Source organism: Salinibacter ruber DSM 13855, assembly GCF_000013045.1.
GTDB lineage: Bacteria > Bacteroidota > Rhodothermia > Rhodothermales > Salinibacteraceae > Salinibacter > Salinibacter ruber.
In genome coordinates this window covers 3,386,843-3,501,089 of sequence record NC_007677.1, presented here as the reverse complement: position 1 = coordinate 3,501,089, position 114,247 = coordinate 3,386,843, and the positions used below count along the sequence as shown (strand labels likewise).

The window sequence follows — 114,247 nt, the reverse complement described above, 5'->3', positions numbered from 1 at the left end:
GTTGGTCCTCGCCCTCAAGGACGAACTGGTCGGTCGTGGCGACGAGCCGCCCGGACAGGTCGCTGAGGTCGGCGGCGGACTGGGCGATCTCCGTCACGTCCTGGGCGGTCTGCGAGGTGACCGTCGAGATCTCCTTGATGTTTTGGGAGACCCGCTCGCTCGTGGCGGACTGCTGCTCGATGGCGGCGTTGAGGGCGAGCAGGTTCGTCTGGTCCGCGATGTCGTCGATCGTCGCCACGATCTCCCCGATTGCCTCGCTGGAGGCGCCCAGCTGGTTGATCGTCTCGGCGGAGTGCTCGACGACCTCACCGACCTGCTCCATCTTCTCGATGGCCCGGTAGATGATGTCGCCGTTCTCTTGGGCTGCTGCCCGGGCGGCCTCGGCACGCTTGGACGTGCGGTCGACCGTCTCGGCGTTCTCGCCAATGGTTCGCGACATCTCCTCCATCGCCGCGGCGACGTCGTCGAGCTGGGTCGACTGCTCTTCGGCCCCGGCCGACATGTCGTCTGCCGTGCTGGACAGCTGGGTGGACGTGGCGGAGAGCTCCCGGGTTGCTTCGGTAATGCGCCCGATGAGGGTGCGGAGGCTGTGCACCGTCTCGTCCAGTCGGGCCCACACGCGGGCCAGGTCCTCGTCGTCGCTGTCCTGCGGAACGTCGACCGACAGGTCGCCCTCGGCCAGTTGCCCGAGCACGTCGGCGAGGGCCCGTGTCTCGCGGCGGAGCGTCTGTCGGGTGCGCTCGTTGCGCCGCCGCGACTGCCGCTCGTTGATGAGGACGGCCGCCGCTTCCGCGGCCGCCTCGACGAACCGCTCGTCGGCCGCGTCGAAGGTCGTAACCTCCTCCTTGTCCGACAGGTAGAGGTTGCCGAGCGCCTGGTCCTGATACGTGATGGGCGCCGCCAGCAGCGACTGCATGGGCGGGTGCCCGTCGGGAAAGCCGACCGACTCGCTGTGGGTGGTCATGTCGTCGAGCCGCAGCGTGACCTGTTGCTCGGGAATGTATCCGAGCAGGCCCTCTCCCTCCGGGGGATGGTCGATGGCCGCCTCCTGCTCGTCCGTCAGGCCGAGCGTGAAGAACTCCACGATCTCGCCGTTCTCGTCGAAGATGCTGAGGGCCGCGTACTGGGCCTGGGTCACGTTGCGCACCTCTTCTAGGAACGTACGGAACGCCGCGTGCACCTCCGCCTCCGTGCTCGTACGCGTCATCATCTGTCCGAGGGCGTCCATGTGCGCGCCCCTCCGCTCCACCTCGTCGGTTAGGGTGCGGAGGCGGGCAGGAAGGTCCCCGAAAAAGTCATCCGGGCGGGACGATTGCGATGTGCCCCGGCCCTCGGCCGGATGGGCCTCCACGGTATGCCGGACGCGGTGGACGGACCGGCCCACCCGCCACGCAACGTGGCTCGCAATTCCGGTCGCGAGCAGTCCACACGTGCCGAGAACGAATGCGCTGATCCAGACCGATGACAGTGCGAAGGCCCCCGCGACCCCGGCGCTGGCGGTCAGCATGGCCGCCCCGAAGGCAACAAATATGCGTCGGGCGGGAGACGGCGTTGGGCCGTCGGCGGACGGCTGCGGGGAGGACGCTGGCGCGGACCGTTCGGCCTTGGAGGTGTCGTCGGCGAACGAACACATAAGAAAAACGTCTTTGTTACAAAAATCGGGCATGAATGGAGTTATCGTCGGGCAGCGGACGCGTATTAAACGTGTGCGGAGCACCGTGACGGCATCGTTTATAAAAGACGCATTGAAGGGGCGCGGCCAGCCCTCCTCCGCGTCGTGGGACCCCGCAGGGCCGACGGGCGCTGGGGGACGGCCCCTCGTCCACGCGAATGGAGGGAAGTGCGCCGAGGCCGTCCCCGCCGGCTCCCCCATGCTTTCGGTGTGGGAACGCCCGACCCGGAGCCGCGAGTCTCCGACGCTGAGGCCCCCAAAGTGAAGAGTGTCTGAAGCAGGGGCGGGCGACGTTAGGGTTGCGGGTACAGGCGTGTCTTTGAGGCGCACTTCGAGTTCCTGGTGGGACTCGTATTGCAGTCATCTCTCCCAACGGCGCCCTGAAGCGCCGACGCCCGGCCCTCTGGTGGGGGTGCCGGGCGTTTTCTATGTGGCGGCGTGTCTCGTCCGGCGTCGGGGCGCCGAGGGCCAGGAACGCGCACGGATCGCCCCGTCTCTGAGAAAAGGGTTTCGTGAACCGCGGGGCCCCGTCCCGGCCGGAAGCCGGGATGGAATTCTGCGAGTGGAAACGGAGAAGTGAAAGGAACTGGGCAGGTGTGTCCGCCGAACCGACCGGGAGGGTTTTGTAGGTGGGGGCCTCGTTTAGGAGCGTCCGAGTCCTGCCCGTCTCTCCCAAAAGGGCCGCCGCGCGCCAGGCCCCACGTTCGTCCCCCTGCCACGGGCGCAGCCGTTGGGGGAAAGGGGCTACGCGACGTCGGGCACCTGCTTGTGCTCAGGCTCAAGGGAGGGGACGGACGACGAGGGCGCTGGAAGAATGATGGTGACCCGAGTGCCCTCCCCTGGGGTGGAGTCGAGCCGCAGCTCGCCGTCGTGCTCCTCCACGATGCGGCGGATGAGCGAGAGGCCGAGCCCGCTTCCCTGAGCCATGCGGCCGGCCTCGGTGCCCCGGTAGAAGCGCTCCGTCGCCGTGGCGCACTCCTCGTCGGACATGCCCACCCCCGTGTCGGTGCAGGTGAGGCGCGCCTGCCCGTCCGCGGTCGTCCCGACATCGACGCGGACGCCTCCCTCGCGGGTGTACTTGACGGCGTTGTCGAGAAGATTCCGGACCGCCTTCCGGAGCAGGGCTGGCTGCCCGGAGGCGCGGACGGACGCATCGGCGTCGACCGTGAGGGCAAGTCCTTTCTTGTCGGCCGCGGGCTGCACCGCATCCGCCTCGTCGGCGGCGAGGGCGGACAGGTCCACGAGGCTTCGCTCGAAGGCGCCCTCCCGATCGAGGCGGGTCAGCGTTAGCAGGGCGCGGAGCGTCCGCACCAGCCCCCCGAGTTTGCGGTCCAGGAGGCGAAGGGTCTCGCGGTAGCTCTCCGGGGTGCGCTCGCGGCGCAGGGCCAGCTCGACGTGGCCCTGAAGGGCGGTGAGGGGGGTTTGCAGCTCGTGGGCCGCGTTGGCGGTAAATCCCCGCAGGGCCGCCACGTGCTCCTCGATCCGGTCGAGCAGGGCATTGAAGGCGCGGCCCAGCGTCGCGGTCTCGCGGTCGGCGGTGGGCGGGATGTCGACTCGCTCCTCTAGCTCCGCGGAGGTCACCGACCGGGCCACCTCGGTGATGGAGCGGAGCGGGCGGAGCACGCGCCCGGCGGCCCAGGCCACGAGGCCCATCAGCCCGCCCGACAGCAGCAGCCAGAGGCCGCCCAGTGCCGCCCCGAAGCCCCACAGCAGGGAGCGGTGCTCGGGCACGAGACGGGCGACCTGAACGAAGCCCAGTCGGCCGCCGGAGGAGGCCCGCAGGGGCCGGGTGCGGTAGTAGAACGAGCGGCCGCCCAGCGTGAAGGTATGGAGGGAGGGCCAGATCCCCTCCGCATGAACCGGCCGGCGCCGGGCCGGAACGCGTACGGGAAGCGAGTCGATGTTGGCCGACCGGCGCACGAGGCGGCCGTCCGGCGTGAAGACCTGCACGAAAATGGGGTCGACCCGGTCGACTGCCAGGCGGTGGTGGGCCTCGTCCCACGCGTACCGGGACAGGTCCAGTGTGTCCTGACCGCCCACGTCGGCGCGCATCTCATTCACCTCCGTCGCCAGTGCGTCGGTCGCGCTCTGGTGGACGGTCAGGTAGGCCCCGCCCCAGGCGATGGCGGCCAGCACGCCGAGGGCGAGCACGACCGCGGGGCCGATCCGCATCAGCAGGCGCCGCCGAAAGGACGGGCGTTCGTCTGGCGGTGCGTCAGGGGAACCGGGCCGGGAGGGGAAGGCCGTCATCACGAGCTCGCGGAATCGGTGGGGGAGGAGCGGTCGTCGGCGGAGGCGTCTGCCTCTGAGCAGGCGGTGTACCGGTAGCCGATGCCCCGTACGGTTTCAATGGGCGCCTCGCAGCCAACCTCGTCGAGCTTGCGGCGGACGTAGTTCACGTACACGTCGATCAGGTTCGTCCCGCGATCGAAATCATGCCCCCACACCTCCTGGTGGATCGTGTCGCGGCTCAACGCCTGGCCGTGGCGGGCCATGAGGAAGGCCAACAGGTCGAACTCGGTGGGCGTAAGGTCGACTTCTTCGCCGTCGAAGGTGCAGGTGCGGGCCGCCGGGTCGAGCACGAGCGGCCCGTCCTCCACCCGCCCCGGCTCCGAGGGCCGGTCCACGCGGCGCAGGAGGGCCTCGATGCGCGCCAGAAGCTCGTCGAAGGCAAACGGCTTGGGGAGGTAGTCGTCCGCCCCGGCCCGGAGGCCCCGCACCCGGTCCTCCACGGCGTCGAGGGCGGTGAGCATCAGGATCGGCAGCTCGGGGCGGTGCAGGCGCAGGCGCTCGCACACCTCCAGCCCGGACAGATCGGGGAGACGGATGTCCAGCAGCACGAGGTCGATGCCGCCCTGCCGGGCGTAGTCGAGCCCACGCCGGCCGGCCTCGACCCAGCTCACCTCGTACCCCTCTTCGTTGAGCCCCTGCTGCACGAACGAGGCGACGTCGGGCTCGTCCTCGACAAGCAAAAGATGGGGGGCGTCACTCATCGACGGGGCGTGCGGTGGGTGACCTGTAGATGCACTCGTGTTGTACGAGCCCCGTGGTTCGGTCGTGCCGACCCACGCGGCGCCCCCACAGCGGCGTTCTGGGGAACCGTGCCGTATACGGGCCGGAAACGCAGGGGACGGCCCTGCCCCCGGTTCGTGATGGCGGTGGGGGCGGGCGGGCCGTCCCCCCGAAAGGGCAACCGAGCGGGCGCCGGGCCTAGCTCTGTTTGGCCCAGGAGCTGCAGTACCCTTCTCCCGCCACGGGGCCGGGAAAGAGCTGGCATCCGCCACAGCCCGAGCCATACTTCTCCTGCTGGTAGAGCTGGCAGTTCGCGCAGTTCTTGTTTGGTTTGGGGGAGGCTTTCACGTAGTTCAGGGCATTCACCTGCTGCTTGCGCCGCTGTTTTTGGGCGTCCGAGAGGCGCGACAGGTCGGAGCAGTCCGCCGACGCGGTCGCGCTTTCGCTGTCGGTGCCGTCGGCCCCACTTCCGGAGCCGTCGGAGCCGCCCCCGCAGGCCACCAGGAGCGTGCCACTCGCGCCCACGGCCCCGGCGAGGCCGAGCGAGCGAAGAAATTGTCGTCGGGACACAGGGTCTGAGTTTGTATCGGTCACGGGACTGTACGTGGTTGTGAAAGGAGAAAATGCAGATGCAATCCGCAAGATTGTGTACGAGGGGAAAGGGTGTTAGGGGAGCTCTGACGGGCGCTCGTGTGGTGGAATCCCCCCGATTCCGTCGTCCGGCGGGGGCCGTTCGTCGAGGCGGCGCGGCGGCGCCTCACTCGTCGTGCACGTCCGCCCCCGGGCCGTCGGGCGTCCCCACGGTCGTCGGGGCGGCACGGAGCTCAGGGTGGTGCACCTTCCCGCCCAGGTTTGCGGTGTAGGCCATCACGCCGGTCGTGAGCAGGGAGAGCACGAGCACAAGTTGGGCGGCCCACCGCGCGAGTGTGCGTCGAGACCGGCCGTACAGCAGGGCGCCGAGCGAGGCCACGCCCGTCCCGGTGCTTGCGAGGACGGCGTACCAGCCCCACGCCTCGTGCGCCTCGATCGCGTCGTGGGAGACCCCCGCCACGCCTTCGACGATCTCCTCGGCGGGCTCGCCGGTCCAGTACACCGCTACGGCGACAGCCCCGACCCCGACGAGGAGGCCGAGACTGACGTCCCGGACGGGCTCTTGTCTCTGCCAGAGCCCGTAGGCAAGGAGGACGGTGCCGAGGAGTGTGCCGAGGACGGGAATGTGGTTGAGGGCGAGGTGGAGGTGTGCGGCGGTCATGGCAGTCGTGGCGACGAGGATTGGGGGCAGTGTGGGGGCGGGATGCGGAGCGCATCTCAGACGACCGTATCTCCCGTTTGGAGGGTTCGGATGTCCACGGCGTCGGCGACCGGCAGCACGAACACTTTGCCGTCGCCCCGCCGCCCGGTCTGGGCCGCCTCCGCGAGGGCCCGGGTCCAGTCCTCAACCCGGGCGTCCGCGCAGACGACTTCGACCCGCACCATCTCTGCGTAGGGCGTCACCTGGGGCCCGTAGGAGTCCTGCCCGCTCGGCTCGGCCTCCCGCCCGAACCCTTCGACGGGGTGCATGCTGGCGCCGGGCACGCCCATCCGGCGCAGGCGCTCGACGACCTCGTCCTGTTTGACGGGTCGAATGTAGGCGACGATCATCTTCATGGCGGAATGTTGTCTGTGGCAAAGGACGTTAGGCGGTCACGCTGCCCCGAAGCTCGGCCTGATCGCGGGCCTCCACCGCCCGGGCGATTGCCCGCTCGGACTGCGCCTCGGGGTTGAACCAGCCGTAGAGGGTGGGCAGCAGCAGAAGGGTGGAGGGGACGAGCGTGAAGATGCCGCCCACGACCACGGCCGCGAGGGGGCGCTGCACGTTCGCGCCGATGCCGGTGGCGACCAGCAGCGGCAGCAGGCCGAGCAGCGTCGTGAGCGTCGTCATGAGGATGGGGCGCAGGCGCAGGAGCGCGCCCGTTCGCACGGCCTCGGCGAGGGGACGCCCCCGCTCGCGGAGGTTGTCGATAAAGCTCACCATCACCACGCCGTTTTGAACGGCGATCCCGAGCACGGCGATAAAGCCGACCGAGGCCGGCACGCTCATGTAGAGGTCCATCGCCCAGAGCAGGACGACGCCGCCCACGACCGAGGCCGGAATGTTGAGGAAGACGAGCACCGCCTGCCCCAGGGAGTTGAAGGTCATGAACAGGAGCACGAACACGATGGCGAGCGTGATGGGCACGATGAGCAGGAGCCGGTCCTGCGCCCGCTCCTGATTTTCGAACTGGCCGCCCCACTCGGCCAGGTACCCTGCGGGAAGGGCCACCTCGCTCCGGAACGCCTTTTTGGCCTCCGCCACGAAGCTGCCGGCGTCGCGGCCGCTGAGGTTGATGCCCAGGGTCACTTTTCGCTTGCCCTGCTCCCGCGACACCTCTGCCGGCGCCTCCGTAAGCTCAACGGACGCCACGTCCTGCAGCCGAACCCGCGCGCCCTCGGCGGTCGTCAGCGGCAGGGTGCGGATCGACTCGACGGAGCCGCGGGCGGCGGCCTGAAACTTCCCGACGAGGGCAAAGCGCCGGTCCCCCTCCCGGATCGTGCTCAGCTGCTCGCCCCCGATGGCCACGTCGATGGCCCGCTGGATGGTGCCCACGCTGAGGCCGTAGCGGGCGGCCCGGTCGCGGTCGATGTCGACCTCCACGTAGCCGTAGCCGGCAATCTGGGAGGGCAGCACGTCCGCCACGCCCTCGATGTCGGACACCGCGTCGGCGGCCTCCGATTGCAGGCGGCGCAGTGCGTCGAGGTCGTCGCCGAAGATCTTGAGCGCGATCTCGCTCTTGGCCCCACTCACCATCTCGTCGAGGCGCAGCGCGATGGGCTGGGTGAAGGCAAAGTTGGCCCCCGGGATTTGGTTGACGCGGGCCCGCATCGAGTCCACGAGCGCCGCCTTCGAGTCGAATGCCCACGTGTCGCGGGGGGCGAGGCCGACGAACATGTCGGTGAGATTCTGGCCCATCGGGTCGAAGGCGACGGCGGGGCGCCCCGTCTTGCTCACGGCCGTGGTCACCGCCGGGAAGTCTATGAGGGCGCGCTCGACCTTCGTCTGCACCTCGGTGGACGTTTCGAGGGCGGCGTCCGGCTCCAGGGCCACCTGGATGGCCACCGAGCCCTCCTCCAGGTCCGGCGCAAACTCGGTCCCGAGGGTCGAGAAGAGGCCCGCGCCCAGGCCGACCACGACTACGGCGGTGCCCACCGTGGCCCACCGGTGGGTGAGGGCGGCGTCGAGGAGGGGCTCGTACACCGACTGGAGGGCCGCCACCACGCGGGTCTGCGAGTTCGCCGATGCTCCGGGGGAGCCGTCCGCAGGCCGGGTCGGCGCTCCGTTTTCTTGGGGGGATCCGTCGGCCGCGTCGGGCGTCCTGCCTGAATCCCCCACGGAGGCGAGCAGGTACGAGCTCAGGGCAGGGGCCATCGTGAGGGCCAACAGCAGGGCAGCCATGAGCGCAAACGACACCGTAAACGCCATGGGCCGAAACATGCGCCCCTCCATCTGCTGCAGGGTGAAGAGGGGGAGGAAGACCGCCACGACCACGCCCACGGAGAAGGCGATCGGACGCGCCACCTCCCGCCCGGCCCGCACCACGATGAGGCCGATCGACGCGTCCGGGTTCTCCTCGCGGAGACGGTAGATGTTCTCGACCATCACGATGGCCCCGTCCACGAACATCCCGAGGCCGATGGCCAGGCCGCCCAGGCTCATGAGGTTCGCCTTGAACCCGAAGTAGTTCATGAGAATGAACGTGATGAGGGCCGTCATCGGCAGCACGAGGCTCACGATGAGGGCCGAGCGCCAGTCCCCGAGGAAGCCGACGAGGACGAGGAGCACGAGCAGGCCCCCAATCAGCAGGCTCGTCGTGACCGTCGAGATCGCCGCGCTCGTCAGCTCGTTGCGGTTGTAGTACACGTCGACGCCCACACCGGGCGGCAGGGCCTGCTTCAGCTCGTCCATCTTGGCCTGCACACTGTTGACCACCTTCTGGGCGTTGGCCCCGTGGCGCATCATGACGATGCCGACGACCGTCTCCCCCTCGCCGTCGGCGGTGGCGGCGCCGTAGCGCACGGCGTGGCCCACCTCCACGTCGGCCACATCGCTCGTCAGGACCGGCGTCCCGGCCCGGCTGGTGATGACGGTGTTCTCGATGTCTTCCACGACGGTTCCGTCGCCGGCCCCGAGGCGGCCCACCCCCCGGACCACGTACTGCTGGTCGTTGCGGGTGATGTAGCTGCCGCCGACGTTCTGATTGCTTTCCCGCAGCGCCGCGTAGGCCTCGTCGAGCGAGAGGCCGTGGTTCATCAGCTGGTCGGGACGGAACCGCACGTGGTACTGCTTCACGAAGCCGCCGAGCGCGTTGGCCTCCACCACGCCCTCCACCGTGCGGAGCTCGGGGGCGAGGATCCAGTCCTGCATCGTGCGGAGTGCCCGGGCGGAGTAGGACCGCCCGTCGCCCGGCTCGTCGGTGAGGGTGTACTGGTACACCTGGCCCAGGGCCGTCGAGAGCGGCCCCAGCCCCGGCTCGGCCTTCTCCGGCAGGTCCTCCTTCACCTTCGAGAGGCGCTGGGAAACGAGGCGACGGACGAAATACGGGTCCATGTCCTCCTCAAACACGAGCGTGACGACGCTCAGGCCGAACTGGCTCAGCGAGCGGTTGTCCGTCACCCCTTCGAGGTTCGTCATGCCCGTCTCGATGGGGTAGGACACCAGCTTTTCCACCTCAACCGGCGACATGCCCGGCACCCGTGTCAGGATCTGCACCTGGTTGTTCGTAAGCTCCGGATAGGCGTCCACCGGCACCTGCTGCCAGCTGTAGAGGCCCCACCCGACCAGCACAGCCATGAGGAGCAGAACCAGAATCCGATTCTTGACGACGGACGTGACGAGGCGGTCGAACATTGGGGCGTAGCGAGGGTCGGGAGGCGGATGTAGAAGGGGGCGGGGGGAACGGGGGGGGCGTCGTGCCCAGTCGATCACCGCGACTGGTTCAGGGCGCTCACGATCTGGTAGGCACCCTGGGTGACCACCTTCGTCCCGACATCGAGCGACGGAACGGCCACGTCCCCGTCGTTCTCGGCGTCGGCGTCCACGTGGACGCGCCGAAACCGGCGGGGCCCATCGCGGACGAGAACGTAGGCGCCGGAAGCGTCGGTCAGTAGGACGTCGGCGGGGAGGGCGGCCTGCGGGGCGCCCGTCCGCTGCACCTGCACCGAGGCGTACATGCCGGGGCGGAGCGTGCCGTCGGTGTTGTCGAGCACGATCCGTGCGCTGGCCGCCCGGCTCTCGTCGCCGACCTGGGGGATGATCCGGCCGATGGTGCCCTGGTAGCTACGGGGGGCCATCGGGGTGGTGATGGTGGCGGGCTGGCCGGTACGCACCTTATCGAGGGACTGCTCGAAGACGCGGGCCACCACGCGGATCGGCTGTAGGTCGACGATGCGGTAGAGCGTATCGCCCTGCTGCACGGGGGCGCCGAGGACCCCCATCCGGTTCAGGACGATGCCGTCGAGGGGCGCCTCCAGTGGGAGCGTCCGCATGTCCTGGGCGCCGGTCGCGACCTGTTCGATGCGGGCCGGCCGCACCCCGACGGAGCGGAGGCGCTGCCGGGCGGCCTGCCAGTTGCGCTCGGCGGCCCGCACGTTCTTCTCAACGGCCACGCCCCGCTCGTCCAGGCGGCGTTGGCGGTCGAGGTCGCTGCGCGCCTGTCGGAGGTCGGCCACCATCCGGCTCAGGTCCGGGGCGGCCACGTCGGCCACGACCTCGCCCTGCGCCACCCGCGTCCCGGGGCTCACGCGGAGCCGCTCCACCCGTCCATCCACCAGCGACGTCACGAAGGCCTCCTGGTCGGCGGCCGGGCGCACCCGGGCCGGGAGCTCAAGGGTTGTCGTGACCGGGTGCTCCGTGACCTTGACGGTTTCGACGCCGACCTCCTCAAGTTCAGTCTTGCTCAGTGTAATAACGTTTGGGTTGGGGGGCGTCTCCGCCGTGGCGGTGGAGGGCGGCGCGTCGGCCTCTCCGCAGCCGATGAGGAAGAGTGCAGGGGCAAGAACCAGAACGAGTGGGCGAAGGAGGCGGCGGTGCATGTGTGGGAAAGCGGTTTTGGAAGGTGAGTCTGGTCCGCTGAGGGAGGGGCAGCGTCGGTACAGTGCCGGAACGGTGCGAAGGGAAGGCCTTCAGGACTCACAGGTCAGGGGCATGGGGGGAGAGGGCGCCCTCGACGACGATGGGCGCGTCCTGCGGCCCCACGCCCATGGCGGCCTCCAGGTCGTAGAGCGCCCGCAGGTATTTTGCGGTGAGGCGCACACGGAGCAATTTCGTCTGCCGGGCGGCCTCGATGGCGTCCAGCAGCTCGAAGAGGGTCAGCTCGCCCTGCTCGTAGGTGAACAGTGCGTCCTGGAGGTGCTCGTCGGTCTTCCGAAGCGGAGAGTCCGCCGTGTCCTGTAGGCGGTCCCGGTAGCTCCGAAGGCGGTCCAGGGCGTTGCGCACGTCCACCTCTACGGCACGCCGGGTGGCGTCGAGGGCGGCCTCGGCCTGGCTGCGACGACCTTCCTGGGCCGCGACGGCCGTGCGGCCCCCGTCCCAGAGTGGGAGCTCCATCTGGAGGCCGGCCGTAAAGCCGAGGGCCGTGCCGCCCGGGGTCGACAGCTGCTTCGGCCCCGCCGACAGACTTAGGTCCGGATACCGCTGGTAGCGCGTGCGTTCGAGGGCTCGGCGTTCGCGCTCAACCCGCGCACGCCGGGCCCGAAGCCGATCCCGCTGGGCCTCGGCGACCGACAGGGCCGCCTGCGCGTCCACGGCGACCGCCCGGAACGAGAGGGAGTCCACAACCGCGTAGGGGAGCCCCTCCGACTGCGCCGTCCGGCTGGGACGGAGCAGGGCGGCCAGTTCCCGCCGCGCGGCCCGATGCTGCTGTTCCGCGTCGGCCAGGTCGTTCGTGAAGGTCGCCTCGGCGCTCTGGAGGCGCGTGCGCCGGACCGGGCTTAGGTCCCCCTCCTCGTACCGCACGGTGGCGGCCCGGGCGGCCTGCTGCACCGCGTCGGCGTACCGGCGCAGGAGGCGCCGACGGGCGTCCGCGGCCACGACGGCGAGGTAGCGGTGGCGCAGGTCCCGGTAGAGGGCCGTGCGGGTCTCCTGGAGCCGTGCCTTCGCGGCCCGTGTGGCGGCGTCGGCCGACTGCCGCCGGGCGCGCTGCTCGCCCGGGTAGTTGAGGGGCTGGGTGAGGGTCAGGAACCATTCGTCGTCGGCCCCGCCGTTGGGCCGTGGGGTATGCTCGGCGGAGCCCTCCAGGGTCGGGTTGGGAAAGAGGGCCGCGGCCTGCGCCCTCTGTCCGTCGGCCTGGGCCCGAGCACGGGCGGCGCGGAGCTGCGGGTTGTGGTCCAGCAACAGGCGGGTGGCACGCGCGAACGTGAGCGTGTCCGGCCCCCCGGCCGTCTGGGCCTGTGCGACACGAACGACGGGCCCGTCCAAAACGGCGAACGTCCCCAACAGAAGGGCAAGCCCGAGGCCCCAGTGCGTTTTTGGTGGCAGGCAGTGCATGGCGTGGCGACGACTGAACAGGGGGCGGCGGTTGATCTGTCAGTCGTGCCCACGCCTCCTCGGCCGAAGGGATCTTATAGGGCGGTGAGAGACGGGTTAGAGTCCGATTAGAGCCGCGCAGCCGGGGAACGTGCGGGGGCGTCGTCGGCGGGCGCGATGGGCGAACCATCGGGCCCGTCACGCAGACGCGTCGTCACGATCCCGAGGAGAGACGAAGACGTATTCGGGGCAATACGGAGACGCGATACGGGGCCGGCCGGTCGTCGCTTTTCCTCCGCGTTTCGCGGGGCTCGCGCTACGTCCGCGCCTCGCTTCGGGGACGAAGTAGACATGCAAACGAACCTTGCTGATGAGTCACTCCGAGCGTAGCGAAGCGGAGCCGAGACATGAGCGAAGCGACTGATAAAATAAATCTCTTCGACGGTCAGCAGAAGCGGGCGTCAGACCGATGAGTCCCGAAATCAGTGAGTCCCGAAATCAGCATCCTCGCTGAGCCAGAACGATTCTCCGACTCCCGCCTCCCTTCGATCGTCGGTCGTTCAGAATAACGCTTGAATAGACGTATTTATTTGTGTCTATTTAGTCGCCCGTTGAGCTCATCGCGGGGCGTGCCGGGTCGGCGTGTGGACCGGCGGCGGAGGCGTCGTCGGCCCGGTCCTCCGTAGAGTGAGGAGGATGGGCGGGGCGGGTGGACGGGCTCGCGTGGTCGCCCCGTTCAAGCTCAAATTTTTCGACGCTTTCCCGCAGGCGCTGGACGGTCGCCTCCAGGTCGTCCGCCGAATCGGAGACCTGTGTGACACCGGCCGCCGACTCCCGGGCCGCCGTCGAGATGGACTGCACGCTCCGGGCGATCTCGTTGCTGGTGGTGGACTGCTCCTCGGAGGCGGCTGCAATCTCGTCGGCCTTCTGCTGGGCGCGGTCGATGGAGGCGGCCACCTCGTCCAGGGCGCTGTCCGCCTCGCCGGCCAGCTCCAGCCCCTTCTGGGCCCGCTGGCTGCTCTGGTGGGCAGCGCTAACCGCGTCCTCGATCTCGCCGGTCGCCTCCTGAACCATCTGTTCGATTTCGGTCGTGGCCGCGTCGGCCTCCTCCGCCAACTCTCGGACCTCCTCGGCGACCACGGCGAACCCCTGTCCGCTCTGCCCGGCGGCCTCGTCCCCGGCGCGCGCCGCCTCGATCGCCGCGTTTAGGGCGAGGAGATTGGTCTGCCCCGCAATCTCGTCGATCGTGTCGACGATCTGGATGATCTCTTCGCTCGAGTCGCCCACGCTCTCGATGGTGTAGGCCGTGGCCTGGGCCCCCTCGGCGATCTGCCGGATCTGCTGCGTCGCCTCCGCGACGATCTCGCCGCTGCGCTCGGCCTGCTGGGCGGCGTCCCGGGTGGCCTCGGCGGCCCGCTGGACGCTGCGCGCATTTTCGCTAATCGTCTGGTTCATCTGCTCGACGGCCGCGGCCACCTCCTCGGCCTGGGCGGACTGCTGCTCGGCGGCGGTCGCCATCTGCTCGGAGGAGGCGCTGATCTCCTCGGTCGTTCGGGCGGTCTCCTCGGCCGCGTCGCGGACGGAGACAAGGGTCTGCCGGACGCTCTCGACCGCCCGGTTGAACCCGTCGAAGAGATCGCCAATCTCGTCGTCGCGGTCCGTGTCGACGCGAACACTGAGGTCCCCGTCGGCAAACCGGTTCATCGCGTCGAGCATCTCGCTCGTGTGGCTGGCGAGCGCCTCCTTCTGCGCCTGAAGCTCCCGGGTGGCCGCCTCCACCTGCTCCTCAACGGAGTCTTTTTGCTGCTTGAGTCGCTCGGCCATCTCCTCAGTCTCCTGCTTCTGCGCCTTGGCGTCCTCCACGGCGGACTCAGCCCTCCGCAGTGCGCGGCTCTGTTCCTGCTTGAACACCCGCGCGATGAGAAGGACGACGGTGATGAGGCCGACGTAGGAGAAAAAGAGCGACTCGCCGGCCATGGAGTCGGGCATGGGCGTCGGGAAGGCGTAGCCGCTCAGTTCAAGGCCGTAGATGACGGACAGCTCCGCGATGCTCACCACCGTGAGGAGAACGGCAAACCACTGCTCGGTCAGCAGAAGCCCAATCAACGGCGCGACCATGAACCAGGGGGCCGACGTGGACGCAGTTCCCCCGGAGCGAATCGTGAGCAGCGTGATGAGCCCCAGCATCACCACGGCGGTTCCCTTCGCCATGAGGGACGGGGAGGCGCCCTGGCGCAGGGCAATCGGGACCCCCGTCAGGAGGGCCGCCGAGCCCAGAAGCACAGGGATCCCGCTCCAGAATTCCCATCGGTAGTGAGCCCCAGTGTAGGCGAGGCAGGCCCCAATGATGAGAAGCGTGATCGACAGCGTCAGGCGCGCCTTCCGGCGTTGATCAGAATTTTCAGGGAGGGCGTCTGGCAGGAAGAAGTCGAGAAACGCAGTCATCACGTCGCCACAAGGTCATTTCGGTGCATGCAGTACAGGTGAGCCCTCCCAGAACGGATTGGTCCCAGGTTGGCGAAGATTCTCCTCCGAAGCCGTCGACAAATGCAACCGGGGATTTGTGTTAGTCATCGAACGCGGGCGCTGGAATGTTAACCGCCGTGGGGCAAAGCCGGCCCCAGAGAGAATAGAAGTTCTTGCAAGCGAAGTCGCCGTTCTCAGAGAGACACTTCTTATTCAGAGGACAACGACCAGGGAGGCTTCACCTTGATAAAAAGGGCAGCGGGAGATCCTACGTGTGTCTCTGGGCGGAACCACGAAAGACATCCCCGAAGAGGGGCGAGAAGAGCCGGTGCTTTTGATTTACGGTCCTTCGTCTATGGCGGGAAAGGACTAAGAGGATTTTGGTGGAGAGTTTGGGTGTATTTCGGATACCCCGCAAACAGTGGATCAAAATGAACAAAGAGGGGTTTCATGTGTCCTCTTTTTGTCCAGATAGTCGAGGCAAAATAAGACCCTTCATCTTTACTGACCCCGTCAACAACCGTAGCCGATACCCTATGAAACGCTTTGCACCCCTCGTTACTGTCGCCCTCATCCTTGCCGTCGCATTTCCGCTGACCGCGCAGGCGCAGATGGAGTCGAGTTCGGGCTTTGAGATTGGCCCTCGCGTCACCATCGACGTTGGTGACATTGAAGAATTCGCCCTTGGGGGGGATGTCCGGTACGATCTTTCCCAAAACGTGGAGGCGCCGGTGCAGTTGTCCGGAGCCTTTGACTTTTACTTTGCCGACGACCAAGGAGGAACGGACGTATCAATCTACACGATTGACCTGAATGCACACTATATTTTCCCTACCGAAGAGACATTTTCTCCGTATGCCGGGGGCGGAATCGGCATAACGGCCTCAGAGGCGGGGGGCGTCTCCAGTACCGACACGGGACTCAACCTCGTCGGTGGTGTTGAGTTTGACACCGGCACGCTCCAGCCCTTCGTCCAGGGACAGATCACGATTGGGGATCTCGATCGCCTTGGAATCACCGGCGGGCTGCTCTTCGCCCTGTAGGATTTCTCCTCGGTCTAGGTTTGAGACACGCCCCGTCGGGCCAGTCGGGCCGGCGGGGCGTTTTCTGTTGGGGGGCGAGAAACTCGCGGCCTCTGCGGCACGCTACTCCGTCTGCGGAGCCCCGGCGAACCGCCACTGCGGCGCGTAGTCGTTCGGGAGACGCCGTTGCTGGAGCCGGGCGCGCACCAGCTCGACCGGCATGCGCCCGCCCCGCAGAATCCGGTCGTGAAATTCGCGGTTGGACAGGTCGCCGTTCTCGACGAGCTCCTCGTGGAGTGCCCGGAATTGGAGGCCGCCGAGCATGTAGGCGGCCTGGTACAGAGGGGGATACGTGCCGATGATGGAGCGCCGCACCTCCGCCTCCGCGTTGGCCCGCTCGTGCCCGACCTCCCGCACCAGAAAGTCCACGGCCTCCTGCCCCGACATCGTCCCCAGGTGAAAGCGGAGGGAAAAGATGATGCGCGCCGCCCGGTGGTTGCGCCAAAACAGCATTCCAATCCGGTCCTCCGGCGATTGGGGAAAGTCGAGGTCCCAGAGCTGCATCTCCCAGTAGAGAGCCCACCCCTCGCCCCAGAACGGCGTGGAGAACAGGTCACGGTGGGCGTTGTACCGGTCCGTCATGAAGCCCTGGAGGTGGTGCCCCGGAATGAGCTCGTGGTGGACGACCGCCCGGGAAAAGTGCCGGTTGTTGCCCCGAATGCTCATCAGCTTGTTCTCGTGGGACATCTTCTGAGCCGGAAAGGCCACCCGGACGACCTCGCCCCCCAGAAAGTACGGCGCGATGCGTTGCATCTCTGGGGAGAGCATCTGCATGCGCCAGACCTCCTCGGCCATCGGGGGAATCGTTACCAGATCTCGCTCCCGGAGAAAGGACACGGCCTCCTCGGCCAGGTCCCGTGCGAGCGTCGGCTGTTGGCCCGGCTCCACGTGACGGGTCTTCACCGCTTTCAGGGCGGCGCGCCAGTCGTCCCCGTGGCCCATCTCCTGGGCCGCCGCCCGCATCTGCCGCCGGCCCCATTCGAGCTCCTGCTCGGCCAGGGCAATCAGCTCCTTCGGCGAGTACGGAATCATGGCGTGCCGGAGGTCCGTCCTGAGCGCCTCGGCCCCAATCGGGTCCCCAATGAGGGGATCGGCCGCCCCCTCCTCGACGCCTACGATCTCCCGGCGGAGAAACTGTGCGTATGTCTCCAGGTCGTCCTGGACGGCCTCGTACGGGGTCTCGGCCCACCAGGTAAATTTAGGGTGGTAGCCGTCGTAAAACTCATACCACTCCCGCAAATTACCGCGGAGGTCCTTGACGGCGTTGGCCGCCCGGTAGGCGACGACACGCTCCGATTCTGCGTCGATGCTCTGCTCCGAGAGGCGCTCCCGGACGTGTTCGATCGTGTCTCGGAGGGCGGCCAGCGTGTCGGCCGCGGCGCGCGGGTCGAGGGCAGGGTCTGCCCGCCACCGGTAGTAGAGGGCCGTGATCGTGGAGGCGAAGGGCAGGTATCGCTCCATCTCGGCGTGGCGGCGCTCCGTCCGGTCCAGCCGGTGCAGCGCCCCCTGGATCTCGTTTTGGAGAAGCACGTGGTCGATGCGTCCCTCTACGCCGAGCCGATCGAAGCGGACGGCGTCCAGCTCGTCGCGCCACCGGGTGTAAAACGTCCGCATCCGCGCCCAGCGCTCCGGCCCCGCGGCGTCGTAGCGGCGGCGAAGGGCCGCGCGGTCCTCGGCGAACCGCTCGACGACCGGAATCATCGCGCTGGAGTCGCTCCGGAGAAGGGCGTCTACCGCCGGGGGCGAGGCGGGCTGTGCCGGGGAGGCCTGTGGGGCCACTAGGCCCGCCATCAGTAGCAGGCCGACGGCCAGGAAGGCAGTGTGAGCGCTACTGGGGCGGGCCGGCGTCCGGCCGTGGGACGAAACGAGAAGAGACACGGGGGAGAGGTGCAGGTGCATGGAAGCGAGCCGGTGCGGAGTACGCTGACGATTTTTGGGAGGGGCGCCGGTGGGCGCCAGGACCGAGCCGAGCACGGCGGGTCTTGATGAGGCCGGCTACGCGGCCCTAGTGGGGGCACGGCCGGCCTACAGGCGTTCGAGCACGAAGACGTACGGATACAGCCCCCCGATCTCGATGGCCCGCACGTGACGACTCGCGAACTGCTCGGACTCGTCGAGGACCGTATTGAAGGGGCCCTGCCGCAGCACCAGCATCACCACGAGGCCGCCGGGCCGCAGGACCGCCCCCATCTGTCCCAGGACGCGCCGGTAGAAGGGATAGAAGTCCATGCTGCTGGCCATGCGCACGCCGAAGGGGGGATTGGTGACGATCAGGTCGGCCGTCACGTCCGCGAACGTCTCGTCGAGGTGCCATACGTCGCCCTTCCGAATCGCAATGCGGTCGCTCAGGCCCGCCAGGTCGACGTTCGTGCGGGCGCCCGACACGGCCTCCTCGTTCCAGTCGCTGCCGTAACACTGCGTGTCGGCCCACAGGTCGGCGGCCTCCAGCAGGATGGTGCTGGAGCCGCAGAAGGGGTCGAGCAGCGTGTTTGGGGGGGCGTCGAGGTGGGCGAGGCGGAGGAGGGCGTAGGCCACGTTCGCCTTGAGGGCGGCCCGGGGCTGATAGCCCTCCAGCTGCCGGCGGCTCAGGGCTTCGCGGGTGTGCTGTACGCTCACGAGGCACTGGTCGTCGCGCACGTCCACCCGCACCTCCACGTCGTAGTCCTCCAGGTCGACGGACGCGTCGTAGCGGGCGTCGAGGGCCCCGCCGGCCCGCGTCTGCACGTCGACGCTCGTGAAGTCGTGCTCGCCCTGTCGTACCGACGAGGCGCGGAAGGTGTCCGCGGTCTCCATCGCCTCCACGTCGAGCGTCGTCACCGTATCGTGGATCGTCTGGAGGGCGTCCTCTCCGTCCGCAGGGAGCGTGAACGTGTAGAGGGGCGCCAGCACATGGTGCACCGAGCGCATCCGGCGGGCCACGTCGAGGGCGTCGTCGGGGGCCGCGTCGACCTCCACGAGGGCGTAGCTCTGCAGGCCGAAGGGGGCGTCGTCGGTGTTGGTCACGTTGAGGCCCGCAGCCGCCGCCCGCTCCCGAAACTCGTCCACGACCACGTCCTCCAGTCCCATGTTGACGGTGAACAGGAGCGGCGTACGGTCCGACGAACGGAGCGAGGTGACCAGCGAGGGCGACGGCATAGGAAAGAGGGGACTTGGTATGGCGGACCGAGGGCGGTCCTACCGGGCTGGGCAGGGTGGAGTTCAGGGACACGCAGGGCCGACGGAGGAACTCGATCTGTGAACCAAAGGTTTGTCTAGCACCTCGTACCAATCGCCTCCACTGCCATGCATCGCCTCCGGTCGTCCAGTACCATGGGCCGCTGGGCCGTCGCCCTTGGCCTCATTTTGGTTGTGGGCCCCCTGGCGCAGGCCGTTACGCCGTGCCGCGGGGCTGGGGGAGGTGCCGACGGGGCATCGGCGCCCGTCGTAACGACCGCCGCGTCGAACGCGCAGTGGTCCTGTTCGGCGACGGACGCCGGGGCAATGGTTCGTGCGGTGTCGTCGGAGTGGTCAACGAATTCGCTCGACGGCCCGTCGGGGGGCGAGGCGATTGGAGATGCCTCCGCCGAGCTTCCCCCCGTCCGCCTGGATGCGCAGCGGCCCCCGTCACCGCCCATCTCGCCAACGCTGGACGCCTTGCGTCCGGTCGTCCTCCAAATTTAGTCGTCTCCGTCCGCCCTCCGCTGGCGCCGGAGGGTCGTTCGCCGGCCGCCCGGTCGGCTCGTTCTTGGTTCGATTCTTTGGAGACGACTCCTGTATCCCCATGCTATCTTTTTCTTTTCCCAACTGGGTGGGCTCGTTCGCAGCGGGGCTGCTCGTCGTCGGGGGGCTCGTGGCCCTCGTGATGGCCGAACAGCCCGCCTCGCCTGCCCAAACGACGGGGGGCGACACCGCACAGGACGCCCCCGATTTCTCGCTGAACACCCTGGACGGTGGGACCTTTCGCCTCGACGACCAGCGCGGCGACGTGGTGGTGCTCAACTTCTGGGCGACCTGGTGCCCGCCGTGCCGGCGCGAAATTCCGGACTTCGTGTCGCTGCAGAACGACCTCGGCGACCGGGGCCTCCAGTTCGTGGGCGTGGCCCTCGAACGGAGCGCCGGCCCCGAAGAGGTACGGGCCTTCGCCGACAAGATGAACATCAACTACCCGATTGGGCTGGGTGACGGCTCCATCGCGGAGAAGTACGGCGGGGTGCGGGGCCTGCCCGTGACGTTCGTGATCGGGCCCGAGGGAACGATCCGCAAGCACATTCCGGGCATGACCACCGAGGACCGGATCCGTCCCTTGCTGGAGGCCCTCCTGCGGGAACGGTCGTAGCCGCGCCTCCGCCCGCCCCTCGATGCCCGCGCACCGACCCCCCCGGATTCGCCCGTATGCCGGATTCCGATCGCGACCGCTCCCCGTGGCACATCGTCTGGACCTACGTCAGGGCCTACTGGCACTGGCCCGTGCTCCTGGTGATGGGGATCTACGTCTATCAGCAGTACATGCCGAGCATTGAGCTGGCCGCGGAGGGACGCCCGGCCCCGACGGTGGCGGCCGAGACGCTGGAGGGCGATCGCTTTCGGCTTGAGGACCACCGCGGGGCGGTCGTGGTGGTGAACGTGTGGGCCACCTGGTGCCCGCCGTGCCGCGTGGAGATGCCCGGCTTCGTGGACCTGCAGCGCGAGTTTGAGGACGCGGGCGTGCAGTTCGTCGGGATTGCGGTGGACCGGGGCGGGGCGGAGGCGGTGCGCCCCTTCGTGGAGGAAAAGGGCGTCAACTTCCCACAGATCGTCGATCCCGGACTGGCCGCCCGTCACTTTCCCGGCGAGGCGGTGCCGCGCACCTACCTGATCGACAAGCAGGGCCGCATCCGGTACGAGCACAGCGGCGTGATCCTCAAATGGGCGCTCGACGACGCGCTGGAGAGGCTGGTGGACGAGTCAATGCGATCAGACCTCAAGCAGTCTCGATTGCGACGGTAGGTACGAGAGGAGTGTTGAACTACTGAGAAGGCTTATCAAAGCCAGTGGTACTGTTTCGAACAGTCCATCCTCCGTCGCTCCGAACTTGATTTACCTCGTCAATCGCTTGGCTCTGAGTCAAGCTCAGAGCGACATGTTTGCCGAGTATTATTAGAGGCTCTGAGTACTGGCTGTCGGCACTCCCCAGTCGATGTTGCCGTCCGTAATCTCACGAAGTGTGTTTTTAAAGTTCGAGTCCAAGCTTAGTGCCTCAAATTGATCCGACTCGATGATAGCCCTAGCGGCCTCCTGTATGCCGTTGCCCGGTTTAACATCCACACCGGCAAGACTTGCTATAGCATTGTTCGCGGCGACCCCAAAGGGATCTCTTGCCGCCGATGTGACGAGTATTGCTAGCGAGAGCAACTTAGTGTTCTCATCGCTGGAGCCTCGTGCAAGGGCAGCCGCTGCAACGAGCCGTTCGTTTGGTAGGGCACCCTTGTTTTGAAGGAGGTGGGTTAACTCGACCAGAGTTCGTCGGTCACCATTGGCCGACGAGAATGCTTTTTCAGCGACATCAAACCACGAAGTGGCAGATGAGACATCGAAGGCTATCTCTTCGAGGCGACTCCTCCACTCAGCAAGAACAGAGGAATCCGGGGTTTCGGAGGCGAGCTCATTGATGACACCATACGTTAGCAAATGGAGGACCTCTTGAACTTCTAGATCATCTGTAGGAGGCGACTGCCCCTCTGCCGCTAATCTTTCCCTGGCAGTCTCGATCATAGCTACAAACCGATCAGGAAGGTCCCCGGCCGCAATTCGAATTCCCTGGTTAAGTTCTCGCATCGCACCCATGGACTGGGTCATTATATTTCCAGCCTCAGCCGCGTGGGCCACTTCGAGATCCACTTCACCACAGTCTGCCAGGTTGGTGCTCTCCTCCAGTATGGAGAATAGAGCTTTTTTCTCCATGACATCGGCGTCAGTTTCTTCGGAGTCGGCCTCAAATTGGCTGGCAAGGCCAGGTGATGGTTCCTGTATATCGGAAAGTTCTAACCCTCCAAGGTCTTGATGAATCCAGACTGTCACATGTGCAGCACGCCGGTAGAGCATCCGTATTCGTGGATTTGAGGGAGCCGGAAGCCGTGATATCGAGTTGCCAAGGAGTTCAAGGGCCTCGCATGTATCTTCGTCCTTATACGTCGAAAAAGCCTTATCGACAGCGTAGCACAATTCTACGTAAGGCCCAGATACCTCTGAAAGGGGCTTAGCAGATTCCTGGCCTCTCTGTGCCCAGTAGGTGGCCCGATCCCATTTACCGAGATTACCAGCTGCCTCAATTGCGTCGTGGAAAATATGCGTCTTGGGTGTTGTAGGACTGGTAGGCTGCCAGCCAGGAAGGATATCTTCTAATATTTCTAATCTCCTCTCGTAGTCACCCTCCATGTTTCTCATCTTCGCCCGATACGATTTAAGAAGGGGGTGTGGACCGACAGTCTCCTCTGCCTCAGATAGTACCTCTACAGCTTTATTTTCATCGCCCAGATACTCGTAGTTGATGATTGCACGGTTTCTCTCCGTCGCCATGAGGAGCGCATCGAGCCCGTTTTCCTCTGCAAGCTCAAGAAGACAGTCGAAGGCTTCCAGAACAATTCCCCAATCAGGATCGTCTTGCTCGGCCATTCTGAGCCAGGGTCGACTCGTAAGTCCATTCGTGAGTGGGACGTTTTCTCTCAGTTCCTCGGTCAGGACTGACCCAAGTGAAGTCGTTTCTCCAACAGCCAGTTTAACAAACTCAAGGACCTCCCCAGCTCCCTCTGCGTGATACGAAACCATCTCCGCTACGTGAGAAGAAGGTAGTTGTGAGTTGATCCCCGATAGAAGTCCTTTCGCCTGCAAGGCGTGAACCTGTGAACGATCCCCGGTCTCTCGGGCTTTCTCAATTGCTTCCTCCAATTTGCTCGTCAGATTAGATTCCTCTACCGACGCAAGATCCACCTCCACAATGGGGCGTGCAAGTCGAAATACACGTTCGATGTGTACATCTGCCTGAGGGTGACTCAGCACCGCAGTTCCACGTACGACATCAAGGGCATCCCTTAGGGGGTGCGACTTCCTAAGCTGGTTGTGTTCAAATTCCCAGGCATCAAGGATGGGAGTCACACTTTGGTTGGTCGCAACAGCAATTCGAAACTGTATAAACCGAAGCTGTGAACTGAGGCCTGGATCTCCCTCAATTAGAATTCCTTGAGCACCTCCAGTCTTAGCTGCTGCAAACCACTGGATATGAGGGGCGACCTCTGACAAATTCTCAAAGTCATTGCACGCCGAGGCGGCAAATGCTAAAGCACCTTCGTTCTGACTAAGCAAGCCATGCGAAAGAATTTCGTTGAGCTCATAAGTAGTTATAGAGGACTTCTCACGAGTTGCCCCTACCAGTGAGTTTGCAATCTCGTAGCGAAGTTTATGCTGCTCATCTTCGGAAAGCGTGTCATTGTATAGGTTTGAGAGTAGTGGGGATATCCGAAAATGATTGGCTGGTAGAGGTTCAATCCATGGACCGACAAGGAAATCGAAATCCGTCCCAGCAGTGGGAATTGGAGGAGGGATCTCAGCGATTTTGAGTGCATGCTCCCGCGTGAAGGGATGAGACAAGAGAGTCAGACGCCTTGCAAGCACCAATGAGTTTTCGGGCAGTCCCCGACGAAGTTTTTGCCGTGCCTCCTTCTTGACTTGTTCGATCGGTGCAGGGTCCTCAAATAAATCTCTCTCGGACGGTTCTTGCCAGTGGGGTTGGCTTGCAGCAGCTACATAGGCGTCGGCAAGTTGAGGATGCCCCGATGTCTGAGCCATCGTAGCTGTGGACCAAGCTTCTCGGATGGCTTCTGGACATCCATACTCTTCAAGCAGGGCCTTGACCTCTTCCTCATCAAAAGGAGGCACGGGGATCCCGATTTTCTCAGGATCTGTTTGTATGAGGGCTTTGATGCGGGATGGTATGGGATTCTGGGTGGTTACCACAATATGAATTGCTTGCTCCCACGCAGCGGTGATCAATTTTCGGAAGGCCTCGACATATTCTTCAACACTCCCTTCAAAGTTGAGGTTGTCAAGGAGAACCGTGCTTCCGTCTGGAACGTCAGCAAGCCTCAAAGTAGCCTGATTCAGCAGCCTTTGAATTTGACCAGAGTCCTTCCCTTGAAAGTTTATCAAGTACCATCCCCCTTCTTCGGCGGAAAGCATTGCAAGCGTTGATTTTCCCATTCCAGAAGACCCAACTAGAGCGGAAAGAGGAAGGCTATCTGCACGCTCTCGAACCCTCTGCACAAGATTGGTTCTCGGCACTACGGCAGAGAGCAGAGTTCCTTCCACGAGTTCGAGGAATCCTGGGGCACCTGTTTGCAGTGATGCCTGAGTGGAGTCCGAGCGGTAGACGTTTGCAGCGCCACGGGTACCGCCAGGAACCCGCTCCATCGTTTCTCTCTCGAACAGGTCAGCAAAATCCGCGAAAGTCAGCCTGCGCGGACTTTCCTCAGCAGATTCCTCGGTGACTTTCGTGAAGAGAGAGCTTGCAACTTGCTTCGAAATCCGCGGCGGGACCGGTTTGCGTTGACGCTGACCGTGCTCAATCAGATGCTCATCTACGAGTTCTTTAATCTTCTCTCCCCCTGAAGCCTGAGTATCCCAATGAATGGGTAAAATCAGCTCATTGCGGACTCTCTCAATTGGCTCTGACTCCAGAAAGGCAATCAGATCTTTCGGGAGATCCTGGTCCTTCAGGTAATCCACGATCACCCTAAGCGCCTCACCTCGATTTCGAGCGTCATCCCACACATCGAGTCCTTTTCGACCATCGAACGGATCCCCCTGTTCAAATCCCCTGCTCTCTGTTGTGAGGTGCCGATATTTGACCGTCCGGTCCTCATCGGTTCGTAATTGCCAGTAGTTGGTGATTGCATCTCGAGCAGCTTCGCGTCCGAGAGACAACTCACCCTCTTTTCTTTTTACCTGCGTTCCCTCAACTGAATCCTCAGAGGCAACATCGAAGTCTTCGGCGTGCTCAAGAAAGAGGACCTCTCCTCGACTCAATCTCAGCCAAGCATATACTGCCTGCCATGCCTGGTACACAATTCCACCATGTGTACCAGTGGCTTGACGTTCCTCTTGGCCTTCCGGGTGTGGTACTGACGGTTCCATATTGGACTTAGAGAATTTTCCTGCTCCAGGTGCCTCTAAAGCGAGTACGGCAGAGTGAAAATTATGATATCGGGAGGTTTCAGGTCGCGTGCATTTCAAGCCATACGACAAGCTTCTCCTCGCCACCGTCACTCTGAGCAACCGACCTCATCAGGTCCACGACGGCCATCTCCTCAACGTCAATCCGGGGTCCGTTAAGCCGCAAAAACACGTACATCGCCATGAAGGCCGTGCGCTTATTGCCGCCGCGGTAGCTGTGATTGCGGGCCAGCCCCACGCCGCACGCGGCGGCAAGCCGGTGCACGCTCGGATCGTCGCCGTAGGTCTGGAGATGCTTTGGGCGGGCCAGTGCCGACTCAACCGCACCCTCATCGCGAGCACCGGGCAGGCCGCCGTGCTGCTTCAACGGATCGTCGTGAATTGCGGCGACTTTTTCGGGTGAGCCAGCGGGGTTCATCCATCTCAGGCGTGAGGACTACTGGTCAGAGAGCGCACGGAGTGCATTTCGGTAGTCCCGGGCTCCCCCTTCGTAGGCCTCCATCGCGTCCTCAAAATCGGGATCGTAGGGCGTGATGAGGAGCCCGTCCTCCGTTTCGACGAGATGAACCTGGTCGCCCTCTTCCAGGTGCTGACGGTCCAGGAGATCCTTCGGAATGGTGAGCCCCGAGGAGTTTCCGATGCGACGGATCGTGGTCTCTTCTGGCATGGCAGAATCTGGCAGTTGGTATTTTCGTAACTACGGATGTCATAACATTAAGACATGGAGAAGGTCCGGTGAGCATCGGCTGCACCTCTCCCCACCAGTGGGTACGTTATCTGACCCGCGTTTCTTGCGACTGCCCTCAGTACCATGCGCCGATTCTGGATTCTCTTCCTTCTCGCCGGTCTTTTCCCGTTGGGGCCCGCTGCGGCCCAGCCCACCGCCCTGGTCGGCCCTACGGCCCTCAACCCGGCCGACTCCACGGTGATTGAGGACGCGACGGTCCTGTGGGAGGGCGGCCGCATCGCCGCGGTGGGGCCGTCGAGCGAGGTGGCGGTGCCCCCCGGGGCGACCGTGCACGAGATGCCCGACAAGTACGTGATGCCGGGTCTCGTCGACGGCCATGTCCACTTCTTCCAGAGCGGCGGGCTCTACACGCGCCCCGACGTGATCGACCTGCGCGCCGAACGCCCCTACGCCGAAGAGCTGCGCCGCATCAAGGAGCGGCTCCCGGACACCTTCCGGCGGTACCTGCGCAGTGGGGTGACGAGCGTAGTGGACGTGGGCGGGCCGATGTGGAACCTCGACGTGCGGGCCCGCGCCGACACCGCGGCCATGGCCCCGACGGTCGTGACGGCGGGCCCGCTCCTCTCCAGCGTGGCGCGTCCGTCGCTCGACGAGGGCGATCCGCCCATCCTGCAGATCACGACGCCGGAGGCGGCCCGGGAAGAGGTCCGCGACCAAATTATGGCCGGGGTGGACCTCATCAAGATCTGGTACATCGTGGGCGGGGACGAGACCCCGGCCGACTACCGTCCGGTCGTCGAGGCGACCATCGACGAGGCCCACAACGCGGGCACCCGGGTGGCCGTCCACGCCACCGCGCTGGAGACCGCCCGGGCGGCCGTTGAGGCCGGGGCGGACATCCTCGTGCACAGCGTGTCCGACCAGCCGGTCGACGACGCCTTCGTGCAGCTCCTTCGGGAGAACGACGTGCTCTACACGCCGACGCTCGTGGTGGGTGAGCGCTACGGCGAAACGTTTGCCCAGCAGCTCGACCTGACGCTTGCCGAGCATCGCATCGGGCAGAAGGACGTAATCAACTCCCTCACCGACCTGCGCACGCTTCCGGATTCGCTCGTCCCGACCGGCCTCCGCCGGCGCATCCGGCAGGCCCCGACGGTGCCGTCCGACACCACGGCCATGCGCAACCTGAAGCGGCTCTACGAGGCCGGCATCGACGTCGTGGCCGGCACCGACGCGGGCAATATCGGGACGCCGCACGGGCCGGCCCTCTTTCGCGAGTTTGAGCTCATGCGCACGGCTGGCCTCACGCCCCGCGAGATTCTGGCAACGGCGACGGCGGGCGGCGCCCGGCTCATGGGGCGTGACGACCTCGGGCGGATTGAGGACGGAATGATGGCGGACCTCGTGGTGCTCAACCGCGACCCCTTCGCGGACATCAAACACGTCACGTCCATCCACCGGGTCGTGAAGGAGGGACGCATCTACGCCCCCGACAGGCTCGTGCCGCGGACGCCGGCAGAGGTGGTGTTCCAGTTGCACAATGCGTACAACACCCACGACCCGGACGCCTTTCTCGACGCCCTCGCCGACGACGTGAAGGTGTACCGCCCCCCCAACACGCTCGTGATGGAGGGGCGCGACACCCTCGCGACGCAGTACCGGCCTCTCCTTGAGGGGGCGACCAACCTACACTCCGAGTTTCACTACCACACGACCGTGGGCCCCACCTTCACTGCCCATGAGACCATCCGAAACCTGCCCGGCCGCGAGACGCCCCTGTCTCAGGTGCTGCTGTACCGCGTGACCGACGGGGCGATCGACCGGGCCTGGCTCGTGCAGGAGGAATAGGGGGGCGACGGGGGGAGGAGGGAGTTTGGAAGCGGTTTCGGGGCGGTCTAGGCTGTACGGTCCAGTCATCAGGCCGTAGCTTACACGTTCCGCTTTCGCCCGTGGCCCCGTCCCGTGCGCCGATCACCGTGGGGGCGGGTCCGCCCGTTGGACCGCACGTCTTTGCCCATGCCAGAGCGACGCACATTTCTGAAGGCACTGGGGGCGGGTGCCCTTGGCGCAGCCGCCACAGGATTTTCGACCCCGCCTGCCCGTGCCCCCTCCGCCTCGACGAATGCGAGCGACCCGTCGCCGCCCGACTCGGCCCCGACGAACTGGGTGTGGATGACCCCGGAGCTCGACGTCTCAGGCGAGGAGTGGAGGCGACGCTTCGAGCGCCTGCGGGCGCACAACATCGACGCGATCCTGCCGCAGGTGTACACCAACAGTGCGGCCTACTACGGGAGCGACTTTCTCCCGGTCGAGGGCGAGTGGCTCGAAACCATTCTCCCCCCGGCGAAGGAGGTGGGCCTGGAGGTACACGGATGGATGGTATCGATGCCCTGCACCATCCCCAAGATCGTCAACCAGCACAAGGAGTGGTTCGTGGTGAACCGGAACGGAGAGTCGGCGGTCGACAATCCGGCGTACGTCGACTACTACAAGTTCACGTGTCCCAATCGCCCCGGGGTCCAAGACTTCATCGAGCGGCGTGTTGAGGAGATCACCTCCATCGACGGGCTGGACGGCATCCACTTCGACTACATTCGCTTTCCCGACGTCGTTATCGCCGAGGCCCTTCAGCCGAAGTACGGCATCGTCCAGCACGAAGAGCAGGCCCCGTACGACTACTGCTACTGCGACGTCTGCCGGTCGAAGTTTGAGCGGGACCACGGGGCTGATCCCTACGACCTCGAGGACCCGACCACGAGTACGGCCTGGCGCCTCTTCCGGTACGAGAGCATCACGAATCTGGTGAACGACCGCCTCATCCCCATCGCCCGCGAGAATGGCAAGGCAGTCTCGGCGGCCACCTTTCCGAACTGGGAGGCCGTGCGCCAGCGGTGGCACCACTGGGACCTCGATTACGTCCACCCCATGCTGTACCACAACTTTTACCACGCCGGGGCGAACTGGGTGCGCGACGAGACGCGGGCCGGCATCGAGCGGCTGCGGGGACAGGGCCGGTCCACCCGCCTGTACAGCGGCCTCAACGTGGGGGCGGTGGCGCCGGGCGGCTTGGAACGGCTCATCGAGAAAGCGCACGAGGGCGACGCCAGCGGCATCACCCTCTTCGCGGCCGGCAGCATGAACGATGCGCTGTGGACCGCCTTCGCGGAGGCGACCTCGAAGGCGTAATTCGCGCGTTCGACGAGGTGGGGGAGATAGCTTTTCTCCAGCACAGTCGCCTCCGTCCTCCCCATGACGAATGCTAGGCTCGACGTAGGTTTGCGCCGACACGGAATCCGCTTCGGGACGCTTCTCGTCCTGGGCCTCGGACTGCTTGCCGTGGGGTGCAGCGCCCCAGAGACATCGCCCGAGCATACGCGCATCGGCTACGTGCACGGGACGGTCGATGTGTCTGCGGAGGACGCCCGTCGCCTCACCCACATCAACTACGCCTTCGCGAACGTCACGGAGGAGGGCCGCGTGGTGCTGGAGCAGGAGCGCGACTCGCTAAACCTCGCCCGGCTCCGGGACCTGAAGTCGGCGAATCCGGACCTCAAGATTGTGCTCTCGATCGGGGGCTGGGCGTGGTCCGACTACTTCTCCGATGCCGCCCGCACCGATTCCTCGCGGGCCCGCTTCGCCCGCACGGCGGTCGACCTATTGGCCAAACACGACCTCGATGGGCTCGACCTCGACTGGGAGTATCCCGGGCAGCCGGGACAGGACAACGTGTACCGCCCGGAGGACAAGGAAAACTTCACCCGACTGCTCCGGACCGTGCGTCGCCACCTCGAAAAGCAGGGACGGGCGGACGGGCACACCGGCGACGAGCGGTACCTGCTCACGATCGCCGCGGGGGCCGACGCCGACTATCTGGCGCACACCAACATGGCCGCCGCCCACACGCCGCTCGACTACGTCAACCTGATGACGTACGACTTTCACGGCGGCTGGTCGGACCACACCGGCCACCTCGCCAACCTCTACCCGCCCGCGGCGCCCGATACCCTGCAGCGCTCGGCCGCCACGGCGGTCAACATGTTCGTGAAGGCGGGCGTCCCCCCGCAGAAGCTCGTGCTCGGGGTGCCGTTCTACGGGCGCGGTTGGTCCGGCGCAGGGGCGCGGGACGACGGCCTGTACCAGTGCTACGACACGTCGCGGGGCAGCTACTCCTACGACACGCTCGCCAATCACGTGGCGACGCAACCCGGCTTCGAGCGGCAATGGGATGCCGTCGCACGGGCCTCGACCCTCTGGGCCCCAGACTCCTCGGTCCTGATCACCCACGAGACGCCCCGGTCGCTCCGGGCCAAGGCGCACTACGTCCAGTCCCGCGGCCTCGGGGGCGTCATGTACTGGGAGCACAGTGCCGATGACGGCACCCTCCTCCGCACGCTCCACGAACACCTTCCGTAGGGGCGAACCGGGACGAGAACACGAATGTCCCCTTCCACGGGGAATGGCTACGAGCGAGGGGGCAGGGGGCGGGCCCTTTCCGGCCGGGCCTCCCTGAGGCAGTCGGCACAAAGCCATTCCTACGGAATCCGGGCGATGTGGGCGGTGCCCGACTCGTCCTCGGCGACGGTGCCCACGAGGGTGACCGCCCCGTTCAGGGCGAGGGATGCGCCGAAGTCGACGGACCCGATGTCGAGGACCGTGCGCTCGCGCCATCCCCCCTCGGGCCGCCGGCGAAAGACGTAGACCACGCGGTCGATGTTGATCTCGTTGCCGAGCTGCTCATCGTATCCGGTGATGAGCGCCCGCCCGTCGTGAAGGGCCACGGTGGCCCCGAACGAGCCGGATTCGTAGGGGATGGAGGGGCGGAGGGTGGTCGCTTGTTGCCAGGACGTGTCGCCGCGGGTGTAGACGGTGGCGGCGCCGGAGCCGTCGTCGCGGGCCCGGCCCTCCCCCACGAGCAGCGTAGCGCCGTGCAGGTCGAGGGAGATGAAGAAGGCGTCGATGTCTTTCAGGTGGGCGTCCTCGCGCCAGCGATCGGTCGACGGGTCGTGTCGGAAGACGTAGGCGGAGCCCGGCTCGCGCTCAAAAAAGGTGGAGGCCGCCACGGCCAGATACGGTCCGTCGAGGGCCACATCGCCCCCGATGAGTCCCGAGGCCGAACGATCATCGGACTGGAGCCGTGCCGTCCGGGCCCAGGTATTGGTGTCGGGGTCGTGTTCGAAGACGTAGACGGCCCCGCCGTACGCCCGTTCGGGGTCGTTCCGGTTGGGGTTGCCGGAGGTGCTCACGGCCGCCCGGTCGCCGTCGAGCGCCACGCCCGCCGCGAAGAGCCCCTCGCGCCGGTCCGGGGCCCCGGTGAGGCGGGCCGTCTGCTGCCAGGTGCTGTCCGCCGAGCGCTCAAACACGTACGCCGCGTTTTCGCCCTCCCCGACGAAGTTCTCGCTGGAGGCGCTCACCAGGACCCGCGCGCCGCTGAGGGCCACGTCGGCCCCGAAGAAGGCGTCTGCGCGACAGGGCGTCGGGACGAGGCGGGCCGCAAGGGCCCACGAGGTGACGAGGGGGCCCGGCTGCCGCTCGTAGACGAACACGGCCCCGGCGTTGTCGCCGCACACCGACGCCCCGCTGGCGCCGACGACGGCAATCGAGTCGTCGATGGCGACGGACACGCCGAAGGAGGCGGACTGCAGCGTGTCGGGGCGGGGCAGGGCCTCGATTTGGGCGTGTCCCTCCAGCGGACCGAGCCCGAGGAGGAGACCGAGACACAGGAGGAGGCGGGGGCGGAGCATGTGGGCACTGGTTCCGAGCAGGGTGCGGAACGCTAACGGATGCATGGGGACGCCGGTCCGGAACGGATGGGGTCCAGCGAAACGCTCGGGACGTGAACGAGCCCCCGGAACCGACGTGTCGCTGCACGCCGGGCGCGTTTCGCCGACGCGCGCTAGTCCTCCAGCGCCATCACGTGTTCGGTGAGGACCTCCCACTCCTCGTAGAGGCCGGACAGCTCCTTCTTGAGCGCATTGTACTCGTCGGACAGCTCCCGCGCCTCCAAGCCGTCGCCGTCGTAGGCGTCCGGGTCGGCCATCGCCGCTTCGAGCTCCTCCTGCTTCTCCTCGATCTCCAGGATGCGGGCCTCCGTGTCCTCCAGCTTCTGCTTGAGCTGATACGAATTGAGGTCGGCGAACGGGCCGTCCGGGCGGGCATCGGGGGCGGACGGGTCGTTGTCCTCGGCGGGCGGGTCCGTGTCGCCGGTCGCGGCGTCGTGCCCATTGGGGGACGGCTCGGCGGGGGGCTCCGCCTCGTGCACGTCCTGCAGGGGGCGGGCCGAGCCCTCCTCCACCTGCCAGCGGAAGTCGGAGTAGTTGCCGAGGAAGGTGCGCACGGTGCCCCCGCCCACGCGCCACGTCTTTTCGGCCACGGCGTCGAGCACGTGGCGGTCGTGGCTCACGAGCACAAACGTCCCTTCGTACTTCTGCAGGGCCTCGATGAGCACCTCGCGCGACTGGATGTCGAGGTGGTTCGTCGGCTCGTCGAGCAGAAGAAGGTTGGCCGGCGACAGCAGCGTGCGGGCGAGCGAGAGGCGACTCTTTTCGCCGCCGGAGAGGACCCGCACGTCTTTGAACGCGTCCTCGCTGGTAAAGAGAAAGCGCCCGAGCAGGCTGCGCAGTTCGGTCTTGGGCCGGTCGGGCGCCGCTTCGCGGACGGTGTCGAACACCGTCTGGTCCGGGTCCATCGTCTTGGCCTGGTGCTGGGCGTGGAAGGCCATCTCGACGTTGTGGCCCTCCGTGCGGGTGCCCGCAAAGTCCTCCCGGCCGCCGATGATGCGGGCGAGGGTGGACTTGCCCGCGCCGTTGGGGCCCACGAGCGCGACCTTGTCGCCCCGTTCGATGGTGAGGGGGCCGGCGTCGGTAAAGACGGTTTCGGGGCCGTGCTCCGTGTCGTAGGTCTTGCTAAACGCGGAGAGCTCCAGCACGACGACGCCGGAGCGGGGGGGCTCGGGAAACTCGAACGACATGGCGGGGGCCGGATCGGGCGGCGGCGGGATCCGGTCCATCTTCTCCAGCTTCTTGATCCGGCTCTGCACCTGGCTGGCGCGGGCGGCGTTGTAGCGAAACTTGGAGATAAACTCCTGGATCTTCTCAATCCGCTTCTGCTGGTTCTCGTACTTGCGGCGCCAGCGCTCGTAGCGCGCCTCGCGGGCCTCCAGGTAGTGGGAGTAGTTGCCGTCGTAGTGGAGCAGGCGGCCCCGCACGAGCTCGGCGGTGGAGGTGACCATGCGGTCGAGCACGGAGCGGTCGTGGCTCACCAGGATGACGGCGCCGGGGTAGGTCTCCAGCGTGTCTTCGAGCCAGTCGATGCTTTCGATGTCGAGGTGGTTCGTCGGCTCGTCGAGCAGCAGCACGTCGGGCTGCTTCAGCAGGAGGCGGGCCAGTGCCGCCCGCATGCGCCAGCCGCCGGAGAAGGTGCGAAGGGGGCGGTCGAGCTCGTCCTGGGCAAACCCGAGCCCGGTGAGGGTGGCCTCGGTGCGGGGGCGAATGCGGTGGGCGTCCTGGGCGTCGAGTCGCTCCTGCACCCGATGCAGCCGGTTGAGCAGCTTTTCGTGGCGGTCGCTCTCGTGGTCGATCGCCTCCAGCTCGCGGCTAATCTCCTGCTCCTGCTCCTCCAGGGCCAGCACCTCTTCGAAGGCGCGGAGCGCCTCCTCCCGCACCGTCCGGTCCTCGGGCAGTTCCTGCACGTCCTGCTCCAGGTAGCCGATGGAGACGCCCTCCCGCGTGATGGTGCCGGAGTCCACCCGCTGGTCGCCGGCAATCACCTTGAGGAGGGTTGTTTTGCCGGCGCCGTTGGGGCCCACGAGCCCGACGCGGTGCGGCTCGGGCGTGATCGTCCACGACAGGTTCTGGAAGAGCGGGTCCTCCCCGAACTCAATGGTAATGTCTTCGAGCTTGATCATGTAGGGGTGCGTCGCTCTGCGGTGAGTGCCCGTCCGACCGGTCCATGCCAGGCGGAGGGCGGATCAGGGGGTTGGTCCGTCGGGGGAATCGCCGGCGGCCTGCGCGTCCGCGTCCGGGGCGTCGTCGGGCGCGGGGGTTGCCTCCTCCAGCTGCTTCGACAGGCGGGCCAGCTCCTCGTTGAGGGCCGTGGTGCCGTCCTCGTGCTCCTCGCGCTGAAGATACAGCTCCTCGGCGAGGGTGAGGGCGGTCATGACCGCGGTCGTCAGCTCGGCCTGGTCGGGGTGGTTGTCCTTAAATTGCCTCATCCGGGCGTCCACGGAGGACGCGATGCGCCGGGTGTGGGCCTCGTCGTCCTCCCGCACGCGGAGGGCGTACTCCCGGCCCAGGATGCGCACGCGAATCGACTTGGTCGGCTCGGGGTCGGCCATGGAGAGGAGGGCAGCGGGGAAAGCGTCGTCAAGGCGAGTCGGGAGACGAAGATGTGTTCGGGGCCCCGTCGGCCCCGTTGTCGAGGTACGCGTCGATGGCCTCGATGAAGGCCGAGATGCGGTCCCGGAGGGCCCCCGGGTCGTCGTCGAGCACGAGGGGGGTGGCGTCCGGACGCACCGCTGGGCGCCGCTCCAGCTCCGCGACACGACGCCGGAGGCGTTCGTTCTCGGCCTGCAGGCGATCGAGGGCGGTGGTGGCCCGGTCCACTTCGGCCTGGAGGCGCCGCACCACGGCCTGGTACTCGGGCGGCAGGGGGCTCAGGTCCGCGTCCGGCAGCGTGTCGTCCGGTTTGATGGACTCCGGCACGGGCGGGGCGGGGTCGGAGTCGGGCAACGATGCGCGTGTCGGATCGTCCATAGGGGGCACTGCACAGGTGAAACGCAGAACCGGGGGCTGCGGACGACGGCCGTCCCGTCGAGGTCGTCCGGGCGCGGATTGCGGACGCGAAGGTGTAGAAAGAAACAACAGCCGGCGATTCGAGACGGTTTCGTCTTGTGCCTCGGCCCGCGGCGCCTCCGCCCGCGCAGGCCTCAGCCGCCGAGGGAAGCTACCCGAAGATCAGGAGAACGACCGCGAGAATGAAAATCACCAGGTAGGGATATAACAGGCGGCGGCTCATGAGGGCGCGGGCACGAGGCTATTGCTGTCGCAGGCGGGCGCCGTGGTTTTCCGCGAGGCGCTCAACGATGGCGTCGAGTCGAGCGTCCACCTCTTCGTCGGTGAGCGTGCGGTCGGCGCCGAAGCGGAGGGTAAACGCCACGCTCTTGGTGTCCTCGTCGATCCCCTCGCCCGCGTACGTGTCGAACACGTCCACGCGGCGGAGCAGGGGCGCCCCGGCCTCGCGGATCGCGCGCTGCAGCGGTCCTACCGGTTGGTCGGCGGGGACGAGCACGGCCAGGTCGCGGTCCACGACCGGGAAGCGGCTCACCGGCTCGTAGTCGCGGTGTTGCTCTGCCGTCGCGCTGTCGACGAGGGCGGCCCAGTGGAATTCCGCCACGAAGACCGGAGTGTCGAGGTCGAAGTCGGCCGCCACGTCGTCCCGGACCCGGGCCACGGTGCCGAGCGGCGTGTCCCCGGCGGCCACGTCGATGTGGTGCTGCGTGACCGGCGGGGCCTCGTCCGTCGCGCCCGCATCGCGGGGACGCACCTGAAGGGCCGGCACGCGCAGGTCGTCGAGGAGGGTCTCGACGGTGCCCTTCAGGTCGAAAATGTCGGCCGAGCGCGGCTCGGTGTCCCAGCCGGTGGGCGCGTGGGGGCCGCTGAGGGCAACCAGCAACGCAGGATGTTCGCTGTAGCCGGGGACGATTGGGTCGTCCGGCTCGGCGGCGCGGCGAAAGACGCGGCCGAACTCAAACACGCGGAGCGCCTCCTGCCCGTGGTTGCGGTTGTGTTGCATGACCTCCAGCGCGCCCGGCAGCAGCCGGGGGCGCAGGGCGGCCATCTCCTCCGAGATCGGGTTTTTCGTCTCCACGACGGGCGCCCGATCGCTGCCGGCCGGGGGCACGTTGAAGCGCTCGGCGCGGTCCGTGCGCAGCATGCTGTTGGTGTAGATCTCGCGGTAGCCGAGGCCCTTCAGCAACTGGCGCGCCTGCCGCTCCAGCGTCTCCTCCGGCGGCTGCTCCGGGGTGCGGCTTGGCACCGGCACGCGCTCCGGCTCCGGAATCTGGTCGTAGCCGTGCAGGCGGGCCACCTCCTCGATCAGGTCCTCCTCGATCGACACGTCGGGGCGCCAGGTGGGGACGGTGCAGTGGAGCGCGTCCTCGCCCGCCTCCACGTCGAAGCCGATGGCGCCCAGCAGGCGCGTCCCCTCGTCGGTCGGGACCTCGGTGCCCAGCACCTGCGTGAGCCGATCGGGGCGGAGGGCGATCGTCTTTTCGGCGGGCGGACTGGGGTGCTCGTCGACCAGGCCCGGGACGACCGTGCCGCCGCCCAGCTTGGCAATCAGCTCGGCGGCGCGGGCGGCGGCCCACACTTGCCCGTCGCGGTCCACGCCCCGCTCGAAGCGGTACGAGGAGTCGGTCTGGAGGTCGAGGGCCTTCGCCGTGCGGCGGATCGTGGACGGGTCGAAGTACGCACTCTCGATGAGCACGTCGGTCGTGTCGGCGGAGACCTCGGAGTTGGCCCCGCCCATCACGCCGGCCACGGCCACCGGGGCCTCGGCGTCGCAGATCAGGAGCGTATCCTCGGGCAGGTCGCGCTCCTCCCCGTCGAGCGTCGTGAAGGGCGTTTCGTCGTCGGTGCGACGGACAACAATCGTGTCGTCGGCAATCGCATCGAGGTCGAAGGCGTGGAGCGGCTGGCCGCACTCGTGGAGCACGAAGTTGGTGACGTCCACCACGTGGTTGCGCGGCTGCAGGCCGATGGCCGTGAGGCGGCGGCGCAGCCAGAGGGGCGACTCGGTCACGTCTACGCCCCGCACCAGCAGGGCCACGTACCGGGGGCAGCCGGCCTCGTCCCGGAGGTCGACGGTGATTTCCTCGGCCACGGGGCCCCCCGGCGACGGCGTGTCGACCGTCGGCGTCCGCAGCTCGCTATCCGCGAGGGCCGACACGTCGCGGGCCACGCCGAGGTGGCTGGCGGCGTCGGGGCGGTTCGGGGTGAGCTCGATGTCGAGCACCGCGTCGGTACTCGGCATGCCGTGGGCGTCGAGGTACTCCGGGAACGGCGTGCCGACGGGCGTGTCGTCGTCGAGCACCATGATGCCGGCGTGGTCGTCGGAGAGGCCCAGCTCGTCCTCCGCGCAGATCATGCCGTTCGACGCCTCGCCCCGCAGCTCGCGGGCCTCTACGGTTAGCTCCTGCAGCGCCTCGGGATCGTCCGGGTCGGGACGCGACAGCGTGGTGCCGACGGTGGCGACCGGCACCTTCTGCCCCGCGGCCACATTCGGCGCGCCGCAGGCAATCTGGGACGGGGCGCCGTCGCCGAGGTCCACGTCACAGAGCACGAGGCGGTCGGCGTTTGGGTGCTCGCGGACGGCGGTCACCTTGCCGACCACCACGCCGTCGAGCGACTGGCCCAGGGGGCGGACCGTCTCCACCTCAAGCCCGGCCATGGTGAGGCGCTCGGCCAACTCCTTGGGGCTCCAGTCATGATCGACGTACTCGTTGAGCCAATTGTAGCTTACGTCCACGGTTCAGGTCGTAGAGATGAGAACAGTCAACTTCGAGTGACGGGGCGTATCGCGTATTCCGTAAGGCCCTCTGCTCCACGGAATACACAATACGAAATACGCGCTCACGAGGAGGCTTTGAGCGTCTGATGACTGACTAAAACTGGTCGAGAAACCGCACGTCGTTCTCGTAGAAGATCCGGATGTCGTCGATGCCGTGCCGGAGCATGGCCATCCGCTCCACGCCCATCCCCACCGCGTAGCCGGTGTACCGCTCGGGGTCCACGTCGACGGACTCGAAGACGTTGGGGTGCACCATGCCGCAGCCCAAAATTTCCATCCACTGTCCGCCGTCGTCGCTGTCCTCATCGTCCCACCAGACGTCCACCTCGGCGCTCGGCTCGGTGAAGGGGAAGTAGCTGGGACGGAAGCGGAGCGTCACGTCCTCCCCGAAGAGCGCGCGGGCGAGGCTGTAGAGCACCTGCTTGAGCTGCGCCATCGTCACGTTCTCGTCCACGTACAGCAGCTCCACCTGGTGAAAGAGGCAGAACGACTTGTACGAGATCGCCTCGTTGCGGTACACCCGCCCCGGCACCGCGACCCGAATGGGGGGCGTCTGGGCCTCCATGATCCGGATCTGGCCCGGCGAGGTGTGGGTGCGGAGGACACGAGGCTCCGTCCCCTCGGGCGGGTCCTCGAGGAAGAAGGTGTCCTGCATGTCCCGCGCCGGGTGGTCGGGCGGAAAGTTGAGGGCCGTGAAGTTGTGCCAGTCGGTTTCGACCTCCGGCCCCTCGTGGGTGGAAAAGCCGAGCCCGCGCAGGATGCGCAGGATCTCGTCGAGCGTCTGCGTGAGTGGATGCGTCGACCCCTTGAATCCGCATCGGCCCGGCAGGGTGAGATCGATGTCGGGGCCGCCCGCCTGCTCTTGTCGCTCGAGGCGCGCCTTTGCCTCGTCGATTCGCTCCTGGGCGCGGTCCTTCAGGGCGTTGAGACGCCGGCCAAACTCGGGGCGTTCCTCCGGGGGCAGGTCGCCGATCTGATCGAACAGGTCTGGGATCGCGCCCTGATTGCGGCCGAGGTACTTGATGCGAAAGGCCTCGGCCTCCTCGGCGCTCTCGATCGATTCGGCCTCAATCTGTTCACGGAGCTGGTCGATTTCGTCGGGCATGGAAGGGAATCGCGAGTCAAGGGTCACAGAGAGCGACGCGGCGCCGGGGGCTCGAAACGCAGGGGGCAATAAAAAATCCCGCCGAGCCTGCGGGGCAGGGGCGGGACGAGGTCACCAGCAATGGTGGCGGTCGACGTTCAATGCCCCTGCGGATTCGGAGAGACCCGAAACGCAAAGGCAAACCGAAACGGCGCACGAATCAACGGCATCGCAACGGGGCGGCGGGGGAGCGGGAAACGAGAGGAGTGACGCGTGAGAGGAGAAAAGAAGCCCTCATGCAACACGCTCCACGTGTTACGCTTCGCGCACCACTTATTCCATCACGTGGTCTACGATCTGCTCGAAGGCGTCCGGGTCGTGGACGGCCAGGTCGGCGAGCACCTTCCGGTTCATGTCAAGGTCCGACTTCCGGTACTGGCCCATGAACTGGGAGTAGCTCACGTCGTGCTGGCGCGTCGCGGCGTTGATGCGGGTAATCCACAGCCGCCGAAACCGGCGCTTCTTCTGACGGCGGTCCCGGTAGGCGTACTGCAGGCCCTTCTCGACCGCGTGCTTGGCCACCTTGTAGACCTTGCTCCGACGGCCCCAGTAGCCCTTCGCCTTGTTTAGAATTTTCTTCCGTCGCCGACGGGTCGCCGGCTTGTTCGTTGCGCGCGGCATAGAAACAAAACGTCAGTTTAACAACACAGTCGAAAATACAACCTAAGCGAGTGCTGGCGACAGGCCAACCCCGCTCCGGGAAAGACTCCACAAACAACAGATGGAGGAGCGAACAAGGCCCTCCATCCGGCAGGCCGCCCGGCGTCTTCGGCGCGGTTAGGTGGACAGCATGCGCTTAATCCGGTCCCGGTTCGCCTTGTCGTCGACGACCACGCTCTTGCGCAGCTGGCGCTTGCGCTTTGCGTTTTTCTTGGTCAGCAGGTGCCCTTTGTTTGCCTTCTTGCGCTTGATCTTGCCGTTGCCGGTCTTCTTGAAGCGCTTCTTGGCACCGCTGTGGGATTTCATCTTGGGCATGGCAGCAACACCCTGAGGGGATTCATTCACGAAGTACACAGAAGTCGAACACGCCGTGTATGAGGGGAGCGCCCGTGCGTTCCCGTCCGCACAGAGTCCACAAAAAGGTGCCGGGCACGGGCGGGGCCACGCACGCGTCGGCAGGCCCACGTCGGTGGTGCGGTCGCCCTACTTGTTCTTGTGCGGGGCGAGGATCATCACCATTCGCCGGCCTTCCATTTCCGGCTGCTGGTCGATGCGGGCAATCTCCTGAAGCTCCTCAATCATGCGGCGCAGCAGGTCCATGCCCTGGTCCTTGTAGACGATGTCGCGCCCCTTGAACTGGACGTACGCCTTGACCTTGTTGCCGTCTTCCAGGAATTCGCGGGCGTGATCGACCTTAAAGTTGAAGTCGTGCTCCTCGGTGCGGGGCCGGAAGCGGAGCTCCTTCATCTCCATGGACTTCGACTTCTTCCGGCGCCGCTGCTCCTCCTTCTGCTTCTCGTAGCGGTACTTGCCGTAGTCGAGGATCTTGCAGACGGGCGGGTCGGCGTCCGGCGCAACCTCCACGAGATCGAGTTCGTGGTCGCGGGCGCGGTCGAGGGCCTCGCCGGTCGGAACCACGTCGTGGTCGCCGTCGGGTTCGACCACACGGACCTCGTCGGCACGAATTTCTTGATTTACGCGGAGTTTATCGACGTCAGCAATAGCGGGATCGGTGGTTTTTTAAGAGGAGAACTCGGGGATAGTGAAAAACTCGGTCTGTGCGGAGCGAATGCTGGGCTCCGGCACGAGGGACCGAGTAGACGTATGCTATACACGTGGACGACCCTTTGAGGTTTCAGTGAAGGTCGCCTGAATTGGGGCGGTTCGTGGGAGGGGCGGGCGGCTAGTCGAGCGTCGGCTCGAACTCCGGCCCGGTGCGGTCGAGGAAGTCCTGGACGGATACGGTGCCCTGGGGGCCGTCGGCGTGGGAGCGGACCGAGACGGTGCCGGCTTCTTCCTCGTCCCCCCCCACGACGAGCATGTACGGGACCTTCTGGGTTTCGGCCTCGCGGATCTTGTAGCCGACCGTCTCGTCGGACGTGTCGATCTCGACGCGCACGTCCTCGGCGCGGAGGGTCGCCGCCACCTCCTGGGCGTAGTCGACGAAATCGTCGCCCACGGGAATGATTTGCACCTGTGTCGGCGCGAGCCAGGTCGGGAAGTTGCCGCCGCAATGCTCAATGAGCACGCCGATGAAGCGCTCCAGCGACCCGAACGGGGCGCGGTGGATCATGACCGGCCGCTTCCGCTCGTCGTGCTCGTCGACGTAGGTCAGCTCGAAGCGCTCCGGGAGGTTGTAGTCGACCTGGATGGTGCCGAGCTGCCAGGCGCGGCCCAGCGCGTCCTCCACCATGAAGTCGAGCTTCGGCCCGTAGAAGGCGGCCTCGCCCGGCTCCTCGTAGGCGTCGAGGTCCGTTTCGGCCACGGCCTCGCGGATGTCCTGCTCGGCGCGGGTCCAGAGCGCGTCGCGGCCCGTGTACTTTTCGGTGTCGTCGGGGTCGCGGAGCGAGATCTGCGCCTCGAACTCCTCGAAGCCCAGGGCGTCGAGCACCTTCAGGGTGAGGTCGATGACGGACTTGAACTCGTCCTTGACCTGCGCGGGGGTGCAGAAGATGTGGGCGTCGTCCTGCGTGAAGCCGCGCACGCGGGTCAGCCCGCCGAGCTCGCCGGTCTGCTCCTGGCGGTAGACGGTCCCGAATTCGGCCAGCCGCACCGGAAGGTCCCGGTACGAGTGGTGGTCGTTCTGGTAGATTTTGACGTGGTGCGGGCAGTTCATCGGCTTGAGGAGGTAGCCGTCCTCCTCGCCGTCGTCCCCCTCTCCGGTCACCATCGGCGGGAACTGGTCGTCCTCGTAGTGCGGGTAGTGCCCGCTGGTGCGGTAGAGGTCGAGCCGCCCGATGTGAGGGGTGCAGACCGGCTTGTAGCCCTGCTTCACCTGTTCCTGCTGCAGGACCTCCTGCAGCGTCTGCCGCAGTGTCGTCCCCTTGGGCAGCCACATGGGCAGGCCGGGCCCCACCTGCTCGGTGTCGAAGGTGAAGAGGTTCAGCTCCGTGCCGAGCTTGCGGTGGTCCCGCTCCTTGGCCTTCCGGCGCCGCTCCAGGAAGTCCTCGAGCAGTTTCTGCTTGGGAAAGCTGATGCCGTAGATGCGCGTGAGCTGTGGGTTCGACTCGTCCCCGCGCCAGTACGCGCCGGCCACCGACAGCAGCTTCGGCGCCTTAATGTCCCCGGTCGACGGGATGTGCGGGCCGCGGCAGAGGTCGGTGAACTCGCCCTGCTCGTAGAAGGAAATCTCGCCCTCCTCCAGCCCCTCAATCAGCTCCAGCTTGTACTCGTTGCCCTCCGCCTCGTAGTGCTCGATCGCGTCCGCCTTCGAGACCTCGTGTCGCTCGTACGCTGCGTCGCGGCGGGCGAGCTCCAGCATCTTTTCTTCGATCGCCTCTAGCTCGTCGGCGGACAGGGTCTGGTCGCCCAGGTCCACGTCGTAGTAGAAGCCCTGGTCGATGGGCGGGCCAATCGTGAACTTGACGTCCGGGTAGAGGGCCTGCAGCGCCTCCGCCATGAGGTGGGCAGAAGAGTGCCAGAAGGTCTGTTTGCCCTCCTCGTCGTCCCACGTCAGGATCTCGATCTCGGCGTCCTCCGTGACGGGGCGGTCCAGGTCGCGCACCTCGCCGTTCACCTTGATGGCCAGCGCGTCGCGGGCCAGGCCGGCACCGATGCTCTCGGCAATCTCAAGCCCCGTCGTGCCCGCCGGGTGGGTGTGCGTGGAGCCGTCCGGGAGGGTGATGTCGATGCTCGTCTCGTCGATTTCGGCCATGGGACAGAGGGGTCCTCGGGGAAGAGCGCACGGGCGGGGACACCGCCAACAAAAAAGCCGCCCCAGGGAGCCTCCTGAGAGCGGCAGCAGTGGGTCCAAGTGGACTCGAACCACTGACCTCTACGATGTCAACGTAGCGCTCTAACCAACTGAGCTATGGACCCAAATCGGAGCCTATTGGCGTCGCTTGGGACCCACTATCTATGCCCACACCGCGATCAGGGTTCCCTTCCGCCTTGATTCACCGAAACTTTGACCTCGACTCGTGTGGCGGACGGGGCGCCCCTGCGGCATCGGGGGCGCTCTGCGGTGTGCAAGGGAGAAGAACCGTGCAGGGGGAGCAGAAGACGGGGCGACGACTGGCCCAGAGAAGAATGGTTGCGTGCGCCAAACCCCTTCCTTTTTCAGCCGTCAAACTGCCCCGACGGATTCGTTGCCACGCCACGTTCCCCTTGCCGTATGCAGGACTCTCGTCCGCACCCCCACGACTGGAATGTCTCGACCGACGAGGCCAAGCGCATCCAGCGTCGGTTGGCGTCGGAGGTGACCGAGAGGGCCCTGCCGGACGGGGGCGAGACCGTCGCCGGGATCGACGTCAGCGTGCGCGACGACACGGCCCAGGCGGCCGTCTCCGTGCTTCGGCTGCCAGAATTGGACGTGGTCGACGAGGCGACCCATCGCTGCGAGGTGCCGTTTCCGTACGTGCCGGGCCTGCTCAGCTTCCGCGAGATGCCGGCCGTCCTCCCCGCGCTCGAGCGGCTCCATTCGACGCCGGACGTGTTTGTGACCGACAGTCACGGGGCGGCCCACCCGCGCCGCTTCGGGCTGGCCTGCCACCTCGGCGTGCTGCTCGACGCGCCGGCGATCGGCGTCGCGAAGTCGATCCTCGTCGGGGCGCCGCAGGGCGAGCTCGGCCCGGAGAAGGGCAGTCGCGTGCCGTTGGTCGACGACGGGGAGACGGTCGGGACGGTGCTCCGGACGCGGACGGACGTGAACCCGGTCTACGTGAGCGTCGGCCACCGCTGTACGCTCGACGGCGCGGCGGACCTGATGCTGGACTGCAGTCCCCGGTACAAGATCCCCGAGCCGACCCGCCAGGCCCACAAGCTGAGCCGGGCGGAGGGATAGGGGCATGGAGCTACGCGCAGTACCGGCGGGCTGTGTGGACCAGCACCTCCGCGAGCTGCGCCACCGAGGCGAGGTCGACCCACTCCTCTGTGGTATGGAGGCCGGCCCCTTTCGGCCCCAGGACGACGGTCTCGGTGCCGGCGGCGGACAGGAGGGCTGCGTCCGTCCAGAACGACGCGCCTGTGTCCGGAGGAGGATTGTTGGGGGCGAGGGTGCGGGACAGGCCCGCACGCGTAGCGGAGGCGACGGTGGCGTCCGTGGGTGTTTTGAGCGTCCCTCTTGAGAACGCGATTTCAGCTTCTGCTTCGAAGGCGTCGTCTGCCTCGCTGAGCTCGTGCAGAACGGTCTGGACCTCCTCCAAAGCGTCCTCGGCGGACTCGCCCGGGACGGTGCGGCGCTCCATGCGCAGGTGACACTCGGCCGCGTACACGCTCGGGGCGTCGCCGCCCCGGAGCTGACCCGCGTGGAGGGAGGGCGGGCCGACGAGCGCGTGGGCCTCGTCGGAGGACAGGGATCGGTTGAGCGCCTCCAGTTTCGACAAGACCCGGCCCATGTGCATGTTGGCGTCAATGCCCTCGGCGGGGCGCGAGCCATGTGCGGCGCGGCCCTGCGTGCGGAGGTCGATCCATACGAATCCCTTGTGGGCACGGACGAGCTTCAGGTCCGTCGGCTCCGTGACGACGGCGCCGTCGGCGTCGTAGCGGTCCACGAGCGCCTCGGTGCCGATGCTCTTGTGCTCCTCGTCGGCCACCGCGGCGACGAGCACATCCCCGGAAAGCGAGGTGTCAAACTCGCGGAGGGTACGCGCAGCGATTAATTGGGCCGCGAGGCTGCCCTTCATGTCCTGGGCGCCGCGCCCGTACAGGCGTCCGTTCTGCCGAACGGGGGTGAAGGGCGCGTCCATGCCCTCGACGCCCACGGTATCCGTGTGGGCGTTCCACATCAGTGAGCGGCCGTCGCCGTCTCCCGAAAGCACTCCGACGACGTTTGGACGTCCGGGGGCCGGCTCCCAGTGGTCCACGTCAAGCCCGATGTCGTGCATCCGGTCGGCAATGTAGGCGGCGAGCTCCGCCTCCCCCGCCCCGCGTTCGTCTGCCCCGAGCGCAGGGTTTATGGAGTCGATACGCACGAGGTCGGCGAGTGTATCTTCGACCGAATCGGGGTCGATGCTGAGAGACATGCGACGGCGGAGATTATCCTGTAGGCGGGAGCGTCGGCAACGTAGTTCGTGGCCCCGACAAAAGCGAGCCTACGCCGCTGTGCTCGCTCGACGATCCGCCTCCAGTCAGAGAGGGCTTGACGGTGACGCTTGGCTTCACGACCATGGAGCCGGGCCCAGGCAGAGGAGGGATCCGTCTGCCTGTCCCTCAGAATTGAGCCTTCCACGCAGCCCCACCATCATGCCGGACGCCCCTGCCATTCGCCGCGCTACGCTTGACGACGCCGAGACGCTCGTGCGCTTCAACGAGGCAATGGCCGAGGAGACCGAGGACAAGACGCTCGATCCCAAGACCGTGCGGGCCGGCGTGCAGGCCGTGTTCGACACGCCGGAGCAGGCGTTCTACTTCGTCGCGGAACGCGACGGCGCGATCGTGGGAAGCCTGATGATCACGACCGAGTGGAGCGACTGGCGCAACGCGGACTTCTGGTGGATCCAGAGCGTGTACGTGCGCCCTTCGGCGCGGCGGACGGGCGTCTATGCCGCCCTCCACCGCGAGGTGCGCCGGCGGGCCCGCGAGGCCGATGGCGTGTGTGGGCTCCGCCTCTACGTAGAGCAGGACAACGCGGCGGCCCAGGCGGCGTACGAGACACTGGGGATGAATGAGCCGCCGTACCGGATGTACGAAGAGATGCTGTAGCGGCTACAGGTCCGCGGGGTCGCAGCTCTCCATGTGGAACGGGGCCCCGTCGCCTTGCTCTTCGCCCCGGTCGAGGGCCACGTACTGGCCGATGAAGGTGACGGCCCGCTCCCCCGCCTCGTTGATTTTGCACTCCAACTCGATCCGTGCTCGTCCCCAGCGGTCCAGCATTTCCTGAAACCGCTCCTGAGCGTCCTCGTCCGGGGGCTCGCAGACCACCGAGATGTTTTCGTAGACGGGCTGCAGGTACTCGATGTCGCTTTCCTGGATCATGACCTCCACCCGTTCCCGCATGTCCTCCATCGCGTCGTGCATCGCGTCCTGCACGAGCTGGTGCATCATCGCCCAGCCGGTGACCGTGGCCAGCATGCTGAGGCTGCCCCCGAACGCGCTGCCCATGTGGTTGGCATTCGGTTTCAGGGGGGCGGAGGCGCGCAGGCGGCCCTGCTCGTCCGCGGCAAGCTCGAACTCGAGATGCTCCGTGATGGGCATCTTCTCGGTGATGAGGCGCTCCAGTTCGTCGAGAGCGGTATCTTTGAGCGACGGGTTGGGCATGACGCGAACAACCTGCGAGGCGAGGGTCCGGAGAGCAAGTTAAGACAGACGGAGTCTCTTTACGAGCCGAGGGGGGACACGTTCGCCGTCGTGTCGAATCTATTCGGGAAAACCGCGGGGGTTCGACGGGTGAAGGGACAAAGAACCCATACGTTACCAAAGCAAGAAACGAGTCGCGCCTTTTCTGTGCGGCCCCTGGCAGCGTTCGGCCGGTGGCCCCCTCCTGATTCTCACAAGCAGATCCTTGTCCGATGGCCAACGCCAATCCGTTCGCCCGCATCGCCGACCGATACGACGGGACGCCCCCACGCCTGCGGCCGCCCCTCGTCACCCAGGCCGTGGGCGAGGTGATCCCGTTCGTCGACACCGCCGGATGCTTCGTCGAGGCGTACACCCCGCGCCGCGTCGCCGTCCGCCTCGACAACGAGGAGCGCCTCCACAACCACCTCGGCGGGCTCCACGCCGCGGCCCTCGCCCTCCTGGCCGAAACCGCGACCGGGCTCGTCGTGGCCCTCAACGTGCCGGACGGCTCCTCGCCCCTGCTGCGCACGATGGACATCTCGTTCGAGAATTTCGCGCGGGACGCCGTGCAGGCGGAGGCCACCCTCACCGACGCCGAAACGAGCCAGGTCCGCTCCCGGCCCCTGGGCCAGATTGCGGTGGACGTGGCGCTTACGGCCCCGGACGACGACACGACGCTCGTCGCCGGCACGCTGACGTGGGCGTGGGTCCCGGAGGCGCGGCTCGTGGACGAGGGCGAGCGCTGACGATGGGTCACACGTCCCCTTCCTGCGGCCGGAGGAGCAGCTCCTCGAGCACCGTGCGGTCGGAGAGGCGGTAGGCGTCCACCACGGACTGGGCCACGTCCTCCGGGGCCATGAGCCGCTCCTCCGCAACGCCAGCCCCGTCCCAGGTGGGCGTGTCGGTGGCGCCGGGCAGCACCGTGGTCACGCGGAGGCCCTCGTCCTTCGTCTCCGCACGGACGGTCCGGGCGAGCCCGCGGAGGCCGTGCTTGGCGGCACAGTAGCCGGCGTTGCCGGGGTAGGCCATCAGGGACGCCACCGAGCCCATGAAGAAAAGGTGCCCCTCGCCCCGTTCGCGCATCGCGGGCAGAAACGCCGTCGTCACGGCGAAGGCGCTCGTGAGGTTGACGTCGATCTGGTCGCGGAAGCCCTCCAGGGTCAGCTCGTCGAGGGGCGTGTCGGTGAACGCCCCGGCGTTGTTGACCAGCACGTCCGGCGGGCCCCACTCCTCATGCACGGCCGCCGCCAGGTCGGCCACCGCCGCGTCGTCGGTCACGTCGGTGGGGAGCACGAGCGGCGTGCCGCCCCGCGTCCGGCAGGCATCGGCGGTCTGCTCCAGGGCGGTGCGGGTCCGCGCTGCCAGGGCCACCCGTGCATCGTATTCCGCAGCGAACGCCTCCGCGATGGCCTGGCCGATGCCCTGGCTCGCGCCCGTGACGACGACGATCATTCTCGAAGAGCAATCTCGAAGAGCAATTTACGAGGGGTGAGTCGTTTGGGCAGGCGGCCCCGCTCCCCCTGCTCGATCCGGGGCTACTCGGCGTCGATCAAGCGCATGAACTCGTCCCGGGTGGCGTGATTGTTAAACTCGCCGCTCACCGAGCTGGTGGTGGTCGCCGAGTTCTGCTTTTCGGCCCCCCGCATCATCATGCAGAGGTGCTTCGCCTCGATGACGACAGCCGTGCCCATGGGGTCGACCACCTCGTCGATGGCGTTTCGGATCTGGAGCGTAAGGCGCTCCTGCACCTGCAGGCGCCGGGCGAAGACCTCGACCGTCCGCGGGATTTTGCTGAGTCCCACAATCTGGCCGTCCGGGATGTAGGCCACGTGGGCCTTGCCGTAAAACGGCAGCATGTGGTGCTCGCACATCGAGTACACCTCGATGTCCTTGACGAGAATCATCTCGTCGTAGGCCTCTTCGAAGAGGGCCTGGCGCAGGATGTCCTTCGGGTCGAGGGCGTACCCGTGCATCAAAAACTGATAGGCGCGGGCGACGCGCTCGGGGGTGTCGGCGAGCCCCTCCCGGTCTGCGTCTTCGCCCAGGATGTCGAGGATGGCCTCGATGTGCTCGCTGAGGGCCTCGGAGGTCTCTTCGTCGTAGATGTCGCGCCGCTCGTAGAGTTTCGGCGGCATGCCGTCGGCGGAGCCGTTGGTGCGCAGCCCGCTCGATTGGATCTTTTTCTCAGCCATTACAGAAGATGAGGGCGGTGAGACAGCGTATGGAAGCGAACGGCCGGAGCGGCTACTCGCCCCGGTATTCCACGAAATTGCGAGGGGTTTCGTACAGTCGTACGCAGTGGAGCTCCCCGTTGGGCAGTGCGTCTTCGATTTCGTTCCAGATGGCGATCGCAAAGTTCTCGCTCGACGGAATGACCCCGTCCATAAAATCGACCTCCAGGTTCAGGTTCTTATGGTCCACCTTGTCGAGCACCCGGTCGTGGAGGATGTCCTTCAGGACACCCAGGTCCACCACGTACCCGGTCTCGGGGTCGGGCTCGCCGGCCACCGTCACCTCCAGCTCGTAGTTGTGTCCGTGCCAGTTCGGGTTGTTATCCTTTCCGTAGGTGTCCTCGTTCCACGCATCCGACTTGTTGGGGTTGTGGAGCCGATGGGCGGCGTTGAAGTGAACCTTGCGGGTGATGTAAACGGTGGACATGGCAGAATGACGCTCGAAGAAACCGAAGGCAGTTACTATGCCCGTAGGTACCGATCACTCCGATCGATGTTGTTTAGCAGGAATAAACGGCCACATAGTTGTCAGTCTGTTCGCACATGTATCGGAGGCGTCGTGAAACGGGCCGTTCCGGGCCGGTAGGGCCCTTGTGATTCGTCCGCCGCATCTATATTGTGAAGGCACGGTCCCTACATGCAGGACCGTCCGCTCGATTCCGCTCACGGACTGTGGACTGATCCCATGTCCGAGAAGACCATCTTCCAACGCATCATCGACGGTGAAGAAGACGCCGACATCCTCCACGAGGACGACCGGTGCGTGGCCTTCCGGGACATCAACCCGGAGGCGCCTACCCACATTCTCATCGTGCCCCGAAAGCCGATCCCGTCGCTCGACGACCTGGATACGGAAGACAAAGACCTGGTCGGCCACCTCTTCGTGGTGGCCCGGGAACTGGCCCAGGAGGAAGGGCTGCGTGACGGCTACCGTACCGTCATTAACTGTGGAGACGACGGCGGACAGTCGGTGTGGCACCTCCACCTCCATCTTCTCGGGGGGCGCCGCATGAGCTGGCCCCCGGGATGATTGAGCGCCGACACGTTGCGAGGACACGTTGCGAGTAGGGGGCGGCCGTCTGTCGCCGGGGGCAATGTCTTTGTTTTGCATTTCTGCTTCGTCGCCGTGACCACGCTGGGCGTAACAGGAGGCATTGGAAGTGGAAAGACGACGGTCTGCGGATTCCTGGAAGAAAAAGGGGCTCGCGTCTTCTACGCCGACCTTGAGGCGAAGCGGCTCATGCAGGAGAATGCCGACGTGCGGGCCGCCATCGTCGAGGCCTTCGGGGCCGCGGCCTACCACGAGGACGACACCCTGAACCGGGAGTACCTCGCCGAACAGGTATTCGGCGAGGCCGGGCGTGTGGAGCGGCTAAACGGCATTGTCCACCCGCACGTCTTCGACGCGTTCGAGGCGGCAAAAGAGCGGGCGGCGGACGAAGGGGTGTCCCTGCTCGTCCACGAGGCGGCGCTTCTCTTCGAGGCAGGCGGCGACGAGCACGTCGACATTACGGCCGCGGTGGTGGCCCCGGAGGCCGACCGCATTGCGTGGGTTACGGCCCGCGACGACGTGTCTTCGGGGCAGGTCCGGGCGCGCATGCAGCATCAACTCTCTCAGGAGGAACTCCGCGAGCGGGCCGACCACGTGCTCGAAAACGACGGAACGCTCAACGACCTGCGTCGGAAAAGCGCAGAGCTGTACTGGGCCGTCACGGGCGGCCAATAAGCGTTTAAAAAGTTCTCGTCCATCCCTGGGAAAGGGGAGGATTTGCCCCAACGGCCGCCCGCTCGGGGCGAGGAACGCCCTCACGTCCCGGCAACGGGCCCGAGCTCCGGATGAATTAAGGAGGCGTTATCCGAAAACTCGTACCTTGAAATCGAAAAGTTTACACGGTACTTTACGACAAGTTCGTGTGTAGCCCATCGCGTCGTGGCCACTAGGCATCCAAAGACCCGTTGAGGTTCCATCCAGGAAGGGAAAGAGGGCGGAGCCCCGAAAGCCGGTCGGCTCGGAGGGGGGGCTTACACGAGAACCAATCACATCGGCCCGGGTGGGCATTTGTGGCACGTTGTTTTCAGGTCTGATTGTGGGCGGGCATCCGGCGCTTGTCTGCCGAGCAGAAGCGCGCAATTGTTGTTTGGCCGGTTCCGTTGACGGAATCGAGACATTCGGGGCACGGCGAAAGGCGCGCGCAGGCTGTAGACATTGACGGTTTCTAACTTGAGGGAGTGCGATGAGCAACGATTCGAGACAGCTCTCCGCCGTACTGCATGAGTTGAAGAACCCCATCCTGGCCATCGAGCGTCTGTCCGACATTCTGCTCGAGAACGACCAGGATTTTTCCAGCGATACCAAACGCAAGATTGAGTTGATCCATACGTCGGCGAAGGAGGCGTCCAGTTATCTAGAGGATTTGGACTTTTCCTCCCCGCCGGTCCTTGCCGACGACTTCTCCTTCGCCCCGGTTGACGTGTCGGCCCTGGCCGAGCGGGTGGTCGAGAGCTTCCAGCCCCACGCCGAGTACAAGGACCAGACGCTGCGACGGGCCGAGTTTGCCGACGAGGCCATGGTGGTTGGGGACGAGGTGCGCCTCCTGGAGGCCATGAAGAACATTGTGAACAACGCCCTCAAGTACTCGCCCCGCGGCGAGACGGTCGATGTGCAGGTCCAGAAGACCGAGGCGGAGGTGCGCTTTTCTGTGTCCGACAGCGGGCCCGGCCTCAGCGAGGACGACCTGGATCGGCTGTTTAAGCCATTCCAGCGCCTCGGGCAGCAGCCCACAGACGGAGAGGTGTCGCTGGGGTTGGGGCTCTACCTCGTGAGCGAGATCATCAGTCGTCACGACGGAGAGGTGGACGTCGAAACGGAGAAGGGAAGGGGGAGCATTTTCACCCTCATCCTCCCGGCGGCGTCCGTATCCGCAAATCATCAGTAGGGGGGCGGTGGCGTGCCCGGCGCCTTTCCACATCAGGGTTGTAGCCGTGCGCGCCCATGTATACATTTAGGAAAACGTACAACTCTTGTCCGTAGTCGCGAAGGCCGGGCGCTCGTATTCTGTCCGCGTTGTCTCTTTCATTGTCTCCGCGATCCACATGCCGGATCAGTCTACCACCCACATTCGGACTTTTCTCGTCGACGACCACCCGGCGATTTTGGAGGCGATTCGCAATCGCATCGACGACACCCTCGACGTGGAGGTGTGCGGAATGGCAACATCCTCGGACGAGGCGTTCCGAAAGATCGAAGACATGGAGCCGGATACCGCCGTCGTTGACATCTCCCTGGAGGACGCCCATGGGTTGGACCTCGTGCAAAACCTCCAGTCGCAGTGTCCGGAGGTGCAGGTCGTGGTGTATTCGATGTACGACGAGATGGTCTACGCGGAGCGGGCCATCCAGGCGGGGGCGTCCGGCTATCTGATGAAAGACCAGCCCACCGAAGATCTCATCGAGGCGATCCGAGTGGTGGACGGGGGGGAGGTCTTCCTGAGCCGAGAGATGGCCTCACAGATCCTGAACAAGGTTGCCCGTGGGGAGTCCTCCGAGCCGAGCTTCCCCATCGAGGAGTTTACCGACCGGGAGCTGGCCGTCTTTCAGATGCTCGGGGAGGGGTGCAGCATCGAAGAAATCCAAGACCGGCTGAACCTGGCGCGGAAGACCGTAGAGACGTACCGGCGGCGGGCGAAGGAAAAGTTGGGGTTTGACTCCGTGTCGAAGCTGCTCCAGTTTGCGGTGCAGTGGGCGTCCGCGCCGGGGGCTGGCAAAAAGGTCTCGGGAATGCCCGATGGGGACGCCGAGGTATCGGCCGACGGGAAGGCTTCGGGCGAAGGCGAGGAGGAGAACACCGATGAATAGGTTCGGGGCCCCGATTGGGCGGGCGGGGGCTGCTGAAGAGAAGCCGGCAGGGCAACTCTGAAGCCGATTTTCTGCGATCGCCACTTCACCAAGGCGACAGGAGTGGTGCGTCAAATCGAAAAATAGTGCTCTGCCAGATTACGTAAATATGATCCGTTTCCCCACCGTGTGCATGCGCTGATGTGGTAGGCTGCCGAAGCGCGCGTCTCTGTGATTAAAGAGTGTGTTCGGTGTATCGTCCTGAAAGCGCACCGGACCGCAAATTTTGGCACGGTCTTTTGGCAAAGGTGACGCCGTTGGATGAACGGTGGCGTTCACGAGACGATGACCCGCCTTCTTTGCGTGCCAAAGAAAAAACATTCTGGGCCCCACCAGGCGAGCCAGTCGTCCTTCCACAAGGCCCGTGCAGGTCCGTTTGGGCGAGACCGCGCGGCGCGGGCAAGACGTGAACAGGTTGTGTCAAGAAAATGCACGCGAGGCGGAGCGGCGTCGACGGACATCCCGTCGCTCACCGATCCTGCGTGCGGGCCATTCGGCGCTGCCTGCTCTCGCGGTCACTCGGGACGATGCCACTGAGGCGTCGGTCCCAATCTGAGATCTCCACACCACCAGCCATCTCAATTCTAGGCGAATGAGCTCCGAAGCGGTTCGCGATAAGACGCAGATTGTCGTCGTCGACAAGCATCCGGCCATCCGGGAGGTTCTGCGGTCCCGGATTGAGGGCCGTCCAGAGATGGAGTTGGAAGCGGAATCCGCGAATTCGGAGGATGCCCTCGCCCTCGTCGAGCAGCACGACCCCGACGTGGTGGTGGTCGAAATCTCACTGGGCGACGCCGACGGCCTGACGCTCATCCAGGAAATTCGGTCCACGGTGCCGGAGGTCCGCATTCTCGTCTTCTCGAAGTACAACGAGGACCTGTATGCGGAGCGCGCCGTCGAGGCGGGGGCCTCCGGGTACGTCATGAAGACGAAGCCCACCGAGGAGGTGATGCGGGCCATCGAGCTCGTCAGTGAAGGGCAGGTGTTTCTGAGTCGGCACGTCTCGTCCCGCATCCTGAGCCGGCTGGTGCGCGGCAGCGGCGACACGGAGACATCGCCGCTCGAAAAGCTCACCGATCGCGAGCTGACTGTCTTCCGAAAAATCGGGGAGGGACACAGCGTGCGCCAGATTGCCGACCAGCTCGACCTGAACCGGAAGACGATTGAGACATACCGGCGGCGTGCGAAGGAAAAACTCGGCCACGAGACCGTGGAGGACCTGTTGCGGCACGCCGTGCAGTGGGTGGAGCAGGGAACGCGCGAGCAGACAGACACGGAATAGCCCCCGTGGCTTCGGTCTGTGCCGCGCCGACGTGCCCGTGGGGCGCCCGTAGTCCTCTTTCAAGGAGGGGGCTCCTCCACGGGGGTGCGCAGTGGATTCGGGGGCTAGGGCAGCTCACCACCCTGCCCCGTCCCGCCCCCCTCCTACAGATTCATCGCACGTCGCCCGGGTCCAGAAGTGGACGACTACACGTCGAACAGCGTGTCGAAGTACTGCTCGCCGCCGTCACAGACGATCATGACGACCGTCGCGTCCGGCTGCTCGGCGTGAATGTCCCGGGCGACGGAAAGGGCGGCCCCGGCGCTTGGCCCAACGGGCATCCCGTGGGTCTGAGCGGCCTCGCGGGCCTGTCGGAACGCCTCTTCGTCGGCCACGTCGCGCATCTCGTCGACGTGATCGAACCACATGGTGGGAAGCTCCCCCCCTTTGCCCAGCCCCTCCACGCAGGTGTCGTAGGGAACCGCGTCGGCGCCGTAAAACGAGGTAGAAATGTTGGAGTGCTCGGCATCGACCCCCACGACGGTTACGTCTCGTCCCGCGTCCGCGGCCTGTTCCTTGACGTGCCGGGCCGTGCCACTGACGAGTCCGCCCGTGCCCATCGCGCTGACGAGGTGGGTCATATCGGCGCCGGCCTGTGCCCAAATTTCGGGCCCCGTCCACTGGTAGTGGACCCCCGGATTGGACTGATTGTGATACTGGTCCACCAAAAACGCCCCGGTGTCCTCGGCGATGCGCTGAGCGACCGCCCGGTAGTGGTCGGGATGGTCCGAGTCCACGTCGGGACACGTTCGCACCTCCGCGCCGAATGCCTTCATGTAGCCGATCTTGTGCGGGCTCGTCCCTTCCGGACACGTCAGCGTGCAGGGAACCCCCAGCCGGTTCGCAACGAGGGCCACGGCGCCGGCCGTGTTGCCGGAGCTGGCCTCCACGACCCGGTCGTACTCCCCATTCTGCAGGGCCTCCGTCAGGATGCCCATGGCGATCCGGTCCTTCATCGAACGGGTCGGGTTCGCCGACTCCATCTTGCAGAGCAGTCGCCCGTCCTCCGCCCCGGGATAGGGGAGCATGGGCGTGCCGCCGATCTGGCCCAAGATGGGATCGTCGGTGGGAAATGGAGACGACGGTAGGGTGTCGGGCTGTGCGGAGCGGAGGGTCGCGTCGGTCGGCATAGAGGAGAACGAAGTGAACAGGAAAACGACGAAATGCTGCGAATTGGACCGGTCGGCCTCCTTCATGTTCGGTCCCCTCGCTGATTTCGGGAGGCATTCGCCCGGACGCGGGACAGAGGCGGGCGGAGACCCCGGTGGGGGCGAGTACGCTCTTGGAAAACTGTCCCCGAGATTCTGATGGGGCCTTGCCGTTGCCTCCCGCTCATCGAGCCCGCACGCGGACTCCCGCCAGCGCCCCCCCCCTCGCCCCGAGATTGCTGCCCAGGGCCCACGCCGGCCCTCGACCGGTCCCGGGATCCACCACGGGCGGTCGTCCCCGACCAATGAACCTCCCCCGGCCGTCGTGGTGGCGAATAAGATGAACGGTGTGTGATGCAGGTCCTTTTTTGACAATGTATCAGAAGAGGCTGTTTTCACGAATTGTCAAAACGTGGGCGGGGCGTGGCCGCCTAGAGAATGGTCGGAACGCGTGCGGCGAGGAGGGGACGTCGGTCCCCAACACGTTTCGTCAAACCGCCTGCGTGTTCGGGGGCGTGTGGAGGCGTAGGGGCGTCGTCTTCAACGTGGGACCCCGATTCGGGCACGGGCTTCTCTGATTATTGCGACTGAGGGACCGTCCGAAGGTCGATTGACGAACTGTCATGCGTGTAGGGCGGCCTTGGGAGGAGGGCTGAATTGCCCTTTCAAGCCCATTCGGAGGGCGTGTCGGAGTGTTAAGGCGAGGGGGGAGGGCGTCCGGTCCGGGCCGACGCGTCAGAACATCTTCACGTTGACGGCGTGTTGTGCAGTTCCAGCGCACCATGTTCACTGCCATCCCCCTTCCCATGTCCGTTGATGACCGACAGCGCGAAGAAAAACGCCAGCGCCGCCGCACCATCGTTGACGCCGCGGAAACCGTTCTCGACGAGAAGGGCCGTGACGCAATGACAATGGCCGACATCGCCGACGAGGCGGAGGTAAGCCGAAGTCTGCTCTACGTGTACTTCGAAAACATGGCCGACATCGTGCTCGCAGTCACGCACCGGGGCTTCCGGGCAATGCGGGAACGATTCGAGGCGGCCGCGCAGCAACACGACACGGGACGGGCCCAGATTCGAGCGGTTGGCGACGCGTACGTCCGGTTTTCCCGAGAAAAGCCGACCCTCTTCCGGCTCGTCGCCCAGTTTGAGTCCCGTGCCGCCGACCCTGACGAGTCCTCCGAGCGGGTGCGCCGGTGCCTGGCCGAGGCGGATCGGGGGCTGCAGGTCATAAGCACCGCCATCCGGGCCGGCATTGACGATGGCTCGATCCGCCAGGACCTTGACCCGCGGCAGACGGCCGTGACGCTCTGGGGGGCCACGCATGGGCTTATCCAGCTTGCTGCCAACAAGGGGAGCGGCCTCGAAAAACGATACAACCTGGATCCCGGCTCTCTCGTCAACAACGGGCTTGACTTCCTCGGCCGGGCCCTCGCCGATCAAGACGGCTCTTGACGAAGTGTAAAACAGAGCATACCCGATGCATCGTCACGTCTCTGGGGTCAATTCGATACGGGCGGAGGGAAGCACAGGGAATGATTTGAGCGCGCACGGTTGGCCGTTGTCCACACCGTCAATCAACGTCGCAACGTTTGGCGAATCGTTGATTCGGGGCCTGCGGGAGTGGTTGCCGTGGAGACAGGCACCGGGCGGGAAGCTCTGGAGGACCGGGTCTATGGTTTGAAATGACAGTGTGTCAAGAGTCGAGGAGGAGGTGGGGTTGGGTTCTGCAGTCCAGAGACGTGTACCTCGGATGGACGCATTCTACTCATCCTGACTTCGTATTCTATCCGATGCAGCACACGTTCTCGTTTCTCTCCTCGCAGGCAACGTCGATCTGTGGTGCAGTGCTTCTCTTGGGGCTCCTCGTCGGGTGCGATGCGTTTGGCCTTGACGGGCCCCCTCCGAATTCCGAGCCCCACCCCCTGCGGACGGCCGACAGCACCGTCGTGGGGCCGGGGCTTCAGATCACACTTCGGACGCCCGACACCGTCGCGCTCGGCGATTCGTTCCGGATGCAACTCCAGACCGAAAACCCCACCGGGCACCCCGTTTCTGTCATTTCTGGGAGTGCCTGCATGTACCGCTTCGGAATATACGAGGGCGACGAAACGGTGCCCGTCGAAGGAGCAGGGCGGGTCTGCGCGGCGGTTCAGACGGAGATCTCGGTGATGCCGGGCGTGCGGACGCGCCAATACGACCTTCAGGCGGCCCGCGCGTCAAGCAATGCCGCCCCGATTTCGCCCGGTGCCTACGCGGCCCGGGCTGCGCTGAGCTGGCGAATCGACGGCGCCGCCGTAAAGGATACGGTTGAAACCACGATCGTCTTCACGGACGAGTGAATGGGAGAAGGGAGGCAAGGACGTCGAGAGGCGGGCCGTGAACTCTCCCCAAAAATGGCGGGGGCCCCGCAGCATTCCAGGAGCGGATGCTGCCGGATTGCTTGCGCCCGTCGCCGGCAACGAGTACGTTTCAAACGGTATCCCTGTACCCCCTCGCCCGCGTCCCCCGAACTCAACCGTGCGGACATGATCCCTTCAATGGTTTGGACGGCCCTCGGCGCCTTCCTCGTCATCAATGCGATGCTGCTTTCGGCGTCGCTGCTGGTCTTTGCGGAGCGACGCGTCTCGGCCTTCATTCAGAACCGCCCGGGGCCGAACCGGGTGGGGCCCCTCGGCCTCCTGCAGCCGTTCGCCGACGTGCTCAAGTTCGTGCTGAAGGAGGACGTGCAGCCCGCGCAGTCCAACAAGTTTATTCACTCGATGGCGCCCGTCGTCATGGTCGTCATCGCCATGACCACCGCGTCGCTCATTCCGTTCGCCGAAGGGGTAGTCGTGGCCGACCTAAACGTGGGGGTCATCATGCTCCTGGCGCTCACCTCCATCAGCGTCTACGGCGTGACGCTGGCGGGCTGGAGCTCCAACAGCAAGTTCTCGCTGCTCGGCGGGCTGCGGTCGGCGGCGCAGATGGTGTCCTACGAGCTCTCGATGGGACTGGCGGTCATCTCTGTCGTCCTCATCGCCGGGTCGCTCAACTTTATGGAGATCGTGGAGCATCAGAGTTCGGGCGGGGCGCTGCTGGGCTGGAACGCGGTGCGCAACCCCATCGGCTGTCTCATTTTCATCGTGACCGCCTTCGCCGAAACCAACCGCGCGCCCTTCGACCTGCCGGAGGCGGAGGAGGAGCTGGTGGCCGGCTACCACACCGAGTACAGCGGGATGAAGTTCGGCATGTTCTTTCTTGCCGAGTACGTGAACTGGTTCATCGCCTCCTTCTTCATCGTGACGCTCTTCTTCGGGGGCTACCTGGTGCCGCTTGAGCCGCAGCTGATTGCCCTCTTTCCGGCGCTGGAGGGCTCGACCCTGCTCGCCCTGCTCCAGTTCGTGAGCCTGATGCTGAAGGTCAGCTTCTTCTCCTTCGTCTTCATCTGGGTGCGGTGGACGTTCCCCCGCTTCAAGTACAACCAGCTCATGAAGGTGGGCTGGAAGTACCTGCTGCCCATTGCCCTCGCGAACGCCATTCTGATCGCCCTCGGCGTCGTCCTCTTCGGGGCGGTCGGGCTGTAGCGCTTTGGGGGGTGGGGGTTGGGCGTTTTGCGTTGGAAGGTTGAACGCTTGGGCCGAGGCCGGTGGGGCTGTCGCCGCTCCGTCCTCCCCAAGCCCGTTCTCTCTTTCTCCCGCTCCTTTACACTCCCGCCCTTCCACGCCCTCATCACCCGCGCTCTTTGGCGGTCGTTTCGTCCCACTCATAGCCCGAGGTCAGTGACTCGTACTGCGGGTCCCGCTCGGCGGCCTCGTCGTGCGGCAGGCTGCCCCGGTGGGAGCGCAGGTACGTGAAGGGAGTGTGGTGGAGAAAGTTGGAGACACGCCCGGTATAGACGTCGGCGTAGCGCTCCACCTGCCGGGCGAAGAGGCTCTTGTCCTTGCCGGTGCGCATGAGGGGCCCCCAGTTCTCGTTCACGAGCTGGCTGGAGGCCTTGGCGAGGGGGGCGATGTCCTCGTCGAGGGCGGTGAGGCGCGTGCGGAGGGCCGACATCTCCTGTTCGAGGGCCTCGATCTCGTGGCCGTCCGTCTCGCCGTAGTTCTCGTCCAGGCGCTGACGCTGCAGGCGCTTGGCCGAGAACTCCGCCTCCAGCTGCTCCTTCTGCTCCATCAGCCGCGAGAGGTGGGCCTGCCGGTCGGCGAACGACCGGAATGCCTCGATCTCCTGCTCCAGCTCCCGCACCACGAGGGCCGTGCGCCACCGCAGCACCTTCTTCGAGACGTTGACGTCCACGAACAGGTGGTCGCCCACGTACAGGATCTCCTCCCCCCGCAGCCCGAGCGTCCGTTCCACGAGGGGGGCGTTGCCGCCCACATACACGCTGTCCTCCTCCAGCGGGCCGTTTTTGTGCTCCCGCAACAGGCCGTCGTCGCGCTCGATGCGGAAGGCCGGCATGTCGACCGAAAAGAAGTCCGGCTTCCGCGCCCCCACGATGGAGAGGTCGAAGAGGTCCCGCCACGTCATGTCGTCGGGGAGGAAGCCGTTGAAGGCGTACGCCAGCATGGGCTGGGCGTAGCTCCACTCGGAGTTGGTAATCAGCAGCAGCTTCTTCCCGGCGCGCTTCTGATCAAGAAGGGTGAGGGGCATCTGCGGGTCGAGGTCCACGAACCGCTCTGGGTGCTGGACGATGGCCTCCTTGAGCCGCCCCTCCATGTGGGCCTCGTCGAGCGTATGCTGTACGCGCTCCCAGAGATCGGTGTAGCCCATGGAGCCCTCCAGCGCGTCGGCGTCGAGCAGGTCCACCAACTGCATGTACATGCAGGCCGACGAGATGGAGAAAAGCGTGTTGAGGAAGTGCCAGCGGTCCTCCCCGAGGTCTACGAGCGTGCGCTGATACTCGTCGCGTTGTCGCTCGTAGCCGAGGGGGGTGGTGCCGTGGAAGGCTCGCTTGACGTACCCGAAGCGGTTGGCCTTTACCACGTTGCCGCGCTCAACGTCGATCACGAGGCCGCGAATGGCCAGCTCCGGGTCAAACTGCAGATCGTCCACCGGCCAGCCCTTCGCCTGGAGGCCCTCCCGGATGAACGTGTAGGCGCGCTTTTCCCACTTGCGCATGTGGTAGTGGATGAGCGTGTAGTCCATGTCGTACCCGATGGCCTGAATGCCCCGCAGGTTGAGGGTACGGTTGCAGAAGAGGCCCCGGGAGGAATCGGTGGCGTCCATGAAACGAAGCGGGTCGGAGAAAAGCGCGGCGGAGGAGTGAGTGTATACTCGGACCCCCTACAAACGCGGGGGCCGCCGGATTGCTTCGTTACGAAACGATCAGGCAAACAGAGGGATGCGGAGCGCTCTCGGTTGACGGAGTGTCAAGGCGCTGTGTGCCGGCCTGAGCAAATCTACATCGGGGCATCGGCCCCCTGCCCGGATTGGGCACGCACCATGGCCACGCGGGTACGATCCTCTAGCCCCAGGGCTCGCCCCTGCCCCTGTGCTCTCACGTTCATTTGATCCGCCCCCATGCACCGTTTCTCCGTGTACCTCATTGCCCTGCTCTTTGCCGCGGCGGGCACGGCGCACTTCGTACGGCCGTCGGCCTTTGCGCGCATCGTCCCGCCGTACCTGCCGGCCCCCTACGCGCTGGTGTACGTGAGCGGGGCCGCTGAGCTGCTGGGCGCCCTGGGTGTGCTGGTGCCCGGCCTACGCAGGTATGCCGGGTGGGGCCTCATCCTGCTCGCGTTGGCGGTCTTCCCCGCCAACGTGCACATGGCGCTCCACCCGGCCGACTTCGAAGGCATCCCGGCGTGGGCGCTCTACCTGCGCCTGCCGCTCCAGGTCGCCCTCGTCGGCTGGATCTACTGGGCCCTTGGGCTCCGAATAAGGACGTGACGGGCCGATCGGGGCACCTGGAAGCGTCGACGCGACTACCCCTGCTGGTCGGTCGGCATCACGAGGAGCTCCTCCACGTCCACGTGCTCGGGGGCCGTGAGGGCGTAGTGGATCGTGTCCGCGATGTCCGCGGACTCCATCATCTGCATCTCGTCCTGCATGTCGCCCATTCCCGCCAGGATGTCCTCGTCGGTGATGGTGTTGGGCAGCTCCGTGTCCACGGCGCCGGGCTCAATGGAGGTGACCCGGATGTTGTGGGAGGGCGCCAGCTCGTTGCGCATCCGCTCCGAGAGGGCGCGGACGAAGAACTTGGTGCCCGAATACACGGCGCTGCCGGGAAAGGTGCGGCGCCCGGCCACGGAAGAAATGTTGACGATGTGTCCCTGCTCCTGCTCCATCATCGCGGGCAGCACGGCCCCCACGGCGTGGAGTACCCCCTTCACGTTCACGTCCACCATCTGCTCCCACTCGCCCTCGTGGAGGTTTTCCATGAGGGAGAGCGGCATGATGCCGGCGTTGTTGACCAGAATGTCGATGCTCCCAAACGCGTCGAGGGTGGCGTCGGCGAGGGCCTGCACCTGGTCCCGGTCGGTCACGTCGGTGGGGCAGACGATGGCGGTGCCGCCCTCGGCGTCGATGTCGTCGCGGAGGGCGTTGAGGCGCTCCTCGCGACGGGCGGCGAGCGCCACGGACACGCCGTCCTGAGCAAGACGGTGCGCGGTGGCTTCGCCAATGCCGCTTGAGGCACCGGTGACGATGGCGGATGTTCCCGTGAGGTCGGTCATGGAGGGAGTCGGTACGAGTCGTGATTGGAAACGCGTCGGGCCTGTCCCGAAGGAGAAACCAGAGACAGGAATTTCAGTGGTGAGTAGCGCGTCCCCAGGGCGCCACTTGCCGGGGCCGGAGGGGCACTACGCCGTCGCCGGTGAGGTCGAGACGACCGCGTCCGGCTCGTCGCTGACGTACAGCACGAGAATGATGGTGAAGGCGTACTTGGCGAAGATGTCGAGCCCGCTGTAGGCCCACGAGGTCGCGCCCACTTCGAGGAGGGCGAGGCCCTCATTCCCGAGGGCCCAGACGACCGGGTACCCGATCCACAAGACGATGGTCATCCACTGCAGCGTGGAGAAGATGTCGGCGGTCCCTGCCTCGTCGGCCTCGGCGGGCCACTCGACGAGCAGGTAGTACAGAACCCCGACGAAAAACGCGGTACTGAGGGCGTACCAGAGCCAGCGCATGGCGTGGCTGCTCGTGGTGAGCGCGGCGGCCAGGCCCGTCAGGCACATGAACACGTCGAGGACAATGGCCGAGAAAATCTTATCGGTGGTGCTGCGGGCCAGCAGGCCTAGTGCCAGCAGAATGAACGGCGTCGAGAAGGCCCAGGTCAGGTACCGTCCCCACAGGGAGAGGACTTCCTGGCCGGCGAGGGGATGGCCCTCGGGCATGACCAGGGGATCGATGGTGAGGCCCGAGGCCAGTCCCATGTAGCTGGAGATGGACACCACCGAGATCATCAGGGTCGACATCGTGATCAGCTTCGCCCTGGAGTCGTGGATGCTCCGTGACATCACCGCGATCACGATGATGGTGAGCCCGGCAAGCGCAATGTTGACGTAGATGGAGGAGGCGAGAGCAGCGTTATCCAGAACTGCTTCAAACATTCAGGGAGAGATCTGTTGGGAAGGGGGCCGGCGAAGAGACGCGTGCGAGCCAGAAGACGCTGACGATAACCCAACGGGGGGCGTGGGGGACGGTTCTACCGAGGTGCAGGGGCACTCGGGGCCGAACAGCCCCGCATCGCCGAACGCCTACGCGGAGGGGGCCGCCGCGGCCTCCTCCCGTTCCTCCTTCTCCTCCTGCTTCAGCTGCTGATTCAGCTCGTACATCTCGCGGCGCCCCGAGTAGTAGCTCCCGTCGTAGCGGGCGAGCACCCGGTCGCTCGGGGGCGTGCCGAAGGCGATGCCCACGAAGATGCCGATGATGGAAAGGGCGAGTCCGATCACGCCGTAGGCCAGGCCCGAGTTGGTGAGCCACGTTGGCAGCCAGCCCAGCATCTCGTACTTGCCGAGGAAGAAGAACAGGAAGATGCCGACGGTGCCGAAGATGATGGCCAGGTAGGCCGAGAGCGTCGTCGGCTTCTTGGAAAACGCGCTAAACGTGGCGACGGCCGTCGTCGCCGAGATGAGCGCACTCGACAGGAAGTACATGTCGAACAGACCCGGAAACTCGAACGCCCACAGGAGCGAGATGCCGATGAAGCCGGCCGTCACGGCGCGGCCGGTGTTCAGTCGAGCCTGTCCGCTCACGTCGTATCGCTCGAATACGAGCGGCTCCAGCACGTCCTTCGTCAGGTTCATGGCACAGACGTTCACGTACGTGTCGACCGACGAGAGCGCCATCCCCATGAGCGCCACGATGAGCGCCCCGGCGACGATCGGGTTGCTGAACAGCTCCGTGATCATCGACGAGAAGATGAAGTAGCCGAAGCTGCCGACCTCGCTCGGAATCTCGCCGCCGACGGGCGGAAAGACGACCAGCGCCGCCACGGCGATGAGGGTGGGCATGAGGACCACGATGATGACGTTGAACGTGACGTTCCACCACATGCCCTTCTGGGCCTCCGTCTCGGTGGAGGTCGCCATCACGCGCTGCCATGCGCCCTGCAGGGTGATGAAGCCGGGCGTGTAGATAAGGAGCGATGCAAACATGTAGGAGTAGCCCGGCGAGTCCCAGTCCCAGAAGTGATCGGCGTAGACGGGCGGCGTCTCGTTGATCTGAGCGACGATCTGTCCGAAGCCGCCCGAGAGGGCTGCGGCCTCCATGATGCCGAACACCGAGAGGGCCACGAGCATGATCGCCGCGCAGACGAACTGGATCAGGTCCGTGCGCAGGACGGAGCGGAAGCCGCCCATGGTCACGTAGATGCCGAACGTGATGCTCACGATAATGGCCATCGTCACGATGCCGACCTCCAGCGGCTTTGACAGCACGGCGCTCAGCACGTAGATTTCGGCGGCCAGCCACGTGAGGTACGCAAAGCTCTGCACGGGCCCCAGGAGCGTCTGCGTCATGCGGTTGAAGCGGAAGCGGAGGATCTCGGGGATCGAGACGCCCGGAAACCGCCGGAACAGCTTGGGCACGAACAGGAGCCCGACGGTGCACAGGAGCCAGGGAATCGTGAAGATCCAGATGGCCCCGAGGCCGTAGGCGTACCAGAGGTACATCTGCCACGTCATCCAGCCGAGCAAAAGCCAGCCGGCCGCCAGGGAGGCCGCCGTCCACCAGCCCGGCACCGTCCCTTCGCCGATCCAGAAATCGAAGGCCCGTTCCCCCCGGTCGTCCACCGTCCGGAGGCCAATAAACTGGTAGGCGCCGATGGCGACCATGCTTGCCAAGAACGCCCCCGCGAAGACCCAGTAAATCGCTAGTTCACTCATCCCTTGAGAATCGGTGTGGTGGAAGAGAGCCCGTGCCGCACGACTGCTCGCGGTCCGGCATGCACGGTCCGACGGCGCTTGTGGTGCCTTTGTGCCCGCAAGACCACGACCAAACGTATAGGTTCGTTCGACGAGTCGCCACCGTTTTGGGCGATCTGCCGTCCATATTCCGGATTGTTACAGACCCTCATACAGGTGTGAATATGAAGTGAGGGAATGGGGGCTCAGCACAGAGGAATGCCGTGTGGCGTTGTGGGGAGGCACAACGTTCTCCTGTGGGCAACCGCTCTGCCCCGACGTTTTCGGTGCGCCCGACGCCCCGGCTCGTTGACCCGAACCGTTCCAGTCGATACGTTGGGGGCACACGCACTGCCCACAGATCAATGCTTCGACCGCTATGCCCACCGTAGCCATCACTGGGGCCGCCGGCGTCATCGGCTCCGTGACCGCCGAGGTCTTCGACGACGCGGGCTGGGACCTTGCCCTCATCGACATCGGGGGCGAGAACCGTGCCACCCTGGAGGCCTCCTTTCCCGACGCGCAGGTCTTTGACGTCGACCTGACCGACGCGGACGCCACCATGGAGACGTTCGCGGATGTCTGGGAGGAGCAGGGGGCGCTCGACGCCGTCCTCGGCATTGCGGGCGGTTTTGCGATGCAGCAGGCCGTCGAGTCGACGGCCGACGACTACGCCCGCATGATGGAGCTTAACTTCCGCACCCTCTTCAACACGGCCCGTGCGGCGGTGCCCTTCCTCACGCGGGCGGACAGTAGCTTTCTGCTCGGCGTGTCCGCACCGGCGGCACTAGAGGGCCAGGCCGAGGCCGGCCTCTATGGGGCGTCGAAGGCCGCCGTGGCGTCTTACGTCAAGTCCCTGGGGCTCGAAGAACAGGGCGCGGGCCTGCGCACGACGGTCCTCTACCCGATGGGCGTCGTCGACACGCCGGACAACCGCGCGGCGATGCCGGACGCCGACCCGTCCACCTGGGTTGACCCGCGCGAACTGGCCGACGCGATGCTCTACGCCGCCACTCGCAGCCCGCGCGGCCACGTGCCGGAGCTGAAGGTCCGCGCGATGTCGTAGTGCCTCCCGTGACGGTCATCCTCCTTTTCGGTGAACCCGGCGGCGCCGGCCTCGTCGGCGGGACTCCTCCAGGGACGTAGTGTTTGAATGGACTGGATCGTTTTGCTGCCGCCCGTCGTGGCGATTGGACTTGCGATGTGGACCCGGCAGATCTACCTGTCGCTCTTTGCCGGGCTCTGGCTGGGTACCACCATCCTGGCGGGGGGCAATCCGGTGCTCGGCCTCCGCGAGCTGGCCGACCAGATCGTGACGGTCTTCACGACCGAGAGCAACGCCCGCATCCTCGTGTTCTGTCTGCTGGTGGGCGGGCTCGTGGCGCTGGTCCAGGCCTCGGGCGGGGTGCAGGGCTTTATCAAGTGGGCGCGGGCCCGCGGCTGGGGGGAGAGCCGGCGCGGGGCCGAGCTATTGGCGTGGGGCATCGGGGTGGTTCTCTTCGTCGAGTCGAACATTTCATCCCTGACCGTTGGGGCGGTGAGCCGCCCGCTGTTCGACCGCCTCAGCCTGCCCCGCGAGAAGCTGGCCTACTACTGCGACGCCACCTGCGCGCCCGTCTGCATGTCGGTCCCGCTCAACGGGTGGGGCGCCTTCGTCCTGGGCCTGGTCGGGGCCCAAGAGCTGTCGCAGAACGCCGTGGCCGTGCTGGCCGAGGCGGTGCTCTTCAATTTCTTCGCCCTGTTCGCAATCGGCTTCTCGCTCGTGCTGGCGCTGACGGGCTGGGGCTTCGGGGCCATGCGACGAGCGGAGAAGCGGGCGGCGGACACCGGGCAGGTCCTGCGCCCCGACGCCCAGCCGATGATTGAGGACGATGTGGCCCGCATCGAGCCGCCCGACCATGTGGCGCCGCAGGCACGCAACCTGCTGCTTCCCGTCGCCGTCATGGTCGCGATGATCTTCGTCGGGCTGTACGTCACCGGCGGGGGCAATCTCATGGAGGGAAGCGGCTCGACGGCCGTGCTGTGGGCTGTGGGGACGGCCTTGGGGGCGGCGCTGCTGCTCTACGCCATCCCGCGTCCGCTCCGAGAGGGGCGCGCCACCCTGACGCTGGGCACGTCGATGGACTGGGTCGTGAAGGGCGCGTCCGGCCTCGTGCCCGTCACGCTGCTGCTTGTGCTCGCGTTCGCGCTCGGGCAGGTCTCCCAGGCGCTCGAGATGGGCGACTACGTGGTGCAGCTCGTCGGCGAGCAGGGCCCGGCCTGGTGGATGCCCGTGCTCGTGTTTGCGGTGACGAGCTTCGTGGCGTTCACGCTCGGGTCGTCGTGGACCGCCTTTGCCATTCTCATCCCCGTGGTGATGCCGCTGGCGGTCGAGGTGGCGCTCCCGTCCTCCCTCATGCTGGGGGCTGTGCTGTCCGGGGGCATCTTCGGGGACCACACCTCGCCGCTCTCCGACACCTCCATCATCTCGTCGATGGCGGCGGCGTCCGACCACGTGGACCACGTCAACACGCAGATGCCCTACGCGCTCGTGCAGGCCGGGCTGGCCGCCGTCGCGTTCGTGGTGGCGGGCCTGCTCGCCGGATGATTCCCGCGGCGACGACGCCTCGCTCACGCCCGATGGCGATCCGCCGCGATCGTGCGGAGGGCCTCCGTCGCCGTCGTGGGCAGGCCGAGGCGGGCCGCGTCGTCCGTGAGCCGGGTCGGGGAGCGGTGGCCGCCGACGTATCCGTTTGCGAGGGCCGCGGCGGGCGAATCGGCAAAGGCCCGATCCGCCGGGTACACGGCCCGAAGCGGGTCGGCGACCGCGGAGTGGCGGCGGAGCTTGTGCTTCTGGTGGTAGGGCTCGGCGCGGGTGAAGGGGGCGTCCGCAATGATTTCGGTACTGAGCGCCCCGTCGTGGGCGGCAGCGACATCGGATCTCGACGCACGGGCCTGTTCGGCCTGTTCGGGCGTGGCCGGGAAGAGGGCTGACTGGTACTGCCGCTTGAGCGGCGCCCGCGTGGGGTCGTGGGCGGTCCAGAAGAGGGCCAGCAGGTCGGCGTACGAAATCTGATCCGGGTCGTACGCCACGCGGACGGTCTCGATGTGGTCGCCAATGTCCTCGTAGGTGGGGGCGGGCGTCCCGCCGCCGGCGTATCCCACCGTGGTGCGCACCACTCCCTCCTGGGCGCCGAAGAGGGCGTCCGGGCCCCAGAAGCACCACAGCCCGAAGGCGGCGTGGGACAGGTCGGCCGGGGCACGGCGGTCCATGGGCGGCATGTCCATCGAGGCGTCGGCGGGGGGCGTCGAGGAAGAGGGCATAGGGAGGAAGGAGGCATGGAAGGGTGGACACGAAAAGTCCCGGGTGGCCCCGGTGAGCGTTCGGCGGGTCCACGGAGGGGACAAAAAACAAAAAGAAGCCTCGACGCTACGTGGATCGTCCCGCCTGTACGAAGGCGTTCCAGCTTCCGTGCCGTCGGGCCGCCGCACGGAGCGTCGAGAGGGCGTCGGCGGGAAGTCCGAGTCGGTCTTGGTCGTCGGCGAGGCGGGAGGGATGGCGGTGGCCGCCGAGGTAGCCGGTGGCGAGCGTGGCCGCGGGGGACCGGGCCAGCGCTCGTGCGTCCGGGAGCCGGGCCTGGAGGGCGGCCGTCACGTCGTCGTGGCGCCGGAGCAGGTGCTTCTGGTGTCGGAGCGCGGCGGCGCAAAAGTTGCCGTCGCCAACGATCTCAACACGCTCGGCCCGCTCGTCCTGCGCGACGGCGTCGGCCCACGCGGCCCGCGCCTGTTCCGCCTGCTCTGCGTTCTGGGGCACGAGCAGGGGCTGGTACCGGCGCTTGGCGGGCGTCAGGGTCGGATCGAACAGGGACCAGAAGCGATCCAGGAGGGCGGTGTAGCGGAGCCGGGCCGGGGCGTACTCGACCCGTACCGCCTCGGCGTGGTCCCCAAGCGTGGCGTACGCGGGATCGGGAGCCTGTCCGCCGGCATAGCCGACTGTGGTGCGGACCACGCCGTCCAGCGCCCCAAAGGCTGCCTCCACGTTCCAGAAACACCCGAGGGCCACGACGGCGGCCTCGAGGTCGGTCGGAGCGGTCTGGTCCATTGGGGGCGGCTGCATCGCTGCGTCGGTCGGGGGCGCCATCGGGGCGGCGGGGTGCTCGTCGAACGTGCGGACGGGGACGTTGATTGCGCAGTCCGGTCGGGTGGGCTCCGGCCCGGAGGAACGGGGCGTCGCCCCAACAAAAAACGCCGACCGTCCCCCGAGGGGGGAGGCCGGCGCACTCGGTCGGCGGCGATTCATCGCCGCCGTCTTGGTGGGGGCGTCAAGCAGTTTCCGACATGCAGTTTCCGACATGAAGGGCCAGACCCTACGTCTGGAATGGCTCGTCGACTTCCGTATCGGCAATGTGGTTTACGTAGTTGCTGATCGTCTTGATGCCGGCGAGCGCAACAATCTCGTAGAGTTCCGGCCGCTCCAGGCCGAGGTCCGCAAACTCCGCCTCGTCGACGTCGGAGAGCCAGCCGCGCTTGCCGAAAATGCGGCGCGTGGCCCGCACGAGGCTTTTCAGGCGATCGTCGGACGGAAGACCGCCTTCGTTAATCGTCTCGACGGTCTCGGCGTCGAGCCCGGCCTGTTGTCCGGCGACGGCGTGAGCCTTCGTGCAGTAGTGGCAGTCGTTGTAGCTGGAGACGGCGAGAATAACGGCCTGCTGCTCGGCCGCGGAGAGCACGCCGCCCTCCTCCACGAGCGCCTGCGATGTGAGGTAGGCGTCCGCGACGGCAGGGTTCTCATCCGTAATTTCCGTGATGAGGTTGGGCACGAAGCCGAGGGCCTGCTCGGCCTTCTCGTGTACCTGCTCGGCAGCGGTCTCTTCAGCGGTGGTCGTAGCCATAACGAGGTCGAAGGAATGAATGCGTGGGGGTGAGTGAGGATTAGGGCTGTCCTGCCAATTTACTTACCAATAGGTAAGCACATACAGAACAGCAGGGAGTTCCTTCTGCTGTCTCTCTGTGGAAGAGCTGCCGGCTACGTTACAATCGAGTCAATGAGGCGGCGAAGCGTGTCGGTGTACGTCTCCGGATCCCGATGTGGCGTCGTGAGCATGGCGCCTTCGACCGCGGCCAGGAGCACCCGGGCGGTGTCCCGCGGAGAGGGGCAGCCCTGCAGGCCCGCACCCCCGGACGAGTCGGCCCCGATGATCGTGGTGAGCCAGTCCTCCTGCTCGGCGAAAAACCGCTGGGTCTCCCGTTGCACCTTGTCCGGGAGCGTTTCCGCGTCGGCCGCGAGGATTCCACAGAGGCAGAGCCCACCGTCCTCCAGAATCCCCGAAAAGAGCTCGACGTACTGCACGAGCCGTTCGCGGAGGGTCTCGTGCTGGTCTACGAGGGCCGCCCGTGTCTGGCTGCTCTGCCGCCGGTACCGGCGCACCAGTGCCTGCCCGAGGTCGGCCTTGGCAGGAAAGTGGTAGTGAATGGCCGTCGTGGTGAGGTCCAGCTCGTCGGCGAGGTCCCCGTAGCTGACGGCGTTGTAGCCGCGCCGCTGAATGTGGGCCTCGGCCACGTCCAGGATCTGATTGGCCGTGGTATCGGATTCTGTAGGCGAGCCGGACGAGGTCTGCATGCCGACCATGGTCTTGATGTACCAGTCAGTAAGTCCCACGGCAGTGGACGTGCAGTGGTGGGCACGGTTCCAACGATTGGGGGGACTGAGACCGTCCGCAGGGCGTCGGAGGAGCGTGTGCCTCCCAAACAGATGCTGTGGTGAATGTCAAGCATATCAGGTTCCTGGATGCAGCGACGGGTCGAAGGGACGACCGGACTTCAGCACGCCATAGCAGATGTGCAAAAGCTTCCGCATCGCGGCCCCAATGACGACCATCTTCTTCTTTCCCCGCTTCTTGAGACGTTCTCCGAATGCCTTCACTGCTGAGTTGAACCGAAGGGCCGTCATCGCCGGAAAGTACATCGCTCGGCGCAGCCGTCCGTTGCCAACCTTCGACATCTGTGGACTGCCGCGGACGGAGGTGCCGGACTTTCGGTGACGGGGCACAAGGCCTGCGTAAGCAGCCGCCTGGCGCGCGCTTTCGAAACGCTCGGGAGATCCGAGTTCACCTGCGACGATCGCAGCAGTTTGAAGCCCAACCCCTGGAATCGTCTCCAACAGCGAGCACTGTCGCTCCAGCTTCGGATTTTCCTCGACATGCTCTTCGATTTCTTCCTCTAAATCTTCGATCTGGCGTTCGATCTCTTCAAGGAGGCCGCGGTGCGCACGGCGAACCGCCTCATCCTCTGCCTCATCCAACCGGTTTTGCGTCCGTGTTTTCTCCTTCTTCAGGGCCTGCCGGGCTCGCGTGAGTTCTTGAAGCCGGCTCTCCGCTGCTGTAGGCGGCTCCCACGGCCGAGGGGTTTCCCGCCAGCCGAAGCGTGCAATTAGGGCCGCATCGGCAGAATCAGTCTTCGTACGTTGCAGCTGGCTCGAAGCGTATCCCTTGATCCGCCTCGGATTGACGACGCTAACTCGGTAATCTTCCTCGTAGAGACGCTGGGCAATGACCTTTTCGAAGTCGCCGCTAGCCTCCATACATACGCTAGTTTCTTCAGGCCCCGCTCCACGGCCTGAAAGCCAGCGCAAAAGCTCATCGTGACCATCTGAATCGTTCGCCACCGTTGCTCTTGCGATGGCTCCTTCCTCGCCGCGCAAGGCGACCTCCAAAGCCTCCTTGCCGACATCGATTCCCAGAGAAAACGCCAAGTTGCTCGAACTGCTCGGTGCCTCTTCCATGCTGGTAAATGCAGGATCTATGTCCTAAGTAGGCTCGATGCCCTATGATGCTGTTCGGAGTCGAACGCACCGAAATGGGAAGCAGGACCTGATTCTGTTTGACGGGCTCACCGATGCTCGAAGCATCGGGGCCAAAGCTTCTCACCAGGGGTCCCGCCTCCCGTCCGAGCGTCCTCGGATTTCTCCCGACTATTCCGGGAAGGTGCCCCTCTCACGAGGGAAAATCAACATACCAGCTTCTCAATGTGTCGCCCACTCAAAGAGACACGTGGAGGACTGCCTTCCGGGCGTCAGGATGTAAGGCCTGTCAGGGCCCGTGCTCCCTCAGTTGACCTCGAAACGGTCAGTGAGCTGCCCGCACCATTGGAGGTACAAGACGCTCAGGACAACCGGAAGAATCGGGGCCGAAAAGACGATCCAGGCGAGCAGGGTCGAAAAATCCCACTGGGCCACCCGAGAAAAGACCGGCATCATACACAGAAAGTAGACAAAGCCGACCAGGACGACGGCGTAGTTCAGCCGGATCCTCAGGGTATCGGAGAGGCCGGTTGAGAACAGATACAATGGGTACCGCTCGGCAACAACGGTGCCGCCCATAAGCACTGCGAGGCCGACCATGGCGAGGAGGAGGGCAGTTCTCCCGGACCACTTCGTCGCAGACTCCGGGGCGGAGGAACGGTCGGAGGCGTCGGGGAACGGATCCTCGGGGCGTACAATTTCGTCGTTCTTAGCGATCACGACGCACTGCTCCGCAAACTCTCGGCAGTTGGAGAGGGCAGTGGCTCGGGCGTTCTGGAGAGACGGCTGTCCGTGGGCGCTTCCCCATCCGCCACGACCCAGGGCAAAGGCGCGATTCGGCGCCTGCTGGGTGTACGCGTCGAAGTCGGAGCGGATCGTTTCGGGAAGATACGCGGGGACGTCCTGACCGAAGAGGGAGAGCGGTCCCCCGCAGACCATCACGAGGAGTGTGACGACGAAAGGTCCCGAACGGCCCTTCATGATCGGTGCTCCGTCTGGTTGGATGCCCGTGTGTCTGATGGATGGCCCGGAAATGTGCCTGTAGACACGACGAGATACGACTGGGGATCCCTCAGTCATCGATGCTCCGGGTTGGGGTGATCGAAGCGGCAGCCGGCCTCCCACTCCGAGCGCTGGTTGCCGTGGGCGGGGACGCCCCCAGCCTCGTGGAGCCGGAGGGCGGTGTGCATCAGGTTCCACGTCATGAACGTGGTGTTGCGCTGGGTAAAGTCGTTGTCGACGCCCACGCGGGAGCCGTCCTCCCGCTTATCGCCGTAGCTGGGGCCGGGGCCGGCCGGGCCGATCCAGCCGGCGTCGGCCTGCGGCGGAATCGTGTAGCCGAGGTGCTGGAGGGCGTAGAGGATGCCCATCGCGCACTGCTTAATCCCGTCCTCGTTGCCGGTAATGAGGCAGCCGGCGGCGCGGCCGTAGTAGGCGTACTGGCCGTCCTCGTTGAGGTCGCCGCTGTTGCCGTAGAGCCGCTCGATCACGCGCTGGCAGACGGAGGATTTCTCGCCAAGCCAGATGGGGGAGCCCAGCACCAGAATGTTGGCGCCCAGGACCTTCTGGTAGAGGGCCGGCCAGTCGTCGGCATCGGCGCCGTGCTCGGTCATGTCGCCGTAGACCCCGGGTGCGAGGTCGAGGTCGACGGGCCGCACGATGTCGACGTCCACGTCGTTTTCCCGCATGATGGCGGCGGACGTGTCCATGAGGGTCCGCGTGTGGGACGACTGGGGTGAGGGCTTGAGCGTACAGTTGATAAAGAGGGCGCTGAGGGCCGAAAAATCGGTGTCGGAGTCGTCGCAGAGGGCCTGCTGTGTGTCGTTGAGGGACATTTTGCGTTGAGGGTTGGGTGTTGAGGGTTGAGCGTCGGGAGGTGGGGGGCGTATCAGGTCGAGGTGAGGGATTCGAGGTGGAGGGTGGCATTGTCTGAAGTCGAGAAGACGGAGCCGTTGGGCACCTCGGTCCAGTCCTCATCGGTGATGCGCTCGGAGGCGACGGCGGTGGCGTGGTAGTCGGCGTCGGCGGGGGGACTGGCGTGGTCGTCGCCGCAGAGCGGGCAGGCCCGGACGGCAGGCCGGTCGAGCGTCCAGAGGGTGCGGTTGAGGCGGGAGCCGGCCAGGGTGGTGCCGTCGGTCCACAGCAGGTTCAGGGCGAGGATGTGCTCCAGCTCGTCGTGGGAGAGGGCCTGCGTGTCGGCGTCGGTCGGAGCGGGCTCCGCGTCGGGGGCCTCCGCCGCCACCCACGACTGGACCTGCTGGAGGGCCGCCCGGGTCACCGCGTGCAGCGGGGCGTCGGGCGCCTCGTCGCGCAGCTGGAGCAGAAGCGCGAGCACGTGCTCGCTGTCGGTCGTGCCCCGAACGTAGCGGGCCCGCTCGTCGGAGAGTGTGTCGAGCAGGTGGGGCCGCACGGCGTCGAAGGCGGGAATGTGCCCGTTGTGGATGAGGAGCGCGGGGCCGTGCCGGAACGGGTGGGTGTTGGCGTGCGACGGGCCGCCGACTGTGGCCCGCCGGACGTGGGCCAGCACGGTGGTGCCCTCAGTTTGGAGGGCCTTTTCTCGGTACGACTCGCTTTCCGAAGCGGGCTTCACCTGTCGGAAGCACGACGTGGTGCCGTCGGTGACCTGCCCCATCCCCCAGCCGTGCGGGTTGGAGAGGCCACGGGCGTCCTCGCGGCTCTGTTGGATCATCGCGTTCTGGGCGTCGAGCAGCTCGCAGGCGGAGCGGGTCGGGTGGGTGGCCTGAAGGCCGTAGAGTCGGCACATGTGGGTGGGGAGCGAGTCCAGAGTAGAGCTCGGCGAAGCGCCCCTACGTAGGGCGGTTGGAGGAGCGTGTTACACGGCCCCGAACTGACTCTCAAAACGGTCCCCGAAGCGGACGCGCGCCATGGGCTGTCAAGAGGGGGCGGGCAGGGTTAGTAGTTGTAGCCGGCCGCCTCCTCCTCGGTCGCCTCCACGCCGAGGCCGTTGGTGATGCGGTTCACGAAGTTGAAGTAGGAGGTCACGAGCACGATGTCGAGCACGGCACGGTCCGACCAGCCGGCGTCGCGCAGGGCATGCACGTCCGCCTCGGCCATGGCGCCGGGGGCGGCCGTCAGCTTCTCGGCCACGGCGCACGCCGTGCGGAGCCGATCGTCGAGGGCGTCGAGCTTGGTGTAGTCGTCGGCCAACTGGTGTACGCGATCCTCGTCCTGCCAGTAGGCCTGGAGCGCCTCGGCGTGGTGGCGGACGCAGTAGTCGCACTCGTTGGCGGCGGAGACGACGACGGCAATCGCCTCGCGGTCGGCCCGGCTCAGGGGGGAGGCCCCAAACAGGACGGCGTCGTAGAGGTCGAGGTGCTCCTTCAGCGCCGCGGGGTTTTGGCTGTGCACCGTCAAAACGTTGGAGACCTTGCCCCGCTGTTCGGCGATCGTGTCGTAGAGCTCTTTGAGGTCGCCGGTGGCGTCGTCGGGGTCGATGACGTCGATCCAGGCCATATGAGGCTGTGTGTGGGGCGATGAGTGGGCGCGCGGGTCTCTGTGTGCCGGCTACGGCTCTGCAGTTACGGCGCCCCGTGCCGGGGCGCCGGGCGGGAGGAGCGAGGCCTATCCCTCCCCCAGGGCCCCAGTCGACACCTGAAGGTCAGCCAGCCGGTCGCGCAGGTGGTTTTCTACGATCAGCGAGCCGATGTTGAGCGCCGAGGTGGCGGCGGGCGAGGCCGCGTTGATGACGTTCACGACCCGGTCGGTCTCGCGGATGAGGAAGTCGTCGACCAGGGTGCCGTCGCGCCGGAGGGCCTGGGCCCGCACCCCGGCCCACGGCTTCGTGAAATCGTCCAGTTGCACCTCGGGGATCAGCTGGCGGGCGGCCCGCAGGTAGACCCGCTTGCTCATCGACTGGAGCAGCTCGCGGAGGCCCTTTTGCCAGTGGCGGACAGACAGTTTCTGGACGCCCGGATACGTGAGAATTTCCAGGAGCTCCCCCCAGTCAATGTTTGTGAGGCCGTACCCTTCGCGGGCAAATGCGAGGACGGCGGTCGGCCCGCACTCCACGCGCCCGTCCACCGTCGGGGTAAAGTGGACCCCCAGGAAGGGGAAGGCCGGGTCGGGCACCGGATAGACGAGGCGCTCGCAGAGGGACCGCCGCTCCGGCACGAGCTCGTAGTACTCGCCGCGAAACGGCACGATCTTCGTGTTCAGGTCCTGGCCGCTCATCTCGGCGATGCGGTCGGCGTAGAGGCCGGCGCAGTTGACGGCATGGCGGGCCTGCACGGCGCCGGCCGTGGTGTCGACCGTCACGTGGTTCGGGGTGACGTGCAGGTCGCGCACGGCGGCCCCGGTCCGAATCGGGTGCCCGCGGTCTTCCACGCGATCGGCCAGGGCCTCGGCCGCCGCCTCGTAGTCGACGATGCCGGCCGCCGGCACGTGGAGCCCCGCCACGCCCTGCACGTGGGGTTCCAACTCGTGCAGGCGCTCCGGGCCGATGCGGGTACAGTCCACCTGGTTCTGGCGGCCTTTGGCCTCGATCCGCTCCAGCTCGGGGACCTCGCTCTCGTCGGCGGCCACGATGACCTTGCCGCACATCTCGTAGTCGACGTCCTCACGCTCGCAAAACTCGACGAGGGCGCGCTTGCCCGTCCGGCAGTTCTCCGCCTTCAGCGAGCCGGGTTCATAGAAGATGCCCGAGTGAATGACCCCGGAGTTGTGGCTCGTCTGGTGGGCTCCCACCCGGTCCTCCTTCTCCAATACGGCGACGGCGGCGTCGGGGTACTGCTCGGTGAGACGGTAGGCCGTGGCGAGGCCCACAATTCCGCCCCCAATGATGGCAACGTCGTAAGTTGGCATACAGCAATGATCGATCCAGTGCAAAGACCGCGAGGCGTCCCGAAAGGCTCCAGGGACGTGGGCCTTAAGGTACAAAGACGACGCACACTGAAAAGTGCGTGGCGCCGCGCGACGAGTGCCCACCGGTCTGCCGGGAGGGGCGACGGGGGGGCGCCAGAGAGGCAACACCCGAGCCCGCGCAGAGTTTAGGCGACGCGTCCTTACACTAGTGTCCCCAGTCCCGTGCGCCAGCCGCTCCACTGTCTGTGTCTCGCGACTGGGCTCGCCCTCGGCGTGCTTTTCGTCGCCGGGGCCGGGTGCGGAAAGACCGACGGGGCGCCGCCGGCGGCCGCCGACACACTTGCGCCGTCGGAGCCCATCTTCGACGTGCGCTCCGTGACGCTCGATGCCCGCAACCGCCCCGACTCCAGCCTGCTCGTGCGGCTCCGCGACCTCGGCGTGACGCACCTCACCCTGGTCGCGTTCGGGTGGCAGAAGGCGCCCGACGTGCCGACCGTCCGGGCCGACACGGGCGACGGCTGGTACAGCGAGTCGCACCGGGGCGTCCGCGCCCTCGCCCGCCAGGCCGACGCGTTGGGGATGGGCGTCATCCTGAAGCCGCACCTGTGGGTGGGCGGGTACGACGAGGCCCAGGACCGGAGCGACATCGGCTTCGACACCGAGGCCGACTGGGCGGCGTGGGAGGCCGACTACCGCCGCTTCCTCATGCTCTACGCGCGCCTCGCCGCGGAGGTGGACGCCGACGCGCTCGTGCTGGGGACCGAGTTGACCCGGTCGGCCACCGAGCGGCCGGATTTCTGGCGCGGCCTCGCCGAGGCGGCCCGCACCGTCTACGACGGCAACCTCACCTACGCGGCCAACTGGCACAAGGCGTATGACAGCATCCAGTTCTGGGACGCGCTCGACTACGTCGGCGTGCAGGCCTACTTTCCCCTTACGGACGCCACGGACCCGTCGCTCGCGGCCCTCCGGACGGGCTGGGGCCCGCACCGGGCGGCCCTGGCAGAGATCCACGAGCGCACCGGGCGCCCCGTGCTCCTGACAGAGGTCGGCTACCGGAGTGCCGAAGGGGCGGCGGCGCGGCCCTGGGAATGGCCGGAGCGCGACGACGGCGCGACGCCCGACGCGGCCCTCCAGGCCCGCTGCTACCGGGCCTTCCTGTCCACCGTGGGCCGGGCGCCCTGGCTGAAGGGCGGCATCATCTGGAAGTGGCACCCGCCGGCCGAGGTGGAGGGGCCGACCGCCTTCACCCCGCAGGGCAAGCCCGCCGAACGCGTCCTGCGCCGTTGGTTCACGGGCGCGGCGCCCTCACAGTCGTAGGCGACCTCGCGGCGGCCGGCAACGGGGCCGCCCGATACACTCTCCCTTGCACAACCCCTACAGTCTCGCATGGTCTCCGACCTGTTCGCCCCCGACGCGTGGACGCCCGTCGACGGGTTTGACTTTGACGACGTCACCTACCACCGATCGGTCGACCACGGCACGGTCCGGATTGCGTTCGACCGCCCCGAGGTGCTGAATGCCTTCCGCCCGCCGACGGTGGACGAGCTCTACCAGGCCCTCGACCACGCCCGCCAGAGCGCCGACGTGGGCTGCGTGCTGCTCACCGGCAACGGCCCCTCGGAAAAACACGGGAAGTGGGCCTTCTCCTCGGGCGGCGACCAGCAGATTCGGGGCCAAGACGGGTACCAGTACGAGGACGAGGCGGGCGATCCCGACGCGACGCGCCCCGGGCGCCTGCACATCCTGGAGGTGCAACGCCTCATCCGCTTTATGCCCAAGGTGGTGATTGCCGTGGTGCCGGGGTGGGCCGTGGGCGGCGGGCACAGCCTGCACGTGGTCTGCGACCTCACGCTCGCCAGCGCCGAGCACGCCACGTTCAAGCAGACCGACCCCGACGTGGCCAGCTTCGACGGCGGCTTCGGCTCGGCCCTGCTGGCGCAGCAGGTGGGGCAGAAGAAGGCGCGTGAGATCTTCTTCCTCGGCAAGGACTACTCGGCGGACGAGGCGGTCGACATGGGCATGGCCAACGAGGCGGTGCCGCACGAGGACCTCGAAGAGACGGCGCTCGACTGGGGCGAGACCATCAACGGCAAGAGCCCCACGGCCATCCGCATGCTCAAGTACGCCTTCAACATGGCCGACGACGGACTCGTGGGGCAGCAGGTGTTCGCGGGGGAGGCCACGCGCCTGGCGTACATGACCGACGAGGCGCAGGAAGGCCGCGACGCGTTTTTGGAAGGCCGCGAGCCGGACTGGAGCGACGTGCCGTGGCACTACTGAGAAGGGCACCATGGTGCACGGGCACGAGGGCAAACGCGCAGTGATGCTGCCGGGCACCATGACTGTCGGAATGCGGGGGGCGGACGGTGGGTTCGTCCCCACGGTCCGCTGGTGCGGCTGATTCGGGCCGGGATGCAATTCATGGATGGAGCCCGCTGGCGGTTGCGTTCGAGGGGGGCTCTGATGTAGCTTGTGTTTGGTTTTCACCTCACATCCCGTCCTCGCGTCTTCCCGTCAGTTCTAAGTTGTCGTCGATGCACCTCTCGTTCGTCCGAAGCTCCTTCGTATCCCGTTGTTCATCCACTCGTGTATCCACGTGCCCGTTGCTCCTCGTTGGCGCGGTGTTGATGGCCGTGGTCGTGGGTCGGCCCGCGGCGCCCGCGTTTGGGCAGGAGGCCGCCGACGAAGAGGGACGCGTCGGCGGCCCGGGGGCGGCCAACTACGAGCTTGCCGAGCGCTTCGCCCCGTACAAGGTTGAGGACATGGCATACGACCTGACCGTCGATCTGCAGTGGATCGAGGGCCGGGAGGGCTTCTGGTACGACTTCGAAACCGCCGAGGGCACGCGCTACTGGATCGTCGACCCCGAAGACGGCACGCAGCGCGAGCTGTTCGACCGTGAGCGCCTGGCGTCCGAGCTCACGCGCATCACGCAGGACCCGTGGGACGCCAAACACCTGCCCATCGAGAACATCCGCTTCGTCGACGAGAATACGCTTCAGTTCGACGTGACCTCCTCGCAGGAGGTGAAGGACGAGGATGTGGAGGACGTGGAGGAGGAGCAGCAAAAACAGGACAAAGAAGGCGCCGGGGCCGACGAGGAGACCGAGCAGAAGGTCTTCCACTTCGAGTACGACGTCACGACGCAGACCCTCCGCGAGCTCGAAGACTACGAAGAGCCGGACGATCATCCCGACTGGGCCAACGTCTCCCCGGACGGCGAGACGGTCGTTTTTGCCCGCAACTACGACCTCTGGATGATGGATGGGGCGGCGTACGAGAAGGTGCTCGATGCCCGCCGAGGCGAGGATGGGGAGGACGCGGAAGAAGCCGTCGAGGAGCTCGACCTGGAGGAGACGCGACTGACGGAAGACGGCGAAAAGTACTACAGCTACGCGGCCAACAATGATGGACGGGGGAAAACAGACACGAAGAAGCAGGAGGAGAAAGGGGAGCGCAAGGCGGTCGACATCTCCTGGGCGAAGGACTCGCGTCGCTTTGCGCTCGTCCGGTCGGACCTGCGCGACGTCGAGGAGCTGTGGGTCGTGCACGCGACCGGCAACGACCGGCCCGAGCTGGAGACCTTCAAGTACCCGATGCCCGGCGAGGACAGCGTCGGGCGCGACGAGCTCTGGATCTACGACCTGGAGGCGATGGAGAAGACCCGGGTCGCGGACACGGGTTGGACGGATCAGAGCCTCTCGATCCTCGACGACCGGCAGTTTCGCTATCCCGGCTCCGAGGCGCCGCGCCGTCGGGTTTGGCTCTCGGAGGGGTCCGACGCCCTCTGGTACGAGCGGCACAGCCGCGACCGGACGAAGGCGGATCTGGTGGTGGCCGACGCCGAGACTGGGGAGATCGAGCGAACGGTCGTGGAGGAGCGGTTCAACAAGTACTTCCACACCCAGCGCCCGGAGCTGTTGTCGAACGGCGACGTGCTCTGGCTCTCTGAGCGCGACGGATGGTCGCACCTGTACCGCTACGGGTCGGACGGCACGGTGGAGGCCCAGCTCACCGAGGGCGACTGGCACGTCGACGCGGTGAAGGCGGTTGACGAGGAGGAGGGCGTTGCTTACGTCTCCGGCAACGGCCGGGAAGCGGGCGAAGACCCGTACTACGACCACCTCTACCGGGTCCAACTCGACGGGTCGGGGGTCGAGCTCCTGAACCCCGGCGACGCCGACCACAGCGCAACGATGAACGAGTCGGCCCGGTTCTTCGTCGACAACCACAGCCGGGTGGATACCGTCCCCCGGGCCGTCCTCCGAAACGCCGAGGGCGAGGTGGTGACGGAGCTGCAGACGGCCGATCTGAGCAGCCTGAACGAGGCGGGCTGGCAGATGCCGGAGCCCTTCGAGGTGACGGCGGCCGACGGGGTAACGGACCTCCACGGCGTGATGTACAAGCCGTTCGACTTCGATCCGGAGAAGGAGTATCCGGTCATCACCTACGTCTATCCGGGCCCGCAGACGGAGGCGGTGCCGAAGGCCTTCGCCCCGAGCGGGGACGAGGTGGGCCTCGCCCAGCTGGGATTCATCGTGGTGGTGGCGGGGCATCGGGGCGGCCATCCCGATCGCTCGCGGTGGTACCACACCTACGGCTACGGCAACCTGCGGGACTATCCGCTTGCGGACAAGAAGGCCACGATCGAGCAGCTCGCGGCCCGCCACGACTTCATCGACGGAGATCGCGTGGGCATCTACGGGCACTCCGGCGGCGGTTTTTTAACGACGGCGTCCCTCCTGCAGTACCCGGACGTATTCGACGTGGGCGTCGCCTCTTCCGGCAACCACGAAAACAACGTGTACAACCGCTGGTGGGCGGAGACGCACCACGGCGTGGAGCCGACCGAGAACGACTCCGGGGAGGTCTCCTTCGACTTCTCCATCGGCAAAAACTCGGAGCTTGCCGGCAACCTGGAGGGGGACCTTCTGCTGACGACGGGCACGATCGACAACAACGTGCACCCGGCCAACACCTATCGAATGGCCAAGGCGCTGATCGAGGCCGGCAAGCGGTTCGACCTCTTCGTCTTTCCGGGCCAGCGGCACGGCTATGGCAGCATGGACGACTACTGGTTCTGGCTCCGGGCCGAGTACTTCGCCGAGCATCTGCTGAGCGACGGCCGGGACCGTCCGAACGTGGCGCCCCTCCAGCAAGAGACCCCGGCCAGTGAGCGGCCCTAACGACCGGGAGGCGAGGCGAAACGGGGGCCATCTCCCCAGGCCTTATTGGTGCGGCGCCCCGAAAGTAGATCCGGCGGGGCCCGGCACGACTAACTCTGGCTGAAGGCCTTTCCCCTCCGGGCCGTGACCTGTACGTTGGGTGCGGTGTCTGTACCGGGGCCGTCGCCCCGGTCGCCCCGCCGCAGTATCTGTTGTCTCGCAGCCCCCCTTATGTCTGTGTCGTCCGTCTCCGCCGCCGACCTGCCCGGCCTCGACCCGGCCGAGGACTTTTCGTTCCGCGACGGCCAACTCGCCTTCCTCGCCAAGCTGGCCAGGGCGTACCAGGAGGGCCGCACCGACCACCTCGGCGTCTTCGTCCCCGGCTACGGCAAGACACTGACGGCCCTTGCCTCCTTCGCCGTGGCGCGGGCAATGGGCGTGAGCGACACGCTTGTCGTGTTCGTGCCGCGGAGCAACCTGCAGGAGCAGTACGCCGACGCGGACGAGATGGCGCGCATGCTGCGCTGGATTGGGGCGCCGCGCATGCCCTTCTGCGTGGCCGACGCGGACCGCGTGTTCGTCAAGAACCCGGAGATCCCCATCGTCATCGCCACCTACCAGTACGCCTGTGGGGAGTCGGGCAACCGCGACCTGCAGCGCTACTGCAACCAGGGGGCGCCACTCTTCGTGCTCGACGAGATTCACCACCTGCCGGAGGAGGGCACCTGGTCGCAGGCCGTGGGGCGCCTGCCCTACGACTCGCTCATCGGCCTCTCCGGCACGCCCCTCCGCAGCGACGGCCAGCCCCTCTTCGGCGTGCCGCACGACGTGGTGACGGGCGACGACGGCCGGGAGCAACTCCACTACCGCGCCCTCCACGAGGTGAGCCTGCGCGACGCCCACGCCGAGGGGCAGATCCTGAAGCGCATCGAGGCGCACGTGATCGACTACAACATTACGATGGTGGAGGAGGACACCGGCGAGGAGGTGGAGGTCTCGCTTGGGGAGCTCAAAGACGAGGTGGGACGAGACACGTCGCACCTGGACCGCTACTTCGCCCGCCGCAGCCTTCGCTTCCACGACGTCTACCTCGACACGCTGCTGGGCCCGGCCGTGGGGCGCCTCCAGAAGAAGCGAGCCGGCCAGATCGGTGCCGAGGACGGACGCAACCACCAGATGCTCGTCACCTGCATGAGCAACCGCCACGCCGCCGACGTGCTCGACTTTATGGAGCGGCGCTACGGCTGGCTCAGCGCCACCCGCATCGGGCAGGACGTGCCGCGCGACGAGCGGGAGGAGCGCCTGGAGGCCTATCGCCAGGGCGAGGTGGACGTGATGGTGCAGGTGGACATGATTGGGGAGGGCACCGACATCAAAACCATCAGCGTCATCGCCAAGCTCGACCTCGTGAGCGCCCGCTCCAAGACGCTGCAGCAGATCTTTCGGGGCATGCGGTACTACGACGCATGGGACGAGGACGCCAACGTGTGCGACGTGTTCACGTCCGGCGACCTGGGCCTCTCCGAAACGCTGGCCTGGATGACGCGGGAGGTGCAGGAGGGCCTCCGCCGGCGCACGGAAGAGGGCACCTCGCCGGAAAAGTCCGAGCAGACCGACGACCGCTCCGAGTGGGCCCTGACGGGCGTCAACGAGGGGGAAATCGAGACCCACCGGCTGGAGTTGGAAGACAACGGACGGGACTCCAACCTCCAGGTGCAGCGCCAGCCCTTTGAGGAGTCGGGCTCCGATACGCTCGACCTCTCGGCGCAGGAGGAGGAGCTCCGTCAGGAATGCTCGGAACTCGCGACGCGGGTGGCCTACGCGCTGCAGAACCGCGGAATGGATGTCCACATGCGCGACGTGCACGCCAAGGCCAAGGATCGCTTCCGCAAGGCCCAGTCCGACATGAGCCTGAAATTGCTGAAGCGCAAGAAGAAATGGCTGAAGCGGTGCCTTCGGAGCAAGCGGCTCGTGTAGGCGCCGGCCTTGACAAAGACGGGTGGTTTAGCCGATCTTAACAAGTACGGGTGGACATTGCGGGTGAGGAGGCCCGATCCGTCCGCGCCGTACAATCTCGCCAGCCCCCCGTCTTTCCCCCATTTGCCATGAATCGTCGTGTGGTGCGTCAGATCCTGATTGCCCTCGGGGTCTTCGCCGGCATCATTCTCCTGTTCGTCGCCATCGCCCAGGTCACCGGATGAGAACGGAGGGGCGATGGAACTGCCCGTTCACGCGCTGGGCGGTTGGAGGTCCCAAAGTCGGTCCCACCGAAAAATGCCGGCGTTGTGGCCGTCGTCCCACGTGATGCGGATGCCGACGCTCCCGGCGGGCTCGATTTCGAGGTCCGTCCATTGCGGGGGGGCGTCGGACGGCCCGGCGTCGGGGGCGGGCGGGTCGATCCGGTCGATCGCGTCGCCCTGGCATTCGGCACACGGGCAGGCGGCCCGGAGGCGCGAGAGGGGAAAGACGGACGTGTGTCCGTCTGCCCAGTCCACGGTGAGTGTTTGGGCCTTCGTGTCAACCTGGAGCCGGCTCGGCTCGGGCGTGTTCATTCGGGACGGAACCGATTGCGTGCGGGGAAGAGACGGCGGGGCGGAGCCAAATAAAAACGCCGGACCCCTGTAGGGATCCGGCGTGGCATCGCCCAGTGCGATCGGCAAGTCAACCTCGTGGATCGTGCGGCCGAGGCGGCCACTACTCCTCTTCCTGGAACGGGTATACGTCCTGAAGCAGTGCCTGCAGCTTCGTCCGCCCGCGGTTGATGCGGCTCTTGACGGTGCCCATCGGCAGGCCCGTGATCTCCGCAATCTCGTCGTACGCGAGCTGCTGGATGTCGCGCAGCACCACGACCTCGCGGAAGGCCGGCGGAATTTCGTTCATGGCCTCCTGAATGTAGTGGTCCTGGATGGTGCTCTCCGCGTGCTTGTCCGGCGAGAACGACTCGTCCGGAATCTCCATCTCGTACTCCTCGTTGTCGCGGTTGACGGACTGGATCGACTGCATACGCCGTCGCTTCCGCTTCCGGTACTCGGAGCGCGCGAGGTTTCCGGCGATGGTGTAGAGCCACGTCGAGAACTTGGCAATGCGCCGGTAGGAGTGACGATTCCGGTGGACGCGCAGGAACGTCTCCTGCAGCAAGTCCTCGCACCGCTTCTTGTCGCCCAAGAAGCGGTAGAGGTACTGCATCAAGCGATCGGAATACCGTTCCACGAGGATGTTGAAGGCCTCCACGGTCCCGGCTTGGAACTGAGACATGAGGTCCTCGTCGCTCATCTCCTGGAGGGCCTCATGCTGGTTGAAGGCATTCTTGTCCTTCGAGGCGGTCTTTTTGGTGACGACTTCTGCCTTGTCCTTCGCCATGTATGTGGGGGATCGTTCTGTGTAGGAGGAGTGCCGAACGCCAGGAGATTGCTTCCTGGAAGATATAATGTGGAAAGGATTCCGCTGAGTCGCAAGCGGAAAATGCTACAAATCAGCTATGTAGGGGCGTGTTCCCAAACGCGTAACATCGGGACATTATTGTCCAGCAAAATGCGATCCAGGCGGGGGTTTTTTGGGAAGTAGCCCCTAAGATTGTGTGAAGGTCATGCAACTTCCGCCACAACGGCAGGGGAAGGAGCAAGAGACGAGCGATGCGTGTGTCGATTCGTCGGGGCGTCGGGCGGAATCCGGGCGGAATCCGGGTGGAGATTCTCTGTTTTGTTTTCCTATTTATGGGGCCTCCGCGCAAATTATTCAACACACATGTCCTTTGTACACCACCATGTGCGACGTTCCGGTGCGAGTCCATCGTGCTCTTCTCATTGTGGGGACCCTTTTGGGTTGGGTGTGCCTGCTTCCTGTTACGGTGCAGGGGCAGGACGGTCCATCCTCGGAAACGGCCCTCGTCATTCACGGGGGGGCCGGGTCGCTGAGCGCCGACGAGATGAGTGACGACCGGGAGGAGGCGTACCGGTTGGCCCTCCGCACCGCGCTCCAGGAGGGCAACGCAGTGCTCCGGGACGGCGGCAGTGCGCTTGATGCCGTCCAGGCCGCCATCACGACCATGGAGGCCGACACGCTCTTCAACGCGGCCCGGGGGGCGGTTCGCACGAGTGAGGGCGCGGTGGAGCTCGACGCCGCCATCATGGACGGGGCCACCCGAAACGCCGGTGCACTTACGGGGGTACAGACGGTGAAGCATCCGATTCGGCTCGCCCGGGCCATCATGGAGGACTCCTACCACGTGATGTTTGCTCAGGAGGGGGCGGAGGCCTTTGCGGAGCAGCAGGGGCTTGAGCTCGTGGAGAACGAGTACTTCATCACGGCCGCGCGTCGCTCCGGGGAGGAAAAGGCGCCCGCCGACCCGCCCGCGGCACAGGAGGAGGACGAGAAGTACGGCACGGTGGGGGCCGTTGCGCTCGACGCGGCGGGCAACTTGGCGGCGGGGACCTCCACAGGGGGCATCTCGGACAAGGAGTTTGGGCGCGTGGGCGACTCCCCAATCGTTGGGGCCGGGACGTACGCCCACAATGCGTCGTGCGCGGTCTCGGCCACGGGACAGGGCGAGTTCTTCATTCGCGGCGTGGCGGCCCACAGCGTGGCCTCGCGCATGCGGTTCGGGGACCGTCCGCTCGGCGAGGCGGCGCAGCGCACGATCGACGAGATTGAGGAGCTTGGCGGGGTGGGGGGCGTCATTGCCCTCGACCGCGACGGCAACATCGCCACGCCCTTCAGCACCGGCGGCATGTTTCGGGCCTACGTCGCTCCGGACGGCACCACGGCGGTCCGGATCTTCGACGCGGCGGCCGAAGAGTGACGGGCAGGGTCGGAGAACGCTACGGCCCTCCGCCGCCTGAATTCCCGGGCGGACCATTGCCGCCGGGGGGGTCGTCGGGCGGGTTGTCGGGCGGGCCCGTTCCGGGGGGATTGCCGGTGTCGGGGCCGGTGCCGGGAGGCCCGTTGCCAGGGGGGCCGTTGCCGACGCCGGGGGGGGGACCGCCGCCGGGAAACGAGCCCTGAAAGAGGCTTTGCAGCACCGATGCGGCGGGCGCTCCCTTCGTGATCGCCTGCGCGGTGCCCTGTGCGAGGACGTCGACGGGGCGGTTGCTGTTCTGACGGGCGCTCCGTAGGGCGGAGGGCAGCTGGCGAAGCGACTCGGGGCTGTACCCGGCATTTAGGGCGGCGGTAACCAGTTGCGTCGCCGTTTCCGGAGATGCTCCGTTGTCCGGAAGGTCCGGAAGCACGTTGACAGCCGCCGCCACGTCGCTCATCGGCACGGGCCGGCGCTCCACCCCGTCGGGAAGCCCCGCCAGAAACGACTCAATGTGCGTGGCGGCCACTCCCTGCTGCCGCGCCTCTGCAATCGCGGCGACCAGCGAGGCCCGATCATTCGTCTGCGGGGCAGCCTCGGAGGCGGCGTTTTCGGCGCCGAGAAGCTGTTGCACCGCGTCACGCTGTGCCCACCGAGTGACGACCGCCCCGGCCTGCTCGGTGCGGGCGCGATACTGCTGGAGCACCGGTTGCATGCGAGACGCAGGGACCTGCTTGGCGAGGCCCTCAAGCGTTTTGGAGAGCAAGGGATCCGTTGGGAGATCCTGCTCCGCGAGCGCGACGGCCGGCTCCAGCAGCGACGCCACCGCGCCCTCACTCAGTCCGGCCTGTCGGGCCCGCTCGGCCACGGTGCGCATCTGCTCGACATTGGCTCCGGCGGCAGCTCCCTGGTCGAGGACGGCCTGCACGTTGGTCGGCTGCCCGAATGCGCCCTGGAGGGGCGCACCGCCCCCGATCAGGGCGACCAGGAGAACGAGGCCGAGCCCGGGGCGGAGGCCGCGGAGCGCTTGTATGAAGCCGTGGAGGCGAATCATGGGGCTAGGGAACTGTGCATACGCCGTTTGTGCCACCGAATGCATCGTCGGCGGTGTCTGCGTAGGAGGGAAGGCTGAGCCACCGCCGCTCGTCGCCGTCGACGATTCGGACCCGGTACGCGTATTCGCCAGACGGCACCGACAGGGTCGTCGTCCAGGTGCCGTCGTCGGTCTGCGTGAGGGACGTCCCGGGCAACGACCAGCCGTTGAAGTCGCCCGTCACGTGGGGCACCCCGGGGCCGTCGTAGGGAACCTGGATCTGCACCCCATTTTCGACCGCCCGACAGACGCGGCGGCGTGGCGGCGAAGGGGCCGTTCCGCTCAGCACGCGCCGGACTCGGAGGCGAACCCCGACCGCGACGTGTGTGTCTGTACTCGACCCGTCGACGAGGCGTGCCGTGGACGCTCGGGTCTGGACGAAGGCCGTGACTGCTGTGCGGGGATGCCACGCCACTTTGAGGCCGCCCCGGCCGAGGCGGGTGCGGGTGGTTCGCGCCTCGTACTGCACCTGCTCGACCCCTACGTCGGCCTCGACGGACCACTGATTGGTGGGCCAGTACACCCCACGCACAGACACGCCGGTGCCTCCGAAGGCGGTGCCCGTGGCGTTTGTCCGTCCGTCGCTCCAGTACGCGCGTCCTTCTGTGCGGACGCGATCGGTCGGCCAGAATGCCATGTTCAGCATGGCAAGCCTGCTGTCCTGACGAACAGTGGTCCCCTGACCGGTCGCGACGTAGCGTTGGGTGAGGCCCCCGCGTGCCGTGACGGCCGTGCTGGAGGTGGGCGTCCATCGCACAGAGGGCAGGCCCCACCAGCTCTCCTCCGACGAGCCGAGGCGGAGCCGCGTCCCCCCGCCGCTGGCGCCCACCGACCACGACGGGGACAAGCGGTATCGCGCCTGGGCGTGGCCCTGTACAAACTGGGGCGCATCGGCCCGACGCGGGTACAGTCGCGTCCGGACCGCGGCGGCAAGACGCGTGCGGCGTGCCTTGCGCGCAATCCCCACCTGCGGTGTTAGGGCCGCGAGGCCCGGGGTGGACGACCGGTCCTGCCAGGAACGAAGCACAGGATCGAGGTAGGTGTTGGTTTGGTAGCCGCCGGTGAGGGCGAGGCGTGCGGTGCCGGTCCACTGCTGGGCCGAGCCCGACTGGGGCAGCAGCCCCAAGAGGCACGAAAGTCCGAGAAGAATCCGCCACATGGAACGAGCAACGTCAAATGGAGGAGCGTGCGGCAGCACGGCACGCTAAAGCTTGAGAACCGCGTTCTTCGCGCCGAATCCGTCATCCTGTTGCACCGGAGCGAGCGGGTCGGTGACCCACCGTTCGCCGTTGATGACGAACTGGTACTCGTGCTCGCCGCGGGGCACCGGCACCAGGCCGGTCCAGACCGTCTCGCCGTTGACGGTGTGCGGGGAGAGGGGAACGGGAGTCCAGTCGTTGAAGTCGCCCGCCACGGCCACCGAGTCGGCCGTGTCGTTCGTATAAACGAACCGCGTCAACACGGTCCCGGCCCGGGACGAGGCGGTCGCGGTGGGCTGGACCGATGCGGACGATCCTGTTCTCGACTCCGGAGAACCGGGGCTCGGCCCCAACGGCCCGGCCAGCCACCCGACTGCAGCGACGAGAGCAAGGATGGCAACCGCGTGGACGGGGCGCACAGGGATGGTGACGAGGGCCTCCCACCAGTCGTGAAGACGGTCGGCGACGGACGGGGCCGGGGCCTCTGCCTCGTCCAGCTGCTCGACCGTGCGGGCCGCGAAATCCGACGCGGGCTGCGGGGCCCGAGAGGCGGCCAGGTCCTGCGTCATTTGGAGCTCAAACTGGAGCAGGGAGCGGGCCTCCGGGTCGTCGGCGATGTGGTGCAGGGCCGCCCGCACCTCCTCGTCGGAGAGATCCCCATCGATAAACTGCCGGACGATCGTGTCAGGATCGAGATTTTTCATGGTACGGGGCCAACAAGGTACGGAGTTTTTTGCGGGCGCGGTGCACGCGCACTTTTAGGGCACTCACCGAGACATCGAGCCGCTTTGACATGGCCTTGTACGTGAGGCCGTTCCGGTACTTGAGGAGAAACGGAGTCGCGTACGTGGGGGCGAGCTCGTCGAGGGCGTTCCACAATTGGTCGCCCCTCTCGTCGGCGACGAGCTGATCGTCCTGCGCCGCCCCATTGTCTCGGATGTGCGTCCCCTCTTGCTCCGAGCGGCTGAACGGGTAGGTGTCCCGCCGGACGTTCTTCGCATAGTCGCGCCCGCGGTTGAGCGCAATGCCGTAGAGCCACGACGCAAACCGGTCCGGGTCCTGAAGGTCGTCGATCCGGTGGTAGGCCGTGAGGAAGACGTCCTGGGCCAGGTCTTCGGCGGCCTCGGGGCCATCGGTGTACTGGTGCGCAAGATCGAACACCATGCCCTCGTACCGCTCGACGAGCATACGGAAAGCCGACCGGTCCCCGTCCTGAACGCGACGGGCGTAGGTGCCGTCCGGGGCGTCGTGGGACATGCGAAACGCGGGTCGGGCGAAACAACAGACGAAAGCGTCTCCACTCGGCGCACATGCCAATCACGGAGCATATCGCAGAATATATGCCACATTTGCGACAAGCGGCTGTCGTATGATTCGTCGTCTGCGGGGCCGTGCCCTCTCTGGGTACGGCAGAATCGACCCCCTGGCAGTGGGGCCCCGAGCATGTAGTGGCGGAAGAAATCTCTAGGGACGACGCCCAAGCGCCGGCGTGCGCCCCACTTCAGCGCTGTGGTTCGGACACACCGACCGCGTTCCTTACTGGCCGACACTGCTGGTGTCGACGGTTGCGGCGATTGCCGGTGTGATTACGAACCGGCCCTGCGGGTTGCCCTTCAGGGCCTCCTTTACGTCCCAGTTCAGGGTCACTTCCACGCGGTCGTCGGCGGAGGCAATCGTAAACGGATCGAAGTTGACCTTAAGGCCAGTCTGTTGGCCGCTGGCAATCATCACGTCCGTCTGCGTGCCGTCCTGAAAGGTCACGCTGGCCATGTCGGCCGTGACGAGACGGATTTGTCCGTACTCCCCCGCTGGCAGTTCCAGTTCGGCGAGTGTCGTATCGAGGCCGGTCTGAAGCTCTTTGAGGTCGACCTCAAAGTTCGCGTCGCGAAGGACAGAGACGCCGGCTTCAGTGGCGTCTCCATCACTTGTGTCCTCGACAGGCACAACCGAAACCGCATCAATGGTCACCAGGGCTTCCGTGATGCCGTCGGGGGCGCTGTTCGGTCCGGAATGTGTTCTCAACGACTTGGTCGTCGAGCCGTCGCTCATGCTCAGGGACAGTGTGCCGTCTTCCGGGTCCGTGACCGATCCGGTTGAATCGCATCCCGTCGCGAACAGGAATCCGAACGTAGTGAGAGCAACGAGCGTGACAAATGAAAGACGTTTCATGGTGGGGCAATTTGCTATGGTCGAGTGGGTACAGCTGGTAGGGGCCGACATCGAGCTCCCGCTTGGCGCGGGAGGTATCGGTGTAATGCGGACAGTGGACGAGCCGACCCGGGCAGGGTTACAGGGAAAAGAAATGAAGAAAATATGTAGAAGAGGGGGCGTACCGCAGGCCGCCCCAGACAACAAAAAAGCCCTCGCCGCCAGAGGCGACGAGGGCCGGGAGGACAGAATGGGCCCGCTCAGCGACGAGCGGGCGGCCGGTCGGCTAGGAGGCCACCGCGGGGGCGTCTCGCTTCAGAGCCTCCACGTGGGTCAGCTCCTCCCACGGGAAGGTGGGCCGCCCGAAGTGCCCGTATGCGGCGGTCTTCTGGTAGCGGGGCTTCAGCAGATCGAGCCGGTCGATGATTGCGGAGGGCGACAGCTCGAAGTGCTCCCGCACCATCTCGCAGAGCTCCGTGTCGGGGAGGACGCCGGTGCCGTTCGTCGACACGTCGATCGACACCGGCTCGGCCACGCCGATGGCGTAGGCGAGCTGCACCTCGGCCTCATCGCAAAGCTCCGCCGCGACCAGGTTTTTGGCGACGTGGCGGGCGGCGTAGGTGGCGCTCCGGTCCACCTTCGACGGGTCCTTCCCACTGAACGCGCCCCCGCCATGGGCACCCTTGCCGCCGTAGGTATCCACGATGATCTTGCGGCCCGTGACGCCGGTGTCCCCGTGCGGCCCACCGGTGACGAACCGGCCCGTGGGGTTGACGTGGAGGATGAGGTCCTCGTCCAGAAGGTCCGTGGGGAGGGCGCGGGGGAGGAGAATGTCGCGCACATCCTCCCGAATCTTCTTCTGCGGCACCCCTTCGTCGTGCTGCGTGGACACGACAACGGTGTGCACCCGCCGCGGCGTCATGCGGTCCTCTTTGTACTCGATGGTGACCTGGCTCTTCGAGTCGGGCCGCAGGTAGGGCATCTTGTCCGTCTCCTTGCGGATGTGGGCGAGCTCCTGCACGAGCCGGTGCGAGAAGGTGATGGGCATGGGCATCAGCTCCTCGGTCTCCCGGCACGCGTAGCCGAACATGAGGCCCTGGTCCCCGGCCCCCTGTTCCTCCCCGCCGTCGACGCCCTGGCTGATGTCGCCGCTCTGCTCGTGGAGGCTGCTGATGACCCCACATGATTCGGCGTCGAACCGGATGCGAGGGTCGGTGTACCCGATGTCCCGGATGACCTCGCGGGCAATCTCCCGCGGCTCCACACGGGCCTGAGACGTGATCTCGCCGCTGAGCACGACGAGCCCGGACGTCACAAGCGTCTCTGCGGCCACCCGGCTGTTCCGGTCTTCGGCCAGGTGAGCATCGAGGATGGCGTCCGAAATCTGATCGGCGATCTTGTCGGGGTGGCCCTCCGAGACCGACTCGGAGGTGAAGAGGTAAGCCATGAACAACAATCGGTCCGTGAGAAAAACGCGCCGCCTTAAAAACGGCTCCGCTCCGAAGAAGGAGCAAACGACTACGCCCTAAGCGGAGGCGAAAGGAAAGTTTCGAAATCGACCGATAACATAAGACCCGGGGGCGTTATTGCCAATGTTGGATTGTAAAGACACGCCCAACACGGTCCACGGCCGGGTTCCGCGAGTGCGAAGCTTGCATCAAACGTTGCTTCTCCACGGGTCCCGTTGTAGTTTAGCGTGGCTGAATACCCCTTGCCCCGGCGAGCCCGAGGCGATTTTGGGCTCGGGTCCTCCCGACGGGAGTACGCGTCGTTCGGGGCGGTGAATCGCGTATTCACTCATCTGCCTACTTCTCACCAACGAAACTGCCAACCATGGCCAGCGACATCGAAGAGACGGTCAAGTCGATCATTGTCGACAAACTGGGCGTCGACGAAGACGACGTGACGTCGGACGCTTCCTTTACGAACGACCTGGGCGCGGACTCGCTCGACACCGTCGAGCTCATTATGGAGTTTGAGAAGGAGTTCGACCTGACGATCCCGGACGAGGAGGCCGAAGAGATTGCGACGGTCGGCGACGCCGTAGGGTACCTTGAGGAGAAGGCGTAGTCCCCCTGCTCCTGCGTTCCGGTGAGCGCCGTCCCGGAAGGGCCGGACGGCTCGCCGGGCGTTTGTATATTGGGACACGGGGTCGGATTGGGCGCGGGCCGCGTACACTGTATAGGCAGTCGCAACCACACGAAGCATGGCAGGCACGTCACGTCGCGTCGTCGTTACAGGCATGGGGGCGCTTACCCCCCTCGGGCTCTCGGTGGAGGAGTACTGGCGGGGGCTCGTGGAGGGGGAGAGTGGCGCCGCCACGATCGAGTCCTTCGATCCGGAGGGCCTTCGGGTGACCTTTGCCTGCGAACTCGACGGCTTCGACCCGGAGGACCACCTGCCTGCCAAGCAGGCCCGGCGCGTCGACCCGTTTAGCCAGTACGCCCTCGTCACCGCCGACCAGGCGGTGGCCGACGCCGGCCTCGACCCCGACGGGATGTCCCAGGACGAAAAGGACCGTATCGGGGTCGTCTACGGCACCGGCATTGGGGGCATCAAAACCTTCCGGGACCAGGCCGAAGAGTTCATCGAGGGGGGCGAGAAGCGCACGTCGCCCTTCTTCATCCCGACATTGATTCCCGACATTGCGGCCGGCCAGATTGCCATGGCGCACGGCTTTCGGGGGCCAAATCACGCCATGGTCTCGGCCTGCGCCACGGGCAACCACAACATCGGGGACGCCTACCGCATGATCCAGCGGGGCGACATGGATGCCGCCCTCTGCGGCGGCACCGACGCCTGCGTGACGCGGCTCGGCATTGCGGGCTTTGCGAGCATGCGGGCCCTCTCGACGCGCAACGACGACCCGGCCCGGGCGTCGCGGCCGTTCGACGCCCACCGGGACGGCTTCGTGATGGGCGAAGGGGCCGGCGCGCTCTTCATCGAAGACCTGGAGCGGGCCCGGGCCCGGGGCGCTACCATCTACGCGGAGATTGAAGGCATTGGCATGTCCGCCGATGCCCACCACCTGACGGCCCCCGATCCGGAGGGCGGCGGCGTGTGCCTCGCGCTCAACCGCGTGCTCGACAACGCCGGCCTGGAGCCGACTGACGTCGACTACATCAACGCCCACGGCACGTCGACCCCCCTCGGCGACGAGGCCGAGACGAAGGCGCTCAAAAAGGTGTTCGACGACCACGCGTACGACCTGAACGTGTCCTCGACGAAGAGCATGACGGGCCACCTCCTCGGGGCCGCGGGCGCCATCGAGGCCATCGCCGCCATCCAGGCCCTCCGGCACGACGTGGTGCCGCCGACCATCAACTTCGACGAGGCCGACCCGGCGTGCGACCTGGACTACACGTTCAACGAGGCCGAGGAGCGGCCCGTGAGCGTGGCCCTGTCCAACGCTTTTGGCTTCGGCGGGCACAACACCTCCCTCGCCCTCCGCGCCTACGACGAGTGACGACGGGGGCAGTCGGGCCCCTCACCGGAACACGATCTCGTCGACCAGTTCGGCCTCGAGCGCGCCGTTGAGGCGATCGCGCCACTTGCGCCGGTTCATGTGCAACTCTTGACGCCAGGCGGCCGAGGTGATCTTCACGTACAGCGTCGAGCCCTTCATCCAGGCCGACTCGGTCACGCTGTTGATCTTCTCCCCCGCGAGGCTCGCCCACGTCTCGACGACGCGGGCCTCGTCGACCTCCTCCTGAACGCCGAGCTCGTCGATGACTTCCTTGAGAACCTCTCCGAGGGGCCGGGGGCCGTCGGCGGGCATGGGGACGGCGAAATAATCAGGGGGGAGTGTGAGTTTGTCTCTCCTACGCCGGGCGTGTCATCGTGTGCCGGGGCCGCCGGGGCGTTACCTTCGTCCGGCAGCGGGCGGCCCTGTTGTCGTCAAGGCTCGTCGCCTACATGATCGGTGTTCTCCCGCACGCAACCCTGGTCCCTCCGGAATGACCGTGTCCGTCTTTGCTCGTTTGCTCGGGGCCGTCGCCCTCGCCGGGTTCCTGCCTGGAGCCGGGCCCGCCGCGGCCCAGCCCGGCCCCCCCGCCCCCATGGACACCGTGGAGGTGGGCCTCACGGAAACGGTCGTCCGCGCCCTGGAGGAGAGCCCGGAGGTGGACCAGCGCCAGGCCCAGAAGCAGTTCGCCACGGCCCGGAGCGAGGAGGCCCGTGCCAACCGGTTCCTGACCGACGTCTCGCTGAGCACGGCCCACTCGTTCGCGCCGGGACTGGACAACGTCCCCGACGGGGTTTCGGGGGACCGGCTGTACCTGCAGCCCGGCGTGACCAACGACTGGTCGCCCGGCGCCCTCCGCCCGTTCAGTCGGTTTGAGATTGCGGTCCAGCAGCCCCTCTGGACCTGGGGCGAGCTGTCGGGCTCCATCGAGGCGGCCCGGCGCGGGGTCGACGTGGAGGCCGCCCGTGTGGAGCAGAAGGCCCTGGAGGTGGCGGTCCGGGCGGGCGAAACCTACTACGGGTTGATTCTCACGGAGGCCCTCGACCGCCTCGCCGACCGGACCCAGGAGGTCATCGACCGGGCGAAGCGGGAGATCAACCGCCTGCTCGACGAAGGGGACGAGGGCGTGAGCCAGTCGGACCTCTTCCAGACGCGCCTGACCGAGGAGGAAACCAAGCGCCGCATCGTCGAGATCGAGCAGAATCAGAAGACGGCCCGCTCGGCCCTGCGGCGCCAGCTCTTCCTCTCGGATCGGATGTGGGTGGAGCCGGCAGCCGACGAGCTGCAGCCCCTCTCGTTCGCCATCCACCCCGACTCGCTCGACTACTACATCGGGCGGGCCCTGCAGAACCGCCCGGAGGTGGAGCAGGCCGAGGCGGGCGTGGAGGCGCGCCGGGCGCTCGTAGACGTGGCCCGGTCCGACTACTACCCCACGATCGGCGTGCAGGCCACCCTGTCCCAGAGCATCACCCTCCCGGAGCGACCGAACCCCGACAACGCCTTCGTGGGCGACTCGTTCATGGGGACGGGCACGCGCAGCGGCATCGGCATCCAGCAGAACCTCAACTTCGGGCAGACGCGGGCCCGGGTGGAGCAGGCGGAGGCGGAGCTCGACGCGGTGCAGTACCAGCGCACCGCGGCCGAGCAGCTCGTGCGGTTCGAGGTGGAGGAGGCCTACCGCTCGCTCCTCACCGCCAAGGCGGCCGTCGAGTCCCGCGACCGTTCCACCACCATCGCCGGCGAGTGGCTCCGGACCGAGCAGGTCAACTTCGACCTCGACCTGGGAAACACCGAGGACCTGGTGAAGGCCGTGCGGGCCGACCTGCAGGCGCAGGCACAGTACCTCCGGGCGGTGCGGCGGTACAACGTGGCCGTGCTCGATCTCCTGCGCGCCACCGGCACGCTCGCCGACCGGGCGCGGAGCGGTACGCTTCTTGAGACCAGAGATGATCGGGAATAGCCGGGACCGGACCGGTGCACGAGCCGTCCCAGCGATCCACCGCACCCGCTCCCCACGAACGCACATAGGGTTTCGTCGCACAGTTCTATCCATCATCGACGCTACGCCATGACACGTCTTCGCCGATCCCTCTCCGTCCTGTTTACCGTCCTGCTGCTTCTGAGCGGGGGCGCCCCGACGGCGTTCGGGCAGGGGGAAAGCGCCACAGCGGCCGAGATTCGGCAAATGCTGGAGCAACGCGACCAAGAAATCAAGTCCATCCTCGGCGAGACGGACGACTATACCGCCGAGCAGCGCGCCCAGCTGAAGGAGCTGGTCAACGGCGTGATCGACTTTCGGGTGATGGGCCAGCGGGCCCTCGGGCCACACTGGGAGGACCTAGGGGAGGACCAGCGGGACGAGTTCGTCTCCGTCTTTCGCGAGGTGGTGCGCGCGCAATCGATGGGCGACCTCGGAGTGTACAATTCCGCGGTCACCTACGACCAGATTGACGTACAGCGCGACAGTGCCTTCGTGCGCACCCAAACGACGTATGAAGGCCGCACCACGGCCGTCGAGTACGTGCTGGAGCGCCGCGAGGACGAGTGGCGGGCGGAGGACATCATCATCGACGGGGTGAGCACCGTGGAGGGCTACGCCCGCTCGTTCCAGACGGTCGTCCGGAAGCGGGGCTTCGACTCCCTCATGAAAAGCCTCCGCAAGAAGCGCGACGAAGTGACCGACACCTCTGAGACCGGGCGCTAGCCCCAACGGCCCCGAGCGCCACGCCGGGCGCGGAGGCGACGGTCGGGGCGCGCCGGGCGTGGCTCTGCGCAGGGGCTATGCGTCGGCGTCCTCGGTTCCGTTGAGGGTCTGGTCGATCCGGGCGAGCACGTCCTGCAGGTGCATTTCGGTCGTCTCGTCGGTCGTGCGGCGGAGGCCCTGCTGGACGTCGTCCCGCAGCGTCTTAAGCTCCGCCCGGACGTACGGCCGGATGTCCGACTGGCTCACGTCGACCGGCGTGTAGTCGATGTACTGCTGGTATTCGGGCGGCGGGGCCTCCACCTCCGCGGTCATGAGGTAATCGAGCCGCTCCAGGTAGCCGCGCTGCAGGTTGCGGCGGTACGGGTCGATGACGGAGCCGGATTCGAGCTCGGCCCAGACGCCGCCCCGCAGGTCCCCGAACAGGTCGCCGACGCCGTAGACGTCGTCCTCGCTCATGGCCTCCGCCTCCAGCATGCGGGCCATGCGCTCCGGGTCGAGCACGCCGTCGAGGACGCCCACCTGCGCCTCCCGCACGCGCTCCAGCGCCCCGGCGTGCTCGATGCGACGCAGCACGTCGGCCTCCACCATCCACGTGGGCGTCTCGAACGCGTGGGTCAGGAGGAAGTCCACCGCCCGTTCCTGATCCGTGGCCGAGACGGGCTCGTACACCGGCCCCTCCTGTCCGTACGTCTTCGGCGTCTCGTGCACACCGCCGAGATGCTGACTGACGTGGCCCATGTAGCGGCGCCACTGGTTCACCACCGCCCCGTACAGCTCTTCCAGGGTGGCGTAGCCCTCCCCGTCCCGACTCGTCCACTGGATGAGGTTGGGGAGGATGCGCTTCAGGTTCGCGATGCCGAGCCGACTGGCCTCCATTGCGTCTCGGCCCAGGTCTTCGGACTGGGAGCGCGGGTCGATGGAGCCGGAGGCCCCGAAGAAGTAGCGCGGGTCGTCGGTGTGCTCCAGAATCATCTCGTCGAGCGTCTGGGCCTGTTCCTCGGGCGAGCCCGTCGGGCGTTTCGTATAGCCCCACCGCACGGCCCACTCGTCATAGGTGCCAATCCGGGGCAGGAAATTCTCCACGCCGTCGCCCGGCTGGGCCACGTAGTTGAACCGGGCGTAGTCCATGATGGAGGGGGCGGTGCCGTGGTCCGCCGTGTAGGAGGGCGAGCGGAGGGAGTCGACCGGGACGGCGTTGCTGGAGCCCATGTTGTGGGGCAGGCCCAGCGTGTGGCCCACCTCGTGGGCCGCGACGAAGCGCACAAGCTTCCCCATGACCTCCGTCGAGAACACCGGCTTCCGCGCCTCCGGGTTGACCGCTGCCGTCTGCACGAAGTACCAGTTGCGCAGCAGGTTCATCACGTTGTGGTACCAGCCGATGTCGCTCTCCAGGATCTCCCCGGAGCGGGGGTCGTGCACGTGCGGTCCGTATGCGTTCTGGACCTCCGAGGCGAAGTAGCGAATCGTGGAGTAGCGAATGTCGTCCGGGTCGAAGGTGGAGTCCTCCTCGGCACTCGGCGGGTCCTTCGCGATGATTGCGTTCTTGAAGCCGGCCTCGCGGAAGGTCGACTGCCAGGCCTCCACCCCCTGCTTGAGGTAGGGGCGCCACTTCTTGGGGGTTGCCGGATCGATGTAGTACACGATCGGCTCTTTCGGCTCCACGAGCTCGCCGCGGGCGTACGCCTCCGGGTCCTTCGGCTCCAGCTTCCAGCGCGTGATGAAGCATGCCTCGGTCGCCCGCTGTTCGTCGGAGCTGTAGTTGACCCGCTCGACGCTGAAGTACCCCACCCGGTCGTCACAGAGACGGGGCTGCATCGGCTCCTTCGGCAGCAGCACCATCGAGTGGTTCATCGACACCGTCAGGGTTTTCGTCGAGGCGTTGGACGGAGGGTTTTCGGCCTGGTACGTCAGGACGGCCTCGATGTCCGTGTTTTCCGGGAAGCTCTCGACGCCCTTGATGTAGGTCCGATCCCCGTCGAGCCGGCGGACCCGATATTCCTCCCGCGCCGCGCTCGGAATGCCCAGGGAGGGTACGTCGGAGGTGAACAGGTCCGTGACCTCCGCCACGACCCCGGTCGAATCCTCGTTGAGGGCCTCGATGGAGAACGACTGGATGATGGGCTCCAGGTTCGAGTTCTGGACGGCCTGGTAGACAGGGTCGTCCTCCTGGGCCATGTCCTCGTGGCTCACGACCCGCAGGTAGAGCTGGTCGCCACGGCGCTGCCAGCGCAGCACCTGGGTGGCGGTCTTCTCCCCCCCGTAGCCGAAGCCGTCGGGTGTCTGGGCCGCCCGCGAGACCATGAGCAGCTCCCGCCCGATCAGCGAGTCGGGAATCTCGACGTACAGCTTGCCGTCGAAGCGGTGCGTCGTGAGCAATCCGGGGTCGGTCCGGGCCGTATCGGGGACGACGTCGCCGAAGGGTTTGAGGCCGTTTTCCCCCGTCTCGTTCTGGGCCGGCGATTGGGCCTGTCCCGAGTCGTCCGGGGAGGGAGCGGTCGCGGACTGAGAGCTTGCGCAGCCTGCGAGGAGGCCGACCAGCAGGACCGCGGCGGTGAGCAGTGGGCCGCGGGCGGAGAATGTGGAAGACATGGCGCTACAGGGGGGAGGAAGGGCGTACAGAGAAAACGAAGGGCCGTCGTTCCGAGGTGGCGGCCCCGGCTCGTTGAAGAACGACCTGAGCCGATCACATAAAGCGACTCTCAGCCGACGAAAGCAAACGCCGAGCGGTGCGCTGCCGTGAATCGCACGCAGGAGGGATGAGTGGGAACGGGGACCGTGTCGAGCGGCGCAAAAGGGGCGGGCAAAGCGCCTGTGAAGTGCGCTCGTAGAAAGCCCTTTCAGCCCGCCCCAAACTGAACCCGGCCCCACAGACGGAGTTTGAAAACTTGCTGCCACTCGTGCCCGCAGATGTCAATTGTCCCTCCAACGCCGCCGGTCCCATGGCCCTCTTGTGTGACGCCATCATTTTTGATCTCGACGGTGTGCTCGTCGACTCCGACGCGGTCATCACGCGGCGGTGGAAGCGCTGGGCGGAGGAGCGGGGCATCCCGTTCGAGGAGGTCGAGGCCGTCCAGACGGGGCGCCCGGCGATCGAGGTGATCGAAGAGGTGGCCCCCCACCTCGATCCCGAGGCCGAGATCGACCGGCTGGGGGACGAGATGGCCGCCGATACGGAGGGAGTGGAGGCATTCGACGGGGCGAAGGCGCTCCTCGACCGCCTGCCGGAGGACCGGTGGGCCATTGCGACCAGTGGGCGCCACCGCACGGCCACTGCGCGGATGACGCACGTCGGCCTCCCGGAGCCGGAGGTGTTTGTGACGGCCGACGACGTGGAGCAGGGCAAGCCGGCTCCCGAGCCGTACCAGCAGGCCGCGACAGGGCTGGGCATCGATCCCGGGCGCTGCGTCGTGCTGGAAGACGCCCCGGCGGGGGTGGCGTCGGCCCGTCGAGCCGGCGCCTCGGTCCTCGGGGTGTCAACCTCAACGTCCCCCAATGCCCTCGCGGCGGCCACGGCGGTGATCCCCCACGTCGAGGCGCTTGACGTGCGTGCCGAGGAAGCCGGGCTCCGCGTGGATTGGCAGCACGAGGAGCAGGCGTGAGGGGCGAGCCACCCCCCTGCTTCGGGAGGCGTGACAGGCGGAGGCGAGGGCGTCTCTCCCAGTCTGCAACCGCTCCGTCGGGCGGGGGCTCGTCCTCGTTCCGCTGCGTGGGCCGGGCACGAGGCGGGAAAATGTCGTTCTTCGGAAGCGCGTGGACGACACGTGGGCTGAAACCCGCCGCTCGGCCCGCGGCTACAAGCCCTGCGGTAAATGTCTGAACGGGCGCCCTGGACGCGAATGCCGGACCTTCCGATCGACGATGTGCTGCCGAACCTGACGGCCGCTCTCCGTGAGCGGACGGAGGCGGTGCTTCAAGCCCCGACGGGCGCGGGCAAGACGACTCGCGTGCCGCTGGCCCTGCTGGGGGAGCCGTGGCTCGGGGACGACCGGCTCCTCATGCTAGAGCCGCGGCGGCTGGCGGCCCGCTCCGCCGCGCAGTACATGGCCCGGCAGCTCGGCGAGGATGCCGGGGAGACGGTGGGGTACCGGGTGCGTATGGACACACGGGTAAGCGCCCAGACCCGCATTGAGGTCGTCACGGAAGGGGTGCTCACGCGCATGCTGCAGGACGATCCGGCGCTAGAGGGCGTGGGGGCGGTGCTGTTCGACGAGTTCCACGAGCGCAACCTGCAGGCCGACCTCGGGCTCGCCCTCGCGCTCCAGGCCCGCGAGGTCTTCCGGCCCGACCTGCGCGTGCTCGTCATGAGCGCCACGCTCGACACCGGGCCCATCGCGGGCCTCGTCGACGATGCCCCCCTGATTCAGAGCGAGGGCCGCAGCTACCCGGTGGAGGTGCACTACGCCGACCAACCGATCAGCCCGGGCGACCGCCTCGCGCCCCCTGTGGCGGCGATGGTTCAAGAGGTGCTCCGTGACACCGAGGGGGACGTGCTCGTCTTTCTGCCCGGCGCGGGCGAGATTCGGCGCACCGAGTCGCGTCTGGAGGGCGACGTGCCCGGCGACGTGACCCTGCACCCCCTCTTCGGCAACCTCCCGCCGGGCGAGCAGGACGCGGCCATCGCGCCGAGCCCGGACGGGGAGCGCAAGGTCGTCCTGGCCACCGACATCGCCGAGACGAGCCTCACCATCGAGGGCGTCCGGGTGGTCGTGGACAGCGGCCTCCGCCGCGCGCCCCGGTTCGATGCCACGACCGGCATGACGCGCCTGGAGACGGTTCGCGTCTCGCAGGCCTCCGCCGACCAGCGCACGGGGCGGGCCGGGCGCGTGGCCCCCGGCACGTGCTACCGGCTCTGGACGAAGCGCACGCAGCACCACCTCGACCCGCACACCGCGCCGGAGATCGAGAACGCCGACCTCGCGCCCCTCGCCCTGGAGCTGGCAAAGTGGGGCACGCCCGACCCGTCGGCGCTCCGCTGGCTCGACCCGCCGCCCGACGACACCTACGAGCAGGCACAGGCCCTCCTGCAACGCCTCGGGGCCGTCGACCGCGACGGCACAATTACCGACCACGGCCGCGAGATGGCCGAGCTCGGGCTGCATCCCCGCCTCGCCCACATGCTCCTCAATGCGCAGGCACTGGGCCACGGGGCCGTGGCGTGCGACCTCGCGGCCCTGCTCAGCGAGCGCGACATCTTCAAGGGGCAGGGCGAGGCGCCGGACGTGGACCTCCGATTGCGACTGGAGGCGCTCCACCGCCTGCGCCGGGGCGAACGGCCCACCCCCAATCACGCCCGCAGCTACGTGGTCCCCTACGGCGCCGTCGGCCACGTCCGCAAGGTGGCCGACCACTGGCGGGCGAAGCTCGGGGTCGATCGGGAGGCTGAGGGCAACGTGGAGGTGGCGGGCCTGCTGACCGCCTTCGCCTACCCGGACCGCCTCGCGCAACGGCGCGAGGGGCAGAGCGGGCGCTTCCGGCTCCGCACCGGCCGTGCCGCCACGCTGCCGCGGCCCCAGCTGCTGTCGGATGCCGACTACCTCGTGGCGGCCCACGTGGACGCCCGCCGGCAGGAGAACCGCATCTTCCTGGCCGCGCCCCTCTCGGAAGACGAGATCGTCGACTACTTCGGCGACCAGATCGAGACCGAAATGAGGGTGGCGTGGGACGCCGAGCGGGAACGGGTGCGGGCCCGGCGCCGCGAGCAGCTCGGCGCCCTCACGCTCACGGAGGGACCCGTCGAGGCGCCCGACCCGACGGCGGTGGCCGAGGCGCTGGTGGAGGGCATCCGGGAGGCGGGGCTGGGCCTGTTGCCGTGGACCGACCACGCCCGTCAGCTCCAGCACCGCATTCAGTTTCTGCACCACCACCTCGGCGACGACTGGCCCGACGCACACGACGAGGCGCTGCTCGATACGCTGGAGGACTGGCTCCTCCCTCACCTGTACGGCCTGAAGCGGGCCGACGACCTCCAGCAGCTCAATCTCCCCCAAATCCTGCGCGATCCGCTCTCCTACGACCAGCGCGACCGCCTGGAGGAGTGGGCCCCCACCCACGTCACGGTGCCCAGCGGGTTTGACCGGGCCATCGACTACTCCGATCCCGAGGCGCCCGTCCTCGCGGTGCGCCTCCAGGAACTGTTCGGGCGCACCGAGACCCCGCGCATTGCCGACGGGCGCGTGCCCCTAACCCTTCATCTCCTGTCGCCGGCCCAGCGCCCGGTCCAGATCACGCAGGACCTCGAAGGGTTCTGGCGGGGCACCTACCACGAGGTCCGGAAGGACATGCGGGGGCGCTACCCGAAGCACTACTGGCCTGAGGACCCGATCGATGCCCCCGCGACCCACACTACGAAGGCACGAATGGACGCGGACGCGTAATGGGGAAGTACCCCGTCATTTTTCACTTCCGTCCCGCGCCGGTGCGGCGGCCCACGAAGCCCGGGTGTCGCTGGCGGTTGCGGTCGAAGAGGCGTGGGCACGATGCTGTCGCCGGCGGCCGGGGCGGGAACGATTGTCCCCATGCCACGATGGGGACGAAGAGGGCACGAAAGACACCGCTGTACGCGCCTCGGCGCGAGGGCAACCGCGCCGTTCGTGCACGCCCGCCGACTCCCGAATTCTAGCCCCAACGGTCGCCCGCGTCATGAGCACCTCCCCCGACGACAACCGCGTCTGGCGCGTTTTCTACACCCGGGCCCGGGCCGAAAAGAAGTGCGAAACCCGCCTCGACGAGCGGCGCATCGACGTGATGGTGCCGAAGAAGACGGAGGTGCGGCAGTGGTCCGACCGCACGAAGGAGATCACCGAGCCGCTCTTCCGCAACTACCTCTTCGCCCGGGTCGACGAAAAAGATCGCCTGCGCGTGCTCCGCACGAACGGCATCGTGCGCTGCGTGCACTTCGACGGCGAGCCGGCCCGCCTCCGCGAGGAGACGGTCGATCGGCTCCAGAAGGCCCAGGCGGTGCCCGAGCGGCTCTCGACGGCGGACCTCCGCCCGGCAGTGGGCGAGACCGTCACGATCACGGGCGGCCCCGAGCGCCTGCAGGGCCTGACGGGCAAGGTGCTGCAGCACCGGGGGCAGACCTACCTGCTGGTGCAGGTCCGAGCCGTGCGACAGGCCGTCAAGATCGAGGTCGCGGCGGACTGGGTGCAGACAACGTCCAACACGTAGCGATGGGGCCTGGGGGCGCCGGGCGATCGAGGCCGCCCCGGCACCCACGCGACGACGGTCCGTACGGGGGACGGAGTCGTATCAAAAACAGCGCTGCCCGTCCCGGTGACCGTCAATGTCGTCCTGCCCCTTCCGCTCGATCAGGCCTACACGTACCGCGTGCCGGAGGCCCTCGTCGGGGCGGCCCAGGCGGGGGCCCGGGTGCTGGTGCCGTTCCGCAACCGGCGCCTGACCGGCATCATCGTGGGCGAGGGGCCGGCGGCCGAGACGCTCGACTTTGACGTGAAGGCGGTCCTGGACGTGCTCGACGACGTGCCGGTATGCACGGAAGGGCTCCTCGACCTCACGAAGTGGATTGCCGACTACTACGTCTGTCCCTGGGGGGAGGCGCTGAAGGCGGTGCTTCCGGCCGGCACCACGGTCGAGACGGAGCACCGCCTGACCCGCACCGATGCCGCCCCGGACGCCTGGGCCGACCACGAGGTGGGACGGACCGTCCTTGAGGACCTGGCGGCGCACGGCGAGACGACCCTCGCGGCGGTCCGCAAGCGTGTGGGGCCCGCCGTGCCGCTCGCCCTCATCCGCCGCATGGCCGCCGACGATGTCGTGGCGGTGGAGACGACCCTCTCCGACGAGCGGGTGGCCCCCAAGACGGAAACGCACCTCCGCTTCGCCCCCGCGTTTCAGCACAAGGACGCCCCGGACGACCTGATCGAGCAGCTCCGCGGCAACAAGCAGCGGGCCGTGGTCCGGGCGCTGGCGGGCTTCCGGGCGGAGGGCACGCCCGAGCCGCGCCGGACCGACGTGATGGAGCGGGCCGACGCGTCGTACTCCACCGTCCGCAGCCTCGTGGAGAAGGGCATGCTGGAACTGGTGGAGAAGGAGGTGATGCGCTCGCCCCTCGATGACCTGCCCGCGCCCGACCCGCCGCCGGACCACGACCTGCTTCCGGCCCAGCAGGACGCCCTCGACGCCGTCACCGACGCGGTCGACGCGCACCGCTACGGCACCTTTCTGCTCCACGGCATCACGGGCAGCGGCAAGACGGAGGTGTACATCCGGGCCCTCCAGGCCGTTCGGGCGCGAGGGCGCACCGGCATTATCCTCGTGCCCGAGATCGCCCTCACGCCCCAGACCGTCCAGCGCTTCCGGGCGCACTTCGGCGACGAGATTGCCGTCCTCCACTCCCAGATGAACATGGGCGAGCGCTACGACGCGTGGCGCCGGCTGCGCACGGGAGAGGCCGCCATCGCCATTGGCCCGCGCTCGGCCGTCCTCGCGCCGCTGGAGGACCTGGGCCTCATCGTGGTGGACGAGGAGCACGAAGCCTCCTACAAGCAGTTCGATCCCGCCCCGCGCTACCACGCCCGGGACGTGGCGGTGATGCGCGCCCACCGCGCCGACGCGGTCTGCATCCTCGGCTCGGCCACGCCCAGTCTGGAGAGCACCATGAACGCGCGCTGGGGCAAGTACGAGCGGCTCGAACTGCCGGAGCGCGTGCCCGACGCCTCGGGAAAGACCGCCGCGCTCCCCGACGTTCGCGTCCTCGACCTTGCCCTGCAGCGCAAGAAGCATCAGCTGGACGGCGCCCTGGCCGATCCGCTCCGGGAGGCCATCCGCACCCGGGTGGATCGGGGCGAGCAGACGATTCTGCTCCAAAACCGTCGGGGCTACGCGCCGGTCCTGGAGTGCGAGGACTGCGGCTGGGCGCCCGAGTGCCAGAGCTGTTCGGTGAGCCTCACGCTGCACCGACACGATGGGGGGGAGCAGCTCCGGTGTCACTACTGCGGCTACGCCGCCCGCGTCCCGCGTCAGTGCCCGGAGTGCGGCGGGCGGGACATCCACCAGATCGGCACGGGCACCCAGCGGGTGGAGGCGGAGCTGGAGGAGGTCGTCCCCGACGCGACGATCCTCCGCATGGACCGCGACACCACCCGCGAGAAGCACGGCCACCACGACCTCCTCCGCCGATTCGAAAACGGCGCCGACATCCTCCTGGGCACGCAGATGATCGCGAAGGGGCTCGACTTCAGTCGGGTGACGCTGGTGGGGGTGGTCGACGCGGACGTGGGGCTCCTCTTTCCCGACTTCCGGGCGGAGGAGCGCACGTTTCAACTCCTCACCCAGGTGGCCGGGCGGGCGGGCCGGACCCGTGAGCTGGCCGGGGAGGTAATTCTCCAGACCCGCAACCCGGACCACATGGCCCTCCGCTACGCGCAGGAGCACGACTACGAGGGCTTCGCGGAGGAGGCCCTCGCCGAGCGTCGCGAGCTGGGCTACCCGCCCTTCGGGCACGTGGCGACCGTCGAGTTTCGGGGGCCGGACGAGGACCGGGTGGAGCGCCTCGCGGAGAACTGGACCGAGCAGCTGCGGCAGCACGCGGGGCCGGCCGGGGTGATGGGGCCCGAGCCCGCCTTCATTCAGCGCGTGAAGAAACAGCACCGGTACCGCACCCTCCTGAAGGTGCGGGGCGGCAGTCCAGGCCCCCTCCAGACGGCCCTGCGCCGGACGCGCGACGCCCACGGCGCCCCGCCCAATGGCTACCACGTCGCGGTCGACGTGGACACGCAGGACGTGCTGTAGCCCCATTGAGCCGAGGACGCCCGTGCACGAAACCGTCAAACCCGTGCACGATCTGTGCAAAGGCCGGACACAACAGCGCCAGATCTATGCATGGGTTTGCGCAATATCTACCAGCACCTTTGTCGTGGATTCGGCATCCTATAGGGGCGTCTCTGAAGGGGCCCTGTGGCGATGCGAACGGGGCCGAAGAGGCGCAGCACTCTCGTTCCGCTGGTCCAAAACGCCCCGTCCCGTGCCATGCCTGCTCGCGTGTCGAACGCGGTTTGTCTGCTCCTCCCGGTCCTCGCGTTGGGCCTTGTGCTCGGCGGCTGCGACGCGGCGGCCCCCGTGGGGCCGGACGCGGACGAGGAGGACGCCTCGTCGCTTTTCCAACGCACGAGCGACCTGGGAGCGCGGATGACCGGCCTCGGCAAGGCCGCCTCGCTGACCCGTGCGGCGTCCCCCGAACCGTCTTCGACGGACGGCCCGGCGCGCGTCGCGCTGGCCAGTGTGACCCGGGCGGCCCCGCCCCGCGATACGATGCGGGTCGGCGCCCTCACCCACGCGGACGGCACGATATACATCGGATACAAGACGCCGGGGGCGGCCTTCGGAGGCGGCATCGACCGCCTCGACGCGAGCGATCCGACCGCGCTCCTTGCCCCGAGCAGCCTTGGCAGCGACGTGATCGACGTGGAGGACGTGACGTACGACGGCGGGGAAGAGGCATTGTACGTGACCGGGGGGCTGCGCCCCTCCGCGTACAACGGGGGTCTGCGGGGCACCCCGGCCGCGTTGCTCACGGTCGACGGCATCGCGGCTCCGCGGGCGACCGTGGCGGGACTGCCCGGACCCGTCGGGACCGGCGTCGCCACTGCGCCGGAGAGAGACCGCGAGCACGACGTCTACGCCACGTCGGGGGAGGAGACACTGTCCCGATTCGACGCTGCCCTGAGCAACGCGACGCGGCGGGAAGCCGCTGGCACGGCGCTCGAATCGGTGGCCGCCACGCCGAGCGCGGTGTTCGCGGCCGACCGGGAGGGAGGGGTCTACGCGGGCCCGACTGCGGAGGGTGGATCCTTCGCGGAGGTGGCCGGCCTCGGCGACGGGCGTGTGGAGCAGTTGCGGGCGCGCAGCGGATCGGCCCTGAACGGGGGGCGCTTGTTTCTGGCGCGCGGGCCCCGCGGGCTGGCCGTCCTCGACGCGGAGAGCGGCGACGCGCTGTTCCGCCGGTCGGGCCCGGCCTACACCAGTGTCTCCCTGCACGAGAACGACCCGGCGGTGCCGAACGAACCGTCCGGGTTCGTATACGCCGCCCGCCCGGACGGCCGCCTCGACGTGTACCGGATCGGCGATCAGGGGCTCGACACGGACGATGTGAGCACCGGGCTCCGCATCGTCGGGACCATTGACCTTGCGAGACTGGCGGAGATGGAGGCCCCGATCCGTCAGGTGGTGGGCGTCGGCTGTCACGTCTACGCCGCCGGTGGGGACGGGGAAGTGGGGGCGCTGAAGATGGGCACGACGGAGGGCTGCGGACGCGGGGGGCACCAACTGCCCGCGGCGTCTGCCGACCGCGACGAGACGACCGAGCGAGAGGCGACGACGACGGCGGTTCTGGCCAACGACACGGACGCGGATGGGGGCCTCGACGCCTCGACGGTGCGGGTGCGGCGCACGCCGGCCCACGGAACGGTGCGCGTCGACGAGTCGACCGGCGAGGTGACCTACACGCCCGAGCCGGGCTTTACCGGGACGGACGAGTACACCTACACGGTGGCCGATCAGGACGGATGGACCTCCGGCGAAACCACGGTCACGATTACGGTGAAGGCGCTGGGACCGCCCCCTCCGCCGGGTGGGTGAGGACGTCGCCCCTATGCGACTGACTGGTGCACTTCGACGCGCGATGCGGCCTGGAGAGAGCGGCCGTGAGGCGTGAGTTGATCACGACACGTCCAGGCCGGCACAATGAATGCAGGGCTTCTTCCTCCACTCGCCGATCCACCGCCCGAGCTGCAGACTCGCCCATTGGTGCTCGTCGTGAACCGGAGCCCCGACCGTCGCCTGTTCCTGCAGAGGAGCCTGCAGGGGCGATGCCGCGTCGCCACGGCGTCGACCGGGGCGGAAGGAGCGATGCACCTGCGCCGCTGCTCCCCGCGGGCCCTCGTTGCCGGAAGGGCGTCCGGCAGGGCGGCACGGGAGGCCCTGGAGGCGGACCTTCAGGGCCCCGAGGCGCCCGCGACGTTGACGCTCTGGGTGACGCATCCGTCGCCCGAATGGGCCGACGCGGCCCTCCGGCATCCCTTTACCCGGGCCGATTTGCTTCAGGCCGTCGCTCACCTGCTTTCCGGTGGGACATCGTCGCCGGACAACGAGCAGGCCGGAACGGACGCGTCCCCAGACCGGTCCCCGCCGCGGCGGTAGCGTCGGCGGGGTCAGTCCGTCGTCCACACGCGGGTCGCGCGCGGCGGCAGGGACAGGGGCAGGGGGGACGAGGACGCCGAAAGCGGTGCGTTGGCGGAGGGCGGCCAGGCGGACGAGAGGGGTTTTGTGGGCAGGGCGGCCGCCTCAAGGGCGACCTGCACCGCGTCGGCGCCGGCGTTGAAGGCAACGAGGGCCGTCGCGTCGGCCAGTGTTCGCCGGAGCACGAGCGTCCGCCCGCTGGCATGCAGCACCTCGATGCGGCCCGTGCGCAGCACCTCGTGTCGGTGGCGCAGGGCGGTGGCCGCCTGGTAGAACGAGAGCAGGTCCGTGTCCCAGTCTGCGTCGTCGCGCGGAAACGCCTCGCGGCAGTGGGGGTCTCCCGCGGCCGAGAGCCCAATCTCGTCGCCGTAGTAGATGCAGGGGGCGCCGGGCATCGTCATGAGAAAGAGGACGGCCTGGCGGAACGCGGCGGGGTTGTTGTTCAGAATCCACTGCGCCCGGGCCATGTCGTGGCTGTCGAGCAGATTGAGCTGGGCACAGGTGGCCTCCCACTCGTAGAGCGCCAGGAGCCGGTCCAGTTCGTCGGCGAAGGCCGGGGCGTCGATCGGGTCGAACGTGAGGTGGGCCTTCGAGTAGTCGCGCAGCGACCCGGCCCCAAAAAAGCCGAGGGTGGCGTCGAGCAACGGGTAGTTCATGAGGCCGTCGAACCGGTCGCCCTGGAGCCAGGCCGGGGCCTCGTCCCAGATTTCGCCCACGAGGTAGGCCTCAGGATTGGCGTCCTTCACGACCGTGCGGAAGGCTTCCCAGAAGCCATCCGTCTCAATCTCGCGGGGCACGTCGAGGCGCCACCCGTCGATCCCGAACGCAATCCAGTGCCGAGCCACGTCCAGGAGAAAATCCTGTACCGGCGGGTGGTCGGTGTTGAGCTCGGGCAGGGCAGGAATGTCGTACCAGGCCGCGTAGTTGTGAGGCTGGTCGGAGGCGTAGGGACGGAGCGGCCAGTCCTCAATCTTGAACCAGTCGACGTAGGGCGAGTCGGGCCCGTTTTCGAGGACGTGGTGAAACGGCCAGAAGCCGCGACTCGCATGGTTAAAGACGCCGTCCAGGACGACCCGCATGTCTCGGGCATGGGCCGCGTCGAGCAGTGCGCGCAGGGCGTCGGTGCCGCCCAGCAGGGGATCCACCTCGTAGTAGTCGTAGGTATGGTAACGGTGGTTGGCTGCCGAGGCGAAGATGGGATTCAGGTAGAGGGCCGTCACGCCCAGGGCGTCGAGGTAATCGAGCCGGTCGACAATCCCGTAGAGGTCGCCGCCCTGAAAGCCCTGTTCCGCGGGCGGTGTGCCCCATGGTGTTAGCTGTACCGCCTCCTGCGCCTCCACCGCGCCGCTCCGGGCGAAGCGGTCGGGGAAGATCTGATAGAAGACGGCGTGCTTGGCCCAGTCGGGAGTGGTCATGCGTCGTCGAGGGGGACTACGCCGTGTCGGAGTCGACACAGCGGCGGAGGAGGGACCGAGCGTGCTGCCGCTCGGCGTCGTTGATGGTGTGGCCCAGTCCCTCGTAGATGCGGGAGGTGACGTCCGCGTTCAGGGCCCGCAGCACATCGGCGGTCTCCGCCACGCGGGCCCGAGGGATGTAGGGATCCTGGTCGCTGCAGCCCAGAAAGACCGGGGTGGCGTCGAGAGAGCCTTCGTAGTCGAACGAGGCACCGTCGGGGCCGATGAGGCCGCCGCTGAGCCCCACGACGCCGCCGTACCGCTGCGGGGTCTGGGCGGCGTACGTGGTGGCGAGGCAGGCGCCCTGCGAGAATCCGAGCAGGACGGTGCGGGCGGGGCCGATGCCGGCGTCCGCCAACCGGCCGAGCACGTCGCCGATGGTCGCCAGGGCCGACGCGAGCTCCGGCTCGTTCTGGTCGCGGGGCGCCATGAACGACTGGGGGTACCACGAGCGCATTCGGGCCTGGGGGGCAAGGTGGGCGATGTCCGGTACGTCGAGGTCGTCGGCGAGCTGCAGCATGCCCTGGGCGGAGGCGCCGCGCCCGTGCAGGAGCACGAGGCCGGCCTGCGCGTCGCCGATCGGGGCGCCGTCGGTGTGGACGGGCTGGTCCTGGTGGATGGCGTCGGTGCTCATCGGAAGAAGAGGGGAGGGAGAGAGGACCGGCAGTGTTAGGGAGCGGTGAGCGTGGGGAGGGCGCTCTCCAGGTCGGCGCGGCGCGGCTCGAGGTGCTCCGGCAGCACGAGGGACTGGCCGAGCTCCGCCTCGTCCTCGTCGACGTAAAAGCCGGGCCCGTCCGTGGCGATCTCAAAAAGCAGCCCCGATGTCCGGTCCGGGTCGCGGAAGTAGACGGAGCGGAAGTAGTGGCGGTCCTTCACGTCGGTCACCTGGAGGCCGTGCTCCCGCAGGCGGGACTGCCACGCTCGTTGGGCCGCGTCGTCCGGGGCCCGGAAGGCGATGTGGTGCACGGTGCCCCGGCCCATGCGGCCGGACGGGTGTCGGTCGCGCACGAGCAGATCCACCGCGGTGCCGACGCCCGGTTCGGGGCCCTGAAGACGCACGAGGTCGCCGTCCGTGCCGGCCCGGGTCCAGCCGAACACGTCCGTGAAGAGCTCCGGGGTGCGGTCGTCGGCAAAGACGGGCAGGACGGGCGCGTGGAGCCCCCGGATCGCGAGGCCGGCGGGGACGGGGCCGTTGGTCCAGGGCGCGGCGTCCCCGGCGGCGTCGGTGGCCACCAGTGCCAGCGGCAGGCCACTTGGGCCCGAAAAGTGGAGGTGTGGTTCGCCGAAGCGAGTCTTCAGCTCCGGCTCGATGCCGTGCGCGTCGAGGTGGTCGCGCCACCCGGACAGAGCGTCCTCGGGCACGGCAAACGTCACGGTCCGCACCATGCCCGCCCCGCCCCGTCCGCTCGTCGCTTGCGGCCAGGGGAAGAAGGTCAGCGTGGTGCCGGGATGGCCCGAGGCGTCGCCGTAGTAGAGGTGGTGCGTGGTCGGGTCGTCGAAGTTGACGGTCGTCTTGACCCGGCGCAGGCCGAGCACGCCCGCGTAGAAGTCGAGATTCTCCTGGGCGTCGCCGGACAGGGCCGTGATGTGGTGAACGCCGGGGAGCGAAGCGTCGGGCATCGGGAGGAGACGTCGAGATGAAGGGGGCTCGATCCCTCACGCCGCCGAGGGGGCATCGGTTTGATCGGCGATGGCCAGTGTACAACGGCTCGCGCACACGAGTTGATCGTCTGCGTTTCGGATTTTGACCTCCCACACCTGTGTGGTGCGCCCGGTGTGGAGGGGGGTGGCCGTGGCCGTCAGCGTGCCGTCCCGCACGGGGCGCACGTGGTTGGCATTCACCTCGAGGCCCGCCGCCGCTCGTCCGTCCGGCGCCGCCAGGAAGCCCCCGACGCTGGCCGCCGTCTCGGCCAGAACCACGCTCACGCCCCCGTGCAACAGCCCGAACGGCTGATGGTGGTCGGGCGTGACCGGCATGGTCGCGACGACGCGCTCGGGGGTGGCCGTCTCGATCGCAATGTCGAGCAGGTCGGCGACGCCGCCGAGGTTGTCGGGCAGGGAGGGCATTGCGGGGCGCACCCGTGAGGCAGAGGGCGGGCTCCTCACGGATCACGCATGGATCACGGAAGAGGAGCGACAGGGAGCGGCCGACGATTAGTCCTCAAACGCCGTGACCGCAATCGTGGTGTTGTGGCCGCCAAACCCGAAGGCGTTGGTGAGGGCCGCCGAGACGTCGCGTTCCACCGCCTCGTTGGGCGTATAGTTGAGGTCACAGTCTTCGCCCGGCGTCTCGTGGTTGATTGTGGGGGGCACGCGCCCGTCGCGGATCGCGAGGATCGACGCGATGGCCTCGGCCGTGCCGGCGGCGCCGAGCATGTGGCCGGTCATGCTCTTGGTGGCGGACAGGTTGAGGGCAGGGGCGTGATCGCCAAACACCTGCTTCACGGCGTCGGACTCGATCACGTCGCCGACGGGGGTGGAGGTGGCGTGCATGTTGATGTGCTGCACGTCGGTCGGGGCCAGGCCGGCGTCGTCGAGCGCCTTGTCCATGGCCAGGGCGGCCCCCCGTCCGTCCGGGTCGGGGGCGGCGTAGTGGTGGGCGTCGTTTGACTTCCCCACGCCCGCCACCTCGGCGTAGATGGTGGCGTCCCGTTCGCGGGCGTGCTCCAGCGTCTCGAGCATGAGGGCGCCGGCCCCCTCGGCGGGCACGAACCCGTCCCGGTCCGCGTCGAACGGGCGGCTCGCCTTCGTGGGCGCGTCGTTGCGGGTCGACAGGGCCCGCATCGAGGCGAAGCCCCCGACGCAGAGCTCATTGATCGAGGCCTCCGTGCCGCCCACGAGCATGGCGCGGGCGTGGCCCTGGCGCAGGAGCAGGAGCCCGTCGGTAATGGCGTCGTTGCCGGTGGCGCACGCGCTCACGACGCAGTGGTTGGGGCCGCGCAGCGTGTGCTCCATGGCGATCAGGCCGGCGGCCATGTTGCTGATCATCATGGGCACGAAGAAGGGGGAGATGTGCCGCGCCCCGTTCTCGTCGAGGTCGAGCACCGAGTCGACGAACAGGTCGCTGCCGCCCACGCCCGTGCCGAAGATCACCCCGATGTCGTCCCGCGTCTCCGGGGCGAGGGCGTCGGTGTCGAGGTCCGCGTCGTCGAAGGCCTGTTGGGCGACGGCCAGGGCGTACTGGCTGAACGGGTCCTGGCGTTCGGCCAGCTTCGCGTCCATGTAGTCGGTGGGGTCGAAGCCCGAAATCTCACACGCGATTTTGGTGCGGACGTCCGACGCGTCGAATTTGGTGATGGGGCCCGCCCCGCTCCTGCCGGCCAGGAGGCCGTCCCAGAACTCATCGACGGAGTGGCCAAGCGGCGTGAGGGCCCCGAGGCCGGTAACGACGACGCGGCGAGAGGGAGCGGTAGAATCCATGAAGCAGGCAGGCTGGTCGGCAGTCAGTGCGGGGCGACGCGAGCGCAGCGGGGCCCTGCAGCGATGCCTCACGGGCAGGGCCGACGCTCGCAGGCGACGAGGCCGTGTGGGGAGAAAAGACCGTGACGGGGAACAGCCCCCGCCACCAAGGGAACACACGTCGATGTGCCCGAAACAGCGCCTATACCTCCAGACACTGTTTTTGCCCTCGGAACTGTGTAGTGTATCGTCCCACCTGCTCCGAAACAAGGGGTTCCGATGGGGTCATGCGGATTTAACCAAGTGGATCGGGGGGCAGACGCGGGCGTCGGCGACCGTCGAACCGGCTGGTCCCCAAGCGTTCACTCGGCTTTCTTCTGAACTTTGCGTTCTTATATTGGGGGTGACGGAGCACCGGTCGGGCCACGTGCGTGCTCCCGGCTCCGTATGCTCTCTCACCCGACCCTTCACGAGCTGAATTCCGATACGCAATGTCTACCCGTTCTGCCTTTCGCTTTGATCCCCGGGCCATCGTCGGGTCCTTCCTTACCGGTGTGGTGTTCGTTGTTCTCTTCACCTGGATGACCGGAAATGCGCTTGGTGCGCCCACTTTCCCCCTGCTCGCCATGATCTCCGGCTTCATCCTCGCGGGGGCGACCTACGGGGCCCTGAGCGAGGGCGAGACGGTGCTGGAGCCGGCCCTGGCCGCGGTGCTGGTGGCCGTCGCGGCCTACTTCATCATCTCGGCACTCGGGCTGCAGGCGTTCGATCCCCTCGTGAGCGACGGGGCGTTCACGTACACGATGGTCGTTGCCTTCCTCAACGGGCTCGTCCTGACGTTTGGGGGGGCATGGGCCGGGGAGACGCTGCAGCGGACCTACGCCGAATCGGAGTCCGCGGCGCTGTCCTGGGACTGGGTCATGGCCGGCACCATCCTCGGGTTCGCCGTGAGCCTGTTCCTGGTGAACTTCGTGATCTGGGTCTTCGGCCTCTTCGGCAACCCGGCGGCCGCCATCGACGCGCCCTACGCCTGGGTGATGCTGCTCGTCGTCTTTCTGGGGCTGGAGGCCACCGGGTACGTCTGTGCGTTCCGCTCGCCGGGCGACACGTCGTACGAGGCGGCCGTCGCGGGCCTCATCACGCTCGTTCTCCTGATCGATGTCTTCGTCGTCGCGCTCGGCGGGGCCAACATCCTCTCCTACGGGCGCATGGCCCTCGTCCTCGTCATTGGCCTCGTCGCGTCCCTCGTGGGGGGGTACATTGGGGAGCGGAAGCAGGCGCAGGTGGAGTCGGGGCGCCCGTCCGAGGCGTAGCCGCACCGGGCCGGCGGCCCTCGTCGGGGCCGAGCGGCTACGGGAACGCCGCGAAGGCCGGGCACTCGTCCGGGG

Annotated in this window: 98 protein-coding genes and 1 tRNA gene (2 of these 99 cut by a window edge); 37 read left to right on the top strand and 62 right to left on the bottom strand. The window is 66.9% G+C overall.

Annotated features, from left to right (window positions below):
- From SRU_RS14825 to SRU_RS14780, 10 genes are all read right to left on the bottom strand, one after another.
- Positions 1 to 1,633, bottom strand: partial view of a GAF domain-containing protein gene (locus SRU_RS14825; RefSeq protein WP_237701789.1) — the 5' portion only. 59 nt of this gene lie to the left of the window's left edge; 1,633 of the gene's 1,692 nt are visible here — the first part of the coding sequence; the start codon lies at positions 1,631 to 1,633; its stop codon lies beyond the left edge, outside the window.
- 783 nt (positions 1,634 to 2,416) lie between these two features.
- Entirely contained in the window at positions 2,417 to 3,922 is a 1,506-nt protein-coding gene (locus SRU_RS14820) for a sensor histidine kinase (protein WP_011405534.1), read from the bottom strand.
- A complete protein-coding gene (locus SRU_RS14815) occupies positions 3,922 to 4,665 on the bottom strand; it encodes a response regulator transcription factor (RefSeq protein ID WP_011405533.1) in 744 nt (247 codons plus the stop codon). Before SRU_RS14815 ends, SRU_RS14820 begins: the two co-directional genes overlap by 1 nt.
- Positions 4,666 to 4,882: 217 nt before the next feature.
- A complete protein-coding gene (locus SRU_RS14810) occupies positions 4,883 to 5,254 on the bottom strand; it encodes a high-potential iron-sulfur protein (protein ID WP_162713414.1) in 372 nt (123 codons plus the stop codon).
- A gap of 187 nt (positions 5,255 to 5,441) precedes the next feature.
- Positions 5,442 to 5,936, bottom strand: a complete 495-nt coding sequence (locus tag SRU_RS14805; protein WP_011405531.1) for a hypothetical protein — start codon at positions 5,934 to 5,936, stop codon at positions 5,442 to 5,444.
- A gap of 56 nt (positions 5,937 to 5,992) precedes the next feature.
- Positions 5,993 to 6,331 carry a P-II family nitrogen regulator gene (locus tag SRU_RS14800; protein ID WP_011405530.1) on the bottom strand — a complete coding sequence of 113 codons (339 nt, stop codon included), beginning with the start codon at positions 6,329 to 6,331 and terminating at the stop codon, positions 5,993 to 5,995.
- Between the two features lie 28 nt (positions 6,332 to 6,359).
- Positions 6,360 to 9,608 (bottom strand): efflux RND transporter permease subunit, encoded by a 3,249-nt coding sequence (locus tag SRU_RS14795; protein ID WP_164923715.1) that lies wholly within the window; start codon positions 9,606 to 9,608, stop codon positions 6,360 to 6,362.
- A gap of 74 nt (positions 9,609 to 9,682) precedes the next feature.
- A complete protein-coding gene (locus SRU_RS14790; RefSeq protein ID WP_011405528.1) occupies positions 9,683 to 10,792 on the bottom strand; it encodes an efflux RND transporter periplasmic adaptor subunit in 1,110 nt (369 codons plus the stop codon).
- A 97-nt stretch (positions 10,793 to 10,889) separates the two neighbouring features.
- Positions 10,890 to 12,245: a TolC family protein gene (locus SRU_RS14785; RefSeq protein WP_164923714.1), complete on the bottom strand. Its 1,356-nt coding sequence runs from the start codon at positions 12,243 to 12,245 to the stop codon at positions 10,890 to 10,892.
- 579 nt (positions 12,246 to 12,824) lie between these two features.
- A complete protein-coding gene (locus SRU_RS14780; protein WP_011405526.1) occupies positions 12,825 to 14,669 on the bottom strand; it encodes a methyl-accepting chemotaxis protein in 1,845 nt (614 codons plus the stop codon).
- A 557-nt stretch (positions 14,670 to 15,226) separates the two neighbouring features.
- Here SRU_RS14780 and SRU_RS14775 point away from each other — a divergent pair.
- On the top strand, positions 15,227 to 15,733 hold the full coding sequence (locus tag SRU_RS14775; RefSeq protein ID WP_237701788.1) for an outer membrane beta-barrel protein: 507 nt from the start codon (positions 15,227 to 15,229) through the stop codon (positions 15,731 to 15,733).
- A gap of 102 nt (positions 15,734 to 15,835) precedes the next feature.
- Here the strand turns inward: SRU_RS14775 and SRU_RS14770 are convergent, their stop codons facing one another.
- Positions 15,836 to 17,650 carry a DUF885 family protein gene (locus tag SRU_RS14770; RefSeq protein WP_237701787.1) on the bottom strand — a complete coding sequence of 605 codons (1,815 nt, stop codon included), beginning with the start codon at positions 17,648 to 17,650 and terminating at the stop codon, positions 15,836 to 15,838.
- Between the two features lie 147 nt (positions 17,651 to 17,797).
- A complete protein-coding gene (locus SRU_RS14765) occupies positions 17,798 to 18,907 on the bottom strand; it encodes a methyltransferase domain-containing protein (RefSeq protein WP_011405523.1) in 1,110 nt (369 codons plus the stop codon).
- 147 nt (positions 18,908 to 19,054) lie between these two features.
- On the opposite strand from SRU_RS14765, the gene SRU_RS15610 reads away from it, so the two are divergent.
- The 3 genes from SRU_RS15610 to SRU_RS14755 all read left to right on the top strand — a co-directional run bounded on the left by SRU_RS15610 (position 19,055) and on the right by SRU_RS14755 (position 20,737).
- Complete coding sequence (locus SRU_RS15610) at positions 19,055 to 19,432, top strand: hypothetical protein (protein WP_205409652.1); 378 nt, start codon at positions 19,055 to 19,057, stop codon at positions 19,430 to 19,432.
- Between the two features lie 100 nt (positions 19,433 to 19,532).
- Positions 19,533 to 20,087 (top strand): peroxiredoxin family protein, encoded by a 555-nt coding sequence (locus SRU_RS14760; RefSeq protein ID WP_237701786.1) that lies wholly within the window; start codon positions 19,533 to 19,535, stop codon positions 20,085 to 20,087.
- Positions 20,088 to 20,143: 56 nt separating this feature from the next.
- Positions 20,144 to 20,737, top strand: coding sequence for a TlpA family protein disulfide reductase (locus SRU_RS14755; protein WP_011405521.1), 594 nt, complete (start codon positions 20,144 to 20,146; stop codon positions 20,735 to 20,737).
- 150 nt (positions 20,738 to 20,887) lie between these two features.
- Here the strand turns inward: SRU_RS14755 and SRU_RS14750 are convergent, their stop codons facing one another.
- The 3 genes from SRU_RS14750 to SRU_RS14740 all read right to left on the bottom strand — a co-directional run bounded on the left by SRU_RS14750 (position 20,888) and on the right by SRU_RS14740 (position 25,622).
- Positions 20,888 to 24,916 carry a hypothetical protein gene (locus SRU_RS14750; RefSeq protein ID WP_164923713.1) on the bottom strand — a complete coding sequence of 1,343 codons (4,029 nt, stop codon included), beginning with the start codon at positions 24,914 to 24,916 and terminating at the stop codon, positions 20,888 to 20,890.
- 79 nt (positions 24,917 to 24,995) lie between these two features.
- Positions 24,996 to 25,373, bottom strand: a complete 378-nt coding sequence (locus SRU_RS14745; RefSeq protein WP_011405519.1) for a type II toxin-antitoxin system death-on-curing family toxin — start codon at positions 25,371 to 25,373, stop codon at positions 24,996 to 24,998.
- An 18-nt stretch (positions 25,374 to 25,391) separates the two neighbouring features.
- The gene (locus SRU_RS14740) at positions 25,392 to 25,622 is read right to left on the bottom strand and encodes an AbrB/MazE/SpoVT family DNA-binding domain-containing protein (RefSeq protein ID WP_011405518.1); all 231 of its coding nucleotides are present in this window, start codon (positions 25,620 to 25,622) and stop codon (positions 25,392 to 25,394) included.
- 144 nt (positions 25,623 to 25,766) lie between these two features.
- Between SRU_RS14740 and SRU_RS14735 the strand changes: the two genes are divergently transcribed.
- The 3 genes from SRU_RS14735 to SRU_RS14725 all read left to right on the top strand — a co-directional run bounded on the left by SRU_RS14735 (position 25,767) and on the right by SRU_RS14725 (position 30,056).
- On the top strand, positions 25,767 to 27,491 hold the full coding sequence (locus SRU_RS14735; RefSeq protein WP_011405517.1) for an amidohydrolase family protein: 1,725 nt from the start codon (positions 25,767 to 25,769) through the stop codon (positions 27,489 to 27,491).
- A gap of 168 nt (positions 27,492 to 27,659) precedes the next feature.
- A complete protein-coding gene (locus SRU_RS14730) occupies positions 27,660 to 28,829 on the top strand; it encodes a family 10 glycosylhydrolase (protein ID WP_011405516.1) in 1,170 nt (389 codons plus the stop codon).
- Between the two features lie 63 nt (positions 28,830 to 28,892).
- Positions 28,893 to 30,056, top strand: a complete 1,164-nt coding sequence (locus tag SRU_RS14725) for a glycoside hydrolase family 18 protein (RefSeq protein ID WP_011405515.1) — start codon at positions 28,893 to 28,895, stop codon at positions 30,054 to 30,056.
- A gap of 119 nt (positions 30,057 to 30,175) precedes the next feature.
- Here the strand turns inward: SRU_RS14725 and SRU_RS14720 are convergent, their stop codons facing one another.
- The 11 genes from SRU_RS14720 to SRU_RS14670 all read right to left on the bottom strand — a co-directional run bounded on the left by SRU_RS14720 (position 30,176) and on the right by SRU_RS14670 (position 42,330).
- Complete coding sequence (locus SRU_RS14720) at positions 30,176 to 31,384, bottom strand: FG-GAP repeat protein (protein WP_237701785.1); 1,209 nt, start codon at positions 31,382 to 31,384, stop codon at positions 30,176 to 30,178.
- A 152-nt stretch (positions 31,385 to 31,536) separates the two neighbouring features.
- Positions 31,537 to 33,546, bottom strand: a complete 2,010-nt coding sequence (locus SRU_RS14715) for an ABC-F family ATP-binding cassette domain-containing protein (RefSeq protein ID WP_011405513.1) — start codon at positions 33,544 to 33,546, stop codon at positions 31,537 to 31,539.
- Between the two features lie 63 nt (positions 33,547 to 33,609).
- On the bottom strand, positions 33,610 to 33,975 hold the full coding sequence (locus tag SRU_RS14710) for a cell division protein ZapA (RefSeq protein WP_164923712.1): 366 nt from the start codon (positions 33,973 to 33,975) through the stop codon (positions 33,610 to 33,612).
- 28 nt (positions 33,976 to 34,003) lie between these two features.
- Complete coding sequence (locus SRU_RS14705) at positions 34,004 to 34,393, bottom strand: dopamine receptor D4 (RefSeq protein WP_237701784.1); 390 nt, start codon at positions 34,391 to 34,393, stop codon at positions 34,004 to 34,006.
- A gap of 280 nt (positions 34,394 to 34,673) precedes the next feature.
- Complete coding sequence (gene pheT, locus SRU_RS14700; protein ID WP_011405510.1) at positions 34,674 to 37,166, bottom strand: phenylalanine--tRNA ligase subunit beta; 2,493 nt, start codon at positions 37,164 to 37,166, stop codon at positions 34,674 to 34,676.
- A 136-nt stretch (positions 37,167 to 37,302) separates the two neighbouring features.
- Positions 37,303 to 38,313 carry a phenylalanine--tRNA ligase subunit alpha gene (gene pheS, locus SRU_RS14695; RefSeq protein WP_011405509.1) on the bottom strand — a complete coding sequence of 337 codons (1,011 nt, stop codon included), beginning with the start codon at positions 38,311 to 38,313 and terminating at the stop codon, positions 37,303 to 37,305.
- Positions 38,314 to 38,625: 312 nt separating this feature from the next.
- Positions 38,626 to 38,973 (bottom strand): 50S ribosomal protein L20, encoded by a 348-nt coding sequence (rplT, locus tag SRU_RS14690; RefSeq protein WP_011405508.1) that lies wholly within the window; start codon positions 38,971 to 38,973, stop codon positions 38,626 to 38,628.
- 156 nt (positions 38,974 to 39,129) lie between these two features.
- Entirely contained in the window at positions 39,130 to 39,327 is a 198-nt protein-coding gene (rpmI, locus tag SRU_RS14685) for a 50S ribosomal protein L35 (RefSeq protein ID WP_103015481.1), read from the bottom strand.
- Between the two features lie 168 nt (positions 39,328 to 39,495).
- Positions 39,496 to 40,014 (bottom strand): translation initiation factor IF-3, encoded by a 519-nt coding sequence (infC, locus tag SRU_RS14680; RefSeq protein ID WP_043553525.1) that lies wholly within the window; start codon positions 40,012 to 40,014, stop codon positions 39,496 to 39,498.
- A gap of 181 nt (positions 40,015 to 40,195) precedes the next feature.
- On the bottom strand, positions 40,196 to 42,166 hold the full coding sequence (gene thrS / locus SRU_RS14675; RefSeq protein WP_183956981.1) for a threonine--tRNA ligase: 1,971 nt from the start codon (positions 42,164 to 42,166) through the stop codon (positions 40,196 to 40,198).
- Between the two features lie 90 nt (positions 42,167 to 42,256).
- A tRNA-Val gene (locus tag SRU_RS14670) sits at positions 42,257 to 42,330 on the bottom strand.
- Positions 42,331 to 42,625: 295 nt separating this feature from the next.
- On the opposite strand from SRU_RS14670, the gene nfi reads away from it, so the two are divergent.
- Positions 42,626 to 43,294 carry a deoxyribonuclease V gene (gene nfi / locus SRU_RS14665; protein ID WP_011405504.1) on the top strand — a complete coding sequence of 223 codons (669 nt, stop codon included), beginning with the start codon at positions 42,626 to 42,628 and terminating at the stop codon, positions 43,292 to 43,294.
- 10 nt (positions 43,295 to 43,304) lie between these two features.
- Here the strand turns inward: nfi and SRU_RS14660 are convergent, their stop codons facing one another.
- Positions 43,305 to 44,474: a M20/M25/M40 family metallo-hydrolase gene (locus SRU_RS14660; protein WP_164923711.1), complete on the bottom strand. Its 1,170-nt coding sequence runs from the start codon at positions 44,472 to 44,474 to the stop codon at positions 43,305 to 43,307.
- 220 nt (positions 44,475 to 44,694) lie between these two features.
- On the opposite strand from SRU_RS14660, the gene SRU_RS14655 reads away from it, so the two are divergent.
- Positions 44,695 to 45,153: a GNAT family N-acetyltransferase gene (locus SRU_RS14655; RefSeq protein ID WP_237701783.1), complete on the top strand. Its 459-nt coding sequence runs from the start codon at positions 44,695 to 44,697 to the stop codon at positions 45,151 to 45,153.
- Positions 45,154 to 45,156: 3 nt separating this feature from the next.
- On the opposite strand, the gene SRU_RS14650 is transcribed toward SRU_RS14655, so the two are convergent.
- Positions 45,157 to 45,708 carry a YiiD C-terminal domain-containing protein gene (locus SRU_RS14650; RefSeq protein WP_011405501.1) on the bottom strand — a complete coding sequence of 184 codons (552 nt, stop codon included), beginning with the start codon at positions 45,706 to 45,708 and terminating at the stop codon, positions 45,157 to 45,159.
- Positions 45,709 to 45,959: 251 nt separating this feature from the next.
- Here SRU_RS14650 and SRU_RS14645 point away from each other — a divergent pair, with 251 nt between their 5' ends.
- Positions 45,960 to 46,475 carry a DUF4442 domain-containing protein gene (locus SRU_RS14645; RefSeq protein WP_011405500.1) on the top strand — a complete coding sequence of 172 codons (516 nt, stop codon included), beginning with the start codon at positions 45,960 to 45,962 and terminating at the stop codon, positions 46,473 to 46,475.
- Positions 46,476 to 46,482: 7 nt separating this feature from the next.
- On the opposite strand, the gene SRU_RS14640 is transcribed toward SRU_RS14645, so the two are convergent.
- The 3 genes from SRU_RS14640 to SRU_RS14630 form a co-directional block, all read right to left on the bottom strand.
- Complete coding sequence (locus SRU_RS14640) at positions 46,483 to 47,181, bottom strand: SDR family oxidoreductase (RefSeq protein WP_011405499.1); 699 nt, start codon at positions 47,179 to 47,181, stop codon at positions 46,483 to 46,485.
- Between the two features lie 83 nt (positions 47,182 to 47,264).
- Positions 47,265 to 47,921 (bottom strand): GTP cyclohydrolase I FolE, encoded by a 657-nt coding sequence (gene folE / locus SRU_RS14635; protein WP_013062927.1) that lies wholly within the window; start codon positions 47,919 to 47,921, stop codon positions 47,265 to 47,267.
- A 52-nt stretch (positions 47,922 to 47,973) separates the two neighbouring features.
- On the bottom strand, positions 47,974 to 48,387 hold the full coding sequence (locus tag SRU_RS14630; RefSeq protein WP_011405497.1) for a 6-pyruvoyl trahydropterin synthase family protein: 414 nt from the start codon (positions 48,385 to 48,387) through the stop codon (positions 47,974 to 47,976).
- 258 nt (positions 48,388 to 48,645) lie between these two features.
- On the opposite strand from SRU_RS14630, the gene SRU_RS14625 reads away from it, so the two are divergent.
- The 5 genes from SRU_RS14625 (at position 48,646) to SRU_RS14605 (ending at position 53,136) form a co-directional block, all read left to right on the top strand.
- Positions 48,646 to 48,990, top strand: a complete 345-nt coding sequence (locus SRU_RS14625; RefSeq protein ID WP_043552785.1) for a histidine triad nucleotide-binding protein — start codon at positions 48,646 to 48,648, stop codon at positions 48,988 to 48,990.
- A 96-nt stretch (positions 48,991 to 49,086) separates the two neighbouring features.
- Entirely contained in the window at positions 49,087 to 49,686 is a 600-nt protein-coding gene (gene coaE / locus SRU_RS14620; RefSeq protein WP_011405495.1) for a dephospho-CoA kinase, read from the top strand.
- Between the two features lie 508 nt (positions 49,687 to 50,194).
- A complete protein-coding gene (locus SRU_RS14615) occupies positions 50,195 to 50,896 on the top strand; it encodes a sensor histidine kinase (RefSeq protein WP_011405494.1) in 702 nt (233 codons plus the stop codon).
- Positions 50,897 to 51,053: 157 nt separating this feature from the next.
- A complete protein-coding gene (locus SRU_RS14610; protein ID WP_011405493.1) occupies positions 51,054 to 51,815 on the top strand; it encodes a response regulator transcription factor in 762 nt (253 codons plus the stop codon).
- 631 nt (positions 51,816 to 52,446) lie between these two features.
- Complete coding sequence (locus SRU_RS14605; protein ID WP_011405492.1) at positions 52,447 to 53,136, top strand: response regulator transcription factor; 690 nt, start codon at positions 52,447 to 52,449, stop codon at positions 53,134 to 53,136.
- Positions 53,137 to 53,321: 185 nt separating this feature from the next.
- Here the strand turns inward: SRU_RS14605 and SRU_RS14600 are convergent, their stop codons facing one another.
- Positions 53,322 to 54,305 carry a PLP-dependent cysteine synthase family protein gene (locus SRU_RS14600; protein WP_165443453.1) on the bottom strand — a complete coding sequence of 328 codons (984 nt, stop codon included), beginning with the start codon at positions 54,303 to 54,305 and terminating at the stop codon, positions 53,322 to 53,324.
- A gap of 824 nt (positions 54,306 to 55,129) precedes the next feature.
- Between SRU_RS14600 and SRU_RS14595 the strand changes: the two genes are divergently transcribed.
- The 3 genes from SRU_RS14595 to nuoH all read left to right on the top strand — a co-directional run bounded on the left by SRU_RS14595 (position 55,130) and on the right by nuoH (position 57,888).
- A complete protein-coding gene (locus SRU_RS14595) occupies positions 55,130 to 55,777 on the top strand; it encodes a TetR/AcrR family transcriptional regulator (protein WP_237701782.1) in 648 nt (215 codons plus the stop codon).
- A gap of 338 nt (positions 55,778 to 56,115) precedes the next feature.
- A complete protein-coding gene (locus SRU_RS14590; RefSeq protein WP_237701781.1) occupies positions 56,116 to 56,664 on the top strand; it encodes a hypothetical protein in 549 nt (182 codons plus the stop codon).
- 186 nt (positions 56,665 to 56,850) lie between these two features.
- Positions 56,851 to 57,888: an NADH-quinone oxidoreductase subunit NuoH gene (gene nuoH / locus SRU_RS14585; protein ID WP_043552781.1), complete on the top strand. Its 1,038-nt coding sequence runs from the start codon at positions 56,851 to 56,853 to the stop codon at positions 57,886 to 57,888.
- 145 nt (positions 57,889 to 58,033) lie between these two features.
- Here the strand turns inward: nuoH and SRU_RS14580 are convergent, their stop codons facing one another.
- Positions 58,034 to 59,527 carry an HAD-IG family 5'-nucleotidase gene (locus SRU_RS14580; RefSeq protein ID WP_011405487.1) on the bottom strand — a complete coding sequence of 498 codons (1,494 nt, stop codon included), beginning with the start codon at positions 59,525 to 59,527 and terminating at the stop codon, positions 58,034 to 58,036.
- Between the two features lie 294 nt (positions 59,528 to 59,821).
- On the opposite strand from SRU_RS14580, the gene SRU_RS14575 reads away from it, so the two are divergent.
- A complete protein-coding gene (locus tag SRU_RS14575) occupies positions 59,822 to 60,190 on the top strand; it encodes a DoxX family protein (protein WP_011405486.1) in 369 nt (122 codons plus the stop codon).
- Between the two features lie 35 nt (positions 60,191 to 60,225).
- On the opposite strand, the gene SRU_RS14570 is transcribed toward SRU_RS14575, so the two are convergent.
- The 3 genes from SRU_RS14570 to SRU_RS14560 form a co-directional block, all read right to left on the bottom strand.
- Positions 60,226 to 60,975, bottom strand: coding sequence for an SDR family oxidoreductase (locus SRU_RS14570; RefSeq protein ID WP_011405485.1), 750 nt, complete (start codon positions 60,973 to 60,975; stop codon positions 60,226 to 60,228).
- A gap of 126 nt (positions 60,976 to 61,101) precedes the next feature.
- Entirely contained in the window at positions 61,102 to 61,851 is a 750-nt protein-coding gene (locus tag SRU_RS14565) for a bacteriorhodopsin (RefSeq protein WP_011405484.1), read from the bottom strand.
- 147 nt (positions 61,852 to 61,998) lie between these two features.
- Complete coding sequence (locus tag SRU_RS14560; protein WP_011405483.1) at positions 61,999 to 63,627, bottom strand: sodium:solute symporter family protein; 1,629 nt, start codon at positions 63,625 to 63,627, stop codon at positions 61,999 to 62,001.
- 397 nt (positions 63,628 to 64,024) lie between these two features.
- On the opposite strand from SRU_RS14560, the gene SRU_RS14555 reads away from it, so the two are divergent.
- Complete coding sequence (locus tag SRU_RS14555) at positions 64,025 to 64,711, top strand: SDR family oxidoreductase (protein ID WP_011405482.1); 687 nt, start codon at positions 64,025 to 64,027, stop codon at positions 64,709 to 64,711.
- An 87-nt stretch (positions 64,712 to 64,798) separates the two neighbouring features.
- Positions 64,799 to 66,232: a Na+/H+ antiporter NhaC family protein gene (locus tag SRU_RS14550; protein ID WP_011405481.1), complete on the top strand. Its 1,434-nt coding sequence runs from the start codon at positions 64,799 to 64,801 to the stop codon at positions 66,230 to 66,232.
- Positions 66,233 to 66,255: 23 nt separating this feature from the next.
- Here the strand turns inward: SRU_RS14550 and SRU_RS14545 are convergent, their stop codons facing one another.
- The 10 genes from SRU_RS14545 to lhgO all read right to left on the bottom strand — a co-directional run bounded on the left by SRU_RS14545 (position 66,256) and on the right by lhgO (position 75,244).
- Positions 66,256 to 66,948, bottom strand: a complete 693-nt coding sequence (locus SRU_RS14545; RefSeq protein WP_237701780.1) for a peptide-methionine (S)-S-oxide reductase — start codon at positions 66,946 to 66,948, stop codon at positions 66,256 to 66,258.
- Between the two features lie 106 nt (positions 66,949 to 67,054).
- Positions 67,055 to 67,924, bottom strand: a complete 870-nt coding sequence (locus SRU_RS14540) for a peptide-methionine (S)-S-oxide reductase (protein ID WP_237701779.1) — start codon at positions 67,922 to 67,924, stop codon at positions 67,055 to 67,057.
- Positions 67,925 to 67,991: 67 nt separating this feature from the next.
- Positions 67,992 to 68,516: a carboxymuconolactone decarboxylase family protein gene (locus SRU_RS14535; protein ID WP_011405478.1), complete on the bottom strand. Its 525-nt coding sequence runs from the start codon at positions 68,514 to 68,516 to the stop codon at positions 67,992 to 67,994.
- A 134-nt stretch (positions 68,517 to 68,650) separates the two neighbouring features.
- The gene (locus SRU_RS14530; protein ID WP_011405477.1) at positions 68,651 to 69,283 is read right to left on the bottom strand and encodes a TetR/AcrR family transcriptional regulator; all 633 of its coding nucleotides are present in this window, start codon (positions 69,281 to 69,283) and stop codon (positions 68,651 to 68,653) included.
- Between the two features lie 117 nt (positions 69,284 to 69,400).
- On the bottom strand, positions 69,401 to 70,405 hold the full coding sequence (locus tag SRU_RS14525; protein WP_011405476.1) for an IS110 family transposase: 1,005 nt from the start codon (positions 70,403 to 70,405) through the stop codon (positions 69,401 to 69,403).
- Between the two features lie 324 nt (positions 70,406 to 70,729).
- Entirely contained in the window at positions 70,730 to 71,404 is a 675-nt protein-coding gene (locus tag SRU_RS14520) for a hypothetical protein (RefSeq protein WP_043552777.1), read from the bottom strand.
- A 95-nt stretch (positions 71,405 to 71,499) separates the two neighbouring features.
- Positions 71,500 to 72,258, bottom strand: coding sequence for a flavodoxin family protein (locus tag SRU_RS14515; protein WP_011405475.1), 759 nt, complete (start codon positions 72,256 to 72,258; stop codon positions 71,500 to 71,502).
- Between the two features lie 53 nt (positions 72,259 to 72,311).
- On the bottom strand, positions 72,312 to 73,187 hold the full coding sequence (locus SRU_RS14510) for a class II glutamine amidotransferase (RefSeq protein ID WP_011405474.1): 876 nt from the start codon (positions 73,185 to 73,187) through the stop codon (positions 72,312 to 72,314).
- Positions 73,188 to 73,336: 149 nt separating this feature from the next.
- Positions 73,337 to 73,897 carry a peroxidase-related enzyme gene (locus SRU_RS14505; RefSeq protein ID WP_011405473.1) on the bottom strand — a complete coding sequence of 187 codons (561 nt, stop codon included), beginning with the start codon at positions 73,895 to 73,897 and terminating at the stop codon, positions 73,337 to 73,339.
- A gap of 108 nt (positions 73,898 to 74,005) precedes the next feature.
- Positions 74,006 to 75,244 carry an L-2-hydroxyglutarate oxidase gene (gene lhgO / locus SRU_RS14500; protein WP_118827476.1) on the bottom strand — a complete coding sequence of 413 codons (1,239 nt, stop codon included), beginning with the start codon at positions 75,242 to 75,244 and terminating at the stop codon, positions 74,006 to 74,008.
- Between the two features lie 222 nt (positions 75,245 to 75,466).
- On the opposite strand from lhgO, the gene SRU_RS14495 reads away from it, so the two are divergent.
- From SRU_RS14495 to SRU_RS14480, 4 genes are all read left to right on the top strand, one after another.
- Entirely contained in the window at positions 75,467 to 76,564 is a 1,098-nt protein-coding gene (locus tag SRU_RS14495; protein ID WP_011405471.1) for a glycoside hydrolase family 113, read from the top strand.
- Between the two features lie 69 nt (positions 76,565 to 76,633).
- On the top strand, positions 76,634 to 77,527 hold the full coding sequence (locus SRU_RS14490) for a 1,4-dihydroxy-2-naphthoyl-CoA synthase (protein ID WP_011405470.1): 894 nt from the start codon (positions 76,634 to 76,636) through the stop codon (positions 77,525 to 77,527).
- A gap of 323 nt (positions 77,528 to 77,850) precedes the next feature.
- Positions 77,851 to 80,433, top strand: coding sequence for a S9 family peptidase (locus SRU_RS14485; RefSeq protein WP_237701778.1), 2,583 nt, complete (start codon positions 77,851 to 77,853; stop codon positions 80,431 to 80,433).
- Positions 80,434 to 80,643: 210 nt separating this feature from the next.
- Positions 80,644 to 82,389, top strand: a complete 1,746-nt coding sequence (locus SRU_RS14480) for a DEAD/DEAH box helicase (protein WP_013062900.1) — start codon at positions 80,644 to 80,646, stop codon at positions 82,387 to 82,389.
- 251 nt (positions 82,390 to 82,640) lie between these two features.
- Here SRU_RS14480 and SRU_RS14475 read toward each other — a convergent pair whose 3' ends face one another.
- Together SRU_RS14475 and SRU_RS14470 are read right to left on the bottom strand one after the other, a co-directional pair.
- Positions 82,641 to 82,964, bottom strand: coding sequence for a gamma-butyrobetaine hydroxylase-like domain-containing protein (locus SRU_RS14475; RefSeq protein ID WP_013062899.1), 324 nt, complete (start codon positions 82,962 to 82,964; stop codon positions 82,641 to 82,643).
- A 142-nt stretch (positions 82,965 to 83,106) separates the two neighbouring features.
- Positions 83,107 to 83,772 carry an RNA polymerase sigma factor gene (locus SRU_RS14470; RefSeq protein ID WP_013062898.1) on the bottom strand — a complete coding sequence of 222 codons (666 nt, stop codon included), beginning with the start codon at positions 83,770 to 83,772 and terminating at the stop codon, positions 83,107 to 83,109.
- 466 nt (positions 83,773 to 84,238) lie between these two features.
- Here SRU_RS14470 and SRU_RS14465 point away from each other — a divergent pair, with 466 nt between their 5' ends.
- Positions 84,239 to 85,210 carry an isoaspartyl peptidase/L-asparaginase family protein gene (locus SRU_RS14465; protein WP_237701777.1) on the top strand — a complete coding sequence of 324 codons (972 nt, stop codon included), beginning with the start codon at positions 84,239 to 84,241 and terminating at the stop codon, positions 85,208 to 85,210.
- A gap of 19 nt (positions 85,211 to 85,229) precedes the next feature.
- Here SRU_RS14465 and SRU_RS14460 read toward each other — a convergent pair whose 3' ends face one another.
- The 6 genes from SRU_RS14460 to metK form a co-directional block, all read right to left on the bottom strand.
- Positions 85,230 to 86,258 (bottom strand): hypothetical protein, encoded by a 1,029-nt coding sequence (locus SRU_RS14460; RefSeq protein WP_237701776.1) that lies wholly within the window; start codon positions 86,256 to 86,258, stop codon positions 85,230 to 85,232.
- Positions 86,259 to 86,262: 4 nt separating this feature from the next.
- On the bottom strand, positions 86,263 to 87,456 hold the full coding sequence (locus SRU_RS14455; protein ID WP_013062895.1) for a glycogen-binding domain-containing protein: 1,194 nt from the start codon (positions 87,454 to 87,456) through the stop codon (positions 86,263 to 86,265).
- Positions 87,457 to 87,501: 45 nt separating this feature from the next.
- Positions 87,502 to 88,200 (bottom strand): isoamylase, encoded by a 699-nt coding sequence (locus tag SRU_RS14450; RefSeq protein WP_011405462.1) that lies wholly within the window; start codon positions 88,198 to 88,200, stop codon positions 87,502 to 87,504.
- Positions 88,181 to 88,753 (bottom strand): RNA polymerase sigma factor, encoded by a 573-nt coding sequence (locus SRU_RS14445; RefSeq protein WP_011405461.1) that lies wholly within the window; start codon positions 88,751 to 88,753, stop codon positions 88,181 to 88,183. The genes SRU_RS14450 and SRU_RS14445 overlap by 20 nt, the downstream gene beginning before the upstream one ends.
- Positions 88,754 to 89,032: 279 nt before the next feature.
- Positions 89,033 to 89,665, bottom strand: a complete 633-nt coding sequence (locus tag SRU_RS14440; RefSeq protein WP_237701775.1) for a DUF4382 domain-containing protein — start codon at positions 89,663 to 89,665, stop codon at positions 89,033 to 89,035.
- A gap of 265 nt (positions 89,666 to 89,930) precedes the next feature.
- Entirely contained in the window at positions 89,931 to 91,091 is a 1,161-nt protein-coding gene (metK, locus tag SRU_RS14435; RefSeq protein WP_011405459.1) for a methionine adenosyltransferase, read from the bottom strand.
- A 386-nt stretch (positions 91,092 to 91,477) separates the two neighbouring features.
- Here metK and SRU_RS14430 point away from each other — a divergent pair, with 386 nt between their 5' ends.
- Both SRU_RS14430 and fabF (SRU_RS14425) read left to right on the top strand, forming a co-directional pair.
- Positions 91,478 to 91,714, top strand: a complete 237-nt coding sequence (locus SRU_RS14430) for an acyl carrier protein (protein ID WP_011405458.1) — start codon at positions 91,478 to 91,480, stop codon at positions 91,712 to 91,714.
- 136 nt (positions 91,715 to 91,850) lie between these two features.
- Complete coding sequence (gene fabF / locus SRU_RS14425; protein ID WP_011405457.1) at positions 91,851 to 93,110, top strand: beta-ketoacyl-ACP synthase II; 1,260 nt, start codon at positions 91,851 to 91,853, stop codon at positions 93,108 to 93,110.
- 21 nt (positions 93,111 to 93,131) lie between these two features.
- Here fabF (SRU_RS14425) and SRU_RS14420 read toward each other — a convergent pair whose 3' ends face one another.
- On the bottom strand, positions 93,132 to 93,422 hold the full coding sequence (locus SRU_RS14420) for a DUF721 domain-containing protein (protein ID WP_011405456.1): 291 nt from the start codon (positions 93,420 to 93,422) through the stop codon (positions 93,132 to 93,134).
- A 178-nt stretch (positions 93,423 to 93,600) separates the two neighbouring features.
- Between SRU_RS14420 and SRU_RS14415 the strand changes: the two genes are divergently transcribed.
- Positions 93,601 to 95,067, top strand: coding sequence for a TolC family protein (locus tag SRU_RS14415; protein WP_231847213.1), 1,467 nt, complete (start codon positions 93,601 to 93,603; stop codon positions 95,065 to 95,067).
- Between the two features lie 108 nt (positions 95,068 to 95,175).
- Positions 95,176 to 95,811, top strand: a complete 636-nt coding sequence (locus SRU_RS14410) for an MlaC/ttg2D family ABC transporter substrate-binding protein (protein ID WP_013062891.1) — start codon at positions 95,176 to 95,178, stop codon at positions 95,809 to 95,811.
- 75 nt (positions 95,812 to 95,886) lie between these two features.
- On the opposite strand, the gene SRU_RS14405 is transcribed toward SRU_RS14410, so the two are convergent.
- Positions 95,887 to 98,400 carry a zinc-dependent metalloprotease gene (locus SRU_RS14405; protein WP_164923705.1) on the bottom strand — a complete coding sequence of 838 codons (2,514 nt, stop codon included), beginning with the start codon at positions 98,398 to 98,400 and terminating at the stop codon, positions 95,887 to 95,889.
- Positions 98,401 to 98,750: 350 nt separating this feature from the next.
- Here SRU_RS14405 and SRU_RS14400 point away from each other — a divergent pair, with 350 nt between their 5' ends.
- From SRU_RS14400 to SRU_RS15605, 6 genes are all read left to right on the top strand, one after another.
- Entirely contained in the window at positions 98,751 to 99,410 is a 660-nt protein-coding gene (locus SRU_RS14400; RefSeq protein WP_043552772.1) for an HAD family hydrolase, read from the top strand.
- Positions 99,411 to 99,647: 237 nt separating this feature from the next.
- Positions 99,648 to 102,185 (top strand): ATP-dependent helicase HrpB, encoded by a 2,538-nt coding sequence (hrpB, locus tag SRU_RS14395; RefSeq protein WP_011405451.1) that lies wholly within the window; start codon positions 99,648 to 99,650, stop codon positions 102,183 to 102,185.
- A gap of 265 nt (positions 102,186 to 102,450) precedes the next feature.
- A complete protein-coding gene (locus SRU_RS14390) occupies positions 102,451 to 102,978 on the top strand; it encodes a UpxY family transcription antiterminator (RefSeq protein ID WP_164923703.1) in 528 nt (175 codons plus the stop codon).
- Positions 102,979 to 103,083: 105 nt separating this feature from the next.
- Positions 103,084 to 105,561, top strand: coding sequence for a replication restart helicase PriA (gene priA / locus SRU_RS14385; RefSeq protein ID WP_011405449.1), 2,478 nt, complete (start codon positions 103,084 to 103,086; stop codon positions 105,559 to 105,561).
- Positions 105,562 to 105,798: 237 nt separating this feature from the next.
- On the top strand, positions 105,799 to 107,406 hold the full coding sequence (locus SRU_RS14380; protein WP_237701774.1) for an Ig-like domain-containing protein: 1,608 nt from the start codon (positions 105,799 to 105,801) through the stop codon (positions 107,404 to 107,406).
- A 105-nt stretch (positions 107,407 to 107,511) separates the two neighbouring features.
- On the top strand, positions 107,512 to 107,967 hold the full coding sequence (locus SRU_RS15605) for a hypothetical protein (protein ID WP_183956856.1): 456 nt from the start codon (positions 107,512 to 107,514) through the stop codon (positions 107,965 to 107,967).
- An 11-nt stretch (positions 107,968 to 107,978) separates the two neighbouring features.
- Here SRU_RS15605 and SRU_RS14370 read toward each other — a convergent pair whose 3' ends face one another.
- The 5 genes from SRU_RS14370 to fabF (SRU_RS14350) all read right to left on the bottom strand — a co-directional run bounded on the left by SRU_RS14370 (position 107,979) and on the right by fabF (SRU_RS14350) (position 112,880).
- On the bottom strand, positions 107,979 to 109,421 hold the full coding sequence (locus SRU_RS14370) for a glycoside hydrolase family 13 protein (protein ID WP_011405447.1): 1,443 nt from the start codon (positions 109,419 to 109,421) through the stop codon (positions 107,979 to 107,981).
- A 16-nt stretch (positions 109,422 to 109,437) separates the two neighbouring features.
- Entirely contained in the window at positions 109,438 to 110,094 is a 657-nt protein-coding gene (locus SRU_RS14365; protein ID WP_011405446.1) for an alpha/beta hydrolase, read from the bottom strand.
- Positions 110,095 to 110,129: 35 nt separating this feature from the next.
- The gene (locus SRU_RS14360) at positions 110,130 to 111,080 is read right to left on the bottom strand and encodes a ring-cleaving dioxygenase (RefSeq protein WP_011405445.1); all 951 of its coding nucleotides are present in this window, start codon (positions 111,078 to 111,080) and stop codon (positions 110,130 to 110,132) included.
- Positions 111,081 to 111,116: 36 nt separating this feature from the next.
- Entirely contained in the window at positions 111,117 to 111,527 is a 411-nt protein-coding gene (locus SRU_RS14355; RefSeq protein ID WP_011405444.1) for a hotdog fold thioesterase, read from the bottom strand.
- Between the two features lie 87 nt (positions 111,528 to 111,614).
- Positions 111,615 to 112,880, bottom strand: a complete 1,266-nt coding sequence (fabF, locus tag SRU_RS14350; protein ID WP_043552764.1) for a beta-ketoacyl-ACP synthase II — start codon at positions 112,878 to 112,880, stop codon at positions 111,615 to 111,617.
- A gap of 470 nt (positions 112,881 to 113,350) precedes the next feature.
- Between fabF (SRU_RS14350) and SRU_RS14345 the strand changes: the two genes are divergently transcribed.
- A complete protein-coding gene (locus tag SRU_RS14345; RefSeq protein WP_013062878.1) occupies positions 113,351 to 114,172 on the top strand; it encodes a hypothetical protein in 822 nt (273 codons plus the stop codon).
- Between the two features lie 37 nt (positions 114,173 to 114,209).
- Here the strand turns inward: SRU_RS14345 and SRU_RS14340 are convergent, their stop codons facing one another.
- Positions 114,210 to 114,247 carry the 3' end of a DUF4249 family protein gene (locus tag SRU_RS14340; RefSeq protein ID WP_011405441.1) on the bottom strand. The gene runs 928 nt beyond the window's last position, so 38 of the gene's 966 nt are visible here — the last part of the coding sequence; the start codon falls outside the window, past its right edge; the stop codon is at positions 114,210 to 114,212.

Coding starts and splice junctions, on each gene's coding strand:
- SRU_RS14370 (WP_011405447.1), bottom strand. CDS start 109,421: ATGACCACTCCCGACTGGGCCAAGCACGCCGTCTTCTATCAGATCTTC.
- SRU_RS14455 (WP_013062895.1), bottom strand. CDS start 87,456: ATGTGGCGGATTCTTCTCGGACTTTCGTGCCTCTTGGGGCTGCTGCCC.
- SRU_RS14650 (WP_011405501.1), bottom strand. CDS start 45,708: ATGCCCAACCCGTCGCTCAAAGATACCGCTCTCGACGAACTGGAGCGC.
- SRU_RS14345 (WP_013062878.1), top strand. CDS start 113,351: ATGTCTACCCGTTCTGCCTTTCGCTTTGATCCCCGGGCCATCGTCGGG.
- SRU_RS14775 (WP_237701788.1), top strand. CDS start 15,227: ATGAAACGCTTTGCACCCCTCGTTACTGTCGCCCTCATCCTTGCCGTC.
- SRU_RS14550 (WP_011405481.1), top strand. CDS start 64,799: ATGGACTGGATCGTTTTGCTGCCGCCCGTCGTGGCGATTGGACTTGCG.
- SRU_RS14720 (WP_237701785.1), bottom strand. CDS start 31,384: ATGCTCCGCCCCCGCCTCCTCCTGTGTCTCGGTCTCCTCCTCGGGCTC.
- SRU_RS14795 (WP_164923715.1), bottom strand. CDS start 9,608: ATGTTCGACCGCCTCGTCACGTCCGTCGTCAAGAATCGGATTCTGGTT.
- rpmI (WP_103015481.1), bottom strand. CDS start 39,327: ATGCCCAAGATGAAATCCCACAGCGGTGCCAAGAAGCGCTTCAAGAAG.
- SRU_RS14595 (WP_237701782.1), top strand. CDS start 55,130: ATGTCCGTTGATGACCGACAGCGCGAAGAAAAACGCCAGCGCCGCCGC.
- SRU_RS14565 (WP_011405484.1), bottom strand. CDS start 61,851: ATGTTTGAAGCAGTTCTGGATAACGCTGCTCTCGCCTCCTCCATCTAC.
- metK (WP_011405459.1), bottom strand. CDS start 91,091: ATGGCTTACCTCTTCACCTCCGAGTCGGTCTCGGAGGGCCACCCCGAC.
- SRU_RS15610 (WP_205409652.1), top strand. CDS start 19,055: ATGCATCGCCTCCGGTCGTCCAGTACCATGGGCCGCTGGGCCGTCGCC.
- SRU_RS14410 (WP_013062891.1), top strand. CDS start 95,176: ATGACACGTCTTCGCCGATCCCTCTCCGTCCTGTTTACCGTCCTGCTG.
- pheS (WP_011405509.1), bottom strand. CDS start 38,313: ATGCCCGACGAAATCGACCAGCTCCGTGAACAGATTGAGGCCGAATCG.
- SRU_RS14580 (WP_011405487.1), bottom strand. CDS start 59,527: ATGGACGCCACCGATTCCTCCCGGGGCCTCTTCTGCAACCGTACCCTC.
- SRU_RS14390 (WP_164923703.1), top strand. CDS start 102,451: ATGAGCACCTCCCCCGACGACAACCGCGTCTGGCGCGTTTTCTACACC.
- SRU_RS14785 (WP_164923714.1), bottom strand. CDS start 12,245: ATGCACTGCCTGCCACCAAAAACGCACTGGGGCCTCGGGCTTGCCCTT.
- SRU_RS14805 (WP_011405531.1), bottom strand. CDS start 5,936: ATGACCGCCGCACACCTCCACCTCGCCCTCAACCACATTCCCGTCCTC.
- SRU_RS14440 (WP_237701775.1), bottom strand. CDS start 89,665: ATGAAACGTCTTTCATTTGTCACGCTCGTTGCTCTCACTACGTTCGGA.
- SRU_RS14540 (WP_237701779.1), bottom strand. CDS start 67,924: ATGAATCGCCGCCGACCGAGTGCGCCGGCCTCCCCCCTCGGGGGACGG.
- hrpB (WP_011405451.1), top strand. CDS start 99,648: ATGCCGGACCTTCCGATCGACGATGTGCTGCCGAACCTGACGGCCGCT.
- SRU_RS14640 (WP_011405499.1), bottom strand. CDS start 47,181: ATGATCGTCGTCGTCACGGGCGCGAGCCAGGGCATCGGCCAGGCCATC.
- SRU_RS14815 (WP_011405533.1), bottom strand. CDS start 4,665: ATGAGTGACGCCCCCCATCTTTTGCTTGTCGAGGACGAGCCCGACGTC.
- SRU_RS14790 (WP_011405528.1), bottom strand. CDS start 10,792: ATGCACCGCCGCCTCCTTCGCCCACTCGTTCTGGTTCTTGCCCCTGCA.
- SRU_RS14575 (WP_011405486.1), top strand. CDS start 59,822: ATGCACCGTTTCTCCGTGTACCTCATTGCCCTGCTCTTTGCCGCGGCG.
- SRU_RS14520 (WP_043552777.1), bottom strand. CDS start 71,404: ATGAAGGGCCGTTCGGGACCTTTCGTCGTCACACTCCTCGTGATGGTC.
- SRU_RS14545 (WP_237701780.1), bottom strand. CDS start 66,948: ATGCCCTCTTCCTCGACGCCCCCCGCCGACGCCTCGATGGACATGCCG.
- SRU_RS14750 (WP_164923713.1), bottom strand. CDS start 24,916: ATGGAACCGTCAGTACCACACCCGGAAGGCCAAGAGGAACGTCAAGCC.
- SRU_RS14525 (WP_011405476.1), bottom strand. CDS start 70,405: ATGGAAGAGGCACCGAGCAGTTCGAGCAACTTGGCGTTTTCTCTGGGA.
- SRU_RS15605 (WP_183956856.1), top strand. CDS start 107,512: ATGAATGCAGGGCTTCTTCCTCCACTCGCCGATCCACCGCCCGAGCTG.
- nuoH (WP_043552781.1), top strand. CDS start 56,851: ATGATCCCTTCAATGGTTTGGACGGCCCTCGGCGCCTTCCTCGTCATC.
- SRU_RS14705 (WP_237701784.1), bottom strand. CDS start 34,393: ATGGACGATCCGACACGCGCATCGTTGCCCGACTCCGACCCCGCCCCG.
- SRU_RS14645 (WP_011405500.1), top strand. CDS start 45,960: ATGGCCAACGCCAATCCGTTCGCCCGCATCGCCGACCGATACGACGGG.
- SRU_RS14630 (WP_011405497.1), bottom strand. CDS start 48,387: ATGTCCACCGTTTACATCACCCGCAAGGTTCACTTCAACGCCGCCCAT.
- SRU_RS14655 (WP_237701783.1), top strand. CDS start 44,695: ATGCCGGACGCCCCTGCCATTCGCCGCGCTACGCTTGACGACGCCGAG.
- SRU_RS14505 (WP_011405473.1), bottom strand. CDS start 73,897: ATGGCCTGGATCGACGTCATCGACCCCGACGACGCCACCGGCGACCTC.
- SRU_RS14740 (WP_011405518.1), bottom strand. CDS start 25,622: ATGCCAGAAGAGACCACGATCCGTCGCATCGGAAACTCCTCGGGGCTC.
- fabF (WP_011405457.1), top strand. CDS start 91,851: ATGGCAGGCACGTCACGTCGCGTCGTCGTTACAGGCATGGGGGCGCTT.
- SRU_RS14800 (WP_011405530.1), bottom strand. CDS start 6,331: ATGAAGATGATCGTCGCCTACATTCGACCCGTCAAACAGGACGAGGTC.
- rplT (WP_011405508.1), bottom strand. CDS start 38,973: ATGCCGCGCGCAACGAACAAGCCGGCGACCCGTCGGCGACGGAAGAAA.
- SRU_RS14415 (WP_231847213.1), top strand. CDS start 93,601: ATGACCGTGTCCGTCTTTGCTCGTTTGCTCGGGGCCGTCGCCCTCGCC.
- SRU_RS14600 (WP_165443453.1), bottom strand. CDS start 54,305: ATGCCGACCGACGCGACCCTCCGCTCCGCACAGCCCGACACCCTACCG.
- SRU_RS14380 (WP_237701774.1), top strand. CDS start 105,799: ATGCCTGCTCGCGTGTCGAACGCGGTTTGTCTGCTCCTCCCGGTCCTC.
- SRU_RS14710 (WP_164923712.1), bottom strand. CDS start 33,975: ATGGCCGACCCCGAGCCGACCAAGTCGATTCGCGTGCGCATCCTGGGC.
- SRU_RS14475 (WP_013062899.1), bottom strand. CDS start 82,964: ATGAACACGCCCGAGCCGAGCCGGCTCCAGGTTGACACGAAGGCCCAA.
- thrS (WP_183956981.1), bottom strand. CDS start 42,166: ATGGCCGAAATCGACGAGACGAGCATCGACATCACCCTCCCGGACGGC.
- SRU_RS14460 (WP_237701776.1), bottom strand. CDS start 86,258: ATGATTCGCCTCCACGGCTTCATACAAGCGCTCCGCGGCCTCCGCCCC.
- SRU_RS14820 (WP_011405534.1), bottom strand. CDS start 3,922: ATGACGGCCTTCCCCTCCCGGCCCGGTTCCCCTGACGCACCGCCAGAC.
- SRU_RS14470 (WP_013062898.1), bottom strand. CDS start 83,772: ATGGCGAAGGACAAGGCAGAAGTCGTCACCAAAAAGACCGCCTCGAAG.
- SRU_RS14535 (WP_011405478.1), bottom strand. CDS start 68,516: ATGGCTACGACCACCGCTGAAGAGACCGCTGCCGAGCAGGTACACGAG.
- SRU_RS14615 (WP_011405494.1), top strand. CDS start 50,195: ATGAGCAACGATTCGAGACAGCTCTCCGCCGTACTGCATGAGTTGAAG.
- SRU_RS14510 (WP_011405474.1), bottom strand. CDS start 73,187: ATGTGCCGACTCTACGGCCTTCAGGCCACCCACCCGACCCGCTCCGCC.
- SRU_RS14515 (WP_011405475.1), bottom strand. CDS start 72,258: ATGTCCCTCAACGACACACAGCAGGCCCTCTGCGACGACTCCGACACC.
- nfi (WP_011405504.1), top strand. CDS start 42,626: ATGCAGGACTCTCGTCCGCACCCCCACGACTGGAATGTCTCGACCGAC.
- SRU_RS14765 (WP_011405523.1), bottom strand. CDS start 18,907: ATGCCGTCGCCCTCGCTGGTCACCTCGCTCCGTTCGTCGGACCGTACG.
- SRU_RS14555 (WP_011405482.1), top strand. CDS start 64,025: ATGCCCACCGTAGCCATCACTGGGGCCGCCGGCGTCATCGGCTCCGTG.
- SRU_RS14745 (WP_011405519.1), bottom strand. CDS start 25,373: ATGAACCCCGCTGGCTCACCCGAAAAAGTCGCCGCAATTCACGACGAT.
- SRU_RS14605 (WP_011405492.1), top strand. CDS start 52,447: ATGAGCTCCGAAGCGGTTCGCGATAAGACGCAGATTGTCGTCGTCGAC.
- lhgO (WP_118827476.1), bottom strand. CDS start 75,244: ATGCCAACTTACGACGTTGCCATCATTGGGGGCGGAATTGTGGGCCTC.
- SRU_RS14755 (WP_011405521.1), top strand. CDS start 20,144: ATGCCGGATTCCGATCGCGACCGCTCCCCGTGGCACATCGTCTGGACC.
- folE (WP_013062927.1), bottom strand. CDS start 47,921: ATGGCTGAGAAAAAGATCCAATCGAGCGGGCTGCGCACCAACGGCTCC.
- SRU_RS14480 (WP_013062900.1), top strand. CDS start 80,644: ATGTCTGTGTCGTCCGTCTCCGCCGCCGACCTGCCCGGCCTCGACCCG.
- SRU_RS14560 (WP_011405483.1), bottom strand. CDS start 63,627: ATGAGTGAACTAGCGATTTACTGGGTCTTCGCGGGGGCGTTCTTGGCA.
- SRU_RS14610 (WP_011405493.1), top strand. CDS start 51,054: ATGCCGGATCAGTCTACCACCCACATTCGGACTTTTCTCGTCGACGAC.
- SRU_RS14355 (WP_011405444.1), bottom strand. CDS start 111,527: ATGCCCTCCCTGCCCGACAACCTCGGCGGCGTCGCCGACCTGCTCGAC.
- SRU_RS14715 (WP_011405513.1), bottom strand. CDS start 33,546: ATGATCAAGCTCGAAGACATTACCATTGAGTTCGGGGAGGACCCGCTC.
- fabF (WP_043552764.1), bottom strand. CDS start 112,880: ATGGATTCTACCGCTCCCTCTCGCCGCGTCGTCGTTACCGGCCTCGGG.
- SRU_RS14490 (WP_011405470.1), top strand. CDS start 76,634: ATGGTCTCCGACCTGTTCGCCCCCGACGCGTGGACGCCCGTCGACGGG.
- SRU_RS14760 (WP_237701786.1), top strand. CDS start 19,533: ATGCTATCTTTTTCTTTTCCCAACTGGGTGGGCTCGTTCGCAGCGGGG.
- SRU_RS14725 (WP_011405515.1), top strand. CDS start 28,893: ATGACGAATGCTAGGCTCGACGTAGGTTTGCGCCGACACGGAATCCGC.
- SRU_RS14660 (WP_164923711.1), bottom strand. CDS start 44,474: ATGTCTCTCAGCATCGACCCCGATTCGGTCGAAGATACACTCGCCGAC.
- SRU_RS14365 (WP_011405446.1), bottom strand. CDS start 110,094: ATGAGCACCGACGCCATCCACCAGGACCAGCCCGTCCACACCGACGGC.
- SRU_RS14360 (WP_011405445.1), bottom strand. CDS start 111,080: ATGCCCGACGCTTCGCTCCCCGGCGTTCACCACATCACGGCCCTGTCC.
- SRU_RS14730 (WP_011405516.1), top strand. CDS start 27,660: ATGCCAGAGCGACGCACATTTCTGAAGGCACTGGGGGCGGGTGCCCTT.
- SRU_RS14570 (WP_011405485.1), bottom strand. CDS start 60,975: ATGACCGACCTCACGGGAACATCCGCCATCGTCACCGGTGCCTCAAGC.
- SRU_RS14625 (WP_043552785.1), top strand. CDS start 48,646: ATGTCCGAGAAGACCATCTTCCAACGCATCATCGACGGTGAAGAAGAC.
- SRU_RS14405 (WP_164923705.1), bottom strand. CDS start 98,400: ATGTCTTCCACATTCTCCGCCCGCGGCCCACTGCTCACCGCCGCGGTC.
- SRU_RS14400 (WP_043552772.1), top strand. CDS start 98,751: ATGGCCCTCTTGTGTGACGCCATCATTTTTGATCTCGACGGTGTGCTC.
- SRU_RS14420 (WP_011405456.1), bottom strand. CDS start 93,422: ATGCCCGCCGACGGCCCCCGGCCCCTCGGAGAGGTTCTCAAGGAAGTC.
- SRU_RS14450 (WP_011405462.1), bottom strand. CDS start 88,200: ATGAAAAATCTCGATCCTGACACGATCGTCCGGCAGTTTATCGATGGG.
- SRU_RS14445 (WP_011405461.1), bottom strand. CDS start 88,753: ATGTCCCACGACGCCCCGGACGGCACCTACGCCCGTCGCGTTCAGGAC.
- SRU_RS14735 (WP_011405517.1), top strand. CDS start 25,767: ATGCGCCGATTCTGGATTCTCTTCCTTCTCGCCGGTCTTTTCCCGTTG.
- SRU_RS14430 (WP_011405458.1), top strand. CDS start 91,478: ATGGCCAGCGACATCGAAGAGACGGTCAAGTCGATCATTGTCGACAAA.
- SRU_RS14590 (WP_237701781.1), top strand. CDS start 56,116: ATGCAGCACACGTTCTCGTTTCTCTCCTCGCAGGCAACGTCGATCTGT.
- SRU_RS14780 (WP_011405526.1), bottom strand. CDS start 14,669: ATGACTGCGTTTCTCGACTTCTTCCTGCCAGACGCCCTCCCTGAAAAT.